This window comes from Halochromatium roseum, from assembly GCF_016653315.1.
In the GTDB taxonomy this organism is placed as follows: Bacteria; Pseudomonadota; Gammaproteobacteria; order Chromatiales; family Chromatiaceae; genus Lamprobacter; species Lamprobacter roseus.
The window spans coordinates 224,831-340,173 of sequence record NZ_NHSH01000061.1 but is presented as its reverse complement, the minus strand read 5'-3'; the positions used below and the strand labels follow the sequence as shown (position 1 = coordinate 340,173).

Below are 115,343 nucleotides of genomic sequence, written 5' to 3'. Positions count from 1 at the left end.
GCCGGTGATCTTCATCTCCAAGGCCTTCGGTGCCTTCGCGCGCTTGAGGATGCCGAGCACGGCGACCGGGTCGGTGGGCGAGATCAGGGCGCCGAAGAGCAGGCAGTAGATGAACGGGACCGGTAACCCGATCGCCTGGAACAGCAGATAGCTGCCGCCGCTGATTAGCAAGGCGGCGCCGACGGTGCCCGCCGTGGCGAGCGTGGCGATGACCCATTTCTGCCGCGCAAGCTCCTTGAGGTCGACGTGCAGGGCGCCGGCGAAGAGCAGGAAGCCGAGCATGCCGTGCAGGAAGGCCTCGGTCAGATCGATGCTGTCGAGCATCAGCGCGACCTGTTGCTGCAGGTCGGGCAGGAACGGCAGCGGCAACTGCAGGGCCAGTGAAAACAGGATTGCGAACAGCATCAGTCCGATCGCGCTTGGCAATTTCAAGTAGCGATCGTTCAACCAACTGAAGACGGCGGAGAGGCCGATCAGCAGGGCGAGGATGTCGAACAGGCGCATGGTCAGGGTCCTCTTGATGATTGGTTTACGGTATCACGCTCGCGTTGCCTCCAAGGCCGCGAGCGGTCTTTTGACGCGATCAGCGTAGTTTTGCGCTGAGATTGCTGATTTCAGCGGATCTCGGAAGGCGGATGTTGTCGCGCGAGGCTGCGCAGGCCGGCGAGATCGATCTGGACCGCGTAGCGCTCGATCGCCCGCCAGAGCGGGGCGGATTCAGGATCGGACTGACACCGCTCGCGGGCCCAGTCGGCGATCGCGATGACCGCGCCGAGCGAGATCAGCGTGCGCAGCTCGGCGAGCTGGGCGTCGTCGAGTGCCGCGGCCAGGGCGCGAGCGGTTGATTCGTCGTCCTGCTCCGCGGCGGGCATGCGCTCGGGGTCTTCGGTGCTGCGCTCCTCGTCGCGGTCATAGTCCCAATCGAGCTCGAGCTGCTGCTCGAGGAGCTCGGCCAGGGCCCGCGCCGAGAGCGGCTTGAGCGCGACGGCATCAAAGGCGATCTCACTCGATAGACCCTCGGGTCGTTCCAGCGGTGCCGCCGAGATCAGAATCACCGGCAGCCTTGCATGCATGGCGGATTCGCGCACCTGACGCAGAAAGCCCCAGCCATCGAGCTGCGGCATGAACTGGTCGATCAGGGCCGCATCGGGGATTGGATCAGCGGCTTGCAGCTGCTCGAGCGCGTCCGCCCCATTCACCGCCAGTCGGACATCAAAGCCCCAGGCGCGAACGCTTTCAGCCAGGAACTGACGGCTACTCGGCATGTCATCGGCGATCAGCAGGGTGCGTCGTGGTCCCCGATAGCCGCGAATGACGCCCGTTTTGATGCGCGCAGGGCTGGCGTCCAGAATGCGTGCCTTGGGGATTTTTAGCTCGATGCTGAACAGACTCCCCGGTTGCTGATCCGGTTGGCTATGCACCTGGATGCGCCCGCCCATGGCCAGCGCCAATTGCTGGCTGATCGCGAGCCCGAGACCGAGGCCGGGCGCGCGATCGTAGCGGTCGAGGCGTTTGAAGGGCTCGAAGATCGCCGCCTGCTGCTCGCTGGGGATACCGATGCCGGTGTCACTAACCTCAAACCGGAGCCGAACCAGGCCGCTCTCGGGCTGCTCGTCCACTGGTTTGGCTGCTAGATCAGCGGTCGCATTGGCGAAAGCGTCAGCTTCCGCATGGGCTGGAGGATCATCATCGTTGGCGCTGACGTCAGGCTCGGTGGTGGCATGACCTGCTGGCTCGAACTGACTGATGCGCAGCTCAATGCGGCCCTGCTGGGTGAACTTGCAGGCATTGCCGAGCAGGTTTCTCAGGATCTGCGTCAAGCGGCGCTCATCGGCGATCACCCAATCGCCGTCGCCGACCGCGACCTGGATCTCGAGTTGATTGCCACCGCGCTCGGCCAGCGGCCGGTAGAGCTGCTTGAGATGCCTGGCCAAGGCCGACAGGGATAGCGGTGCCGGTTCCAGCAGGATCGGCTTGGCATCACCACGGCTGAATTCCAGGATGTCGTCGATCAGATGCAGCAGTTGCTGGCCGCTCTTCTGGATCACCGCGAGCTGTGCCTGCTGCTCAGGCGTGATCGAGCGCGAGAGCAGCTCGGCATAGCCGAGCAGGTCGTGCAGCGGGGCGCGCAGCTCATGACTGGCCGTCGAGAGGAAATTGGACTTGGCCTCGCTGTCGGCGATGGCGCGTGCATTGGCTTCGCGCAAGGCCCGGGTTTGCTGCTCGACCGCCGCGGCGAGCCTGGCGTTTTCCTGTTGCTGTGTCTCAAGGCTGCGCTGGCGCTCGGACTCCTCGCGCGCATGCAACTGCCGCTCAAGGTGAGCCGCCAGGTCACGTCGACCGCGGCTGTCGATGCCGAACACCCCGAGCGCAAACGACACCAGCCCGAACAGGTAGAGCAAGATGAGCGGATCATTGGTGAGATCCAGACTCGGCAGTCCGTTGGCGAGCAGCACGCGGATCAGCGCGACGATCCAGTAAAGACAGAACAGGAGCAACAGACCACGGCCGTAGGGTCGATGCCGAATGGCGCGCGCGGACCAGGCTGCAACTGGCCAGAGGACGAGCACCACCAGCGAGGTCAGGGCGCTGGTGCGACGGACCAGATGGTGCTGATCGGTCCAGGGGATGATCAGCGCAACACCGATGAAGATGGCGATGCAAGTCCCATAGATGACCAGCCAGAGGCGCTGGCGATAGAGCCGCAGAAAGGACAGCGTCATCAACGCGAACGCGGCCATCGCCAGGGCTCCGCTCGCGGTCAGGATGGGCACGATATAGGGCCTGATCGCCGGTATCAGGCTGGGCAGCAGGGGCACCAGGTAGATGAGCTCGAACAGGGTCGCCGCCGTCAGCCAAAAGGCCACCAGCGTATAGCGCCAGTTAGCCTGGACCAGCAGCACCAGCACGATCGCCAGGACGAAGCCGAGCAGCGCGACCTGGGTATCGCGCAGACGCGCGACTTGCCGTGCGCGCATCCCGGGATCGTGCAAGGTCAGGGAGACCGGGCTGAAGGTCTTGTCCTGGACACGCAGCACCAGCAGGAGGTGCTGCCCGGGAGCGAGCCGGAGCGGGAAGCTCGCCTCCTGCGCCGGGATGACGCGTGCTTCGAGCGGAATGCGCTGGCCGCCCGCGGCCTGAGCCAGGATCGCTCCGGTCTCGGCATCGATGACGAACAGCCGCACGTCGCGCAGTCGCCAAGGCTCCACCACGAGCCAGCGCTCGATGGGTGCCTCGGAGCTGTTCCGTACCGCGGCGAGCATCCACATGGTGACCGGAATGAAGTCCGAGCTGCGCGCCTCTGGGCTTGCGCCGGACGTCCAGGCCTCAAGCGGCAACGACAGCACTCGCTGCAGGTCGTTGTCGACGAGCGACTGATCAGGCGGATGAGCCTGCCGCTGATCTGAGTGCTGGGCCCGTTGCTGATCCTGCTGCCGGTCCTGCTGCTGATCCTGTTGCTGGTCCTGTTGCTGGTCCTGTTGCTGGTCCTGTTGCTGGTCCTGTTGCTGCTCTGGCGCTTGAGCCGGCGTTTCCTTGTGGATCAGCAGTTGCTCTGAGAGCGACCTGGGGGCTGTCGTGTCGGTGAGATCGAGAGTCTCAAGCGTCGCGACAGCGCTTGAGACGGAGAGGACCATGACGGAATCCGCGCTCAGGGTTGCCGTCGAGGTCGCGGTTGCCGCCGTGCTCGCGGTCATGATCGCCACCGAGCACAGCAGCAGACGCCAGGACAGCGTAAGCCAGGGCAGCGTAAGCCAGGGCAGCGGAAACTTGAACAGCGCTCGTCGATCGGGAGGCGTGCAGATCACCGATGCGGGGGCTTCAGCTTGGGGCACCTTAAGACAACCTGCTCAAACGGCCTGCTCAGACGACCTGCTCAGACGACCTGCTGTTGAATCACCCTCACCGCCGATGCACGTGGCACGATGGGCCGATTGCGGGCGCTCAGCTCGGCGCGGGTTAGCGCCACGCCGAGCAACAGCAGCAGGGCGGAGAAGTAGACCCAGAACAGGATCACCAACAGCGAGGCGGCGGCGCCATAGGTCGAGGTAATCGCGGTCTCGGCGAGATAGAGGGCGATGCCATAACGGCCGAGAGTGAGCAGCAATGCCGTGACCAGGGCGCCGGGGAGGACATCTCGCCAGGTCAAGAGCACATCCGGGAGCATCTTGAATAAGGCGGCGATGAACAGCGCCGTGATCAGGACCGCGGCGAGACTGCGGGCGGCACCTGGGAACCAGTCCAAGAGCAGCGCCTGCAGTGGTCCAGGCAGATCAACGGCGCCGACCAAGGTCTGAATCGCAATCGCGACCACGAAGTAGAGCAACAGCACCAGGGCGACCAACAAGACGACCAATAGCGCCAGCAGTCGGGTGCGCACCAGCTGCCAGAAGGGCGCTAGGCGATCACGACTCGGCCTTGGACGCACCTCCCAGAGCAGGTTCATCGAATAGCGCAGTTGACCGAACACCACGGTCGCGCCGATCAGGATCGCGCCGATGCCGACTAGCGTTGGCAGCGGCCCGGTCTCCTCCGGCCGCGACATCAGGATCGCCTGCTCGATGGCGCCGGCGGCCTCGGCGCCCATCGCATCCTGCAACTGGGCGACGATCTCGCCCTGCGCCGCGCCTTGGCCGAGCACGACGCCGATCACCGTCACCGCGACGATCAAGGTCGGCGCCAGCGAGAAGATGGTGAAGAAGGCCAGCGCACCGGCCAGAATGAAGGCGTTGTGCTCGAGCCAGAGATTGACGCCGCTGACGGTGATGGTGAGCAATTGTCGAAGCGGGCGTCGAATAGGCGCTAGCATCCGTGTTTTAGTCATGACAGCGGTACCGGCTGAAGCTCAGCGCTTGAGGTCGCGGTAGAAATTTTCATGCGGACCCAGGCTCAGCAGCGTGCAGAGGCTGTCGCCCCAGGTATAGGCGAGTAGAAATGTTTGATGGATGCAGTCGAACTTGAATACCCGAACACCGGCCAAGTCACCCTTTTTCTCCTCACCGCATTCGGGGTCGCTGAGGATGGCGCGAATGGCGCTATGTACCGCCTCGCGCTGATTGGGATGGAGCTTCTTGTAGGCTCGCTTGAAGGCAGGACGCTGCGCGAGCGTTGGCGTCATGGTGCTGGCAAGTCGAAGGGTTCCGAGGGTTCTTCGAGCGCTTGCAGCGTATCACGCACCAGCTCGATGGGCAGATCGGGGTTATCGAGCGCTGCCCGGCCTACCTTGGCCCAGTAAGCAATCTGCTGCGGGATCGAGCGCATTTCGGCGCTGGCCTGTGATTTGGCAGCGGCATACAGCCGTTCGTCGATGCGAATGGATACGCTCATGGTGCGGCTCCTGTGGCGAGTTGCGACAAATGCAGTTTATGACCTTGCGGCGGCCCTGCCAAGCTCGCGTCGGGAAGGTTGGTCTGCAGCAACTCGATGCCGACGCACTGACCGCGACCTCAGGCCGTCTTTGTGCCCCAAGCTTCAAATCGCCGCCCATCGAAGTGGAAGGCGACGAAATCCCCGCGCCCCGGCTTCCAGCACACCGATGCGGTTCAGCCGTTCGCGCGAGGATTAGGGGATGTTGTCATAGTATCAAAAAATGATACTATGAAGCGGTGAAACGCAAGCATACCAAAACGCTCGAGCTGCTGTTCAAGCGCCCGGTCTCGGGCAGCGTGAAATTCCAGGACGTGCTTATGCTGCTGGAAGCGCTCGGTGCCACGGTCGAGTACAACCGCGAAGGCTCGCGCATCGGCGTGCTGCTGTTTGACGAAACACGCGTGCTGCACAAGTCGCACCCGGCGCCGGTGATGGACAAGGGCGCGGTCGCGGCAGTGCGCGATTGGCTAGCGGACCATGGAGTGACACCATCATGATGAACACCATGACGTTGGACGGCTATACAGCCGTCATCCGGTACAACCCAGAGACCGATGAGTTCCGAGGCGAGATTCAGGGACTCAATGGCGGTGCGGATTTCTACGGCAAGAATCCCGAGGAGCTGCGCCGTGAGTTCAAGGCGTCTTTGGATTTTTTCATCGAGCTGTGCGAGAAGCACGGCCGTGCCGTGCGCAAACCAGCCAGCGGTAAATTCGTGGTGCGCCTACCGCCCGACCTCCATCAAGCGGCCGCTACCATGGCGCAGGCCGAGGGGATCAGTCTCAATGCGCTGATGGAGCGCGCCGTGCGACATGAGCTGTCAGACGCTGCGGCCTGAGGCGGAAACGTCAGCTGCACATCTTGTTCGTCATCACAATTGTGCCGGATCAGCGGTGAAGGTGATGGTCAGCCAGCGGTCCGGACCGGCGCCGCCGATCGCAGCGCCAATCTCATCGCGCAGTGCGTCGATCTCGGTCAGCGTCAGCGCTCGCTCCGCTGGCACCAAGATCGAGATCTCGATGAAGCGCGCGCGTCCGGCCTTGGCGAGATAGCTGCGATAGTCGAGAAAGCCGTGGCGCTTGATGAAGTCGGTCATCAGCGCGCTGAGATGGGCGTCGAGATCGGCCGGGCTGATCTGCAGGATCTCAGCGAACGACTCGCGCGCCTCACGAAATGGCATCGGCAACAGCAGCAGCGTGATCAGCGCCAGCGCCAGCGGATCGATGAAGCGGATCAGACCCTCGGCAGCGGTGCCCTGAATCGCTAGCGCCACGGCGAAGGCGAGCAGCAGCGCACAGCCCATCAAGGCCGACAGCAGCCAGGCCTTGACATCGAGGCGCACCAGACCGGAATCGATGCGATTGGCCTGGCCGCGCAGCCACCACCAGATCCCGAACGAGATCAGCGTGACCAGCGCCGCATAGCTCAGCGCGATGCCGAACTCCGGCTCGTAGCCGCCCTTGAGCAGGCTATTGACCGCGCTGAGAAAGGCATAGGCCACCAGCACGATCAGGGTCGAGGCCTTGAGCGCGATGACCAAGGGCTCTAGGTGCCAGAAGCCATACTGGAACCGCCGATCATCGCCTTGGCTAGCGACCAGGCGCGCCACCAGCAGCGTCAGCCAGGTGATCGCCGCGTCGATCAGCGCAAACAGGCCATCGAAGAGGATCGCCGGTGAGCGCGCCCAGAGCCCGAGCAGCACCCCAAGCCCGGCGATGACCAGAGTTGCGGCCACCGAGAGCCGGAGTAGCCGGGCCTCCAGCTCGCTGCGTAGGCGCATGACGCGTTCGATCTGCATCGTTTGGTGTTCGCTCCATCTGCTGCGATCATCAATTCATTACAGTGACTTGCGCGCGTTAGCCAGCTGGTCTTGCGCCCAATCAAGCAGTTGATCCGCCAACGCGAGGGCCTCACTGGGCTCGATCATGGGGGTTGGATCGTCGTTGTAGCGAAACTCGACGGCATAAGGCGTCAGGCAGCTGAGCTGGGCCTCTGGAACCGGCGCTGGATGACCTGACGCTGACAGGCGGGATGCCAGCTCTTCAAGATCGTGCACGCGGCGGAAGCCGATGCCATGCAGCGCCATCACCGCCTTGAGGGCCTTCTCCGCGGCCTGCTGGGCATGGAAGCTTGCCACACTGGATGCGAGCTCCTCGACGGGCAGTAGCAGCTTGCAGGCGAGGCGATCTTTGCGAGCAAGCCGCAGCAGGCGTTCTGCCTCCTCAATGAAGGGATTCATGAATCACGCGCCCTTCCTTGCTGGCCCAATAGGCCAAGGTGCCTGGTACCTGCCGGCGGCGCTCAAACTCTCTCGCCGACATCAGCAGTAGATCGATCCCAACGCCAACGCGTCCGATGGCCTGCTTGAGCCTCAAGTATTCGGCCGGCTTATCCGGCAGCCTGCGCTCGATAACGAGCAGGTCGAGGTCGGAGTCGGCATGCGCCTGATCGCGTGCGTAAGAGCCGAAGAGGATCACGCGCGCCGGCTGCGAGAGCTGGACGACCAGCCGCTGGACGGCAGCCTGGATTTGATCTTGGTTGAGCATAGAGCCTGTGTGGGGATCGTTAAGCCGACTCGAAGCCCGCCCGCAAACCGTCGTTTCTTGCGGACTTGGCGCGTCATTATGAACGCTTAGAGTAGTCCAACGGATAGAGTAGTCCAACTGAAGGTCGTTGTGATCGCGTAGGCTCTGAACGCGATCAGTGACGTCTATCTCACGCTGGAAGGCGGTATTTCAGGGCGCTGGCTTGGCCAGCAAAAACAGCCAAGTGACCAGCACGAATGAGGCGGTGAGCGTGGGGATGGCAAAGGGCGTGGCGACGGCGACCATCGCGCCTTGCACGAGGACGGTGACGATGGTCGCGAGCAGCGCATAGAGGCCAGAGCGCAGACCGGGACGCGCGAAGACGGTGCCGACCGCGATCGCGGTGAGGATCGGGTTGAAGCCGAACAGGCCGCCGGTGATGAGCTGGCTTTCCGCGCCCAGCAGATGCGCGACGACCACCGAGATCAAGGCCGCGGCCAGCGCATAGCCAGCGGCGGCGATGGAGCCAATGGCGAGCCCGATCAGGATCAGCAGCGCGGCGATGCCGTCACCCTTCACGAACACCTGCGAAACGCTGATCAGGATGCCCTGGAGGAAGTCGAGGATGCGCAGCGGATCGGCGGCCTCGGCCGGGATCGGCTGAATCAGGCCACTGGTCGGCAAGGCCCCGGCCGGCACGCTGGAGAATCCGTTCGAGGACAGCAGTAGGAGCCAGCTGATGAGGATGAAGGGCGCGGTCAGCGCCGAGATTCCCCAGGTCAGCATGACCCGGGTCGCCGCTCGGGTGGCGATCACCGAGACCGCGCCGCCAAGCACGACATAGACCCAAAGCAGCGGCGAGGGGTCGAGAAAGGTGGCCAAGGCGATGCCGAGCAGATAGGCATTGAAGCCATAGAGACCGGCGTGTAATGGCGCGGTCTCGACCCGCAGCCAAAGTGCCGTCAGCGAGGCGACGAGCAGCGCGAGCAGACCGGCGATCGCGATCTCAAGCGCCCCGGCGATGAACGCGCCCCAGCCGATGGCGGCAAAGAAGAACAACCCCGAGAGCGGGTTGTCCTGAAACATCACCTGCCCGATACTCCGCAGATTGAAGTCGATGAAGCGCAGCGGGGAGGCCGAGCGGCAAGCCCTTTCCCAACCGTTGGCTGGTTGCGCGGTATCAGGCTCATTCATCATGACCTCCCGGTGCGTTAGGCAGACCAGCTGCTAGGATTGTATTCACTCAACGCCAGAAGAAGGGCGGCGAGAGCGCGGTGCCGGTGGCCTCTTCGCGCACGATCGCCCAATACTCGTGTAGCTTTGCCTTGACCTGCTCGGTCTCGCGCGCCAAGACCTTGATGATGAGGCCGGCGTCGTTGGGTAGCCGGCAGGCGCCGAAGGCCAGCCCGCCGACCTGATCGACCGCGGCGCCAATGCGCGCGTCGACGCGGTCGGCCACCGCCGGCGGCGTCAGCAGCATCAGGTTGCCGAAGACGTCGAAGCCGTCCATCACGCCGGTCTGGCGCAGTGCCTGACGCTCGGGCTCGATCACCAGCTTCTCGCTGAACAGCAGGCGGCCGTCGGGACGGGTTGCCGTCGTCGCCAATGACAAGAGCGTGGCGCCAAAGCACTCGTCCGGATGATGGTGCTTGCGGCCGGGCTGCAGGATCTCGGCGTAGAGCAGGGTGGCGCTGTCGGCGAGTTGGATGCGGGTCTCGCTGATGAAGCGCGCCCGTCGATGCGGGATGAGCGGCTCTGGCAACAGCTCGAGATAGGCGTCCTCGGCGAGCGCGATCTGCTGGGTTTGGGCGGCATAGTTGGCGTCCATCGAGTGGACCTTGGTCGCCGACTGGGTGGTGATGTGGGCGCGCGCTTGCGGGCCGAGGCCGATCTCGAGTGCCATCCGATCGCCCTGCAGCAGGCAGCCGGTGGTGGTGATCATGAACAGCCAGGCCAGATCGGGCAGGGCCTGCTCGGGATAGAGGGTGCGCTGCGCCAGCGCCGGGATGCGCCGATCCAACTCGGCGAGGATGGTGCGCGGGCCGCGGCGCTCGAAGCCGAGGCGCAGGAAGCCGTTCTTGCCGATTGCGGCGCTCGCCATCTGGGCCGGCTCGTCCTGAAAGGCGGCCAGTTCGCTGGCCTCGCGTCCGAGCCGGATGGCGGCATTGCGATCGCCGACGAAGCCAAGCGCTGGAAAGGCAAGGGCCGTCGACTGGGTCTGCGCGCGACCGTCCATCAGGCCGACGCGGGCTCGTCGAGCCTCAGGTCGAACAGCAGATCGGAACGGATCCGCGCGACCAGCTCGGGGATGCCTTCGCCCGTCTTGCAGTTGGTGAATAGAAAGGGCTTGTCGCCGCGCATCAGCCGCGAATCGCGCTCCATCACGCCGAGATCGGCACCGACATGCGGGGCGAGATCGGTTTTGTTGATGACCAGGATGTCGGACTGGGTGATGCCGGGGCCGTTCTTGCGCGGGATCTTGTCACCGGCGGCGACATCGATCACATAGATGAAGAAATCGACCAGCGCTGGCGAGAAGGTCAGGGTGAGGTTATCGCCACCGCTTTCGATCAGCACCACATCGGTGTCCGGAAAGCGCGCCTCCATGTCCTCGACCGCGGCCAGATTCATGCTCGGGTCTTCGCGTACCGCGGTATGCGGGCAGGCGCCGGTCTCGACGCCGAGGATGTGTTGCTCGAGCATCACGCCTTTCAGCGTGCGCTGCACCTGCTTGGCATCCTCGGTGGTCACCACATCGTTGGTGATGATCAGCACCTTGATGCCAAGATCAAGCAACTGCGGCGTGATGGCCTCGACGATGGCGGTCTTGCCAGAGCCGACCGGGCCGCCGACGCCGATGCGGGTGATCTTTTTGGGCATGGGTTTACCTTTGGCAGTAGAAGCTGGCAGTAGAAGCTGGCAGTGGAAGCTGTCCGCGCCCGCGGGCTCGGCTGGTGTGCAGCTCGGGATCAGTTCGGGATCAGCTCATAAAGAGCCGCACCCTCGCTTTGACGTGAGCGGCGGCGAGGATCTCGGTCACGGGTGCGAAGCCGGCCATGTCGGACAATGGCATGACCGCGGCGGCTTCATAATCGGCATCGGTCCCGGTACAGAGCGCGAACAGCCTCTGCTGGGTCTCGACATGGTCGATGCGCATCAGTCGCAGCGCCGCGCTCAGGATCATCGCCGCGACGCCGTAGTGATGCACCGCGAAGGCGTCTCGCGCCGAGAGCCCCTGCACCGCGAAATTGATCCCGAGCGCGACCGGATAACAGCCGGGCGTCGCGCCGTTGGCGATCTGCTCACGCCAGCTCTGGAGCAGGGGCGCCTCGAGGATCTCGGCGCTCAGCTCGGTGAACTTCTTGCCCATCCGCACGCTCATGGTGCGGGTCTCGCCGGAGAGCTTGCGCGCATAGACCTGGGCATCAATCTGCCCCAGCTGGGTCAGATCCTCGGCCAGCGCCGCGCGATGCGCCCAGATCAGGCCGACGCTGTCGCCGCGCGTCGCCTGTTCGAGTGCGGTGCGGGTGTAGGCGCTCAGACTCTCGACATCGGTCACCACCCGCTCGGCGATCGCGGTCTCCAGACCCGCCGAGAAGGCAAAGCCGCCGACCGGAAACACCGAGTCGCCGAACTGCAGCGCGCGCAGCAGCCGGGCTGCCTCATTCATACTGGCCGGAGCCGGCGCTATGGCTATGGCTATGACTATGGCTATGGCTATGGCTATGGCTATGGCTATGCACAGCCCCCTCGGCGGCACCAAACAGTCGCCGCGATTCATGCGGCGCCAGATAGGGCACGATCTCGGAGCCGGGCACGAAGCAGTATTCAATGCCCTCGAAGCCATGCGTCTTCATCACCGAGTTCATCACCTTGCGGTCGACGGTCAGCGGCACGTAGACGCAGGTGCCCTTGACCAGCGCTGGCCAATGTTGGTTACCGAGCGCATGCCCAAGCTCGACGCAGGTGCGCAGCGCAAACAGCTCAGCGGCGGCTGGCGTGCTTTGATCCGCGGTGTTCACGCCATGAATCGCAGCATCTGCATCTGTCATCTCCGTCTGTGTATCGGGAATCGCGCCGTTCCCGCGAGCGCCGTTTGCGCCATCCCCGAGTAGTCCGCCCAACTCGATCATCATCACATCGCGCAGCCGGATGCGCGCCAACAACGCCGTCTGTTGCTCGGCATCCCAGCGCAGTACGTCACCGTCGCGGATGAAACTGCCTCGGTCAAGCGAGATCGCCAGCTCCGCGCCGCCCGCCGAGCGTTTCCGAAAACGGCTCTTCTGCGCCTCCCAATGGTCGAGCTCGAGCGTATCGACACTCGCCGATGTCAGCCGGTCGGCCCATTCCGGCGCGGCGGCGTTACCGAGGATGGTCTCAATGAGGATCATGCAGGCTCTATTCCTGTTCGGACTCAACTAAAGAAGTACTTCTGATTCAACGACACGGTACGCAGCGGCTCGACGGTCGCATGCACGCCATCGACCGTCACCGCGAAGGTCTCCGAATCGACCTCAATGGTCGGCGTGCCGCTGTTGCGCACCATGTCGGCCTTGCCGATCTTGCGCGTGTTGCGGATCGGCTCGACCTGGCGCCGCAGACCCAAGCGTTCCTTAATGCCGGCATCATGGGCCGCCGCGGAGACGAAGGTCAGGCCGTTGTCGGTCTGTGACAGGCCCATGGCGCCAAACATCGGCCGGTAGTAGACCGGCTGTGGCGTCGGCAGCGAGGCGTTCGGGTCGCCCATCAGCGACCAGCTGATCATGCCGTTCTTGAGCACAAGCTTCGGCTTGGCGCCGAAGAAGCCGGGCTCCCAGAGCACCAGATCGGCGATCTTGCCGACCTCGACCGAGCCGAGCAGATGCGAGATCCCGTGCGCGATGGCCGGGTTGATGGTGATCTTCGAGACATAGCGCAGCACGCGGAAGTTGTCGTTGCCAGGCGCGTCCTCGGGCAGCTTGCCGCGACCGGTCTTCATCGCGTCGGCGGTCTGGATGCAGCGCAGCCAGCATTCACCGATGCGGCCCATCGCCTGCGAGTCGCTGGAGAAGATCGAGATCACGCCGAGGTCGTGCAGCACGTTCTCGGCGGCGATGGTCTCGGCGCGGATGCGGCTCTCGGTGAAGGCGACGTCCGAGGGGATGTCCGGGTTCAGGTGATGGCAGACCATGATCATGTCGTACAGCTCGGCCTGCGAGTTGATGCCGTACGGCAGGGTCGGATTGGTCGAGCCGGGCAGGACGTTGGGCAGCCCGGAGACCTTGATGATGTCCGGTGCGTGACCGCCGCCCGAGCCCTCGGTGTGGAACGAGTGGATGGTGCGCCCCTCGAAGGCGGCGATCGAGTCCTCGACGAAGCCGGACTCGTTCAAGGTGTCGGTGTGCATGCAGACCTGCACGTCCATCTCGTCGGCGACGGTCAGCGCCGAGCGCAGCACCGCCGGGGTGGTGCCCCAGTCCTCGTGGCATTTGAAGCCGACCGCGCCGGCCTCGACCTGCTCGACCAGCGCCGCCTTGCCATGGCCGTGGCCCTTGGCGAGGATGCCGATGTTCATGGGCCAGCCCTCGAAGGCGCGCAGCATGTTGTGGATGTTGCCGGGGCCGGGGGTCACGGTCGTCGCGTTGGAGCCGTCCGACGGACCGGTGCCGCCGCCGATCAGCGTCGTGGTGCCGTTGGAGAGCGCCGCCCAGGCCTGCTGCGGCGAGATGAAGTGGATGTGCGAATCGACGCCGGCGGCGGTCAGGATCAGGTGCGCGCCGGAGATCGCATCGGTGGCCAGGCCGCACTCGAGCCCCGGTGTGATGCCATCCATCACCCGCGGATTGCCGGCCTTGCCGATACCGCAGATGCGCCCGTCCTTGATGCCGACGTCGGCCTTCACCACGCCGAGCACGCCGTCGATGATGGTGACATTGGTGATCACCAGGTCCGGGGCGCCGCCGGCGCGCGTGAGCTGGTTGTCCATGCCCATGCCTTCGCGCAGGCTCTTGCCGCCGCCGAAGACGATCTCGTCGCCGGAGGGGCCGCGCAGATCGCGCTCGATCTCGACGAAGAGATTGGTATCGCCGAGGCGGATACGGTCGCCGGTGGTGGGGCCGAAGAGGCCGGCGTGTTCGTTGCGTGAGAGCGTTGCCATGGATGAGGTGTCCTCTGGTCTCTGGAGGTCAGCGGTCAGCGGTCAGCGGTCAGCGGTCAGTTGGCAGAAGCAATTGGGCCGAAGTCGGCGCGACGATTTAGGCGATTGCCAGAACAGTGCGTATCGCATTGCGCAGGGTATTCGCTTGCCTTCGAGGATCGTCGCCGGGAGCATGGCCAGGCGCTGTGACCAGCGGTGCGACCAGCGGTGCGACGAAGAAAGCGAGCGAACAGAGCAGCAAGTCGGTATACGCCTGGACAGCAATCGCCTTGGCTCGATTAGCTCGAGCGGAAGCCGCGCTGTGCGATGGCGGCGAGCGCCTTGGTCTTCTGTGGCTCGGCGAATTCGCCCGAGGTCGCGCCGTCGACCAGATTGTTGAAGCCGTAGACCTCGCGCCGACCGGCGTAGGGCACCAGCTCGACCTCGCGCTCGTCGCCGGGCTCGAAGCGCAGCGCGGTGGAGGCGGGGATGTTCAGGTGCTGACCGAAGGCCGCCGCGCGCTCGAAGTCCATCGCCCGGTTGACCTCGAAGAAATGGAAATGCGAGCCGATCTGGATCGGTCGGTCGCCGGTATTGCGGACCTTCAGCTTGGTGACCGGTCGGCCCTCGTTGAACGTTACCGGCTCACTGGCGCAGACATAGCCGCCCAGTTCAACCTCGGCGGTCATCGGATCAACGTCGGCCGCGATCTGAGGTCCTGCTTTCACTCCTGCCATCATCGCCTCCTAAGAAGGTCTCTACGAAAGTAAGATCGCTACTGAATCGGTGAGTGCACGGTGACCAAGCGGCTGCCGTCGGTGAAGACGGCCTCGATCTGCACCGACGGGATCAGATCGGCGACACCCTCCATGACGTCGTCCTTGCCGAGCACGGCGCCGGCCTCTTGGGTGACCTCTTCGATGGTCTTGCCAGCCCGCGCGCCGTCGAGCGCAATCGACGAGATCAGTGCGACGGCCTCGGGGTGATTGAGCTTGAGGCCCTTGTCGCGGCGCTTTTGCGCGACATCGGCCATCATATAAACAAGCAATTTGTCGAATTCTCTCGGCGTGAGATGCATCAGGTTTCCTCATTCAATGAGCACGGCACTGACTGAAAGTAGATTAGACATCAATCGCTGTGGCGACAAGCTTTTCGAGCCGTGCAAAATGAGCATTGAAGAACAAGAACTCAGCTTTCACTCAGCTTTCATAAAACTGAGCTAATCGAAAGCGGTTCTTAGCCGGAAGGCGGCTAAGGAGAACCCTGATTGATTTCCCTGACAGCCAGGACAAGGCCAAACAAGGCCACAGCAAGATTTTTAAGTGGTTGTTATACAAGCTGCTGTGGCTCAGGGCATCGGCATGAGGCATCGACATGATGAGCGCTCGCCTAGGACCCAGCGTCCCCAATAGTCTTTGATCTGCGCTTTGCAAAGGCACGCCGATGCCCTACTATCACCCTACTATCACAACGGCGACGGGCACAGGGCCATTCGCGACATGCTTGCCATGTTCGCAAAGCGCACAAGTTCCAGTGCTCAGCGTCCAAGTTTTCCAATCCATGCTTCGCTTTTAATCATTGCCAAAGCTGCCAACGATCCGGTTTGCCAGCGCAGTTTGACGCCGAGTCTGCTGTGTCCGTCATCATCATCACTCTTTTCATCATCATCAATCTTTCTTTAGAGCGTTTTCGTCACGAGCCATTCGATGGGAACCGACCACGCCTTACCTTCGGCAACCGATGCGCCGGTCGCGTCCGCGGATCGGGTCGTCTTGCTCGTCGTGGCCGGCTACGCCTTGGCCTTCGTGCTGTTCGGGCTGCTGATCGATGCCCCGAGCGACGTCCTGAGCGGGCTAGGGGCGATCCTCATCTCACGCGATACGCTGCTGACCGATTACATGGGCGTTGGCGGCATCGGCGCGGCCTTGGTCAGCACCGGTCTGTTGACGCTGGTGGCTTGCCTGATCTACGCACTGAATCGCGTATCGATGACGGGTACGGCCATCGCCGCGCTGTTCCTGGTGCTCGGCTTCGGGCTGTTCGGCAAGAACCTGCTCAACGTCTGGTTCATCATCGCCGGTGTTGCGCTGCATGCGCGCTGGCGCGGCCAGCCGTTTTCGACCCATATCAATACCGCCTTCTTCGGCATTGCGTTATCACCGATCGTCAGCGAGATCCTGTTCAGCACCACGCTGCCGTTCAGCGTCAGCCTGCCGTTGGCCATCGTCACTGGGCTGTCGATCGGCTTCATCCTGCCGGCGGCCGCGGCGCAGCTGTTTCGTGCCCACGATGGCTTCGCGCTCTATAACATGGGCTTCACCGCGGGCCTGGTCGGTACCCTGGTGGTGGCGATCTATGCCTCCTATGGCTTCGTCGCCGATCCGGTGTTCATCTGGACCACCGGCAATAACCTGCTGTTGGGCTCCTTTGTCGGCGGGCTGCTGCTGTCGATGGTGCTGCTCGGTCTGATCATCGATCGGCATGGGGTCGCGCGCTTCTGGCGGTTGATGCGTGCGTCCGGGCAGGCGCCGAGCGACTTTCTGGCCAGCGCCGGACTGGGCGCGACCCTGATCAACATGGGGCTGAGCGGCGGCATTGGGCTAGTCTATATCCTCGCCATCGGTGGCGACCTGAACGGGCCGACGATCGGCGCGCTGTTCTCGATCGTCGGCTTTGCCGCCTTCGGCAAGCATCCGCGCAATATCCTGCCGATCATCGCCGGCGTGTTCCTCGGATCATTGGTCAAGCCCTGGGGAGTGGCGGACCCATCGGTGCAGCTCGCGGCGCTGTTCGGCACCAATCTGGCGCCGATTGCCGGTTACTTCGGTTGGCACTGGGGGATCGTTGCCGGCTTCGTGCATTCCTCGGCGGCGCTCAGCGTGGGCGTGGTGCACGGCGGGCTGAATCTCTACAACAATGGCTTTGCCGCGGGCATCGTCGCCTCGATTCTGGTGCCGGTGATCCTCGCGATCCGTGCTCGTGGGGAGTTGGCTGGGCGAAAGCCCGTGCTAGCCGCCGGTGGCGAGATGGCGCGGACCTCGGCTGACGCGAGTGACGGGGAGCCGCCAACCGGCCTCGGAGGCCGAGAGCAAGTCTCGTCGGTCGAGGGCGGTCTTGATGATTTTCTTGTTTCTGTCTCTGGAGGTGGCGGTGGCCGAACGACGCAGGCCGACAGGCTGGGACGCGGACGCTGGCTGGGTGCCGTACTGCTGCGGGCGCTCTTCTTCCTGGTCATCTGGTTGCTGCTGTCGGCGCCGGATCTGGGGGCGCTGCGGAGGCTCCTGGAGAGCAGCGTCGGCGCACTGACCACCGGCTCCGGCGCTGCGATCGGGATAGGGGGCAGCGCCCAAATCGCCGCTGACCTGGCCATCGCCCTCATCGCCACCGCCATGGCGACCTGGATCAGTCTGTGGGTGCTGCCGCCGAGCTCGCGTCCATGGCATCTCCGCGCGCTGATGTCGCTGATTGGGCGATTTTTGGTGCAGTCGGTGGTCGGTGGGATCGATGTCGCCCGGCGCGCCTTCGATCCGCGTCTGCCGCTGCGACCTGGCTATATCGTCTTTACGACCCGCCTCCGTCGAGCGCATCAGCGGGCGATCCTGCAAACCTTTGCCAGCGCATCGCCGGGCGCCATTGCGGCCGGCACCGATGCCGAAGGCCGACTGGTCTTCCACTGTCTCGATACCCGCACGCCGGTCGCGGCGGGGTTGGCGCGGGATGAGCGTCTGCTGTTGCGCCTGTATCGCGAGGAGGGGGCGTCATGAGCCTGTCCGCGTTTCTGCTGGGCGCGGCGCTGTTCATCCTGGTGATCATCATCGTGGCGCTGGCGCGGTTGCTGTTGAGCCATCGGGCGGTGGACTGGGTGATGGCCGAGCAGCTGCTGGGCACGGCTGGCATCGCCGCCTTACTCTTGTTCGGTGTTGCTACCGGAAGACCGGGCGTGATTGACCTGGCCCTCATGCTCACGCTGCTCGCGACCTTTGTCACCGTCGCCTTTGCCGAGCCGCTGCGCCGGCGATTCGCGGCGCGTCGGCAAGCAAGGCAGCCGGAGCAACGCCGATGATCGAGGAGCACCGCCGATGAGCGATCTGGCGAGTCTGTTTACCCTGGTCGTCGTCTCGCTCGGACTGCTGTTCTTTCTCGCCGGCGTGGTCGGGCTGTTGCGGTTCCCTGATCCGCTCTCGCGCCTGCATGCGCTGACTAAGGCCGACGCACTCGGCCTAGGACTGGTCGTCATTGGGCTGCTGCCACAGGTGTCCTGGCCGTTCACCGCGCTCAAGCTCCTCGCGCTCTGGCTGCTGATGCTGATTGGCGGTAGTATCGCCGGACAGTTGATCGTGGCCACCCAGTTTGCCGCTGAAGCCGAGAGTGACGGCGACATGGCTGAGTTCGGCGACGGTGGCGATCTCCTTCCAGCGCCGGATGATTTGGCGACCGATGGCGCCGCCGCGGGCGATCTTGCCATCGTCAACGCATCCAATGCGGCGAATGCTGATGACACGGCTACGAGGGCTTCGGCCAAAGCTGCCGCCGAGGTCGAACTCGGCGAGCATCAGCCCGAGGATGCCTGCCGATGAGCGCCATCCTCGATCTCGCCTCGCTGGCGGACGTCGTGCTCGCGGTCACGGCGCTGCTGCTCGGCCTCTGGGTCATCCTCACCGCCGATGCGCTGCGCGCGGCGATCGGCTTTCTCGTCTACGGCCTGCTGATGGCGATCGTTTGGATTCGCCTGGATGCACCCGACATCGCGCTCACCGAGGCGGCGATCGGCGGTGGCCTGATCGGCTTACTGGTGCTCGGCGCCAGCACCCGGGTGCCGCCAGCGCCCGTCGCTCGGAGCGCGCGCCGCTGGCCGCTGCATCTGCTCGCGGCGCTGCTGTCAGCGGCGGTGGCGCTTGGGCTGGCCACGGTGGTGCTGAGCCTGCCAGACCCGGCGCCCTCGCTGGCCGCGACGGTGGCGGCGGAGCTGCCAGCGACGGCGGTCGAGAACCCGGTCACGGCGGTGCTGATGGCCTTCCGCGCGGTCGATACCCTCTTCGAGACCGTGGTGCTGGTGCTGGCCCTGATCGCGTTCTGGTCGCTGATCCCCGACGCGAGCTGGCGGCAACCCTTGGCGTGGCTGCCGCTGCCGCATCCGTCGCCGCCACTGGTGCTGCTCGCGCGGCTCCTGTTGCCGCTGGTCATCCTGGTGGCGCTGCATCTGTTCTGGATCGGCGCCAGTCTCCCGGGCGGCAAGTTCCAGGCCGGCGCCTTGCTCGCCGGGGTCTGGGCCTTGGCGATGGTCGCGGGCGTCATGCAACCGCCAGCGGCGACACAACGGTTGCCCCGGCTGCTGGCGGTGATCGGGCCGCTGGTGTTCTTCGCCATTGGCCTGGCCGGGATCTGGCTAGCCGGGGACTTCCTGGCCTATCCGCTCGGTGTCGAGAAGCCGCTGATCTTGCTGATCGAGGCGGTGTTGCTGGTCTCGGTGGCGGTGGTGCTGGGCTTGATCCTGGCCGGGCTGCCGGACGCGCGGGAGGATCGACCATGAGTTCAGTGACCTTCTACGGACTCTTGGGCTCGCTGCTGGTCGGCCTCGGCCTCTATGGCGTCATCGTCGGCCTTGGCGCGCTGCGCAAGATCCTGGCCTTCAATCTGCTCGGCAGTGGCGTCTTTCTGCTCTTCGGTGTCATCGCCCAGCGTGGTGCCGGGGCGGGTTTTGGTGGTGATCCGGTCCCTCAGGCCTTGGTCATCACTGGCTTGGTCGTCGCCTTTGCGGCGACCGCGCTGGCGGTTGGGTTGCTGGTGCGCTTGGGGGAGAGCGCAGCGCTTGATGATGTCGAGGATGCGCCAGAGGGGGAGTCCTGATGAACGCCGCGCTGATCCACAATGGCGGACGCTTGGCCAGCCTCGGCGCCTGGTCCGACGAGCTGCTGGTGATGCTGCTGGTGTTGCCGGTGCTGGCCATGCTGTTCGGCTTCGTGCTGGGTGGCCGCGCCGCGGAGCGCATCGCGCTCTTGACCTTGCCACTCGGGCTGGCATTGGCGGTCGCCGTGGCCGCGCTGGTGTTCGATCAAGGCGCGCCGCTGAGCTACGACATCGGCGGTTGGGCACCACCGCTCGGGGTTGCGCTGCGCGTCGATGGACTCTCGGCGATCTTGCTGCTAACCACGGCGCTGGTCATCACTGGGGTCGGGCTCTATGCCCGCGCCGATTTCGCCACCCCGGCTGCTGCCGGGGAGGCACGCGCGCCGCTGTCCTTTTGGACCCTGCTGCTCGGGCTCTGGGCGGCGCTGAACGCGGTCTTCATCGGCCAGGATCTTTTCAACCTTTATGTGGCCATCGAGCTGCTGACCTTCACCGCGGTGCCCTTGGTCTGCCTCAAGGGCAGCGCCGAGACGCTCCAGGCCGCGCTGCGCTATCTATTGTTTGCACTGCTCGGCTCGGTGCTCTATCTGCTCGGCGCGGCGCTGCTCTATGGCGCCTATGGCACGCTCGATATTGGCCAGCTGGCGGCGGCGATGCGGGGTTCAGGCGTGGCCGCGGCAGAACCCGCCGTGGAGCCCGCCGTGGAGCCGGCGGCGATTGCCGCAGTGGTGCTGATGACCGCCGGGCTGTTGGCGAAGACCGCGCTGGTGCCGCTGCATCTCTGGTTGCCGCCCGCGCATGCCGGCGCGCCAGCCGCCGCCAGCGCCATCCTCTCGGCCTTGGTGGTCAAGGGCTCCTTCTATCTGATCTTCCGGCTCTGGATCGACCTGATGCCGGTGGTCTACACGCAGCAGGTCGCGCAGGGGCTGGCGACGCTCGGCGCCGTCGCCATCCTGCTCGGTGGCATCATGGCGATCCGCCAGGCGCGGCTGAAGATGTTGATCGCCTATTCGACCCTGGCCCAGCTCGGCTATCTGTTCCTGATCTTCCCGCTCTTGGTCAGCCCGGTGCTGGTGCCGACGCTGGCCGATGGCGGCACCCCGGCGGCCTGGACCGGTGGCGTGCTGCAGTTGGTCTCGCATGCCTTCGCCAAGGCCTCGATGTTCATGGGCGCGGGGCTGATCGCGATCGCGCTCGGCCATGATCGCATCGCTGACCTGGGCGGTCTCGGCCGGCTGCTGCCGATCACGCTGGTCGCCTTTGCGCTGTCTGGGTTGTCCTTGATGGGGCTGCCACCGAGCGGGGGGTTCGCCGCCAAATGGCTGCTGTTGCGCGCCGCGATCGAGACCGGGCAATGGTGGTGGACGCTGGTGATCCTGTTCGGCGGCGTGCTCACCGGGACCTATCTGTATCGGGTGCTGGTGGCGGCGAGCTTTGCTGGTTCGGGTTCAGGTCTAGGTTCAGGGTCAGGGGCAGGGTCAGGCTCTGGCTCTGGCTCTGGCTCTGGCTCTGGCTATGATATTGGTACTGGTGCCGGGCATGCATCTCGACGGCAACCTCGGAGGCTGTCTGAGCCATTGCCGGAATTGGAGACAGGGGCCTCGGCGGCATTGTCGTCTGCATCATCATCGCGAACGCCGCATCAGAGGTTGGGCCAACCCGGTCCGATGCAGGCATCAGCTTGCCTGCAACGGCCGGTCGCGCGCTCGCGCGAGCTGATCGTGTTGGCCCTCGCCTTGGTCTCGATTGCGCTCGGGCTGGTGCCGCTGACCTCGTTTGAGATCCTGCAGATCGGTCGCGGTGGTGAGGCGATGGCGATGTTAGAGCCCTTGGCCGAGCCCGCTGGGCTCAGCGCGGTTGAGCTGCCGGCAAGCGGCGTGACGCCGGTCCCAAGTGCTACGGGGTTTCTGGCAAGTGTGATGGAGCCGCTGCCAGGTGTTGAGGGGGCACAGCCAAGCGCGCCGGAGTCACTGCCAACCGTCGCGGGGCCTTCAACCAGCTCTGTAACGCCACTGTCTAGCGTTGTCGGGGCTCAATCAAGCGCTATGGGGTCACTGCCATGATCGCCTCGCTGCCGATGGCCGAGCTGTTGGTTGGCGTCGGGCTGGCGACGCCGGCCCTGGCTGTGCTGGGCTGTTTTGCGCAGCCGATTCGCGAGCGCCTTTGGGTTCTGCTTGCGCTGATTCCGCTGCCGGCGTTGGCGGCTGCGATCGTCGCGATGCTGGTTCTTGGCCAGGGCGATATCGCCAACGGTGAGGTTGCCGCGATTGCGCTGCTGTTCGATCCCAACGGCCTTGCGATCGGCCTGGTCGTCGACCGCCCTGGCGCCGTGCTGCTCGGGGTTGCCGCGCTGCTCTGGGCCGCGGGCGGACTCTACGCCGCGCCAATGCTGCAGGCCTCACCGCATCGAGGTCGCTTCACGCTGTTCTGGCTGCTGACCCTGACCGGTAGCCTCGGCGTGTTCATCGCCGCCGATCTGGTCAGCTTCTACCTGTTCTATGGGCTGGTCAGCCTGGCCGCCTTCGGTCTGATCGCGCACGAGGGCACCGCCTTCGCGCGCCGCGCGACCGGCCTCTACCTGCTGCTCGCAATCCTCGGCGAGATTGCTTTGCTGCTGGCCTTTGCACTGCTCTCGGCGGCGAGCCCGGAGCCGAGTCTGGCGATCAGCAGCGTTGTTGCCTCGCTCCCAGCGTCAGCCTGGTCCGAGCTGAGCATGGCACTGCTGCTGTTGGGCTTCGCGCTCAAGATCGCCCTGGTCCCTGGCCATGTCTGGATGCCGCTGGCCTACACCGCGGTGCCTGTTCCGGCGGCGGCGGTGCTCAGCGGTGCCGCGGTCAAGGCCGGTGTGATCGGTCTGATCCGCTTCTTGCCGTTCGAGGCGGGGGCGCCGGCTTGGAGTGGGCTTTTGATCGTGCTGGGGTTGATCAGCGCCTTCTATGGCGTCGCGATCGGCATCACTCAGCGTAACGCCAAGACCGTGCTGGCCTATTCGAGCATCAGTCAGATGGGGCTGATCGCGGCGGCGACTGGGCTTGCCTTGCGCGCTGGAGAAGCGACCGCGGTGCTCTTGCTGACCCTCTACGCGGCGCATCATCTGCTCGCCAAGGGCGCGCTTTTCCTCGGTCTCGGTGTCATCGCTGATGGCGTCACCCGACGGCGCTGGCTGGTGCTGCCGCCGGCGGCGCTGGTCGGGCTCGGCATCGCCGGTCTACCGTTGACCGGGGGCGCGGCGGCCAAGCTGGCGCTGAAGCCGCTCTTTGAGACGCCCTTGCTCGGTCTGCTGGCGGCGCTCTCGGCGGCGGGGTCGACGCTGCTGATGCTGCATTTCCTGCGCCGACTCTGGGTCAGCGGTGATCAAACGGCGCTGAACTCCGGCACCGCGACCACGACCCTGCCCGCGGCAAGCACCGCCGTGACCAGACCCGATGAGATCGGCCCAGGTGAGAGCAGTCCGGGTGAGATCAGTCCGGGTGAGATCGGTCCAGGTGAAGCGGGCCTGAGTCAGATCAGCCGCGAGGCGCTGAATGCGCGTCCCAGGGGTCTGTTCCGCCGCCTGCTGACCTGGTGGCTGATGGCGCTTGCCGCGCTGTTGCTGCCCTGGCTGCTGCTGCCCTGGCTCGGTCTTGGGAACAGCCAGGTCTGGCTGGCGCGCTCGATCAGCCCCGTCGATCTCTGGAAGGCGAGTTGGCCCTTATTGCTTGGGAGCGGCGCGATGCTGGCGCTCTGGCGCTGGGGTGAGCGACTGCCGCGGCTGCCAGCCGGTGACATCCTGGCCTGGGGCGCGCCGTTCAGGCGTCTGATGAGCGCGATTGGCGCCGCTGTCGAGGCGCTGGATCGCGGCTTGCGCCAGTGGCCAGTGGCTGGCCTGTCTTTGCTGGTCATCTCCCTGCTGCTCTGGGGCGCGGTGCTGAATGCGCGCTAAAGGATTTCTTCGAGCAGATTCCCGCGCGATCGAGTACTGTTCAGCGGGGGCAAGATCGCGCTCGATACAAAAAAGCTTCAGGATTCTGACCTCATGAAGCAAATGCCAATTTCAAGAGCTTGCTGGCAGCCTCGCGGTCAGGCGAACCCTGCCGCTGATTCATGCGCTGCTTCATTCTCTTCTTCACCAAACCATCACGGAGTCCTCATGCGGCGAATCCTGGGTCTCTTCTTTCTGTCGAGTGCGATCGGCCTGGTCGCCTGTGAGTTCGGCGATCAAACAGCGGGGCCGGTGGCGCCTCCGCCTCCGCCGGCCGTTGGTGTCGCGCCGGTGGTCGAGCGTGAGATCACGCCGCAGATGGAGTTCGTCGGCCGTGTCGAGGCGATCGACGCCGTCGACCTGGTGGCGCGCGTCAACGGCTTCTTGACCCAGCGCACCTTCGAGGAGGGCGCGACGGTCAAGGCCGGCGATCTGCTGTTCCGCATCGAGCGCGAGCCGTTCGAGGCCAATGTGGTCGCGCGGCGCGCCGATGTCGAGCGCACCACCGCGACGCTGACCAACGCCCGGCTGCAGCGTGAGCGCCTCGAGCCGCTGATCCAGCGCGGTGGCGCCACCCAGGCCCAGCTCGATGCCGCCGTGGCCGCCGAGCAAGAGGCCAGGGCCGCGCGCGACGCGGCGCAAGCCGCGCTGCAGCGCGCCGAGATCGAACTCGGTTACACCGAGATCCGCGCGCCCTTCGATGGCCGCATCGGTCGCGTCGCCTTCGCCAAAGGTGCCGTGGTCGGCCCGACCTCGGGGCCGCTGGCGCGGTTGGTGCGCATCGACCCGGTGTTCGTCAACATCCCGGTCAATGATCGCACCATGCTCGCGGTGCGGCGGATGCGCGAGAACGCCGAGTTCTTGCCCTATATTCGCCTGGCCGATAACTCGATGCTGGAAGCGCCTGGACGCTTCGAATTCTTCGATCCCGAGGTCGATCAGACCACCGACACGGTGCGGGTGCGCGCCAGCTTCGATAATGCCAGCGAGGTGCTGCTGCCGGGTCAGTTCGTGACCGTCGTGGCCAAGGCCGCCCAGCCCGAGATGGCGATGGTGGTGCCGCAGATCGCGGTGCAGCAAGATCAGGCCGGGCGGCTGGTGCTGGTCGTCACCCCCGAGAACCAGGTCGAGCTGGCGCGCGTCGAGCTGGGCGCGCGGGTCGAGACCGACTGGGTGGTCACCTCTGGGCTGCAGCTCGGGCAGCAGGTGATCGTCGAAGGCGTGCAAAAGGCGCGTCCGGGCATGCTGGTGCAGCCAACCCCGGTATCCCCGGCGTCCCCGATCTCCCCAGTGTCGTCGTCGGACAGCGAGGACTGATCGATCATGTTCTCCGCCTTCTTCATCAATCGCGCGCGCTTCGCGATGGTGATCTCGCTGGTGATCATCATCGCGGGCACCATCGCCATTCAGGTGCTGCCGGTCGCGCAATTTCCGGACATCGTGCCGCCACAGGTCTCGGTGCAGGCGCGTTATCCGGGCGCCAATGCCGAGGTGGTCGTCGAGACGGTCGCGGCACCGATCGAGGCCGAGGTCAACGGCGTCGACAACATGCTCTACATGAACTCGACCAGCGACAACAATGGCAGCTATCGGCTCGACATCACCTTCGCCTTGGGCACCGACCCGGACATCGCCGCGGTCAACGTACAAAATCGGGTCGCGCTCGCCACGCCGACGCTGCCGGTCGACGTCACCCAGCAGGGCGTCTCGGTGCGCAAGCAGTCGACCAACATGCTGCTGATGTTGAACCTGATCTCGCCGAACGGGAGCTTCGACCGGCTGTTCCTCTCCAACTACATGGAGATCAACATCCGCGATGCCCTGGCGCGCATCCCCGGCGTCGGCGAGGCGAGCCAGTTCGGCCAGCTCGACTATGCCATGCGCATCTGGCTCAACCCGCAGGTGATGACCGCGCTCGGCGTCAGCGAGGCCGAGGTGGTCGATGCCATCCGCCGGCAAAACCTGCAGGCCGCGGTCGGCCGGCTCGGCGCGCCGCCGGGCAATGAGGGCCGCGCCTTCACCTACAGCCTGCAGGCGCGGGGGCGACTGACCGAGGTCTCGGAGTTTGAGGGCATCCTGGTGCGCTCCAACCCGGACGGCTCCAGCATCCGTCTCGGCGATGTCGCTCGCATCGAGCTGGGCGCCCAGACCTACGACGCCGATACCTGGGCCGATGGCGCCGCCTCCGCGGCACTCGGCATCTATCTGTCACCCGGGGCCAACGCCCTGCAGACCGCCGATCAGGTCTACCGGACGCTCGCGCAGCTCGCCGAGCGCTTCCCCGAGGACCTCGAGTACGCGATCTACTATGACACCACCGACTTCGTGCGCATCAGCATGCGCAACGTCGTCATCACGCTGTTCCAGGCGCTGGCGCTGGTCATCCTGGTGACCTATGTCTTCCTCGGCGACTGGCGCTCGACCCTGGTGCCGGTGCTGGCAATCCCGGTGTCGATCATCGGCGCCTTCGCCATCCTGCTCGCCGCTGGACTCTCGATCAATACGGTGTCGATGTTCGCGATCATCCTCGCCATCGGCATCGTCGTCGACGACGCCATCGTCGTGGTCGAGAACACCCAGCGCCTGATCGATGAAGAAGGACTCAGCGCCAAGGAGGCCGCCAAGCGCGCGATGGCGCAGGTCACCGGACCGATCATCGCCACCACCCTGGTGCTCTATGCGGTGTTCGTGCCGACCGCCTTCCTGCCTGGCATCACCGGTCAGCTCTACCTGCAGTTCGCGGTGACCATCTCGGTGGCGGTGACCCTGTCGTCGCTGGTTGCCTTGACCCTGAGCCCGGCGCTCTGCGGCCTGTTGCTGCGTCCCTCGCGCAAGCCGCGCGGACCGCTGCGCTGGTTCAACCAGGGGCTCGACCGGACTCGCAACGGCTACACCGCACTGGTCCGAAGCCTCGGTAAGCGCTCGATCATCGCGCTCTTGGTGATCATCGCCAGCGGTGTCGGCACCGGCTGGCTGTTCAACAAGGTGCCGAGCGGCTTCATCCCGAGCGAGGACACCGGCTACTTCTTCATCGACGTCTCGCTGCCCGATGCCTCCTCGGTCGCGCGCACTGGCGCGGTGCTGGAGCAGGTGCAGCAGATGCTGGAGTCGGTGGAGGAGATTGACCATGTCCTCACCGTCTCCGGCTTCAGTCTCCTGGCCGGCGCGCGCTCCAGCGGTGGTCTGGCGATCGTGATCCTCAAGCCCTGGGGCGAGCGCCCAGCGCCCGAGAATAGTGCCGACGCGGTGCTGGCACGGGTGCAGCCGCAATTGCTGTCGATCCCGCAGGCAACGGTGTTTGCCTTTGCGGCACCGCCGATCCAGGGGCTCGGCACCGCCGGCGGCATCGAGATGGAACTGCTCGATCTGGCCGGACGCTCACCTGACGAGCTGGCCGGGGCGCTACAGGGCTTCATCATCAACGCCAACGGCAACCCCGAGATCCAGCGCGCCTTCTCCACCTTCAGCGCGCGCACGCCGCAGCTGTTCCTGGACATCGACCGCCAGCGCGCCGAGGCCATGGGGGTGCGGGTCTCGGATCTGTTCCTGACCCTGCAGGCCAATCTCGGCTCGCTCTATGTCAACGACTTCAATCTCTTCGGCCGCACCTTCCGCGTCTTCCTGCAGGCTGACGCGCCGTTTCGGATGAGCCCCGAGAACATCGCCAAGCTGCATGTGCGTAACGCGCGCGGGCAGATGGTGCCCTTGGCCTCGCTGGTGACGGTGGAGCCGGTGTTGGGGCCGGAGAGCACGCGGCGCTTCAATATGTTCCGCGCCGCCAGTGTCAACGTGACGCCGGTCGGCAGTACCGGCGAGGGCATCGCGGCGCTGCGGCAGATCGAGCGCAATGAGCTGCCGGACGGCTTCGCGATCGACTGGAGCGGGACCACCTTCCAGGAGGTCCAGGCCGGCGGCGAGGCGGCGATCGTGCTGGCGCTGGCGCTGTTGTTCGTCTACCTGTTCCTGGTCGCCCAGTACGAGAGCTGGACGGTGCCGACCTCGGTCATCCTCTCGGTGGTCATTGCCGCCGTCGGCGGTTTGGGCGCGACCTGGGCGGTGGGACTCGACAACAACGTCTACACCCAGATCGGCCTGGTGATGCTGATCGGCCTGGCGAGCAAGAACGCGATCCTGATCGTCGAGTTCGCCAAGCAGCTGCGCGAGGAGGGCCTGCCGATCCAGCAGGCCGCGGCCGATGCCGCGCGCATCCGTTTCCGCGCGGTGCTGATGACCGCGTTCAGCTTCATCCTCGGCATGCTGCCACTGGTGCTGGCGACCGGCGCCGGCGCGGCGAGTCAGGTTTCGCTCGGCGTCGTGGTGCTTGGGGGTATGATCGCGGCGACCGTGTTCGGCATCATCGTGATCCCGCCGCTGTATGTGTTGGTGCAGAGCCTGCGCGAGCGGGTGAGGGGCGCTGAAGCTGGTCATGGAGGCGATGCACGGAAGGCTTAAGCTGTGTGTGGGGCGCTTGGTCGCCGTGATCTGATGTCTCGCTGTCTTTCCTAATCACTCCCAATCAGTCGCCACCGGCGAATGAGGTCAATCATGCTGAAGAATCTCGTCAATGGTCTTCATGTCTCCAAGGTTGATGGCCTTGCGAAGACCTTCCAGCGCACCGGGCGTATCGGATTTTGGACCCAGATCGTGATGGGGGCCTTCCCGGTGCTGCTGATGCTCTATGTGTTCACCTTTTCCGGCAGCGTCACCGGGCCGCGCCAAGGGTTGCCGATCGTCAGCTATCTGAGCGCAATGAATCTGTTGCTGCTGGTGTTCGTGATGTTCTGGTTCTCGCGTTATCCGGCCTTGGGACGCAAGATCGCTGACCCGACGCTGCGCCCGAGTGAGGGCAGCGTCACGCGCACGGTCTGGATCGGCCTGATCGCCAGCAGCGTGGGGATTATCTTCTCGATCCTGGTGATGCTGATCGAGGTTGCGCAGATGCTGTTCTACTTCCTCGCCGCGCCCCAGGGCGGCGTGCCAACGATCCAAACCACGCCGACCTCGCTCGGCGGCTCTTGGGTCTCGGCGGTCGATTTCGCCAGCCTGATGGCGCTGGTCATGGCGCTCGCCGCCGAGGTGTTGGCGACCGTCTTTGGCCTCTGGCTGCTGTTCCGCACCACGCATACCTACGAGTCGCTTGAGGACTGAGCCAGGGGACGGATGCGTTCAGGTCCAGTCCGTGAGCGGTGATCCGGGGCGAGCCCGTTCCGCGGGCTTGCTCCGAGCCGCCGCGCTGATCCTTGCGATCGCCGCTGTCTGGACGCTCTGGGCCGAATTCCATCCGAGCGAGGAGCGGGCGTTGCGCACCCTGGTCCATGATCAGCTCGATGATTGGTTTCCGGAGTTGATGAGCCCGACCGGTAACGGGCACGGCCTCTTCTTGCGCCTGCCGGCTGCGCCTGACACTGGTCAGACCCTGGCTGCCTTGGGCGCTCACCTCTCCGAGCGCCCACGCCTGCTGCTGATCCACGGCCTTGATGAGCCCGGCATCATTTGGGATGACCTGGCGCCAGCCGCCGCCGCGGCCGGCTTCGAGGTCTGGGAGCTACGCTATCCGAATGATCAGGGCATCGACCGCAGCGCGGCCTTCTTGGCCGAGCACTGGGACGCGTTGCCCACCGACCGCCCGGTGATCCTGATCGGCCATAGCATGGGCGGGCTGCTGGCGCGCGAATTCGTCAACCTTTGGCGGCATCCGGTTGGCGAACCGGTCAAGGTCAGTGGAGCGCCGATCGCCGGCGTGCTCATGGTCGGCACCCCGAATCAGGGCTCGGATTGGGCGCGGCTGCGCATCTGGCTGGAGCTGCGGGAGCATTTCGAAGACGCCCAACGCCGTCGCTTCTCGCTCTTCGCCGGCCTGCGTGATGGGCTCGGCGAGGCGAAGATCGATCTGCGCCCAGGCAGCGCGTTTCTCGAGGCCTTGAACGCGCGACCCTGGCCGGAATCGGTGCCGCGCGCCATCATCGGCGCACGGCTGGTCGAACCGCCGAAACAGCTCATCGCCAGTCTCAACGCGGCGGCGGCCGAGGTCGGCTCCGAGGCGTTGGGTGAGCAACTGCATGCCTGGTTCGATCAGCTGAGCAACGGGTTCAGTGAAGGGCTTGGCGAGGGCCTCAGCGATGGGCTCGGTGACGGCGCTGTTAGCGTCGAGTCGCTGCGGCTCGAAGGCGTGCCAGCGCCGGTCATCGTCAATGGCGCCCATCGCACCATGCTGCGGCGCCTCTTTGCCGATGATCCAACGCCACCGGCGATCGCGCCGATCCTCGAGCAGCTCGAGGCTTGGAGTCGATAGAGCTTGGCCGGCTGCCTGCTCTGCACCAAGATCCTTTTGATCGCATGCTCGTGTGTCAGGCCATCGCTGGTCAGGCCCTGCGACTGACTCCAGACCCATTGATCGCTCAATATCCAGTCTCGGTTCGGTGGTAGGCGACCGGACCGCGATCAGAACCTCGGTTGCGGTTGCGGTTGCGGTTGCGCTGGCGCTTGCACAGCCTTTGTCGACTTGGGTAGCGCGGTTGCTGCCGGTGCGCTCGAGCCGATAGACTGCCCCTTGGCCTCTGGCATTGCGCCGCTCAGCGGCCGCGTTCCGCGCTGGCCTGCCCACGCAATCTCCTGATTTGAAAACGCTTATGATGTTGAAGTATCGCCTATCGGTCTCTCTGCTAGGACTTGCCCTGCTGCTGCCAATCCCCGTATCGGCGCAGGAGGATGGCACCGCGATCCCGCGCTCCGCAGCATCGGAGCAAGGTGCTGAGGGCGATCAGGTTCCAGCGGAGCAGGGCACTGAAGGCGATCAGGCGCCGGCCGAGCAGGGCACTGAAGGCGATCAGGCGCCGGCGGAGGTGGAACCCGCGCCGGCCGACCGGCAGGCCGATGCGCTGCCGTTCAATCCGGCGACGGTCGGGTTGCCGTCGCTGCCTCAGCCGATGACCTCGGCGGAGGATTTTCAGGTCACGCTCGATCTGATCGATGCGCGGATCGCGGAGCAGGAGGCCGCGCTCGATGCCGCCGAGGCGGCGGCCGAGGAAGCGGCCGCGGCGCTTGAAGCGGGGACTCGGGAGGCGTCGGAGACCGATGCTGAGGCGGCGAGCGGCCTGAGTCAGGCTCGGGAGGCGGGCGATGAGGAGGCGACGGCCAGCGAATCAGACACGGAGCTTGATGCCGCTGCCGAAGCAGAGGCTGGGGCCGATGCAGCGGCTGGGGCCGATGCGGAGGCTGATGCCGCTACCGCCGCCGGCGCTGAGGCCGTTGAAGGCGAGCTTGTACTCAGCGCGCTCGAGGCGAGGGTGGCGAAGATTCGCGACAAGATCGAGGTGCTGCGCGAGCTGCGGATTGCGGTGCAGCGGCGCGCGACGCTGCGCGGGCGCTTGCAGGCGAGTGAGGCTGACCTCGAGGAAGGAAGCCAGCAGCTCGAGACGATCGAACGCGACGGGGTGGCGATGGAGCCGCCATTTCCGATCTCGCTGCTCGATCAGCAACGCGCCGAGCGCTCGATGACGCAGGGGCTCGAGGAGGTCGCGGAGACACGCATTGAGACGGCGACGCGTCGTCTGAATGACGCTGAAAAGGCGCTGACCGCGGCGGTGCGTGCGCGTCGTGCGGTGCGTGATCGACTGACAGCGGCTGATCGGAATGGTGCGAGAAATGGGATCAGCGCAACCGAGCGGGCTGCGCTCGAGCAGGAACTCGAGCTCGCGCGCCTGCGGGAACTGCTGGCTCGGCAGCAATTGGCTGGTCACCAGAGTGCGCTCGAGCTGACGCGCAACGAGGATCGACTTGCTGAGATCCAACAGACGATCCTGGACGCGCGCATCGCCTTTCTCGAGGGGCGCGTCGAACTCGCTCGCGATGCACTCGATCAGCGGCTCAGCGAGCTGTCGGCGACCGAGGCGGAAATGAACGCGCAGATCGAGGCCCTGCAACGCAGCGGGGATCAGGCGGAGTCCGACCTGTATCAGGCGCAGCGCCGATTCGCCGCGGCCGACGATAACGCGGACCAAGCGACCTTGAAGGAGTGGGTGTCGACGCGTCAGGCTGAGCTCACCGCGGCGCGTGTCAGTATTGATTCATTAACCGCGGCCGTCGACACGCTGAGCCGGATGCGTGGGCTCTGGAAGCAGCGTTATCAGCTCATGAATGAACCGGAGTCGCTCGACCTCGCGGCGCTGCTGCGGCAGATCATCATGGAGACCGCGGCGGCCCAGGCCGAAAAGGACGAGGTCGAGGAGCGTCTCAACGCCCTACGCTCGATCCAGCTCGCACAGACGCGGCGCCTGCGTGATCCTGATCTCAGCGAGGGCGCGCGCGAGGCGATGGCGGTTCGCAGCCAAGCTCAAGAGCTCGCTGAAGGCTATGGCCGCGCGCTGCTCGAGGTGCAGGATGAGCTGATCGCGCTGCTCGAGGGCATGCGCCCCCAGGCCGAGGCCTTGGTGCAAGAACAGACGCTGTCGCTGCAGCTCCTGCAAGCGCAGGAGACGATCAGCACCTGGTGGGAGGCTGAGATCCTGGTGATTGACGATCAGAGCATTCGCGCGCGTGAGCTGGCGGTCGCGGCACTGATGTTTCTGGTGGTGATCTTGGTGGTCTCGCTGCTGCGGATGGGCGCGCGGCGGGCCTTGAAACGGCGCAAGGCAAAGAACCCAACGGCGACCCATGGCGACTTTCGGCTGGCACTCTCGGCCATCGCTGGTAACACGAATCAGCTATTCGTGCTGATCGCCGCCTTCTATGTGGCGATGATCTTCTCCGGACTGGCCAGTCCGACGGTCAAGGACTGGCTCTGGACCCTGCTGGTGGTGGCCTTCTACATCCAGCTTGGCATCTGGGCCAATGCGGCGATGGTCGACTACTTCAGCCGGCGGCGGACCCGCCAGGAGATGCGCGACCCCTCAACCGTGACCGCCTATGGGCTGCTGCAGTTCTTTCTGCGGGTCGGTATCTGGATCACCGTCGTGGTCTCGTTGCTGGCCTATTTCCGCTATCCCGTCGCCGGCCTGGTCGGCGCGCTTGGCGTCGGCAGCTTGGCGATCGCCTTTGCCGTCCAGAACATCCTTGGCGATGTCTTCAGCTCGATGGCGATCATCCTCGACAAGCCCTTCCGGGTGGGTGACTTCATCATGTCCGGGCAGACCCTGGGCGTGATCGAGCATATTGGCGTCAAGACCACGCGCATCCGCAGTCTCTCTGGTGAGCTGGTGGTGCTCTCCAATAGCGATCTGCTCAACAGCCGCATCCACAACTTCAAGCATTTCAAGGAGCGGCGCATTGCCTTCAAGCTGCAAGTCACCTACCAGACCCCGCGTCATCTGATCGAACGGATTCCGGTGATGATTCGCGAGGTCATCGAAGGCCTGCCGAACGCGCGCTTCGATCGTGCGCATTTCGCGGCGTTTGGGGACTTTGCGCTGGTCTTCGAGACGGTCTACTACGTGCTCAGCCCAGACTATGCGCTCTATATGGATGTGCAGCAGGCGATCAATCTGGGCATTCACCAACGCTTCGAGGAGGCCGGCGTCGCCTTCGCCTATCCGACCCAGGAGCTGCTGCTGCGCCGCCTGCCTGAGTTCGACTTAGGCGGGGCCTCGACGCTTTCCGCTACCATTGATAACCCAGCTTGAGACGAACGGTCTCATCGCTGGTCTTGGTGGCCTGAGCGGGATCGCTATCGTAGTCGATCTCGTATTCGATGCTGGCGATGAAGCCGCCGATGAGCGGGATGCGAAAGCCGGTCCAAGACACCCACAGGTCTTTGCTTTGTCCATTGATGGCGCTGAAGCCCATGCCATTGAGATAGAACTGCAGCCGATCGGATAACAGGTCTTGCTCATAGTCGATGAAGACGCCCGGTCCCCAGCGCTTGGCGTCTTCATGTTCATAGAAGTCCTCGTGCAGATAGATCGTCCCGATCTCGGCGCTCAGACGGATGTCATCGTCGGTATTGAATTGATAGCCGAGCGATGGTCCGGCCAGGTAGCGCAGGCGCAGATCAGCGAAACGATCGTGTTTGAGTCTAAGCCAGGCCGCGCCATACCAGGGTGACGTTGGAAATCGCCGGGTGTATTTGTTCAGCAGGGTCCAGTTCTCGGTGGTCTTGATGCCGCGCGTGGTGTCGTATTCGAGCTGTCCATAGGTCTCGAGTTCGTGCCAACGGCGGCGGTACCTGAGATCGAAATCCAGATCAAGCTCGGTGCTCTCGGCATTGCCGGTCTCATCCTGAAGGGCGAGGTTGACGCGCCCGTTCAGGCGATAGCCGTTGCCGATCTCCCAGGGCTCGGGCTCGATGATCTCAACCCGTTCGGGCGGCAGCGACATCGGCTCGGTATCACCGGGAGGGTCGAGCTGCACCTGATCCTGCCTGTGCGTGACCTTGGCGACCTCGATCACGCGGTCGTCGTCGAGCAGGACCGCGGCCGGTTCGTCGAGGACCACCTCTCGCACCTGGTCCCAATCGATGCTGATCGTGCCCGCGTACGCGGTCTGCAACTGGAGCTGACCCTTGTCTTGGCGGATCACATCACCAGTCAGCCGATCACCGTTCTGCATGATGATCTCGTCGGCTGCCGCCGTGGCCGTGGCTAACAGGCCGACCACAGCGAGCTGTGATGGTGCCATCAGCCTTGGTTTGTAAAGGTTGTCGATGGAGAAAGTCATGAGTGAATGTCGTCGTTCCAGGTGTGTTGAATTGGTCATCTTATGCTTTACGCAAAAGTCAAGCGCAGAAAGCAAGTGATTCTAAGCCGTGCTACCTACTGTCGATTGCAAGACTCGGTCTTTGGTCGAGAATTGTTGCCGCCATTGATGCGGGCTGTTAAGCTCGATTCACGGCTGGTGATGCGTGGAAGAATGGGTGGCCGTTCAGGCAAGAGATGATCTCTCTATGTGCCAGCATCCAGAGTAACAACAGATGGCATAGCCTCTGACTCTAATCCGTGAGCGTGGCCTTTCAAGCCTCATTTAGCCATTATAGCGGCAGCGTTGAGATTAAAACATGCCGGATTCATGTCGGCTAGCTCGGCGTGATCCTGCTGCCGCGGAATTGATCGCATTGGCGCGAAAGCACTTGACGTGCCGGCTGCTCAATCAATCGTCTTTTATGACATCGGAGTGAACAATGAGTGATTTAATCGTAGTCTCGTTTCCGGATCAGGAGCTTGCATTCGAGCTTCGCGCCGAATTGGCCAAGATGCAGAAGGCCTACCTGATCGATATCGAGGATATCGTCGTCGCTACCCGTGACGAGAAGGGCAAGGTCAAGCTCCATCAAGCGGTGAATCTGACCAGTGCCGGTGCCGTCGGTGGTGGCTTCTGGGGAATGCTGATCGGGATGCTGTTCCTGAATCCGCTCTTGGGTGCGGCGATCGGCGCCGGTGCGGGCGCGCTATCGGGACGCTTCACTGATATCGGTATCAATGATGAGTTCATGAAAGGCCTGGCGGCGAATTTCCAGCCCGGCTGCGCCGCGGTCTTTGTCCTGGTGCGCAAGGTGACGGCGGATAAGGTGCTCGAAGGGTTGTCTGAATTCCGTGGCAAGGGCAAGGTGCTTCAGACCTCGCTCGAGAAGGATCGTGAAGACACGCTGCGTGAGTTTCTGGAAACCCAATCTGGAGAGTCGTCTACCTGATCTCGCTGTATCAGCCGACGCTCGACGCTGATCATCCCATTCGGCCAGCAGTGGAGCCGGCCATCTGCAACGATCGACATCGAGCAACAGTAGCGAGATCCAGCCGCGAGCATGCTGCGTCCGGTCGATCTCGCGTTTGTGCCGCAATCTGTCGCGCCACTCACGCAGGATGAGCCCTGGTCGCGATTGATAATGATCAACCGGAGGCGATTCCTGAGGCCACTCGTTGCTGTCAACCCCCTCGCTTGTGATGTAGATCTCGAACTCTGTTGATGATTTTGCCTAGCATGTTGTCGCGAAAACATTCGCCGTGCCTGCGCCCAGTTCCCTGGATGGGCTTGGCATCGAATGCTCGGCAACGCATTCGTCGCATTTGATTTGTGTTGGACGAGCCTCGCCTATAGGAAAACAAGGGTAGACATGCTGCAGCGCGAGCAAGACAACAGCAAACAGCTGCCTGAGAACCTTCAGCGCAGCCAGATCGCACTCCCGGCGCTACTCGGCGCGCTCGATAGCCTCAGCACTTACCTCTATACCAAAGATCTTGAAGGCCGCCACACCTACGCCAATCAGCTCGCCTGCCAGCTCTGGGGGGCGGCGCTGCATGAGGTGATCGGTAAGACGGACCTCGAGCTGTTCGCCCCCGAACGCTGTACCGAGGTGATCGCCACCGATCAGCGGGTGTTGGCGACCGGAGCGACGATTGCCCTCGAAGAGACGCTTGCCCTGCCCAACCAGCGCCCGCGCACGTTCTGGAGCGTCAAGGCGCCGCTGTGCGACGAGCAGGGCGGCATCATCGGCCTGATCGGCATCTCGACCGAGATCACCGAGCGCAAGCGCGCCGAGCAGCGCGCCAAGATCGAGCAGCAGCGACTGGCACGGCGGGTCGAGGAGCGCACCGAGCAGCTTGCCGCCGAGGTCGAGCGGCATGCGCTGACCAGCGATCAGTTGCGCCTCGCCATCGATGGCGCCGAGCTGGGCGTCTGGGAATACCATTTGCGACCAGAGCGCTTCTTCTGGTCCGAGCGCTGCAAGCGCCATCTGGGCCTGCCAGCGGGTGAGCCGCCGAGCTATGCTGGCTTTATGGCGCGCATCCATCCCGAGGATCGAGCGCGCGTCCAGTTGCTGGTCGAGCGCAGCCTGCAAACGCGGCAAGACTATGCCGCCGAATACCGGCTGCGCTGGGATGACGGTAGCGAGCATTGGATCAGCGCGTTGGGTCGGGTCTATTGCGATGCCGAGGGCGAGCCGACCCATCTTGCTGGCATCACTCAGGACATCAGCGCGCGCAAACAGGCCGAGCAGCGCCTGTTCGAACGCGAGGATGCCGCTCGGCGCCAACTGGCCGAGATTCAAACCTATTACGATACCGCGCCGATTGGACTGGCGGTGTTGGATACCGAGCTGCGCTATCGGCGCATCAATGAGCGCCTGGCCAAGTCCAATGGGCATCCGGTGGCCGCCCATCTCGGGCGCGGCCTGCGGGAGATGGTGCCGGATTTGGCCGCCACCCTCGAGCCAAGGCTAAAGCAGGTCATCGCCAGCGGCGAGCCACTGCGCGATCAGGAGATCCAAATCCCGAGCCGCGATCCAGCCTGCCCCCCGCGGTTTTACCTCGAGCATTATCACCCGCTGTTGGGCGGTGATGGCGAGGTGATTGGCATCAATGTGGTGGTCGAGGACATCAGCGAACGGCGCGCCCTGGAGCAACAGATCCGCGCCTTCAATGCCGATCTCGAACGCCAGGTGGCGGCGCGTACCGCCGAGCTTCAGGCGGCCCATGACGCGCGCTTGGAGAGCGAGGAGAAGTACCGCAAGCTGTTCAACAGCGCGGGCGATGCGATCGCGGTGGTCGACCTCGAAGGCAACTTCGTGGATATCAACGCGACCGCCTGCCAGCAGTATGGCTATGACCGCGAGACCTTCCTGACCCTGAACGTCGCCGATCTCGATGTCCCGGAAGAGGCCGATCAGATCAGGCAACGGTTGATACAAACCCATGAGCGCGGCGAGTACGCCTTCGAGGCGCGTCATCGCACCGCCGATGGTCGCCTCCTCACCGTCGAGGTCAAGGGCGTTGCCATCAGCGTCGGAGGTCGCGCCTACCTGTTTGGCATCTGGCGCGACATCAGTGAGCGCAAACGCAGCGAGTGGGTGCTGCGCGACGCCCACCAGCGCGTCAGTGAACTGCTGGATGCGATGGCGGCGGCGGTCTATGTAACCGATATGGAGACCTACGATCTGGTCTTCATGAACGAGACCGCGAGGGTGGTCTGGGGCGATGGCGCTGGCCGGCAGTGCTATGAGGTGCTGCAAGGGCTTGCGTCGCCCTGCGCCTTTTGCACCAACGACAAACTGCTCGATGCCTCCGGTGAGCCGAGCGGTTTCTACGAATGGGAGCATTTCAACACCCAGAGCCAGCGCTGGTACGCGCTGCGTGATCGCGCCTTGCGCTGGAGCGACGGCCGCCTGGTGCGGGTCGAGATCGCCACCGACATCACCGCCTACAAGCAGGCGCTGGCGCGGATCGAGCATCTCGCCTATCACGACAGCCTGACCGGCCTGCCCAATCGGCTGCAATTCATCGAGCGGCTCGGCGAGCTCACCAAGGCCGACGCGCAAGCGTCGTCCTTGGTCGCCATCTGTTATCTGAACGTCGATGACTTCAAGGCGATCAATGCGCGTGATGGTCGCGCCTTTGGCGACGCGGTCCTGATCGAGCTGGCGGGCCGGCTGCGTCGCGCGGTGCACCAGGCGGAGTCTGTCGCGCGCATGGGGAGCGATGAGTTCGCGCTGCTGCTCACCGAGCTGACGACCAGCGCCGAGGCCATCGACCGGGCGCGAGCGATCCAGCGCCGCGTTGCGCGGGTGCTCAGCGTCGAGGGACAGCACCTGCATCTCAGTGTCAGCCTCGGGTTGACCCTGTTCCCGATCGATCAAGCCGGGCCAGACGCCCTGCTGCAGCATGCCCACGAGGCCCTGTTTCAGGCCAAGCGCCGCGGCTCCGCGGGCTACACGCTCTATGATCCGATCCGCGATCATCGGACCCGGCAGCAGCGGCGACTGTATCAGGAGTTTGCCCAAGCCCTGACGCAGAACCAGCTGGTCCTGCATTACCAGCCGAAGATCCGGCTCGCCGATGGGCAAGTGCATGGGCTTGAGGCCTTGATCCGCTGGCAGCATCCGCACAAAGGCCTGCTGCGGCCGGATCAGTTCCTGCCCATCATCGAGGACAGCCCGCTCGAGTTTGCCCTCGGTGAATGGCTCATCCATGAGGCCTTGACGCAACAAGCGCGTTGGCGCGAGCAAGGCTATCAGTTCCTGATCAGCGTCAATATCAGCCCGCGCCAGCTGCAGGAGCGGAATTTCAGCGTTTTCCTGGAGCGCGCGCTCGGTCTGGATGCCGAGCGGTCGGGCGCGCGAGCGGGCCAATTGGGCACTGAGCCGGGTGGCCAGCAGGCGGGCGGGCAAGATGGCCAGCAGGCGGGCGCTTTAGATGGCGAGCAGATCGGCGAACGAGGCACTGAGCTGATTGCCGTCGGATCGGCGCGCTTGGAGATCGAGTTATTGGAGATCGCGCGCTTGGATGATGCGGTGGCCGCGGCGGCGGTGATGCGTGACTGCAAGCGGCTCGGCGTGCGTTTCTCACTCGATGATTTCGGCACTGGCTATGCATCGCTGACCTACTTTCATCAGTTGCCGATCGATATCGTCAAGATCGACCGCCGCTTCGTGCTCAACATGCTCGACAATGCCGAGGATCGAGCGATTGTCGAAGGCGTGCTGTTGATGGCGCGCACCCTGCCGCGTCCGGTACTCGCCGAGGGGGTGGAGTCATTCGAGATCGGCCTGCTGCTGCAGCAGATGGGTTGTGAGTATGCCCAGGGCTATGGGATCGCCCGCCCGATGCCAGCCGAGCATGTGCTGCCCTGGCTCAGCGCCTGGGCCAAAGAGCGCCGCTGGCATCAGTGAGCAACTGGCCCGAAGCCGCCAAGCCCCGATCCTTCCGCGCCCTGATCGCTTCAGGTTCGGCATGGCCTGGTTGGTGCGACGGAGCGATGGGATCAAGCGAGCGGCTGTCTGGCGTTCGAGCAACAGGCATTCGCGGCTGGAGAATCCGGGTTTCTGCCATTAGATGTCATGCGGTCTGCTCAGGCTGATTCAGCTTGTGGTAGCCTAGCTTGACAATTGTCAATCGGCTCTACTCCTGTTCTTCTCTCGAGGCCAAGAAACCCATGGATATCAAAGCCCTATTCGATGCCGAGCCAGCGTCACCGCTGTATGTCGCGATCAATCGTGTGTTGATCAAGAATGATCCGAATCTGATGCGCATGATGAAGGAGGCCAGTAGCAAGATGTGTCTGGCGACGGCGCTGACCCCTGGCTTTCGCGGCTTTGATCTGATGCGTCAGCGCGGTACCTGCCCGATGGGCATGCGCTGGGCGGCGAGCTCGGACATGGGCTCTGAGCTCTCTCACATCTGGATCGACCAGTTCACCTACTGGGACTCCTGGCAGGCGCATGAAGATTTCCATGAAACCTTTGAGGACGTGGTCGTCGAGGCCTGCGGCAAGTGTGGCGGGATGCTACTGGATGGCCCGGTTGAGCCGGTCTTCCGCATCGTCCAGAGCACGCTGCCCAAGCTCATCTCGAGCAACCAGATGATGAAGAAGGGTTTCGGCAACGCCGATGCGGTCAAGGGCTATGCACTCAATACCGGTGAGTCGGTGATGGTGCTGGCCGAGCACCAGGTGCGTCCCGGCAAAGAGTCGGAGTTCGAGGAGGGCGAGGTGCAGACCATGCAGATGCTCGAGGAGACGCCGGGGGTTCTCGGCTGGCAGATCCTAAAGCGCATCGGTCTCTCGACCCTCGGCAGTGGCCAGGCGACCTCGAAGTCGATGCTTGGTCAGCTGCGCGGCGAGCCGGGTGCGAAACTGGAGCGCTCGGCCGAGGTCTGGGAAGGCTATACGGTGCCTGCTGAATACCTGACCATGGTGGAGTTCGAAAACATCCAGTTTGCACAGAGTGGCATGCCGCATGTGAACGTGAAGCCGGAGATTCTGATGGTGCATGCGACTAGGGTGCTGGACAACTGCATTACCAAGCCGACGGTGCGGATTTCCGAGAGCATGTTCAGCGAGCATACCTATCGTGAGGTCTTGCAAGGGCTGCGCTAAGGGCTGCGCTGTGCCGCGGCCGGAAGCCGTTTATCGTTAGGTCGCTAAGGCTGGCGCGATCTTCCCTGATCCACGCCCTGGCGTCGCCAGGGCGTACTGCTCAAAACCTCAGATTTTGCTCAGATCCTGCTGCGAGTGACGGCTAACGGAGCCGCCTGCGCTTGATCCTTGATCAGTCGCAACTACCAGGATTTGTATGGCAGGAACTTGCCGTTCAAGGTCACCACGACCCGATCACCCTTCGGATCGGGCTGGCGCTGGATGTCCATGCTGTAGTCGATGGCGCTCATGATGCCGTCGCCGAATTCCTCGTGGATCAGCGCCTTAAGGGTCTCGCCGTAGACGCCGACGATCTCATAGAAACGGTAGATGAGGGGGTCGGTTGGAACGGTCTGATCCCAGGTCTTGTGCGGGAATGCCTGCAGCGCCGCGACCACATCGGAGCCGAGTCCAAGGGCTTCGGCACAGGCCTCGGCCTGGGTCTGATTCAGACTGTTCATGCCGAGGCAAGCGGAGCAGGTGAATTCCTTGGAGAGCCCAACGGCTTTGGCGATCGCGTCCCAGGTCAGGCCTTTGGTCTGCTTGGCGTCGAGAATGGTGGTTTTCATCTCGGTCTTGGTCATTGGCGGATGCCCCTTGTGCTTGAGAGTGGTTTTGAAGCAACGGGTTGATGACTCGCTGCACAGACGGTTGGCGCGGGTGGAAGAACCGCTGCGCTGGCTCCGTCACAGCTGTGCGCGCGTTGATTCCATCGTTCAGGCTTTTAGTGCGCAATGGTCGACGGGTTGGCTTGATGGGCCATTCTGCGTTTGTCTGCGGTTTAGAGGTTGACGGCGCGCAGCAGCGGGCCGGATTCGACCGAGCGGTCATCGGTAGCGCCGTTTGCGTTGCTCGTCGAATGGCTTACGGCATTGCTTGGCCCCTTGCCGATGGCATGGCTCGGCCTGTTGCTCACGGCGTTGCCGATGGCGTTGCTTGGGCTGCCTAGGCTGCTTGCGCCGCGCGCCGCCTCTGCCGGATCGACGATGCGCGGCGGGCCTTGATGACCAGAGCCGGGCGCGCCCGAGTTGGCCGAGCCGGAGAGTCCGTGCGAGCGCGAGACCAGGAAGTCGACCAGATGGGTGCGGATCGGGTAGTAGCCGGGATCATGCACGATGCTGCCGCGCTCGCGGGGTCGTTCGATCGAGACGCGGACCGATTCGGCGATCCGCGCTTGCGGGCCGTTGGTCATCAGCAGGATGCGATCGGCAAGCAGGATGGCCTCGTCGACATCATGGGTGATCATGAAGACCGTCTGATGGGTCTCGGCGCAGATCTTCAGCAGTTCGTCCTGGATGGTGCCTCGTGTCAGGGCATCGAGCGCGCCGAACGGCTCATCGAGCAGCAGCAGCTTGGGCTCGATCGCGAAGGCGCGGGCGATGGCGACGCGCTGGCGCATGCCGCCGGAGAGCTGCGCGGGCTTGCGCTGCTCGGCGCCATCCTTGAGTCCGACCATGTGCAGATACTTGAGGCTGTGCTCGCGAACGCGGGTCTTGCTCCAACCGGGCCAGCGCGCGGCGACGCCGAACATGACGTTGCTCAGTGCCGAACGCCAGGGCAGTAGCGAGTAGTTCTGGAACACGATGCCGCGCTCCAGTGCCGGGCCGCGCACCTCTTTGCCGGCCATCAGAACCTCGCCATCACTGGGCGCATCGAGCCCGGCGAGGACGTTGAGGATGGTCGACTTGCCGCAGCCCGAGTGGCCGATGATGCAGACGAATTCGCCCTTCTCGATGCCGAAGCTGACGTCCTCGAACACGGTCAGCTCGCCTTGCTTGGCCGGGAAGCGCTTGGCCAGTGATTTGATCTCAAGGAAATGCGGGTTCATCGCGGTCACTCCTGGTAGGTGACGAGCCGGGTGGCCGAGGCCAGCGCGAGGTCGAGCAGCATGCCGACGACGCCGATCATCAGGATCGAGAAGATCACGCTGGTCAGATCCAGGTTGTTCCATTCGTTCCAGACGTAGTAGCCGATGCCGGTGCCGCCGACCAGCATCTCGGCGGCGACGATGACCAGCCAGGCGATGCCGATGGAGATGCGCATGCCAGTGAGGATGGTCGGCGCGGCGGCGGGCAGGATGACCTGAAAGGCGGTCTGCATCGGCCCAAGCTCATGGGTGCGGGCGACGTTGACCCAATCCTTGCGCACGCCGGCGACGCCAAAGGCGGTGTTGATCAGCATCGGCCAGATCGAGCAGATGAAGATGACGAAGATCGACGAGGTTTCGGAGTCCTTGATGATGAACAGCGCGAGCGGCATCCAAGCCAGCGGTGAGATCGGCTTGAGCACCTGAATGAACGGATTCAGCGCCTTGTACATCATCGGCGACATGCCGATCAGGAAGCCGAGCGGCAGCGCGATCAGCGCCGCGAGCCCGAAGCCGGTGAGCACGCGATAGAGTGACCAGCCGAGCTGGATGCCGATGCCCTTGTCGTTGGGGCCGGCGTCATAGAAGGGATTGGACAGCTCGCTGATCGCCAGACCGATGATCTCGGAAGGCGAGGGGACGCGCGCCTCTTGGTCGGCGCCGCCCATCAGCAGTTCGTATTCGCTCAGCGCCTCCTCGGCCTGCGGTGCCGGGGTGCTGAGCTGCCAGAGCCCAAGGAAGATGACGAGCAGCGACACCGAGACGATGACGGCGCGCCAAGAATCGGATTTGAGCATGGGGTTGTTGGTCCTCAGTCTATGGATCGGTTGATTAGCCGGTCGAGCAGTAGGCGCGTCGGACGGCCTCGCTTGGCCAAGCTCGAAACCGGCTCGCCTGTGCGACTTGGGAGCCGCGCGTCTTGGTGGCCTGCTCGGAGCCGAGTCGTGGGCTGAACTGTCCGGTTCGGCATCAGCCCCAGCGGCCTGCCTGTCGAGCAAAGCCGCTGGGCGGTCAGTCGGTCTATCCTCACCCGCGCTTGATGGCGAAGCTCTCGACATAGGCCTCGGGCTGGGTCCAGTCGAATTCCTTGCCCATGATCATGTAGTTGGCGTTGGTGGTCTCGGGGACGGGATAGCCAAGCTCGGCCATGGTCTTGCCGGCATCAGAGGCGAGATAGACCTCCTGGGCGATGGCCTGATAATCGACATCGCCCTCGATGTAGCCCCAGCGCTTCATCTGGGTCAGAATCCACACCGCCATCGAGTGCCAGGGGAAGGGGTCGAAGTCGATCCGATCGGGGACGTCTTGGACGTTGCCCAGCCCGTCGGCAAAGCGGCCGGTGAGCACCTGCTCGATGACGGGCACCGGCTGGTTCAGGTAGTTGGTCGGCGCGATCGCGGCGGCGATCTCCTTGCGGTTCTCCTGCTTCTGCGAATAGAAGGTGGCGTCGACGATGGCCTTGAGCAGGGCCGAGTAGGTGTTCGGCATCTCTTTGGTGAACTGCTCGGAGCAAGCGAAGGCGCAGCAGGGGTGGCCTTCCCAGATGTCTTTGGTCAGGATGTGGATGAAGCCGACCTTCTCCCAGACCGCGCGCTGATTGAACGGGTCGGGTGAGAGGAAGCCGTCGAGATTGCCGGCGCGGAGATTGGCGACCATCTCCGGTGGCGGCACGACGCGGATTTGGATGTCCTGATCCGGGTCGAGGCCGTGCTCGGCGACGTAGTAGCGCAGCAGGAAGTTGTGCATGCTGTAGTCGAAGGGGACGCCAAACTTGAAGCCCTTCCAGTCCTTCGGGTCGCGCTTGTCCTTGTGATCGTTGTGCAGCACGATGGCCTGGCCGTTGATGTTCTCGACCGCCGGCATCCGATAAGGCACGGCGGTGGAACCAGCGCCGAGGCTGATCGCCAGCGGCATCGGCGTCAGCATGTGCGAGGCGTCGTACTCGCCGGAGAGGGATTTGTCGCGCGCAACCGCCCAGCCAGCGGTCTTGATCACGTCGACGTCGAGGCCGTATTTCTCGTAGAACCCGAGCGGATGGGCCATGATGATCGGGGTGGCGCAGGTAATCGGCACGAAGCCGACCTTGAGCTTGGTCTTCTCCAGCGGGCCGCCGCTCTCTTGCACCGCGGCCTTGATCGCGTCCATCGGCAGCAGGCTGCCGAGGATGCTGGCCAAGGTGCCGCCGCCAACCAGGCCGAGGAAGCTGCGTCGGCTCAGCTCGTTGTGGCCGAAGACGCCGCGCACGATGGCGCTCTCGACGACGCGGTCGAGCATGGCTTCTTGGGAGAGGGGTGCTTGGGGCGCTTGGGGGGCGTGGAGTTCTTGGGGCGCGAGTCGCTGCGCGGCTGTCGTCGCTGAGGCGTGGTGCTCGATCGGGTCTTGCGCTTGAGCCTGTTGATGGTGCCTGTGCGATGAGGAACTGGATGAGCAACTGCTGCACGCGCAGCCGGGCGCGTGGCTGAGGTCGAGATCGGGGTCGTAGGGATTGCCCAGGCTCTGATATGGCATTGTATTCTCCGCGGGGTTTTGGGTCAGAGGATGGCGGCCTGATTGGCGGTTTAGCGGCAAGTGCAGAGCAAGTGCTGAGCTTGCGTCCCGCCAACCAGCGGGGTTGATCTGAGTCAAGGCTAAGCAGGGAATGTGCCAATCGCCTGAAATCCTGTAGAGGCCTGATTCGGTTGAGGCTTCCGGCGGCTGTCCTGGTTGCCGAAAATGAACGAGATCTCGTCATTCACGAGATTTCGTTGTTTTTTGACGAGATGTCGTTATTTTTGGCGCGATGTCGATCACCATGCCGTCGATCAGGGCGCTGGTGCTGGCAGTTAGGTCAGTTGTATCAGTGAGCTGGTCCTCGGCAGGGTTAATGTGAGCAGTGTTAATGGAAGCTTCTTTGTGTTCATCCGTGTCCATTGAGGATGCCGCCTTTCGACTGCTTTTTGAGCAACATCCCGATGCGCTGCTGCTGTTCGACCCCTTTGCCGACAGCATCCTCGCCGCCAATGCGCGCGCCTGTGAATGGCTGCGCTGGCCCTTGGATCAGCTGATGGCGATGCGCCCGAGCCGCTTGCACGCCGGCGAGCGCGGCGCCTTGGTGGTCTTCACCCAAGAGGTGCTCGAGACCGGCGAGGCCTGGGCGCGCGGGCTCGGTTGTCAGTGCGGGGATGGCGAGCGCATCCAGGTCGAGTATCGGGCGCGTCGGCTGGAACTCGACGGGCGCTGCTGTGTATTGATCTCGGCGCGCGATCTGGTCACCCAGCGTCGGCGCGAGACCCGATCCGATGCCGATGACTATGTGCGCAGCGGACTCTCGGAATGGCGTCGGGTCGAACAGTTGTTCGCCTCGATCGAGACCGAGAATCGGCTCATCCTGCGTGCCGCGGGCGAGGGCATCTACGGCGTCGATGCGGACGGAATCACCACCTTCGTCAATCCGGCGGCCGAGCAGATGTTGGGCTGGAGCGCGGCGGAGCTGGTCGGTCGCGGCATGCATCAGACCGTGCATCACAGCCATGCCAATGGCAGCGGTTATGCCGATGACGACTGCCCGATCTATGCCGCCTTTCGCGAGGGCGCGGTGCAGCGGCGCGACGACGAGGTGTTTTGGCGCAAGGATGGGCGCTGCTTTCCGGTCGAGTACACCAGCACGCCGATCGTCGATCGTGGCAACCTGGTCGGTGCCGTGGTCGTGTTCCGCGATATCAGCGATCGGCGCGAGGCTGAGCAGCGCCTGCAGACGGCACTCGAAGAGGTCTCGGCGCTCAAGCACCGGCTGGAGCTGGAGAACGATTATCTGCAAGAGGAGTTTCGCGAGGCGAGCAACTACCACCAGATCGTCGGCGATAGCCGGGCCGTTCGCGAGGTCTTGTATAAGGTCGAGCTGGTCGCGCCGACCGATGCGCCGGTGTTGATCACCGGTGAATCCGGCACTGGCAAGGAGCTGATCGCACGGGCCATCCATACCGCAAGCCGGCGTGGCGATCGGCCGCTGATCCGGGTCAACTGTGCCGCGGTGCCCAAGGAGCTGTTCGAGAGCGAGTTCTTCGGCCATGTCAAAGGCGCCTTCACCGGCGCGGTGGCCGAGCGGGTTGGACGTTTCGAGCTGGCCGATGGCGGCACGCTGTTCCTGGATGAAATCGGCGAGATCCCGCTCGAGCTACAGAGTAAGCTGCTGCGCGTGCTGCAGGAAGGCGAGTTCGAGCGCGTTGGCGAGGGGCGAACGCGGCGAGTCGATCTGCGCATCGTCGCGGCAACCAACCGGCGGCTCGATCAGGAGGCCGAGGCCGGGCGGTTTCGTGCGGATCTGTTCTATCGGCTGAATGTGTTCCCGATCGAATCGGTGCCGCTGCGCCAGCGGCCTGAGGATATCCCGCTGTTGGCCGCGCACTTTCTCACCAAGGCCGCGCGGCGCTTTGGGCGTCAGGGGCTGCGGCTCAGCCGCGCCGACGTTGCCGCGATGCAGGACTACCCCTGGCCCGGTAATGTACGTGAGCTGGAGAACCTGATCGAGCGCGCGGTGATCGTCTCGACCGGCGAGCGGTTGATCATCGATCTGCCGGGGCGTCGTCCCGAGCGAGCGCTGTTGCCGCTGTCGGAGACGAACCGGGCGAGTTCAGGCCTTGGCGAGACAAACCCAATGGGTTCAGGTCTTGGCCAACCGGCAATCGCCGCACCAGGCAACGAACAGGAGCGCATCGCATTGGAGCGACGGATGATCGAGCAGGCGCTTGCCGCCAGTCAGGGCAAGATCTCTGGCCCTGGCGGCGCGGCACGGCGACTGGGTCTGAAGCCGACCACCCTGGCCTCGCGAATCAAGCGCCATGGCATTCAGAAGCGGTGATCGCAACCGTTAATGATGCTTGTGCGCTGGCATGGCGCTTGGGTCGATGCGCTTGACTGGCAGGCTCAGCGTCTGTGAGGCGCCATCATCGAAGTTGAGGGTGAGCGCGACCTGATCGCCTGGCGAAAGCGCTTCGGTGAGCCCAATCAGCATCACATGCAGGCCGCCAGGAGCCAGGGTCACGACCTTGCCGGCGGGCAGATCGATCTGTTCGATCTGGCGCATCTGCATCATGCCGTCTTCCATCTGGTGGGTGTGCAGTTCCACCACCTCGGCGGCATCGCTCTCGGCGGCGACCAAGGCGCGATCTTGCCCGCTCGCATTGGTCAGGGTCATGAAGGCGGCACTGTTGGGCTGGCCTGGCGGGACGGCGCGCACATAGGCATTGTCGATGCTGATGCCCTCGGCAAAGGCGATCGTCGGCAGGATGAGGCCGAGGGCGAGGCCGAAGCGCATCAAAAGAGGCGCAGTCTGCGGTCTCATCTCAGACCGAGGGGCAGCCTGGGTACCAGCCGCATCTAGGGTTGCTCGCATCGCATCATCTCCAAAGCTAAAGTGTCGAAATGGCGCTGCCGATCGATCGTTCATGGCTTGCGCAGGCTGCTCAGTGTAGGCGAATCACAGGCTGGATGGACCAGAAAAAAGTTGTTTGAATGGCTCTCGTTGGCTCATCCAGCGGACTCAGGCGCAAGCAACTCAATCAGGCGAGCGGCCTTATCGAAGGTCTCGAGATATTCCTGCTCGCAATCCGAGTCGTGCACCAGACCGCCCCCGGACCAGAAGCGGACCTGGCCGGCGCTGTGGACGATGGTGCGAATGGCGATATTGGTGTCCATCGCGCCGTCGAAGCCGAGGTAGCCGATAGCGCCGCAGTAGACGCCGCGTCGATGCGGCTCGAGCCTCTCGATAATCTCCATGGCACGGATCTTGGGCGCGCCGGTGATCGAGCCGCCGGGAAAGCAGGCGCGCAGCAGCGAGGTAGCGTCCTGGTCGGTGCGCAGTTCGCCGGTGATGGTGCTGACCAGGTGATGCACCGAGGCATAGGATTCGATGGCAAACAGCTCAGGGACCTGAATGCTGCCGGGGCGGCAGACGCGGCCCAGATCGTTGCGTAAGAGGTCGACGATCATGAGATTCTCGGCGCGATCCTTGGGGCTTTCGGCGAGCGCGCGTTTCAGTGCGGCGTCTGCTTGGGGATCGGCGCTACGCGGGCGTGTACCCTTGATCGGTCGCGTCTCGACGCGCCCCTCGCGCAGCGCGAGGAAGCGCTCCGGTGATGAGCTGAGGATCTGGCCAAAGGGGGTCTGCAAATAGGCCGAGAAGGGGGCTGGGTTCAATTGCCGCAGGCGACGATAGGCGCTCCAGGGATCGCCCGTGGCGCGGGCGGCGAAGCGCTGGGCGAGATTGATCTGGTAACAATCACCGGCGCGGATATAGCCCTTGATGTGCGCGAAGGCGGCGGCGTAAGCGGAGGGTGAGAGATTCGAGCGCAGCGGCCCGCTTGCATGCAGGGAGTTCTTCGCACGCAGCGGGGGGCATGCTACATGCGTCATCGGGCTGCACCCAAGCTGATCGGTGCTTGCTGGCCTTGACGCCGTTGCCGGGGGCGGCTTTGCGGCTAGGGCGCTGGACTCATCTGTCTGTGGGCTGGAGAGGATCTCGGAGAACTGCCTCAGCAGATGCGGCCAGCGCGCGCGGGTGCGTGCATCCCGGCCGGCGCCGACCAGCCAGCTACGATGCTCGGCATGATCAACGAGCAATGCCCAGTCGAAGATGCCGATCGCCATCTCCGGCAGTCCCTCAGCGTCGATGGCCTGTGCCGGCAGGTGCTCGATGCGGCGCGCGAGATCATAGCCAAACCAGCCCACGGCACCGCCAGCGAAGGGGAGGGCGGCGAAAGAGTGCTCGGCAGAGGTCTTGGTGCTTGGGCCGAGGGCCTCGCGTAGCAGTGCGAAGGGGTCGGCACGGGAGCCGCGGCAACCCTTCGCATCACAGACCTCGGTGATTGCGCCGCGTGTGACCAGGGTTGCGCTCGGGTCTGCAACCAGGATGTCCCAGCGGCCGCTGCCGCCGCAGGCCGCTGCGCTGTCGAGGAACATTGCCCAAGGCTGGTTGCTGAGCGGGGCGAACAGGCTGGCTGAATCGGCGCGGTAGGGAAGCTCGTTGAGATAGCGCATTCCATGATCGCCGACATCGCCCAATTTTGCGGGTTCCCGATGACTAGGTCAGAAAACGACCGCAGAGGATATGACCACCGGCGGCTATGCGCCGGTGGTCGTTTCAGGCCAAGGATGCTTGGCGCTCGTCGTCGCGCTCTAATCGTCGCTAGCGCGCTGGTAGGCGTCAGCGAGCTGCTTCTGGATATTGGCCGGGACCGGCGCGTAGTGGCTCAGCTCGATGCTGTAGGAGCCCTCGCCGCCGGTGATCGACTTCAGCCGCGACTCGTAGCCCTCCAGCTCGGCCAGCGGTGCCTCGCCCTCGATGACGATGCGCCCGAGGCTCTTGGACTCACTGCCGTTGATGCGTCCGCGGCGCCCGGAGAGATCACCGGCGAGATCGCCCATGTTGCTGTCCGGGGCGGTGATGCGGATCTTGACGATCGGCTCCAGGATCGCCGGCTTGGCCTTGAGCACGGCCTCGATGAAGGCCTTCTTGCCGGCGGTGGCGAAGGCGATGTCCTTGGAGTCGACCGGATGTGATTTGCCGTCGTAGACCGCGACGCGCACATCGTCCATCGGGTAGCCGGCGACGGCGCCTTCCTCGAGTACCTGGCGCACACCCTTCTCGATCGACGGGATGAACTGGTTCGGGATGCAGCCGCCGACGGTCTCATCGGCGAACTCGAAGCCGGCGCCTTGCTCGCGCGGCTCGATGCGCAGATAGACCTCGCCGAACTGACCGGCGCCGCCGGTCTGCTTCTTGTGCCGGTGATGGCCCTCGGCCTTGGCGGTGATGGTCTCGCGGTAGGGGATGCTCGGTGGCTTGGTCTCGACCTCAACGTGGAACTGCTCCGAGAGCCGACGCAGCAGCACCTTGAGGTGCACCTCGCCGAGCCCGCGCATCACGGTCTCGTTGGCGGCGGCGTTGTGCTCGATGTGGAAGCAGGGGTCTTCGGACTCGAGCTTGTGCAGCGCGTCGTTGAGCTTCTGCTCGTCGCCGCGCTTGGCGACATTGATGGCGAGCCCGAACAGCGGCACGGGGCATTCGATACTGCGCAGATGGAAATGATCCTCGTCGTGCGAGTCGTGTAGCACGGCATCGAAATGGATGTCGTCAACGCGCGAGACCGCCAGGATGTCGCCCGGCACGCCTTCGTCGGCCTCGATCAGCTCGCTGCCGTGTATCCGATACAGATGGGTGACCTTGAATGGCTTGCGCGCATCGCCGATGAACAGCTGGCTATTCGGCACGATACGGCCTTGATGGACGCGAAAGATGCCAATCTTGCCGCGGAAGGGGTCGTTGATGACCTTGAAGACGTGGGCGATGGCGTGCTTGCTGGGGTCCGGGTCCACCGAGACCGGCTTCATCTCTGCGCCTTCGCCCTTCATGAAGGGGGGTGGATTGCCTTCGGCCGGATTTGGCATCAGCCTGACCAGGATCTCCATCAGCTCCGGGATACCGGCGCCGGTCTCGGCGGAGCAGAAGCAGATTGGGACCAGATGGCCTTCGCGCAGCGCCTCTTCGAAGGGGTCGTGCAACTGCTCGGGCTTCAGCTCCGAGCCTTGCTCCAAATAGACCTCCATTAGCGCCTCGTCAACCTCGACCACCTGGTCGATGATCTGGCCGTGGGCCTCCTCGACGGAGGAAAAGTCCGTGCTGTCGCCGGCGGGATTGAAGAAGCAATCGATGACGCGCTTGCCACCCTCGGCCGGCAGGTTGATCGGCAGGCATTCGGCGCCAAAGGTGTCCCGCAGCTGCGCCGTCAGCTCAGCGAGGTCAACGCCGTCACCATCGATGCGGTTGACGATGATGATACGGCACAGGTTGCGGTTGTCGGCGGCCTTCCAGGCGCGCTGCGTCAGCGGTTCGATGCCGTTCTCGGCATTGACGACGATGGCGGCGGTCTCGACGGCGTTGAGCACCGAGAGGGTACGGCCAAGGAAGTCTGGATAGCCGGGGGTGTCGAGCAGGTTGATGTGCTTGCCGTGAGCAGCAAAACCGGTGATGCCGACGTCGAGTGAATGCTGTAGCTCCTTTTCCATGGCATCGGAATCGCACACCGTGGTGCCCTTGACCACGCTGCCGGGCTCGGCGATGGCGCCGGCGCTCGCAAGCAGCGCTTCAACGAGGGTGGTCTTGCCGGAACCGGCGTGGCCGACGAGGGCGATGTTGCGGACGTCCTCGGCATTGTAGTCAGACATGCAGGAACCCTTTAGCGCTTCAGTGGTTGGCTGGAGGCCATCGCGGCGGCGACGGCCGAATGTAACAGCGGGAGTATAGCGTAACCCAAGGGTCATTTAAGACCAGCGTGACGCGCGAGCGGCACGGCGCGTGCTTGAGGCGTGCGATAGATCAATCCAGCCCTTACCATACAAGCCGTTTCACCGGTGGGTAAGCGGATGGGTAGCGCTTGCCGCCCTAGAGGAGAAGGCTTCGAATGTTCGATATCGTCTGGATCGCGTTGGCCTTTGCGCTGGGACTCGGGGCGCGTCAAATCGGTTTGCCGCCGCTGGTCGGTTATCTGGTGGGTGGGTTCCTGCTGCACGCCTTTGGTGCGCGTGAGGATGCCCTGGTCGAAGAACTGGCCCACATTGGCATCACCCTGCTGCTGTTTACCATTGGCCTGAAGCTCAAGCTCAAGAGTCTGGCGCAGCCGCATGTGTGGGGCACTGCAGCGTTGCACATGGTGGCCATGCTGGCCATCGTGGTCCCCTTGCTGCTCGCGATCGGTGATCTCGGGCTGCCGCTGTTGGTCGGCGCCGATTTGGGCACCGCGCTGTTGTTGACCTTCGCGCTGAGCTTCTCGAGCACGGTGTTCGCGGTCAAGGTGCTGGAGGAAAAGGGCGAGATGGGCGCGCTCTACGGCACCATCGCCATCGGCATCCTGATCATTCAGGACCTGGCAGCAGTGCTGTTTCTGGCCTTTTCTGCTGGCAAGATCCCGACCTTATGGGCGGTGTTTCTGCTGCTGTTGATCCCGGCGCGGCGGCTGTTGCTCTGGCTGTTGAGTCGGGTGGGGCATGGCGAGCTGCTGTTGCTGTTCGGGCTGATCCTGGCGCTCGGGACCTCGCAGCTGTTTGATCTGGTGGGGATGAAAGGTGATCTCGGGGCGCTCCTGATCGGCGTGATGATTGCCCAGCATCCGAAGGCGAGCGAGCTGTCGAAATCCTTGCTTGATCTCAAAGATCTTTTTCTCGTTGGCTTTTTCCTGAGCATTGGCCTGCAGGGGCTGCCGAGTCCGATCATGATCCTGTTCGCGCTCGGTTTGCTGCTGGTGCTGCCATTCAAGTGGGTGCTCTATCAGCAGTTGATGCTCTGGTTTGGTCTGCGTGGGCGAACGGCCTTTCTCGGCGGTTTGACCCTGACCAATTACAGCGAATTCGGTCTCATCGTGGTCGCCGTGGGGGTCGAGAATGGCTGGCTCGACCCGCAATGGCTGGCGGTGATGGCGCTGGCGCTGGCGTTCTCGTTCATCGCCGCGTCGCCGGCGGCGAGTCGCTCACATGTTTGGTACGAGGTGTTGAGCCGCTGGCTGCGCCTGCTCGAGCGTCGACGGCGATTGCCGGAGGAGGCCGAGATCGATCCCGGTGATGCCAATGCCATGGTGGTCGGCATGGGGCGGATTGGCTGCGGTGCCTACGATGAGCTGGTGCATGCGCGTGGACTGCGGCCGGTCGGGGTCGATGCCGATCCCGATACCATCACGCGTCACCAGCAGCAGGGGCGTTATGTGGTGCAGGGGAGTGCGACCGATGCCGATTTCTGGCATCGGCTGCATCTCGACGATGGCCACATGCGCCTGGTGCTGTTGGCGATGCCGCGGGTCTCCGAGAATCTATTCGCGGCCGAGCATCTGCTCAAGGAGGGCTTCACCGGCACCATTGGCGCGATCGCCAAGTACCCGGACGATGAGCAAGCGCTGCGGGCGGCGGGTGTGCAGTTGGTCTTCAACCTCTACGCCGAGGCGGGTGCGGGTTTCGCGCAGCATGTCTGCGCCGGGCAACAATAGAATCAGTGGGTAGGATGTTCAGTATTCAGTGCTGATTGCAGTGCGACTGGTTCTCAGCGTGTTCAGCTTGACAAGTGCGTGTTTGCCGAGATGCTTGCTCGGTGGGGCCATGCTTGCGCTGCTGAGTTGGTCCGGAGCCTGAACACGAACGAACTCGCGTCCCATCATGAGCGGCATCAGCAGGAAGCTGGCTGCGCTCACAAAACCGGCAATGGTCAGTGCATCGATGATCATCTTTGTTTCCAGCCTCGAAACGAGGCAGTTGCGCTAGATGATCTAATATTACTAAATGCTTAATTACCGAACAAGCGACTCTGTCACAGTTCGGCACATCGCGGCACGCGCATGTGCATCGAAGACGATCGCCGCGCGCTTGATCGGTCCAGCAGCGACGCGCGTGCATGCACGCTTGCACCGAAGATGGGGCTTGTCGCCATCGCCCTGTCGGTTATAGTGGCAGCCGTCTATCATGACAGGTCAAGGCCACTGATCGGGCTTATGCAGTGCCCGGCTTCTAGAGCGAGCGCACCGCATGCATCAATCGACCAACCTTAGCGCGACTGAACCGCCAAACGCCGATCCGCGGGGGCAGGACAGTGCCTCGGAGGCGACGGCTTCGATCGGCCTCTCCGGCCGCATTGCACGCACCTTCATCAATACCCCCGTGACACCGATGCTCCTGATCGGGGCGCTCTGTATCGGCCTGCTTGGGCTGCTGTTCACACCGCGGCAGGAAGATCCCAAGATCTCAGTGCCGATGATCGATATCTTCGTCCAGTACCCGGGCGCGTCGGCGGTGCAGGTCGAGAGCATGGTGACCCAGCCGCTCGAGCAGCTGATGATGGAGCTGACCGGCGTGCGTCATGTCTATTCCGCCACCCAGCGCGGTGGTGCCGTCGTCACCGTGCGCTTCAAGGTCGGCGAGGACATGGGCCAGTCGGTGGTCAAGGTCCACGACAAGCTGCAGGCGAACATGGACCGGATGCCGCCGGATGTGCAGCCACCACTGGTCAAGCCAGTCAGTATCGATGATGTGCCCATCGTCACCCTGACGCTCTGGTCCGATGAGGTCGGGGACAGCCAACTGCGCACCCTGGGGCTGGATGTCCTGCAGGCGCTCGGCTCGGTGCCGAATACCGGCAAGGGCTTCGTCGTCGGCGGGCGTGAGGAGCAGATCCGGGTCGAGGTGATGATGGAGCGTCTGGCCGGCTATGGCATCACGCTCGATCGCATCGCGCAGACCATTCGCAGCGCCAATGCCGAGACCCAGACCGGCGCCACCGAAGGCGGCGGCACCTCCTACAAGGTCTATTCCGGGGCCTTTCTGCAGGATGCTGATGATCTTGAACGGCTGGTGGTCGGCTCCCAGGGCGGCCAGCCGATCTATATCCGTGATATCGCGCGCGTGCGGCCGTTGCCGCAGGAGACCGAGCAGGTCGTGACCCATCTGACCGGGCCGGCCTATCAGGGCAAGCATCCGGCGAACGGTGCGCAGGCGGTGACGCTCGCCATCGCCAAGAAAGAGGGCGCGAACGGCGTGACCGTTGCCGAGGCGGTGCTTGAGAAGCTCGCCGGTCTCGAGCAGCGGATGATCCCGACCAACGTGCAGGTCGAGGTCACGCGCAACTACGGTCAGAGCGCGAATGACAAGGTCAATGAACTGCTGAAGGCGATGTTCGAGGCGGCGCTGATCGTCTCCATCCTGTGCCTGATCGGCTTGGGGCTGCGCGCCGCGATCGTCGTCATCTCGGTGATTCCGGTGGTCATCCTGCTGACCATCTGGTGGGCCTGGATGGTTGATTACAGCATCGATCGCGTGAGCCTGTTCGCGCTGATCTTTGCCATCGGTATCCTGGTCGATGACGCGACCGTGGTGGTCGAGAACATCTTCCGGCACTGGCTGGAGCAGGGTAAGACCAGCATCGCCGAGGCCGTCGCCGCGGTCGACGAGGTCGGCAACCCGACCATCCTCGCCACCTTCACCATCATCGCCGCGTTGCTGCCGATGGGCTGGGTCAGCGGCCTGATGGGGCCTTACATGCGCCCGATTCCGGTGTTGGGCTCCTCGGCGATGTTCTTCTCGCTGATCGCCGCCTTCGTCTTCACGCCCTGGTTCGCGCTGCGCGTGCGCCCGCGGCTGAAGGCCTTGGCGAGTGCCGAGCGTCGCGAGCAGCGCACGCGCGAGATCGTCAGCCGCTTCTATCGGCCGCTGGTGATGCCGCTGATCGAGAACCGGATGCTGGGGAAGGCCTTCCTGATCGGCACCATCCTGACCACGGCGCTGGTCTGCACGCTGTTCTACTTCAAGGTCGTGCCGGTGAAGATGCTGCCGTTCGACAACAAGCCGGAGTTCAGCGTCGTCGTCAACATGCCGGAGGGCACGGCGCTGCCGGAGACCGCTAATGTGGTGCGTCGGCTGGCCGAAAAGCTCAAGGAGCTGCCAGAGGTGGTGGCTATCCAGACCTATGCCGGCACCGCGCAGCCGTTCAACTTCAACGGCATGGTCCGACACTACTATCTGCGCGAGCAGGCCTGGGAAGGCGATCTGCTGGTGCTGCTCGAGGACAAGCATGAGCGCAAGCGGGGTAGCCATGAGATCGCGGTCGCCGCACGCGCGCTGCTGACGCCATTGGCAGAGCGGCTCGGTGCGCGCATCGCCGTTGTGGAAATGCCACCAGGGCCGCCGGTGCTGCAGACCGTGGTGGCCGAGATCTATGGCCCAACCAGCGCGGTCCGGCGGCAGGTCGCGCAGGATATGACGGCGATGTTCGAACAGGCGGAGGGCGTGGTCGATGTCGATAACTATCTGATCAGGCCCTATGACGCTTGGCGCTTTGAGGTCGATACCGAGAAGGCGGTGCGGCGCGGGATCTCGGTCGACACCATCAATCGCAACCTGGCGATGGCGCTGGGTACGACCAAGGTCGGCGATGTGAAGCGCGGCACGGTGCAAGAGCCAACCTATATCGTCATCCAGGTGCCGCTTTCGTATCGCTCGGAGATTACCTCGTTGGGGAGCCTGCCGATCGGCGGGCCAGATGGCGGCATGGTGCCGCTGGCCGAGCTGGGTCGCTTCGTGCGCCAACCGGAGGATCAGACGATCTACCACAAGGATCTGCGGCCGATGGAGTACGTGGTCGGCGAGATGGAAGGCCGGCTGGGCGCGCCGATCTACGGCATGTTCGCGGTTGAAGATCTGCTCGAGGGCTATGATCCGCCGGGGCCGGGTGAGTCGATGAGCGGGATGCCGGATGGGCTGATCGGACCGCCGACGACCGATGCGGTGGCCGACTTCGAGTGGAGTGGCGAGTGGACGGTGACCTATGAGACCTTCCGCGATATGGGCATCGCCTTCATGGCCGCGCTGCTGCTGATCTATGGGCTGATCGTCTGGGAGTTCCGCGACTTTGCCATCGCCGGGCTGATCATGTCGCCGATCCCCTTGACCCTGATCGGCATCATCCCCGGCCATCTGCTCATGGGCGCCGAGTTCACCGCGACCTCGATGATCGGCATGATCGCGCTCGGCGGCATCATCGTGCGCCAGTCGATCCTGATCGTCGAGTTCGTCAAGATCGAGGTGGCGCGCGGCAAGCCGGTGCACGAGGCGGCGGTTGATGGCGCCGAGATCCGGATGCGGCCGATCCTGATCACCTCGCTGACGCTGATGGCCGGCGCTTGGGCGATCATCGATGACCCGATCTTCCAGGGCATGGCGGTGAGTCTGCTGTTCGGCGCTGGGGTGGCGACCCTAATGGCGGTGATCGTGATCCCGCTCGGCTGTATCTCGCTGACGCGCCGGTTCTATTTGGTCGAGACCGAGAGCGGCGAGCGGATGCTCTCGGCTGGCTATGCGGAGCTTGAGGGCGGGAACGGTGGCGCTGGTCATGGCGTTGGCTCCGGCAGTGGCGGCGAGGGCGGCATTGAGGCGCAAGACCTTGGCGAGGCTGGCAGCGTTGCCGAGATGGTGTCGACCACGGCCAAAGAGGCGCGGCAAGCGCAGACCTCTGGCGGCGATCTGCCGTTGTGGATGATTGTCTGGTCGGTGCTGGTGGCGGTGATCTCGGCGCTGATCAATGGGGTCTTTGTGCTGATCAGGCTGCTACAGTGCGCTGTTGATTGGCTGCAGCGAATGTTAGCCAGGGCTGCGGCTCGGGCTGGAGCCGACCCCGAGATCAAGTCTTGGGATGGGTATAAGCCTGAACCTGAGATGAGTGCTCGCGCTGAGCGTATGCGAGATCGAGCATCGCCGCAAAGACCGAATGGCGATCGCCAGGATCAGCCGGAGGTCGAGCCAAACAAGCGTTCGGTTTCTCCAGAGCGAGCACCTTCTGAGAAACACGAGCAGCCAGAGCAGCTGGAGCAGTCGGCGCAACTGGCGCAGCCGCAGGCGACGCAGATAGCGGACACTGCTCGGGCTGGTACCGCGAAGACGCAGGCCAAGAAACAGGTCGCGAAGAAGACGGCCGCGAAAAAGACGGTCGCGAAAAAGACGGCCGCTAAACAGCCAGCAGTTCGCAAGACAACTGCCAAGCCGACCAATCAGGCGACTGCTCATCAGGCAACCGCCAAGGAGGCGGTGACCAAGAAGGCGGCGACCAAAAAGGCAGGGACCAAGAAACCGGTCGCCAAGAAAGCAGTAGCCAAAAAACCGGTCGCCAAGAAAGCGGTAGCTAAGAAACCCGTTGCCAAGAAGGGCGCCGCGCGCAAGACCACGCCCAAACCAGCGTCGTCAGAAGCGCCTTCGCGTTCAACGAAGGGCGCTGATCAAAATCAGCCAGCAAAGGATAAGAATGACGGATCGGGCTGATGGTCTGCTATTTCCCCGATAAGCTGCGGCTCAAAGAGCAGGCCGATGAGGACCTGTACTTCGCGCGTCGTGACCGGGAGCTGATCGCCGAGCGACGTAAACACCTTCATCAAGGAGTCTCCATGACGACATTGTTCGACCCCATCCAGGTTGGCGCGCTCGCGCTGCCCAACCGCATCATCATGGCGCCGCTGACCCGCAATCGCGCGGTCGCCGGCCTCAAGCCCGGCAGCTTGCAGGTTGAGTACTATCAACAGCGCGCGAGCGCGGGCCTGATCATCACCGAGGCGACCCAGATCAGTCCCATGGGGCAAGGCTATCTCGACACCCCAGGGATCTATAACGGCGATCAGATTGCGGCCTGGAAACAGGTCACCGATGCCGTGCATGCAGCCGGTGGGCGCATCTTCATACAGCTCTGGCACGTAGGCCGGATCTCGCACAGCTCGCTGTTGCCCGACGGCGCTGCGCCGGTCTCTTCAACCGATCGCCGCCCCAATGCGCAGACCTTTGCAGCAGAAGGCTTCGTTGATGTTTCGCCGCCGCGGGCGCTGCGCGATGAGGAGATCCCTGGGCTGATCGACGATTACCGCCATGCAACGCGTTGCGCGCTCGAGGCCGGTTTCGATGGGGTCGAAGTGCACGCGGCGAATAACTATCTGCTCGAGCAATTCCTGCGCGATTCTGTCAACGATCGGGCTGGCCCTTATGGTGGCAATATCGCCAATCGCTCACGCTTAGTGATCGAGATCATGCAAGCCGTCGCCGCCGAGATGGGCGCGAGCCGTGTCGGCATCCGCATCAGCCCGATGACGACCTTCAACGACACACCGCGCGATTCCGATCCGCAAGCCTTGTTCGAGCATCTGGTCAGCCAGCTCGATCCGTTCGGACTGGCCTATGTGCATGTCATCCAAGGCGAGACCGGCGGCCCGCGCTACCCGGACGATGCTGAGCGTCCGTTCGACTATGCTGCGCTCAAGGCCTGCTTTAACGGTTGTTGGATGCTCAACAACGGTTATGGCCTAGAAGACGCGTCCCAGGCGATCCCCGCTGATGAGGCCGATCTGATCGCCTTTGGCCGGCCGTTCATCAGCAACCCGGACCTGGTGCGGCGGCTGCGCGAGGGCGCACCGCTCACACCACCAAATCCAGAGACCTTCTATGGCGGTGGCGCCGAGGGCTACACTGACTATCCGACCTTGGATGCGAGCTAAGGCGAGACGGCTTTCTTAAACGCCTTCGCCGCCATGAAAAAGCCTGGTACTGGGCGTGAGATCTCAGCTCGCTAGGCGTCTGGCTCACCCCGCCGAGGCGCAAGCGCTATCAGGCAGCGATCGCCTGAGGCTCGTGCGTCAGACAGGCCTTGGGGCAGACGCGCGAGCAAGCCTCGCAGCCGATGCAGTCGAGGGTGTTCTTGAGGTTCATGACCATCCCGGGCGCCTCGTCGAAATCGTCATCAAAATCGTCGTCATCGCCAAGGTCAAGCTCATCGCGATCGACCAGTTCGAAGACGTCGCGTGGGCAGACCTTGAAGCAACGGCCACAGCCGATGCAGTTGTTCTGATTCAGGTCGATGATGAAGGCCGGGGTCCACTGGACGCCGCCGCGGGTGAGTCCGGTGATGGTGCTCATTGGCTTGCTCCTTAAGGTGGTTGATGGAATGGCAGTGTCGCCAGTGCTCAGGCATCAGCGGTTTGCGCCTGTTCGAGCCGAGCCTTCGCCTCAGCCCAGGCCTGACAGGCATCGTAGGTGGCTTGTGCCACGGCCGGGATCTCGTCGAAGGCTGCTGGCAGACGGTCTTCGACCAGGTCGTGCAGCTCGCTCGCGCGTTCGCTGGCAATGCGTTTGGCCTTCTTCATGGTCTTTTCGAGGGCCTTGATCTCGTCGTCGCTCATCCGTTTCTCCGCGCGACACCCCGTCGTGCCGAGGTGTCTAAGGTGAGGTTGATTGGCTTGCCCAGTTGCTTGGCGGTTGGCTTGGCTGATGGCTTGGCTAGAAGGGCTGTCTCAAAGGCCGGCGACCCGGCTGTGCTCGCCGATCAACTCGAGCGCGACCGAGAGCAGCTTGTCGCCTTCGTCCTTCATCTTTGAGAGGGAGGGAAAACCGAAGCGATGCACGTCGCGCAATGAGCGATCCAGCACCACGAGCTTGCCGACGGTGATCAGCACTCGTCCAAAGCCTTCGTGGGTCAGATGCAATAAGGGCACTGCGCGCAGTCGGCACTCCTTCTCGATCAGGACTGCAATGGCGTTGTAAAAGGCCTGAATGCGGGCGACGACAATCTCATCTGGGTCACCAATGATCGGGATTTCGCGCTTTTTTTCCTTCGTCAGCACATAGGGCTCGAGCACCTCGGAGGCTGAGAGATCATCGTAGGTGCCGTAGGGGTCGATGGCGCGCACTTGACGCACCATCTCGCTAGCAAATTCGGTGCCCATCACTGGGTCATTCGGATCGATGGCCGCTGCTGAGGTTGGGGCCTCGGGCGTCTCAATGGTCATGGGTTTCTCCTATGTCGTTGTGTTTTAATGATATGTAGTTGACTTTCGAAATCGGTCAGCTACTTGGTCAGTCACTTGCTCTTCGGTCTTTTAGGCGCTCGCGAATCATTCTTCCCAGGCCTCGGTCGCCATGGCATCAAAGCGGCTCTCACTGCGCGGGGTCTGTTGCGCGATGGCGCGCTTGAGCCAAGCACTCGGGCCATCGCGCAGCTCGCGCTTGAGCGCGTGCAGTTGACTGCTGACCAGGCTCTCGGGAGCGACCTTGATCGGTTGAATGCCCTGCGCACGCAGCTTGCTGATGGCGGAGGCGCCAACCGCTTGGCAATAGACCGCAATGCAGCCGGCAAGGGCCTCGATCTTGGCGCCGAGCTTGTCTTCATTGCCGTCCATATCGAGGCGGCCGAATTGGGCGACCTCCAGCAGTTCGTAGCCGTTCGCGGAGACGCGATAGATGGCAAAACCCTCTGCGGCGCCGAAGTGCTGATTGACGTGGCGGCGGTCGGTGGTGGCGAAGGCGACCTTGATCGCGGTCGTTGCGCGATCATCGAGATCCCTGTTGCCGACAAGCTTGAGCTGGCGTTTCATGGTCATGCTGTTGGCTCGGGTTCGGGGCTTATCGGGAGCGATCATGCGAGTCAGCCGAGCTGCTGCGGAGTCTGCGAAGCGCTGACAGCGATAGCCTGTATGGGCATGGGCATGGGCATGGGCATGGGCATGGGCATGAGCACCGGCATGGCCATGGGTTAGGCATTCGTCAGGCCAGTGCCGCACCGATGCCGGCATCGAGCAAGCCTTGAGCCGGCCCAGCATCGCGCTCGTTTTCTGGCCATTGCTTCAGACGAGAGCGATAGGGTGCGATCTCGCCCTTGTGCAGACCCAGCATAATGTTGGCCAGATCAAACAGGGTTTGACGAGTGCCCTGATAGCCGATCCACTGCCGTTGCCAGCCGCCGACATGGTCGAATTGTGGGAAGCCAGCGCGCAGCAGCGGGATGCCAAGGCGCTCGGCGGTATGGGTGCCATGGCTATTGGTGATCAGCACCTCGGCACCGTTGGCGCGGGCGAGCTGCTCGAGGTCTTCCAGATCGCCGATCTTGACCTGTGCGGCGGCGACCTCGGCCAGGCTCGACGCGTTGGTCGGCGCAACCGCGGCGACGGTCTCGGCGCCCATGCTGGCGAGCAGCTGCGAGAAGGCGACGAGCAGATCGGCCTCGGCGGCGATCGCGAAGCGGCCCTGGCCGATCGAGAAGTGGGCATCGAGCATCGCGTCTTGCAGCTGCGAGCGCTGGCGCTCGATGCGCTCGGGCACCGGCTCAGCGCTGATCTCGGCGAGGGTGCCGATGAAGCGATCCATGGCCTCCAGCCCCATCAGATGCGGGAAGCGATGGTCTGGAACCCCGGTGCGCTCGGCGAGCAGATCGGCGGCGCCGGTCATCGAGCGGCCGATCACGAGCGTCGCGGCCGCATCGCCAAGGGTCGACAGCTCATCAAGCGGCGTACCGCCGATGGTCAGGGCGTTGTAGTCGTTATCGACGAGATGGCCGTCGAGCGAGTCGGCCAGATCGGGCAGCATCAGTGGGCGGAGCCGGAAACGCTCAAGCAGATCCTTCAGATGCTCGAGATCGCCGGTTGTCAGCGCCGAGCCGGCGAGCACATTGACCTGCCGCGGCCGACGCCCGGGACGGGTGCCAGCGGCAGTGGCCTTGGGAACCAGGGCATTGATGATGGCCTTGACGGTACTATTGAAACCGGTCTCGAGACAACCGCTGTAGTCCGGCGAGGCGACCGGGACCACCGCCACCTCAGCGTACTCCGGATGCCGATCGCGGAACATCTGGATGGCGCGCGGCACATCGGCGCCCTGGGTCTCGACCAGACCGGTGGTGGGGATGCCGATCAGTGCTGGCTGATGCTTGGCGCAGATCGTCGCTAGCCCTTCGACGATGCTCTCATCGCCACCCATGATGGTGCTGACCTGATCCATGGCCGTGGTCTGCATCGGCATCGGCTCGCGGAAGTGCTGGATGAAGAAGATCTTGCCGAACGCGGTGCAGCCCTGGGAGCCATGCAGCATCGGGATCGACCGATGCATGCCGAGGAAGGCGAGGGTGGCGCCGAGCGTCGAGCTGGCCTTGAGCGGACCGACCGAGAGGGCCTTGTTGCGCTTGATGATGGTGGGCTCAGCCATGGGCCGCCTCCGTTTCTGCCTGCGCGGCGACGATGCTCTCTTTGAGGGTTCCTGATGCCACAGCATCATTGGCGCTCGAGTTGGCTTCGGTTTTAGCTCCGGCTCTAGTGTCGGCTCCAGGTTCACCTTCGGCGCTCGCTCCAGTCTCGGTCTCTGCCGATGGTGCAAGCGACGCATCGGCCGCGACTCCACCGCTGGCACTTCGCCAGGGCGGAGCGCTGCGCACCGCCGCCCAGATTGGGCTCTCGATGGTCAGACACATCTGCCGCGCCAGCTCGAGCATGCCGTCGTAGCCGGCATAGCCGAATTCGCGCTCCTGGTTGATATCCAGGAAGGGGATGCGTGCCTTCAGTGCGGTGTATTGGTTGCGACCACCGGCGACCAGCAGATCGGCACCTTGTTGCCGATAGAGATCGAGCAGGTTGCGGGGATTGCCGTCCTCGATCATCACCGCCTCGTCGCCCATCAGCGCGCGGATGCGCGCCTTGTCGTCCTCGGTCGACTTGCGGGTGCCGGTGGCGACCACGCTCATGCCGAGATCCTGCAGCGCCGAGACCACCGACCAGGATTTGACGCCGCCGGTGTAGAGCAGCACCCGCTTGCCGCGCAGGCGCTCGCGCCAGGGCTCGAGTTCGACATCGATGCGCGCCTCCTCGCGGGCGATCAGCGCCTCGGTGCGGGCGCTGAGGTCCGGATCACCAATCAGGTGCGCAAAGTCACGCAGTGCCCGCGAGACGTCTGCGACCCCATAGAAGCTGCCCTCGAACCAGGGCGTACCAAAGGCCTGCTCGAGCTTGCGGACGACGTTGATCATCGCCTTGGAGCAGACCATCATGTTGACCTCGGCGCGGTGCATGGTCTGCACCTCGTGGAAGCGCGCATCGCCGGAGAGGGTGCAGAGCACGCGGATGCCGAGTTCGTCGAACAGCGGCATCACGCGCCACAGCTCACCGGCGATGTTGTACTCGCCGACCAGCGCGACATCATGCACCTTGAAGCCGGGCCGCTCGATGCCGGTCGGGATCGGGTCGGGCTCGCGGCCACCACAGACCTGCTTGACCATGGTCTCGCCGGCGATGCGGTTGCCGAGGTTCTTGGTGCCGTAGAAGCCGGCCGCATCGACCGAGACCACCGGCTTGCCGAAGCGCTCGGCGGCGGCCTTGCAGACCGCATCGACATCATCGCCGATCAACGCCGGCACGCAGGTGTTGTAGACGAAGACCGCCGCCGGATCGTAGCTCTCGATCGCCTGCTTGATCGAATGGAACAGCCGCTTCTCGCCGCGACCCATGATCACATCCTGTTCGGTCAGGTCGGTGGTCATGCCGAGCTTGTACAGGGTCGGGCCGGTCGAGCGGCTGCCGCGATTGTCCCAAGCGCTGCCGGCGCAGGCGATAGAGCCGTGCACGATGTGCGCGACATCGCCGATCGGCAGCAGCGCGATCTGGGCGCCATCGAAGGCGCAGCCGCCAGCGGTCGCGCCGGGCTTGGGTTTGGCGCAGCCGGACTTGGCCTTGGTGTTGTGCTCACAGGCGGGCTCGTCCAAGAGCGCGGCGATCTCTTTTTGCTTCATGCCTTAAGGGTCTCGGTGGCTGAGCGTTTGCGAGGGCGTGCTGACGGATGCATGCTGATGGGCATGCCGACGGATGCCCTAAACAGGCTGATGGATGACCTTAAAGCAGAGACCGTGCCACCGAGCGTCAAGACAGGCGTCTGAACCGCTGTTTGTTGATGGATCAGCGACTTAGGGAACTGGTTACAGAGCATCGTCGCGCTGCCCCGATTGTCGTAAAGCGAACAAGACGATCGCGTTGCAGCCTTTGCAACAGCTTCTGAAACGGCTGTTTGGAGCCAGAAGCGGTGTTTCGGGTGCCAGGCCCTAAAGGTGGCGCTTCCGCTCGGTGTCGAGCCTCGCATCCTGGTTCATTGGCATTCGCTTTGCTTGCTCGGTAAGGATTGCTCCCTATCTCCCAAGGAAACTCATGTCCATCGAACTCTCCGACCTTGCCAGTGCCATGCGCCGCGGCGATCTCATCCCTTATCTCGGTCCTGGTGTGTTAGCGCCGGTGGTCGAGCGCGAGACAGGGGCGCCGATGCCGGCCGACAGCGACAGCCTGATCCTGGCGATGAATAAAGGCCGGCCGATGTCGAAACGGCTGATGTGGGAATTCCCGCGCGCGGCTATGGATGTCGAGCTGAAGCGCGGGCGAAGCGCGGTCAACCGGTTCCTGGATCACACCTATGGCCAGCGCCAGTGGACGCGCGCCCCGCTGCACGACTGGCTGGCCGAGCTGGCACCGCACTACGTGATCGATATCAACCGCGATACCCAGCTACAGGAGTCCTATGCGGATCAGCCGCATACGTTGATCCGCGGGATCTCACGGATTGCTGGCACCGACTACCGGTTTCGCCTCCATGCCTACGATGGCAGCCGCTATCAGGAGATCGAGCAGGACCAAGTCGACCTGGCGCTGCCGATTCTGTTCAAGCCGCTCGGCAGTCCGCGCCCGGATGCGACCTACATCGCCTCGGATGCCGATTTCGTCGACTACCTGACCGAGCTGATGGGTGGCTTCGGGCTACCGCGCTTCCTCAAGGAATACCGGATCGGGCGCCAGTACCTGTTCCTGGGACTGCGGCTGACGCGCGACACCGAGCGCATGGTGCTCTCGGACGTCATCTACGCTGCCGGCGAGCCCGCCGGCTGGGCGCTGATCCCGGAGCCGACCGACAAGGAGCGCCGTTACTGTGAGAAGAAGGACATCCAGCTCGTCGAGTCCGACATCGATGATCTACTCGAGGCCGCTGGCTTCAGCGCAAGCGGAAGTGCAGCTGGTGACGTGACTGGTAGTGCGGCTGGTAGTGCGGCTGGTAGTGCGGCTGGTAGTGCGGCTGGCAGTGCGGCTGTCAGTGTGATTGCGGGTTCGACAGCAAGCGCGGCCGAGGTGGGCTGCTGAGATGCTCGAGCGTCCTGACCGTTACATCAGCTTCCGCGATATCGATTGCGACGGAAACGCCGAGCGCTTCGTCACCGCCTTACGCAACGCGATGCGCGCCGGCGAGCGCGATGATCCCTTCTGGAGCTACTTCGAGGCTAAGCTTGAGGGCCGCAATGGCCCCAAGCACGATGCGCTCTATCACATCCACTGCCATATCAACCACCTGCGCGAGCTGCTCGAGCGTTGGGATGAGACTGAGCTGGAAGCGATGCTTGAGGCGTTGGAGGTCGAGTGCTGCTAGCGCGAACTTAGCCGCACCCCCGTTCCATATAGCAACGACGCCATGAGATGACGCCATGAGATGACGCCATGAGATGTTGCTGCGTGCCCTCAAGCTCATTCAGTAAGCGCGCAACCTCTCCAGGCTCCAGCACTACCGAAAGCCGCCGTGATCGCTTCGCCCGTACGAGATCGTCCAGTTTCCCCTCTCGGCGATCAGTCGCTGCATAAGTGACTGGTGTTGACGGAAGAGGGTGCGGTGTTTGTGCTGAGGGCAGTTGCCAGGCACGCTCTGGGCCAACAAGCTGCTACGCCCGACCGCGCGGGACTTCTGCAGCGCTGCGGCCTTGGTGTGTTAAAAATGCCGCGTCACTGCTGCCCCGCGCGGCGGGTGAGCGTTGTCGTTAGTAGAATCAGGAGAAACTCATGAGATATTTCACACGTCTGTTTTGTGCTTCTTCGCTACTTATGCCGAAATTTTCTATTGCCCTAGCTGAGCAAGGAACGATTCAATAACAAGCGGTGCATCTTTGTGATTGACGATACGAATCAGTCTGCGCCAAATGCTGGAAAAGCCACCGCGATGATACCGAGGACGACCAGTGCATCTTGTTGCTTGCTCATCGTTTCCGCTCCGCTAGGATTCTCTCTAGGATTTCAATTTGCTGCGTAAAGTTGGCGATCTCTCTCGGCCAGTACGAGTTGACCAGGCCATTGAGGTGTTGCGGCCTGATCCAGCCTGAAGTCAAAGACCGCCCGCACTGAGGGCAGTGCGAGCGGCATCGGCTTTGTGTCTCCACCCATGCTCTGGCGTTGATCCGATCAACCCCGATCAACCCCGATCAACCCCGATCAACCAGTGCCGCGATGTGCGGGCTAGCCAGCCTCGGGCAAGCCAAGCTCGCGCCAGAGCTTCAGCGTCGGTGCCGACTGGTTCATGGTGTAGAAGTGCAGCCCGGGCGCGCCGCCATCGAGCAGCCGCTGGCAGAGTTCGAGCACCACATCATGGCCGAAGCGACGGATCGAGTCCTTGTCATCGCCAAAGCCTTCGAGTCGTTTTCTGATCCAGCGCGGGATCTCGGCGCCGCAGGCATCTGAGAAGCGCGCCAGCTGCGAATAGTTGCTGATCGGCATGATGCCAGCAACGATGGGCACCTCGATCTGCATCCGCTGACATTCCTCGACAAACCAGAAATAGGCCTCCGCACTATAGAAATATTGTGTGATCGCTGCGTCAGCGCCGGCCTCGACCTTGCGTTTGAAGTTCTCGAGATCCGCCTGTGCATTGCGCGCCTGCGGATGGAACTCGGGGTAGGCGGCAACCTCGATGGTGAAGCGATCGCCGTATTCCTCGCGTAGAAAGCTCACCAGTTCGTTGGCATAGCGGAAGGTGCCGAGGCCGGTGCGGCCCATGCCGGAGGGCATGTCACCGCGCAGCGCGACCAGGCGGTTGATGCCCTTGTCGATGTAATGGCCGACGATGTCGCGGATCTCGTTCTTCTCCGAGCCGATGCAGGCCAGATGCGGGGCGGTGTCGATGTCTTGCTCGCGCAGCCAGTCGACGGTGGCGAAGGTGCGCTCGCGGGTCGAGCCGCCGGCGCCATAGGTGCAGGAGAAATACCGTGGATTGACGGCGTTGAGCCGTTGGACGGTGGTCTTGAGCTTGTCCATGCCCTCGTCGGTCTTGGGCGGGAACAGCTCGAAGCTGAAGGTGCGGTCGTTGAGATCGGTCATGGGGATCTCCGCTCGTCTTTACCGTGAAACTGAGGTTTTTATCGTCCGGGGTGGCGACGTGCGCTGTCCGATACCCAGAAGCAGGGGCTTTGGTTCCGGGGCGACGCACCATGAGCGCTAGGCGCCGATAACCGCTCTCTGTGGGCGCCTAGTGCAAGGTCGTGCGCCGGCGCGCGTCGCCGACAGGGTCCGGGGATCGGTACGAAAACGGCCCTGGGCAGGCGATGCTCAGGGCCGTGCGTCGCAAGGATCAGCAAGCATCAGCCCAAGCGCCGCTCGCAGCGAGGCTCGGGCACGATGCCGCTGAGTACCGCTTAGTACTGCTTAGTACCGGTAGTGGTCCGACTTGAACGGCCCCTCAACGGTGACGCCGATATAGGCGGCCTGCTCGGGCGAGAGCTGAGTCAGCTTGGCGCCAACCTTCTCCAAGTGCAGCCGCGCGACCTCTTCGTCGAGATGCTTGGGCAGGATGTGCACGCCGAGTGGGTATGCATCCGGCTTGTTGAAGATCTCGATCTGGGCCAGGACCTGGTTGGTGAACGAGTTCGACATCACGAAGCTCGGGTGGCCGGTGGCGCAGCCAAGATTGACCAGGCGACCACGGGCCAGCAGGGTGATGCGATGACCATCGGGGAAGATGATCTGATCGACCTGTGGCTTGATCTCGATCCACTCCAGATCCTTGAGCTTGTTGACCTGGATCTCGTTGTCGAAGTGACCGATGTTGCAGACGATGGCCTGGTCCTTCATCCCGGCCATGTGGTCGTAGGTGATGATGTCGCGGTTGCCGGTGGCGGTGACGAAGATGTCGACCTGATCGATGACGTCCTCGAGACGCACCACGCGGTAGCCTTCCATCGCCGCTTGCAGGGCGCAGATCGGGTCGATCTCGGTGACCCAGACGTTGGCGCCGAGGCCACGCAGCGAGGCGGCCGAGCCCTTGCCGACATCGCCGTAGCCGCAGACCACCGCGACCTTGCCGGCGATCATCACATCGGTGGCGCGCTTGATCGCGTCAACCAATGACTCGCGACAGCCGTAGAGGTTGTCGAACTTGGACTTGGTGACCGAGTCGTTGACGTTCATCGCCGGGAACAGCAGGGTGCCCTTCTTGAACATCTCGTAGAGGCGATGCACGCCGGTGGTGGTCTCTTCGGTGACGCCGCGGATGTCCTTGGCCAGCTTGTGCCAATGCTCGCGGTCGCGCTCGAAGGTGCGTCCGAGAACGCCGAGCACAGCGGTCATCTCTTCGTCGTCATCGGCAGTCGGCGCGGGCACGGCGCCGGCCTTCTCGAACTCGACGCCCTTGTGCACCAGCAGGGTTGCGTCGCCGCCGTCGTCGAGGATCATGTTCGGGCCCTTGCCATCGGGCCAGTTCACCACCTGCTCGGTGCACCACCAGTACTCCTCCAGGGTCTCGCCCTTCCAGGCATAGACCGGGATGCCGCGCGCGGCCATGGCGGCGGCGGCATGGTCCTGGGTCGAGAAGATGTTGCACGAGCACCAGCGCACCTCGGCGCCGAGTTCGACCAGGGTCTCGATCAGCACCGCGGTCTGGATGGTCATGTGCAGACTGCCGGTGATGCGCGCGCCCTTGAGCGGCTGGCTCGGGCCGTACTTCTTGCGCAGCGCCATCAGACCGGGCATCTCGGTCTCGGCGATGTCCAGCTCTTTGCGGCCGAAGTCGGCGAGGGTGATGTCGGCAACCTTGTAGTCGTTGAACTCACTCATGGTATTCAGCTCCTGAGTATCTTGAGTGAGCGCCGTTGATCTGAATGGTCCCTTCGCGAGCCTGGCAGGACGAGATGGCGTCCTGTTGCAGCGCTCCTCGCGTGGGATAGGGGGACAGTGTGAGGTTCCGTTGACAGGGAAACTCCCTGTTTCGGGATGGCGATGCAGCCTCGAAGGCGGACCCTGAATCGCTCGCGATGCATCGTCCGGGCTGGCATCACGCCCTGAGTCGTCTTAGAGTCCAGCCGCCTCCTTCAGTGCCGCGGCCTTGTCGGTGCGTTCCCAGCTGAACTCGGGCAGCTCGCGTCCGAAATGGCCATAGGCGGCGGTCTTGCGATAGATCGGCTTGACCAGATCGAGCATCTTGATCAGCGCGTAGGGGCGCAGGTCGAAGTGCTCGCGCACCAGCAGGGCAATGCGGTCTTCGTCGATCTTGGCGGTGCCGAAGGTCTCGACCGAGATCGAGGTCGGCTCAGCGACGCCGATGGCATAGGAGACCTGGATCTCGCAGCGCTCGGCGAGGCCGGCGGCAACGATGTTCTTGGCCACGTAACGACCCGCGTAGGCGGCGGAGCGGTCGACCTTGGACGGGTCCTTGCCGGAGAAGGCGCCACCACCGTGACGGGCCATGCCGCCATAGGTGTCGACGATGATCTTACGCCCGGTCAGGCCGCAGTCGCCGACGGGTCCGCCGATGACGAAGCTGCCGGTCGGGTTGATGTGGATCTTGGTGTCCTTGTGCATCCACTCGGTCGGGATCACCGGCTTGATGATGTTCTCCATCACCGCTTCCTGCAGGTGCTTGTAGTCGATGTCTGGGTCGTGCTGGGTGGAGAGCACGATGGCATCGACCGCGGCGACTTTGCCGCCTTCGTAGCGCATGGTGACCTGGCTCTTGGCGTCCGGACGCAACCATTCGAGCACGTTCTCCTTGCGCATCTCGGATTGGCGCTCGACCAACCGATGGGCATAGGTGATCGGTGCCGGCATCAGCACATCGGTCTCGTTGGTGGCGTAGCCGAACATCAGGCCCTGGTCGCCAGCGCCTTGCTCCTCGGGGCTGGTGCGGTCGACACCCTGGGCGATATCGGTCGACTGCTTGCCGACCAGCGACATCACCGCGCAGGTGCTGCCGTCGAAGCCGACATCGGAGTTGTTGTAGCCGATATCGTTGACGACGCCACGCACCAGTTCGTCGAAGTCGACCCAGTGGTCGGTGGTGATCTCGCCGGCGACGATCACCGCGCCGGTCTTGATCATGGTCTCGCAGGCCACCCGAGCGTGCTCGGGGTTGCTGTCGTTGGCGAGGATGTTGTCAAGGACGGCATCCGAGATCTGGTCGGCGACCTTGTCCGGATGGCCCTCGGAGACCGACTCCGAAGTGAAGATGAAATTCTCTGACATAAATAGTAGGTCTCTCGTTAGGGTTCGCCTAGGCTGCCGGCAGAAGGCCGGTTGTGCCAGGTTGCGAACGGTTAATCATTCGACGAGAGCAAACCAGTGTAAACGATCAGCGAGCGCGTTCACAGGGGAGCCGGCTACTGAGCCGGCTAATCAAGGGCCTCGCGCGAGATCCTTCTCGGCACGCGTTATCTTAGCAAAAACAACTCGCTGAAGAGGGTCTGCGGGGGCTAATCGGTTGCTTGAAGATCGCACTCGATGGCTCGTTTTTATCGTACTCAGCGCCTTAGGTTTGGGGTGCTGTTGGGTTACCATAGGCCGTCCGTAAAGTTGAGTGCTTAGGAGGGTTATGAGCGATGGTTTCACTCGAAACGCCGGTCTGCGACTTTGGTCAGAAGGCGCCTGACTTTGCGCTGCTAGGGGTCGATGGTCGGACCTGGCGGCGTGATGACTGTGTGGGTCCTAACGGCCTGTTGGTGATGTTCATCTGCAACCACTGTCCGTATGTGAAGGCGGTTCGCGAGCGACTGGTGCGCGACGCGCGCGAGCTGATGACGCTTGGGGTTGGCAGCGTCGCCATCATGGCGAATGACCCTGCAGACTATCCTGAAGATTCGTTCGAGAACATGAAGGCGGTCGCGCTCGAGTTCGATTTTCCGTTTCCCTATCTTCTTGATGAGAGTCAGCAGGTTGCCAAGACGTTCGGAGCGATCTGTACGCCGGATTTCTTTGGCTACAATGCTGCGCTTGAGCTGCAGTATCGAGGCCGGCTCGACGAAAGTCGCAAGGAGACCGCTCCGGAAGGCGTCCGCCGGGATCTGTTCGAGGCGATGAAGCAGGTCGCCGAGACCGGCCGCGGCCCCGAGCATCAGATCCCGAGTGTCGGTTGCTCGATCAAGTGGCGGGATGATTGATCGGCGGGATGATTGATCATCGAGTCAGCCGAGGGTCGACTTGCGTGCCGAGGGATCGGTCCGCCCCGGATAATCTGAATGAGGTCTCTTCTGAGGTATCTCCCCTAAGTGTTTCGCCTGGCTCGAGATCCGAGTCTGCATGAGGGGGTCGTGAGGATCTGATGCAGCCGAGAGTACTTGCGCAAAACGCTTCAGTAATCCTTAATATTGGGATCTGGTAACGCAGCTCGAGCCTGAATCGAGGCAATTATCTTGGCTAATCGGTCGGGTTTCGGCGAGAATAATCCGCTCATGCCCGCTGTCAGCAGCGGCCTTGCCCGGGCGTTCGGCTGCTCGACCGCATTTGCCATCCAGACGAATTTCCAGGGCATTGACCTCCAAGTCGGCTATCCCCGCTTGGGCTCGGGTCCTTACAGCAACGACGCGCGATCCGCTGCCGTGCAGACGAACTAGCCGCCGCGGCCACCTGGGTCGAGGCGCGCTCGTACGTTGACGAATAACTTAGTCACCCGAAAGAAACTTGATCAGGAGGGGCAGATGTCCTCACGCAGAGAACTAGCCAATGCCATCCGTGCGCTTAGCATGGATGCGGTCCAGAAAGCCAACTCTGGACACCCGGGCGCGCCAATGGGCATGGCAGATATTGCCGAAGTGCTGTGGAACGACTACATGCAGCACAATCCGGAGAATCCGAGCTGGCCTGACCGCGATCGCTTCGTGCTCTCGAATGGCCATGGCTCGATGCTGCTCTACTCGTTGCTACATCTCACTGGCTACGATTTGAGTATCGAGGACATCAAACAGTTCCGCCAACTGCACTCCAAGACCCCAGGCCATCCCGAGTATGGTTATGCGCCAGGCATCGAGACCACCACCGGTCCACTTGGTCAGGGCGTCAGCAACGGCGTTGGTATGGCGCTGGCCGAGAAGGTGCTGGCTGCGCAGTTCAACAAGCCCGGCCATGAGATCGTTGATCACTTCACCTATGTCTTTCTCGGTGATGGCTGCTTGATGGAAGGCATCTCGCACGAGACCTGCTCGCTGGCTGGAGCCCTCGGCCTGGGCAAGCTGATCGCCTTCTACGATGACAACAATATCTCGATCGACGGTGAGGTGCGTGGGCATGGCGATACCCCAGCCTGGTTCCTGGACGACACGCCTAAGCGCTTTGAATCTTACAACTGGCATGTGATCCCGAAGGTGGATGGCCATGACGCCGAGGCCGTCAAGGCGGCGATCGAGGAGGCGCGGGCGGTCACGGACAAGCCAACATTGATCTGCTGCCAGACCATCATTGGTTTCGGCTCGCCGAACAAGCAAGGCAAAGAGGAATGTCACGGCGCCGCGCTCGGCGACGACGAGATCGCACTGACCCGCGAGGCACTGGGCTGGACGCACCCGCCGTTTGAGATCCCAGAGGCGGTCTACTCGGGTTGGGATGCGAAGACCCGTGGTGCGGCCGCCGAGGCTGCTTGGAACCAAAAGTTCGCTGCCTATAAAGCCGACTTCCCGGCCGAGGCTGCTGAGTTCGAGCGCCGCATGGCTGGCGCGCTGCCTGAAGACTTCGACGCTAAGGCCTGGGAGTTCATCAAGGCCGTCGACGCCAAGGCCGAGAAGATCGCGACGCGCAAGGCCTCGCAGAATGCGATCAACGGCTTTGCTCCGCTGTTGCCCGAGCTGCTTGGCGGCTCAGCCGACCTGGCCGGCTCCAACCTAACGCTCTGGTCTGGCGCCAAGGGCGTGAGCCCGAACGACGCTAGCGGCAATTATGTCTACTACGGCGTGCGTGAGTTCGGCATGTCGGCCATCATGAATGGTGTGACCCTGCATGGTGGCCTCAAGCCCTATGGCGCTACCTTCCTGATGTTCATGGAATACGCCCGCAATGCGGTGCGCATGGCGGCGCTGATGAAGATTAATCCGATCTTCGTCTACACCCACGATTCGATCGGTCTTGGCGAAGACGGCCCAACCCATCAGCCGGTCGAGCAGGTCTCGATCCTGCGTCTGACCCCGCGCATGTCGACCTGGCGTCCCTGTGATGCAGTCGAGAGCGCGGTGGCCTGGAAGCTTGCGATCGAGCGTAGCGAAGCACCGACCGCGCTGATCTTCTCCCGCCAGGGCGCGCCGCACATGCAGCGCACTGAGGAGCAGATGCGCGCGATCGAGAAGGGCGCCTATGTACTGCGCGACTGCGACGGCACTCCAGACGCGATCATCATCGGCACCGGCACCGAGGTCGAGCTGGCGACGGCGGCGGCTGAGCAACTGAGCGCCAAGGGCCGCAAGATTCGGGTCGTCTCTATGCCCTCAATGGATACCTTCGACGCCCAGGACGCGGCCTATAAGGAGTCGGTGCTGCCGGATGCTGTCAAGGCGCGCGTCGCGGTTGAGGCTGGCGTTACCAGCCTGTGGCCGAAGTATGTCGGCATGCATGGCAAGACCATCGGTGTCGACCGCTTCGGCGAGTCCGCTCCAGCACCGGCGATCTACAAGGAGTTTGGCGTCACCGCCGAGGCCGTCGCCGAGGCCGTCGACAGCCTGCTCTAAGGCCTATATCGATCGCCCTGTTCAGCGCGCGGTGGCTTGCGCTGACAGGGTGAATCTCGCTCTCACCCGTTCTTTAGTATTCGTCTACGAGGAGTTATCCCATGACACTTAAAGTTGGCATCAACGGCTTCGGTCGTATCGGTCGTATGGCCTTCCGCGCAATCGCGAAAGATTTTCCGGACATGCAGGTCGTCGGCATCAACGACCTGCTTGATCCCGATTACCTGGCCTACATGCTCAAGTACGATTCGGTACATGGCAACTTCGATGGCGATATCTCGGTCGATGGCAACACCATGACCGTCAACGGCAACGCGATTCGCCTCACCGCCGAGCGCGATCCGTCGAAGCTAGCTTGGGGCGACGTCGGTGCTGATCTGGTGCTCGAGTGCACCGGCTTCTTCCTCACCACCGAGAGCTGCCAGGCACACATCGATGCGGGTGCCAAGAAGGTGGTGCAGAGCGCGCCCTCGAAAGACGCCACGCCGATGTTCGTCTATGGCGTCAACCACAACACCTATGATGGCCAGGCGATCATCTCCGCTGCCTCATGTACCACCAACTGTCTGGCGCCGGTCTCCAAGGTGCTGAACGACAACTGGGGGATCAAGCGTGGTCTGATGACCACCGTGCATGCCGCCACCGCGACCCAGAAGACCGTTGATGGTCCGTCGCAGAAGGACTGGCGCGGCGGTCGTGGCATCCTTGAGAACATCATCCCGTCCTCGACCGGCGCCGCTAAGGCGGTCGGCAAGGTACTGCCGGAGCTCAACGGTAAGCTGACCGGCATGGCCTTCCGCGTGCCGACCTCGGACGTCTCGGTGGTCGACCTGACCTGCGAGCTGAACAAGGATGCGAGCTACGAGGACATCTGCGCGGCAATGAAGGCGGCCTCAGAGTCTGGTGATCTCGCTGGCGTGCTGGCCTACACCGAAGACAAGGTCGTCTCGACCGACTTCCGCGGCAAGGGCACGCCGTCGATCTTCGATGCCGGCGCTGGCATCATGCTCGATAGCACCTTCGTCAAGGTCGTCGCCTGGTACGACAACGAGTACGGCTACACCTGCAACTTCCTGCGTCTGGCGCAGCATGTTGCTGGCTGAATGAGCTGAGATCGCTGTTCGGTGGGTAGGGCGGGTTGCAACCGTCCAGCCCACCGATCGCAAGCCATGATTCGGCGCAGATCGACGCGCAACCTGAGTCTGCGGACTCGGGCAAACGACAAGCCGGTAGGCAGACTGCAGCCAATAGAAATGGCTGTTCGAGCTAAACGCGCCTGTCTGAACAGCGCGGCAGGAACGATGCGGAAAGCCTGGCCGGTTTTCCCAATCGCTCACCGCTTTTTAACACCATCTCGATGAGGCCCTCTGCTATGTCCTTTACCAAACTGACCGATCTTGATCTGGCCGGCAAGCGGGTTCTGATCCGCTCTGATCTCAACGTCCCGGTCAAGAACGGCAAGGTCACCTCTGATGCGCGCATCAGCGCCTCGCTGCCGACCTTCGAGCACTGCATTAAGGCCGGTGCCAAGGTCATGGTGATGTCGCACCTGGGGCGTCCGGAAGAGGGCGTCTACTCGGAGGAGAACTCGCTGGCGCCGGTCGCCGCTGACCTTGGCGCGAAGCTGGGCCGTGAGGTGCGCTTGGTCAAGGACTATCTGGAAACAGCTCCCGAGGTTGCCGATGGCGAGTTGGTGCTGCTTGAGAACGTCCGCTTCAACAAGGGCGAGAAGAAGGATGATGAGGCACTCTCGAAGCAGTACGCGGCACTCTGCGATGTCTACGTGATGGATGCCTTCGGCACCGCCCACCGCGCCCAGGCCTCGACCCATGGCGCTGGCAAGTTCGCCCCAGATGCCTGCGCTGGTCTGCTGCTGGCTGAAGAACTGGACGCGCTGCAGAAGGCACTGGCCGAGCCCAAGCGGCCAATGGTCGCGATCGTCGGTGGCTCCAAGGTCTCGACTAAGCTGACCGTGCTCGAGGCGCTGTCGACCAAGGTCGATCAGCTGGTGGTCGGCGGCGGTATCGCCAACACCTTCATCAAGGCCGCTGGGCATCAGGTTGGCAAGTCGCTCTGTGAGGACGACCTGGTCGATACCGCCAAGGCGCTGATGGAGAAGATGACCGCCAACAACGCCACCATCCCGATTGCGACCGACGTGGTCTGCGGCAAACAGTTCGATGAGAACGAGCCGGCGGTGACCAAGCCGGTGGCCGAGGTCGAAGATGACGACATGATCTTCGACATTGGCCCAGACAGCGCCAATGCGCTCGCTGAGATCATCAAGAATGCCGGTACCGTGGTTTGGAACGGCCCGGTTGGCGTGTTCGAGTTCGATCAGTTTGGCGAGGGCACCAAGACCATCTCGATGGCGATCGCTGAGACCGAAGCCTTTACCCTGGCCGGCGGTGGCGACACCATCGCGGCGATCCAAAAGTACGACATCTATGATCGCGTCTCCTACATCTCGACCGCTGGCGGTGCCTTCCTCGAGTACCTCGAAGGCAAGACCTTGCCGGCCGTGGCGATGCTCGAAGCGCGCGCCAAGGGCTAACCCACCTGGATGATCGCTGGATCTTCGTCATCGCTGGATCTTTGCGTCTGCGCAGAGCGCGATCTTTCTGAGTGAAGCAAACACAATATGCCAAGACGTACCAAGATCGTTGCGACCTTCGGCCCTGCTACCGATGCGCCCGGTGTGCTCGAAGCCATGATGGATGCGGGCCTCAATGTGGTGCGGCTGAATATGTCGCACGATTCGCATGATCGCCATCGGGAGCGCGCTCGCCGCGTTCGTGAGGCTGCCCTCGCCAAAGGCCATCCGCTCGGGCTGTTGGTTGATTTGCAGGGGCCAAAAATCCGCATCGGCCGCTTTGCCGAAGGTGCAGTCGAGCTGGCCGAGGGCGCGGATTTTGCCATCGATGCCGCTTGTCCACTCGATGGTGGCGACGGCACATGCGTCGGCACAACCTTACCGAGTATGGTCGATGATGTGGCTCCAGGCGACCTGTTGCTACTCGATGACGGAGCGATTGAGCTGCTGGTCAAGGCGGTCTCTGGCACACGCATCGACTGTACTGTCGTGCTCGGCGGCAAGCTATCGAATAACAAAGGCATCAACAAGAAGGGCGGTGGACTCTCAGCGCCAGCCTTAACCGAGAAGGACAAGGCTGACATCGTCTTTGCCGCCGAGGTCAAGGCCGACTATGTCGCGGTCTCGTTTGTCTGCAACGGCAATGACGTTCGGCTTGCACGGCAGTTGCTCGAGGAGGCCGGTGGCAAGGGCGGCATCGTCGCCAAGATCGAGCGCGCGGAGGCCTTGACCGCACTTGAAGATATCATTGATGCGTCTGATGCGGTGATGGTGGCGCGCGGTGATCTCGGGGTTGAAATCGGTGACGCTGAGTTGCCAGCGGTGCAGAAACGACTGATCAGCATGGCGCGCGATCGCAACAGTGTGGTGATTACCGCGACGCAGATGATGCAGTCGATGATCGAGAACCCGATCCCAACCCGAGCCGAGGTCTTCGACGTCGCCAATGCGGTACTCGATGGCACCGATGCGGTGATGCTCTCGGCCGAGACGTCGGTGGGTAAGAATCCCGCCAAGGTGGTCGAGGCGATGTCGCGTATCTGCGCCGAGGCCGAGAAGGAACGCTTGGTGCGCCGCTCTGGCCATCGCATCGATGCCGTCTTTGGTCGTGTCGATGAGGCCATCGCCATGGCCACCATGTACACCGCCAACCATCTCGGTGTGAAGGCGATTGCGGCCCTGACCGAGTCTGGCTCAACGGTCAAGTGGATGTCGCGCATCAGCTCTGGCATCCCCATCTATGCGATGACCCGTCAGGTTCCAACCCGTCGAAAAGTAACCCTTTTCCGCGGCGTCTATCCGGTAAGATTCGATGTCTCGAGTACTAACATTCACGAGGTGAACATGGAGGTCATCGAAGAACTGCTGCGCCATGGCACCGTCCAAGAGGGCGATCTGGTGCTGATCACCAAGGGCGATCGATCCGGTGTCGAGGGGCAGACCAACATCATGAAGATCATGCGTGTCGGCGAGCATCGGCTGCTAGCCGGCGATTGATATATCCGATTGTTACATCCGAATGTTACATCCGAATGTTACATCGGCATCCGACTTTTTGAGCCAACCTTTCATTTTCAACGACAGAGGAGAACCGCAATGGCCCTTATTTCGCTTCGCCAGTTGCTAGACCACGCTGCTGAGCATCAGTATGGCGTTCCGGCATTCAACGTGAACAACCTTGAGCAGATGCGGGCCATGATGGAGGCCGCTGACGAGACCGATTCGCCGGTCATCTGTCAGGCATCGGCCGGTGCCCGCAAGTACGCTGGTGCGCCCTTCCTGCGCCATCTGATCTTGGCCGCGATCGAGGAATTCCCGCACATCCCCGTGGTTATGCATCAGGACCACGGTTCTTCGCCAGCCGTTTGCCAGCGCTCGATCCAGCTCGGCTTCAGCTCGGTGATGATGGATGGCTCCCTCGGCGAAGACATGAAGACGCCGATGGACTATGAGTACAACGCGCGCACCACCCGCCAAGTGGTCGATATGGCGCATGCCTGCGGTGTGTCGGTCGAGGGTGAGCTGGGCTGCCTCGGCTCGCTCGAGTCTGGCATGGCCGGTGAAGAAGATGGCTCCGGTGCCGAAGGCGTGCTGGATCACAGCCAGTTGCTGACCGACCCGGAAGAGGCGGCAAGGTTTGTCGCCGATACCAAGGTTGACGCCTTGGCGATTGCCATCGGCACCAGCCATGGCGCCTACAAGTTCACCCGTCCGCCGACCGGTGACATCCTGGCGATCGAGCGGATCAAGGAGATCCACGCCCGCATCCCTGACACCCATCTGGTCATGCACGGCTCCTCATCGGTGCCGCAGGAGTGGCTGAAGATCATCGATCAGTTTGGTGGCGCCATGGGCGAGACCTACGGCGTACCGGTCGAAGAGATCGCCGAGGGCATCAAGAACGGCGTGCGTAAGGTCAATATCGACACCGACCTGCGTATGGCCTCGACTGGAGCTATCCGCAAGCATCTGGCCGAGAATCCGAAGAACTTCGACCCGCGCAAGTATCTCGCGGCTTCGACCAAGGCCATGAAGGAGATCTGCAAAGCGCGCTACGAGGCCTTCGGTACTGCCGGTAACGCCAGCAAGATCCGCGCACTCTCGCTCGAGGCGATGACCCAGCGTTATGCCAAGGGTGAGCTTGACCCCAAGGTGAACTAATCACCGGCCGCATTTGCGGAGTTCGTAAAGGGCGCCTCGGCGCCCTTTTTGTTACGACGCCTATGCGCTCGCATTTCGCTATCGACAGCGGCCTCTGATCTTAGCTATCACCGGCGCTGAGTGCTGCTCCGGCTGGCTGCTCGTCTGCTGTCGCCGCTAAGCTCGGTGCCTTGAGTGTTCCTGCCTGCGCCAGCGCTGTGCGCAACTTGTTGCCGGTACCGGCGGGAACCAAGACCAGATGGGGGCCGCTTGGTAACGTTTTACCGCGCTTCAGTCCAGGGTTGAGCCGTTTCAGCTGCGCGACGGTGACGCCACAGGCACGAGCGGCCTGAGCAAGATCGATCTGTTGTCGGGATTCGACCACCTCGATACGAGGGCGATTTGCGATCTGTGGCATCTCAAGCCCTAAGGCATCATGCTCTCGCACCAGCTTGGCGATCGCGAGCAGCTTGGGCACGTAGTTTTCCGTTTCGGTTGGCAGATCGAGGGACCAGAAGTCGACCGGCTTGCCCGCTGCTTTATTGGCCCGCTGCGCCGCACGCACGCGGCCTGGACCCGCATTGTAGCCGGCCAGCGCCAATGCCCAGTCGCCGTCGAGCTCGCGATGCAACTGTCGTAGATAGGCGATGGCACCGCGCGTCGACGCCAAGATATCGTTGCGTCCGTCGTACCAGCTGTTCTGCTTGAGGCCCATCTCGACGCCTGTGTACGGCATGAACTGCCACATGCCTGTCGCGCTCTTGGGCGACACTGCGTGCGGGTTATAGCGGCTCTCGACCTCAGGGAGTAGCGCGAGTTCGGCCGGCAGACCATTGCGCTCGAGCTCTTCGATGATCAGGTGCAGATACGGCTGCGCTCGCTGACTCAGATCCGTGAGATAATCCCGGTCTCGCTTGAGTGCGCGCATCGCTTGCGCGACGCGCTGATGATCGGTAATCCCAAGCGTTTCGCCATAACGGACGCGATCCCAGAGGTCGCTGCTGGCTCCAGCATCGGCAATGCGATGCCGACGCTTGGTGTTGCCATCCTCGCGGCCAATGACTCGGACATCGAGGGCGGGTCGAACGTAGCCGTACTCTCGCGCTGAGACTGAAAAGGTCTGGCTACTGGCAATGTCATCGCCGATTGGCCGTTGGCTGGCGCAGCCACTGAGCTGGAAGGGAAGGCCGATCGCGACCGAGAGCAGGAGGATGCGGGCAGCACTTTGCATAAGAGAACGGGCAGTGGCTGGATGGAGAAAAGATGCGCTTTGTGAGTGTTTTAATGCGCCTCGTGCCCCCGAATATACGGGAAAACCCGAGGTCTTTCCAGCTGTAGGCGCTACCCATGCCAAGACGTTCGATGAAGTCCCGCTGCGAGGATGATAGCGCTGCAATCGAGGGCCTAGCCGCGTGGCTCAACACGGCAGTTGGTCGCGAGGTTGCGCGTGTCGAGCGCGAAGCTGTCGAGCGGATGATCGAGAATTCCTTTGGCCACTTCTTAGTCCAGATCGGTTGTATTCGAGACTTTCACGACGCCTTCGAACATAGCCGTATCCGGTCGCACGTGGTTCTCAGCGAACGATCTTGTGTGACTTGGAGTGGCTTGCCTTTGCGTGCGAAGCCAGCTGAACTGCCCCTGGCCCCGGCCAGTATCGATGTCTTGCTCTTGCCGCACACGCTCGACTTCGCGCTGCAGCCGCAACGCGTGCTGCGCGAGGCTGAGCGGGTTTTGATCCCGGAGGGGCGCATCCTGATTATTGGCTTCAACCCATTGAGCACCTGGGGTCTGATGCGCAGGGCGCCACATCATCGACAAGCCCCTTGGCGTGGTAATCAGCTGACCTCGTCGCGCCTCATCGACTGGCTTGATCTGCTGGGCTTTCAGCTCGAGATGCGCGAGCGGCTGTTGTTTCGCCCCCCTCTGCGCTCCGCCTTCAGTAGCCGTCTCGATTGGATCGAGGACACTGGCGCACGTTGGTGGCCCCTCTTCGGCGGCATCTACGTTATCCGCGCAGTAAAACGCGTGACCCTGTCCACCCCGCTTCGGCCGCGCTGGAGACAACGCTCGGCGTTTCTGCCTGGTAGCGCCGTCAAGCCAACTGCTCGTCAAGGTAATCATGCTCGTCAGTAACGCGTCTCCCGCAAACGCACCAGTTGACCGCGCAACGGCTGCAGTCGAGGTGTTTACCGATGGGGCCTGTAAAGGTAATCCCGGGCCAGGAGGTTGGGGCGCCTTGATGCGCTACGGCGTCCACGAGAAGGAGCTTTACGGTGGCGAGCGACAGACCACGAATAACCGCATGGAACTGATGGCGGTGATTCAGGCGCTGGAGGCGCTGAAGCGGCAGAGCAACGTGATCCTGACCGTCGATTCGCGTTATGTGCAGGATGGGGTCGAGCGCTGGATGGCACGCTGGAAGCGCAACGGTTGGATGACCAAACAGGGCAGTCCAGTGAAGAACCAGGACCTCTGGCTAAGGCTCGATCAGGCTCTCGCTGGCCACCAGGTAAGCTGGCGCTGGGTGCGTGGACACAGCGGCCACTCCGAAAATGAGCGTGCGGATCAACTTGCTAATCGAGGCATCCCAAAGCGGGCTTGATGGGTAACAGGATATGGGTGACAGGATGCGACAACTGATTGTCGATACAGAAACCACTGGGCTAGAGCCGAGCGAAGGCCATCGGATCATCGAGATCGGCTGCGTCGAGGTGGTCGAGCGCCAGTTGACCAAGGCCAACTTTCACCGCTATCTGCAGCCGGATCGTGAGATCGATGCTGGTGCGGTCGCGGTGCATGGTATTTCGAATGCCTTTTTAGCCGACAAACCGCGCTTCGCGGAGATTGCTGAGGAGTTGATCGAGTATCTCCGCGGTGCCGAGCTGGTCATCCATAACGCCGCCTTCGACGTCGGCTTTTTGAATCACGAATTGAGCCAATGGCGTGCAGATGCCCCTCGTATCGAGGACATTTGTACCGTGGTCGACAGCTTGGCGCTGGCGCGTAAGCGCCATCCTGGTCAACGCAACAGTCTCGACGCACTCTGTCGGCGCTATGAGATCGACAACACTCGGCGCGATTTGCACGGCGCCTTACTCGACGCGGAGATTCTAGCCGACGTCTACCTAGCAATGACGGGCGGCCAAGTTTCGTTGGCGCTCGGTAGCGAATCGAATAGCGATCGTCGGGATGGAAGGACTGAGGCCGGGAGCTCTCCAAGGCGGGTGCGAAAGGATAGGCCAGCATTGCGCATCGTGCGCGCGACTGAACGCGAACAGTCGGCGCATCGGGCTCGTCTAGAGGCGATCGACGCGCATAGCCAAGGTAGCTGTGTCTGGCTCTCGTTATCGAATGCAACAGCACAGGAAAGAGCGCAAGACTGAGATTGATCAGCAAGTCCCGCCCCAAGCAAAATGGAGCGGATCTTGGCTAGCCGGAGTTTTTGCTTTGCCCGAGTTGTCTCAGAGCACGCGCAAAAAAACGTGAACGCTTGCGAATCTTGAGGCACTTGTCTTGAGGCACTTGCTTTCGCGAACAACCAGCGCGAAGGGCGAATGCGAAGTATGAGCCGCCCAGCCGTTCAACTGATTGCTGCTCGGTTCCTTAGTTCGAGCGTTGCTTATGTGCGCTGGACGGAGGCGCCCCAGCCATCATTTCGAGGGCGCTCAGGTTGAGCACCTCGACATGCTTCCGATCGACGCGGAGCAGGCCATCCTCTTGGAAGCGTGTGAAGAGCCGACTGACGGTTTCTACCGCGAGCCCGAGGTAGCTGCCGATCTCATGCCTCGACATGCTCAGATAGAAGTCGGTTGGGGAGAGGCCGCGCTTGCTCAGTCGACTTGACATGCTCGTCAAGAAGGCCGCTAGGCGTTCTTCGGCGTTTTTCTTGCCGAGTAGAAGCAACATGTCGGCGTCCTGCCCAATCTCTTTGCTCAGCAGTCGATACATTTGGTGCTGAAGGGAAGGGATCGCTGCGGCCAATTCCTCGAAGCGCTGGAAGGGAACTTCACAGATTGCCGAGGTCTCGAGCACCTTGGCCGAGCAGGCGTGGCACGATTTATCGATGGCGTCGAGACCGATGATCTCGCCGGGAAGGTGGAAGCCGAGTACCTGCTCACCGCCCTCCTCGCTGGGCGCATAGGTCTTGACTGACCCGGTCTTGACGACATAGAGAGACCGGAAGCGCTCGCCACCACGGAACAGGTGGTCACCGCGGTGCAGTGGACGGGATCGCTTAATGATCGAGTCGAGACGTTCGACATCTTCCGGCGCGAGGCCCATTGGCAGACAGAGCTGCGACAGTGAGCAGTTCTTGCAGGCGACTCGGATCGTGTCGAACGAGATTACTTTTCGCTGAGTCAAAGCAAGATTCCAGTGAGTTGTTTGACCTTATTCTGCAACTCAAGTTGACATGCATCAAGCGTCAATCTGACTTACATACACGCGCGCTGCGCAGTGGAATAGCCGGTCGAGGTTTCGCAGGGGGTCGCGAGGCCTACCATGAAGGGGGCAAGTGCGACGATCGGGCGTTACAGTACAGCGGTGAGCTTTACAAGCGGGGACATCGATCTGGTCACCGACGCGCTCGCGGACAGCGATGATGACTGAGCCGACGGAACGGTGGCAAAGGGGGGTCGCTGAGTGTCACTGGAGATTCGGAAATCTCGTGATGTAATCGCCTCGAGCCAATACCAATAGAAAAAGCCGCGCCGAGGCGCGACTTAATGCATAACGGCGATAAACCGCTACTGTGGCTTACTTGGCCTCAGGAGCAGCCGGAGCGGCCGGGGCCATGGGTGCGCCGTAAGGCACGCCATAAGGGGCGCCGTAGCCGTAGGGAGCACCGTAACCATAAGGAGCGCCGTAGCCATAGCCCGGGTAGCCATAGCCGTAGCCATCGCCATAACCACGGCCATAGCCGTAGCCGCGACCGCGACCATAGCCACGACCGCCGCCGCTCATGCTCATGTTGAAGTCGCCATAGCCGTCACCGACCATGTCGCTGAACATGTCGCCCATGCCGTCGCCCCAGCCGCTGCCGTAGCCAGGTCCGCCGTAACCCGGACCGCCGTAGCCAGGACCGCCCCACCAAGCCTGAGCAGCGCCCATCGAGAAGGCGGCGCTGGTGGCAATGGCAGCGATTCCGAGTACCTTTGCAAACTTGGTCATTGTGATGCTCCGTAAGGGTGGTGAATCGATCCGTCGCAGCCCCTGCGATATTCGGGGTCGACTCCGCGTCGAGCTGCGATGGAAGTCCGCAGAGAACGAACGCGGCGAAGTATACGTGCACCAGTCGTTGCTTGTGAAGTCTATGATCGATGCCATGGCATTGGACGTTTGTCGGTTCGAATTGTGAGGTCGAGGCCAATTTGCTACCGTGAGAGGGGTATCCTATCTAGACCCAAGTCGTCTGCCCCACAGGTCATGCCCAAGCTTATTTTCGTAACCGGCGGCGTCGTCTCGTCGCTCGGCAAAGGTATTGCGTCCGCGTCACTGGCTGCGCTGCTCGAAGCGCGCGGCCTCAAGGTGACAATGATCAAGCTCGATCCGTACATCAACGTCGATCCTGGCACCATGAGCCCGTTTCAGCATGGTGAGGTCTACGTCACCGATGATGGCGCCGAGACTGATCTCGATCTCGGCCACTACGAGCGGTTCCTCCGCACCCGGATGGGGCGCAACAATAACTTCACCACTGGCCAGATCTACGAGAGCGTGATCCGCAAGGAGCGGCGGGGCGATTATCTCGGCCGCACGGTGCAGGTCATCCCGCACATCACTGACGAGATCAAGGATTCGATCCGTCTAGGCGCTGACGACACCGATGTCGCCATCGTCGAGATCGGCGGTACTGTCGGTGATATCGAGTCGCTGCCGTTTCTCGAGGCGATCCGGCAAATGCGCGTCGAGGTCGGCGTCGAAAATGCATTGTTCATGCATCTTACGCTGGTGCCGTACATCCCGGCCGCCGGCGAGATCAAGACCAAGCCGACCCAGCACTCGGTTAAGGAGCTGCGCTCGATCGGTATCCAACCCGACATTCTGCTGTGCCGCGCCCAGCGTGACTTGCCGGATGAGGAGCGACGCAAGATTGCGCTCTTTACCAATGTTCCGGAGCGGGCAGTCATCTCGGCCGTCGATGCCGATCACATCTATCGCATTCCCATGCTCTTGCACGCGCAAGAACTTGATGCATTGGTGGTCAACCAGTTCCGCCTCGAGGTGCCGGAGGCCGATCTGTCCGAGTGGCAGCGGGTGCTCGATGGACTGGAACATCCGCGCAATCAGGTCACCATCGGCATGGTGGGCAAGTACATGGGGCTGACCGAGGCCTACAAGTCGCTGTCCGAGGCCCTGATCCATGCCGGCGTGCAGACCAGCACCCGGGTCAATATCCGCTACCTCGACGCGGAGGAGATCGAGACCCATGGCCCCGGCTGCCTCGATGGACTCGATGCGGTTCTGGTGCCCGGCGGTTTTGGCGAGCGCGGCATCGAGGGCAAGATCGGCGCGGTAAGCTATGCGCGTCAGCATCGCATCCCCTACCTGGGCATCTGTCTCGGTATGCAGGTGGCGGTCATCGAATATGCGCGTAACGTGGCCAAGCTCGAGGGCGCCCATAGCACCGAGTTCCAGCAAGACACGCCGCATCCGGTGATCGCGCTCATCACCGAGTGGCAAACCGAACATGGTAAGCGCGAGACGCGCAGCGCCGAGTCCGACAAGGGTGGCACCATGCGTCTCGGCGGGCAGCATTGTCGACTGGAGCCGGGCAGCCTCGCGCGCGCCACCTACAGCAGGCCCCAGGTTCGTGAACGGCACCGACACCGCTACGAGTTCAATAACCGCTACTGTGACGCGATGAAAGACGCGGGCATGCGGTTCTCGGGCTGGTCGCTGGACTCCAGGCTGGTGGAGATCGTCGAGATCCCGGATCATCCCTGGTTCGTCGGCTGCCAGTTCCATCCTGAATTCACCTCGACCCCGCGCGATGGTCACCCTTTGTTCCGCGGCTTCATCGAGGCCGCGCTGGCCTACCAGAAGCGCAAGCACGGCGAGCAGCCCGCTGCAGCGGCCAGCGCACCGCTTCCGACTGCGGGGAAAGAGGAGCTGGCCTGATGCAACTCTGCGGCGTCGATGTCGGCCTCGAACAGCCACTGTTCCTGATTGCTGGCCCCTGCGTGATCGAGAGTGAGACGCTGGCGCAGGATACCGCTGGGCGGTTGCAAGAGATGACCGAGGCCTTGGGTATTGCGTTCATCTTTAAGTCCTCGTTCGATAAGGCCAACCGGTCATCGATCGATGGCTTCCGCGGTCTCGGTGTCGACGCTGGACTGAAGATCCTCGAGGGGGTGCGCGAGCGCGTCGGTGTACCGGTGTTGACGGATGTGCATGAAGATACCCCACTGGATGAGGTTGCAGCGGTGGTCGATGTGCTGCAGACACCGGCCTTTCTCTGTCGCCAGACCAACTTCATCCTCGCGGTCGCCTCGCAAGGGCGGCCAGTGAACATCAAGAAGGGTCAGTTTCTGGCACCCTGGGACATGGCGCGCGTGGTCGAAAAGGCGCGCTCAACCGGCAATCAGGCCTTGATGGTCTGTGAGCGCGGGGTCAGCTTCGGCTATAACAACCTGGTCTCGGACATGCGCTCGCTCGCGGTGATGCGCGAGACCGGCTGTCCGGTGGTGTTCGATGCGACGCACTCGGTGCAACTGCCCGGCGGCCAGGGCCACAGCTCAGGTGGCCAGCGCGAGTTCGTTCCGGTGCTGGCGCGTGCCGCTGTCGCCGCTGGCGTTGCCGGCCTGTTTATGGAGACCCATCCGAATCCGAGCCAGGCGAAGAGTGACGGCCCGAACGCCTGGCCATTAGAACTGATGGCCGAGTTACTGGGAACGCTTGTGGAGCTTGACCGCTTGGTCAAGGCACGAGGATTTCCGGAGCAACGGCTCTAGCACGACACCACTGAGGACGTCGCGACACCGATGCAGGCCGCCAGGGTAGCGGCCACTGAGGCGATCCGTTCGCGGCGCGGTCGGTTAGCGAGAGGATTCGCAAGTGATGCGATCTGACACTGATCCGGCTCGTGATTGTCGCGATCAGATCAGCGGCCAGGCATCACGCAGATCCCATAGCCAGATTATTTTTTTCCATTTGAATGAGGTTTAAGCCATGTCTGAAATCGTCGATGTTCGTGCCCGCGAGATCTTGGATTCTCGCGGCAATCCGACTGTCGAGGTCGATGTCATTACCGCTGAGGGTGCGCTTGGTCGCGCTGCGGTGCCGTCCGGCGCCTCGACCGGTTCGCGCGAGGCCCTCGAGCTGCGGGATGGCGATAAGTCGCGTTATCTCGGCAAGGGCGTGCTGAGCGCCTGCGCCAACGTCAATGGCGAGCTGCGCGATGCGGTGGTGGGTCTTGAGGTCACCGATCAGGAGGCGCTGGATCGTTGCATGATCGAGCTGGATGGCACCGACAACAAAGGACGGCTCGGCGCCAATGCGGTTCTTGGCGTGTCGATGGCCGCAGCCCATGCCGCCGCGCAAGAGAAGGCGGTACCGCTGTATCAATCCCTCGGTACCGGCGACTACCGCCTACCGGTGCCGATGATGAACATCATCAACGGCGGCGAGCACGCCGACAACAGCGTCGACTTCCAGGAGTTCATGATCCTGCCGGTCGGCGCACCGAGCCTGCGCGAGGCGGTGCGCTGGGGTGCCGAGGTCTTCCATGCGCTAAAGGCGGTGTTGCACGGACGCGGATTGGCCACAGCCGTGGGCGACGAAGGGGGCTTTGCGCCCGATCTGCCGAGCAACGAGGCCGCCATCGAGGTGATCCTCGAGGCCATCGAGAAGGCCGGCTATCAGGCCGGTAAGGACATCTATCTCGGCATGGATGTCGCGGCCTCGGAGTTCTACGAGGACGGTATCTACAATCTCAAGGGCGAAGGTCGTAAGCTCGACGCCGCCGGCATGACCGATCTGCTACTGGATTGGGTCGGTAAGTATCCCATCATCAGTATCGAGGACGGCCTCGCCGAGGGCGATTGGGAGGGTTGGAAGGACCATACCGAGCGGCTCGGCGGCAGGGTCCAGCTGGTTGGCGACGATCTCTTCGTCACCAATACCAAGATCCTACAAGAAGGTATCGACAAAGGCATCGCCAACTCAATCCTGATCAAGGTCAACCAGATCGGTTCGCTGACTGAGACCCTCGAGGCGATCCAGATGGCGCAAAAGGCCGGTTACACCGCGGTTGTTTCGCATCGTTCAGGTGAGACCGAGGACACGACCATCGCGGACCTCGTCGTTGCCTCAGCCACCGGCCAGATCAAGACCGGTTCACTCTCGCGCACCGATCGGGTGGCAAAATACAACCAGCTGATGCGGATCGAGGATCAGCTCGGCGATGCGGCGGTCTATGCTGGCCGTGATGCCTTTAAGCAACCGCTCTGATCGCTATGGCGCGGCCGCATGGTGGTCGCGCCCAGTGAGCCGACCGAAGCGGAGGATGTGACTCGATGCGCCAGCTCGTTTTCGTCTTGGTGGTACTCCTCGGTTTCCTTCAATTTCGCCTCTGGATTGGCGATGGTAGCGTCGCCGAGCTGCATGATCTGCGTGGGCGTATTGTTGAAACTGAGCAGGAGCTGGTCCGACTCCAGGCCCGTAACAGTGCACTCGCCGCTGAGGTCGAGGATCTGAAGACCGGGCTTGATGCGATCGAAGAGCGGGCCCGAAGTGAACTCGGCATGATCCAATCCGGCGAGGTCTTCTTGCAGGTGGTCGAACAGCCAAACGAGACTAAAACGCAATGACAGCAGGCCCTCAGCACTGGGTCGTGTTGCCGGCGGCGGGCGCTGGCCGCCGCTTCGGTGGCCCGATACCGAAGCAGTATCTGCCGCTACGCGGGCGCCGTGTAATCGAGCACAGTTTGGCTGTCTTCGTGCAGCATCCCCTGATCGCCGGCTGCGTCATCGCACTGAGCCCTGAGGATGAGTGGTGGCAAGACACGGCCTACGCCGATCATCCAGCGGTCAAGCGCGTCGCGGGTGGCGCTGAGCGTTCAGATTCGGTCGCGCATGCACTCGCCGCCTTGGCCGGCAAAGCTGCTGACGATGATTGGGTCTTGGTGCATGATGCGGCCAGACCCTGTTTGACCACTGGGGATCTTGACCGATTGCTCGCGGCCTTAGTGGACGAGCCGGTCGGTGCGCTGCTCGCGGTCCCGATGCACGATACGGTCAAGGCCGCCGAAGATGCCTTCGGTGCGCGCGTTGAGCGCACGCTGCCGCGCCAGCAATTGTGGCGTGCCTATACGCCGCAAGCCTTTCGGCTCGGACAGCTGCGCGAGGCCCTGGCCTATTGCCGGACGCAGGGTATCGCCATCACCGACGACGCCAGCGCGATCGAGCAGCTCGGGCTTCGCCCACTCCTGGTCGAAGGCCGTGTCGACAACATCAAGATTACCCGGCCTGAGGATCTGTCCTTGGCCGAGTTCTTCCTCGACCACTAGCACACCACCCGCGCCACCCATCAGGAGCGACGATGAAGCAACGACAGGCTAAACAGGGGCGACAGGGGCGGTCGTTCGACACCGCAGCGCAGATTCTGGGGGGCAGCCCATGTTAATCGGGCAGGGCATCGATGCCCATCGATTTGCCCCGGATCGCCGGCTGATGCTCGGTGGGGTCGAGGTTCCGCATCACCTCGGACTCGAGGCGCATTCGGATGGTGATGTGGTGCTCCACGCGCTCTGCGATGCGCTGCTCGGCGCGGCTGGTCTCGGGGATATCGGCCATCACTTCCCGGATTCGGACGCCGCCTTCAAGGACATCGACAGCCGCGTGCTGCTGCAGCGCGTGATGCAGTCACTCGCGGAACGCGACCTGCGGGTGCATAACGCGGATCTGACCCTGGTCGCACAGTCGCCCAAGCTCGCTCCTTATATCGCCTCGATGCGCGACTGTATCGCAGCTGACCTGGGCCTGGCGGTGGCGCGTGTCAACGTCAAGGCCACGACCAGTGAGCGCATGGGCTTCACGGGTCGGGGCGAAGGCATCGCCGCCTTCGCCGTCGTCCTGCTCGACGACGCTGGGACGACCGGGACTGCGACGGCTCGGTGAGTACCGCGCAGCCTCCACTCATCGATTCGGTCAAGCCATGGCGCTCGTTTTCCGAGCTACCCTATGCGTTTGGTGGTCCTTGCCTGAGTGCGCAACTGCGCACCCAACCAGCCGACTTCATCGTCGACGAGATCCTGGCCTTCGGCCCCGATGGCGACGGCGAGCACGCGCTCCTGCGCATTCGCAAGACCTCGGCGAATACTGAGTGGGTGGCTCGGCGCATCGCCTCGTTGGCCGGTGTTTCGGTCAAGATGGTTGGCTACGCCGGACTCAAAGACCGACATGCGGTGACCACGCAATGGTTCTCCGTCCACCTCGGCAACGCGGCAGAGCCACGTTGGCGGTTGCTCGCCGAAGACGGCATTGAGGTCCTAGAGCAGCATCGGCACCGGCGCAAGCTCAAGCGCGGGTCCTTGGCTGGAAACCAGTTCCGCATCCGGCTGCGCGAGACCAGCGGCGATCTCGATGCCGCAGCAGAGCAGCTCAACAGGATGGCGGCAAACGGGGTGCCCAACTATTTCGGGCCGCAACGGTTCGGGCGTGCTGAGGGCAATCTGCTCCGGGCGCAGGCCTTGTTTGCTGGCGTGGCGCCACGTGCTAGTCGGCATCAACGTGGGCTGTGGCTGTCGGCGGCGCGCTCGCAACTGTTCAACGAACTCCTGGCGCGCCGGGTCGAACGCGGCGATTGGGGCAAGGCTCTGGACGGCGACCGCTTACAGCTACGCGGTAGTCACTCGCATTTTTTGGTCGATCGCGTCGACGAGCGCATTGTGGAACGTCTCGATTCGGGTGATCTGATCCCAACCGGGCCGCTCTTCGGCGAAGGCGAGCCGCTGACCGATGGGCTGGTGCGTGTGCTGGAGGATCAGGTAGCCGCGGATTATCCCGACTGGGTCGCGGGCTTGGCGGCGGCTGGCCTCAAGCAAGAGCGGCGCGCGCTGCGGTTGGATATTGAGGCGCTTGTGCTCGATCGCATCTCGCCAGCCGAGATCGACTTAGCCTTCACCCTGCCTGCCGGCAGCTACGCGACGAGCCTGTTGCGCGAATTCAGCACCTGGACCGAGCCGAGGTCGCACGAACGCTGATCGCGGCACATCGTTCCACTCTCAGCGACGAATCTCAGCGACGAAGATGGGGCAGACCGCAAAGGTCGGTATCCCCAACGAGCCAGGAGCCCTGGCTCCTGGCTTGCGGGTCACTCGTTGCAATGGGGTTGCTGCGAGGCTAGCCGTTGATGGGGATCGAGAAGGTCCAGAAATTGACGACAAAGTGGACGATGATGCTGGCAAAGTAGCCTAGAGCGATGAATTTCGTCCACCGCAGATGCTCAAAGAAGGTGTAGACACCTTTGGCTTGTCCCATCAGCGCCACGCCAGCGGCTGAGCCGATCGACAACAGACTGCCACCGACACCGGCGGTCAAGGTGACCAATAGCCAGTGCCCCTGAGACATGTCCGGATTCATCGTCAATACGGCAAACATGACCGGAATGTTATCGACCAGCGCCGACAAGATGCCGACCATGGTATTGGCGAAGACTGGGCCGACATCGATGTAGGCAAACGCCGACAGCAGCTCGAGGTAGCCGATGAAGCCGAGGCCGCCGACGCAGAGGATGACGCCATAGAAGAACAGCAAGGTGTCCCACTCGGCGCGGGCGATCTTGTTGAAGATATCGAACGGCATGGTGTCTTCGAGCGTGCCCGCCTTCACCGTCGACAGCTCACCGCTCATGTAGAGGTAGTAGCTGAAGATCTTCAGATAGGCTAGACCGGTCATCATGCCCAGTACTGGCGGCAGATGAAAGAAGTTGTGCACGCTCACCGCGGTGGCGATGGTGAGCAGGAATAAAAACACGATGCGCTTGGCGCCGCGCTTGGTCTTCACCACCTCATCACTGGCCGGCGGGGTCTCGTCCGGGATCGCCTTGTGCATGAAGTAGGCGGGCACCAGATAATTGACCAGTGCTGGAATGAAGAGCAGGAAGAAGGTCTGGAACGGCAAGATACCCTTCTGCCAGACCATCAGGGTGGTGATGTCACCAAAGGGGCTGAAGGCACCGCCGGCATTGGCAGCGATGACGATGTTGATGCAGCCTAAGGCGACAAATCGGGGTTTATCGGCACCAACGGCCATGACGACAGCACACATCAACAGCGCTGTGGTCAGGTTATCCGCGACCGGCGAGATGAAGAAGGCGAGAAAGCCGGTCATCCAGAACAGCTTACGGTAGCTGTAGCCGCTGCGGATCAGCCAGGCCCGTAGCGACTCGAAGACCAGCCGCTCCTCCATGGCGTTGATATAGGTCATGGCCGCGAGCAGGAACAGGAACAGCTCGGCAAACTCCATGATGTTGTGGTGCACTGCGTCGGCGACGGCGTGCGGGTCACCGCCATGACCGGTGTAGAAGTAGGCGATGAACACCCAGATCAAACCGGCCGCCAACACCACCGGTTTCGACTTACGCAGATGGGTGAATTCCTCGGCCATCACCAGCGCGTAGGCGATGACGAAGATCAGGATGGCGGTGTAGCCGACCCAGTTGCCGGTCAAATCGATGTGCTGTCCGCCATCAGACGCCAATGCGAATGATGACAGTGAGAGTAGAAGCAGGCCAAACGCGACCTTGAGTACGGGATGGTGCATGGAGAGACTCCTTAGACGGCTGAGTCGCGTCAGTCGTTACCCTGATAGTACTTCGCCAGCTCGGTCTCCGAGAGGCGGGTGAGGCTGTCGCGCGGGAAGGCGCTCATCAATTCCCAGGCCAGATTCAGTGTGGCCTCGATACTACGGTCTTCGGCCTCGCCCTGGCCGACAAAGCGACGATCGAAGTCGTCGGCGAACTTGAGATAGCGGCGGTCGCGCTCGGACAGCTCATCGGCGCCGATGATGCTGGCCAGGTTGCGGGTCTCGAGGGCGCGAGCGTAGAGCGCATAGAGCTGCGCCGCGACCTTGGGATGATCCTCGCGGGTGTCATCCTTGCCGATCCCGTCCTTCATCAGCCTTGAGAGGCTCGGGGAGATATGCACCGGTGGGTAGATGCCCTGGTTGTGCAGCTCGCGCGAGAGCACGATCTGACCCTCGGTGATATAGCCAGTGAGGTCCGGGATGGGATGCGTGATGTCGTCAGAGGGCATCGAGACCACCGGCATCATGGTGATCGAGCCATGGCGCTCATGGATGCGCCCGCAGCGTTCGTAGATCTCGGCGAGGTCGGAGTAGAGATAGCCGGGATAGCCCTTGCGCGCTGGCACGTCGCCCTTGGCGGTGGCGACCTCGCGTAGCGCCTCGGCGTAGTAGGTCATGTCGGTCATCACCACCAAGACATGGCGGTCGAGATCGTAGGCCAGGTACTCGGCGACCGTCAGCGCGGTGCGCGGCAGGGTCAGGCGCTCGACCGGCGGGTCATCGGCCAGGTTGACGAACATCACCACGTTGCGCAGCACACCGGAGCTGGCGAACTCGTCGCGGAAGAACTTGGCATCGGCATAGCTGACGCCCATGGCCGCGAACACGATCGAGAAGCTCGAGTCCTCATCCTTGAGCTTGGCCTGGCGCACGATCTGCGCTGCGAGCCGATTATGCGGCAGACCGGAGCCGGAGAAGATCGGCAGCTTCTGACCGCGCACCAACGAGTTCAGCCCATCGATGGTCGAGATGCCGGTCTGGATGAACTCGCGCGGATAGCTGCGCGCGGCCGGATTGATGGCCGAGCCGCCAACCGCGCGGCGGATGTTGGAGAGGATCGGCGGACGACCATCGCGCGGCTCGCCAAGGCCGTTGAATTCGCGGCCTAAGATCTCCGGGGAGAGGGCGATCTCGACGGGCTCGTCGAGAAAGCGCACCCAGACCGCCTCCAGATCGAGGTCATCGGTGCCCTCGAACACCAGGATCATCACCTCCTCGTTGGAGGCGCGAATCACCTGGCCATCGCGGGTGCCGCCGCGGCCGTCGGAGATGCGCACGCGATCGCCAAAGGCGACCCCGGGCGTCTCGCGGACCAGGATCAGCCCGCCGCGAACCTCGCTGGCAGTTCGGTATTCTTTGATGCTCATGACAGGCGATTCATGCTGCTAGGGCTGGAGTCCAAGGGGAGGGCGTGCTTAGTCATCGCTGTGCTGTTTCGCATACTGCAGCCGGATGCTCTCGAAGGCATCCTCGATCTCGCGGCCAAGGTCGGTGATGCTCGCGACCTGATCGCTGTTATAGATGGATTTGCAGCGCCGCACCTTGGCCAGCTGCGGCAAGTCCTGCAGATGGCTGACCGGCACGCCGAGTTCGATCAGGGTCATGCCCTTGTCATAAATCGAGAGGGCCAGATCAAGCAGGGCGAATTGCTTCTGCGGCGAGCAGAAGGTGTCGACCTCATCAAGCGCACTCTGCTGCAGCACACCCTCCTTGATCAGCGAGGCGCCTTCCAGCTGCCAGCGCTGCGCGTCGGAGAGGGCCTCGGGGCCGACCAGGTTGACGATGCGTGAGAGTTCGGCATCGCGCGCGAGCAGAGCCAGCGCCTGGGTGCGGCGGGCCTCCCAGCGGCGATCGACCTCTTTGTGCCACCATTCGGCCGCGGCATGGACATGGGCCGAGAAGCTGGTCACCCAGTCGATGCTCGGATAATGACGGGCGTCGGCGAGCTCCTTGGACAGCGCCCAGAAGGTCTCGATGATGTCCTTGGTGTGGCTGGTCACCGGCTCCGAGAAGTCACCACCGGGCGGCGAGACGGCGCCGATCAGGGTCACCGAGCCAGGGCCGGCATCGTAGGTCTCGACGCGACCGGCACGTTCGTAGACCGCGGCCAGCCGCGACGACAGATAGGCCGGATAGCCTTCCTCGACCGGCATCTGCCCGAGCCGTCCGGAGACCTCGCGCAAGGCCTCGGCCCAGCGGCTGGTCGAGTCGGCGAGCATGACCACGTCGTAGCCCATGTCGCGATAGTACTCGGCCATGGTCAGGCCGACGTAGATCGAGGCCTCGCGGGCGACCACCGGCATATTGGAGGTGTTGGCGACTAGCAGCGTCTTCTCCATCAGCTTGCGGCCGGTATAGGGGTCTTCGAGCTGCGGGAAGGTCTCGAGCACATCGACCAGCTCGTTGCCGCGCTCGCCGCAGCCGACGTAGATGACGATCTCGGCATTTGACCAACGCGCGATCTGCTGCTGCACCACGGTCTTGCCGGCGCCAAAGGGGCCAGGCACGGCGCCCTTGCCGCCCTTGAGCTGCGGGAAAAAGCTGTCGATCACGCGCTGGCCGGTGATCAGCGGCGAGATGCCGTCATCGCGCTTGAGATACGGACGCGGCTTGCGCACCGGCCAGCGGTGATACAGCTTCAGCCGATGACTATGGCCCTGCTTGTCGCGCAGATGGCCGATGGTCGCCTCAATGGCATAGTCGCCATTCGGCGCCAGCTCGGTCAGTTCACCCTCGAGCCCCGGTGGCACCAGGATCTTGTGCAGCACGGTCTCGGTCTCCTGCACCGTGCCGAGCACCGTGCCGGGACCGATCTGATGACCGGGCGCCAGCTCCGGATTGGGCTCGAACTCCCATTCCCGCTCGCGATCCAGACCGGGCAGGCTCAAGCCGCGGCGGATGTAATCACCCGACTGCAGCGCGATCTTCTCCAGCGGTCGCTGAATACCGTCAAAGATGCCGCCCAGCAGTCCCGGCCCCAGCTCGACCGAGAGTGGCCAGCCGAGGCCCTCGGCGGGCTCGCCGGGTCGCACGCCATCGGTGCTCTCATAGGTCTGCACCGTCGCCTCGCGGCCATTCAGCGAGATCACCTCGCCGACCAGCCCGAGTTCACCAATCTTGACCTGCTCGCCACTGCGGATACCAGGCAGATCGATGGTGACGATCGGGCCGTTGATCTCGCGGATGAAGCCGAGATTGTTACGCTCACTCATCATCAACCCCCGAAGATGCTGCCGGTCTCGAAGCCGCTCGGCACCAGCCGCTCCAGGATGACTTGCTGTAGCCGTGCTTGCAGCCGCGCGACCCGCCCTTCAAAGGTATTGTCAACGCGAATCCGGCCATCGCTGCTCTCGATCATCACCCCGCCCAGGGTCTCGATCGGCTCCTCACTCAGCCTGACCTGGGTGCCGCTCGGCAGTCTGCTGACGAGGTCGGCCCAGTGGGTCTTCAGCAGTTTGCGGTCGGCGTTGTTGGCGCGCACCTCGACCTCCTCGTGCTCGATCTCAGCGAGGGCCGCCTCGATGAAGCCGGTGAGGGTCTGCAGATAGGCCGTGCTGTCCTTGGCATAGGCCAGCATCTGCTCGGCTAGGCGGCCCTCGACCTCGCGCACCAGGTTCCAGCGCACCAGATCCAAATGGCTCTGCAGCTTCAGCTCCTCGGCCTGGACCTGCTGGCGGTAGGCGCGATCGCCGAGGGTCTTGGCGATCGCCTCCTCGCGTTGCTCGCGCAGGCGCAGCTTCTCCGCCGCCTCGCGCAGGATGCTGTCGCGCGAGCGTTGCGCGCGCTCACGATATTCTTTGGCCAGGCGCTCGGCGCGGGCCAGGATGGCGTTCTCGAGCTGATCTGCTTGGGTCGTCACGTCGAGTCCTAGATGGCGGTCGGTTGCAGGGCGTTGGGTGACATGAGTGAGTCGAGAGGTCCAGAGGCCTAGAGGCCGGCTCCGAACATGCTGGCGAGCCGATCCGCGACCTCGCTGCCAAGCTTCGGCGGCGCGGCGAGCGGCGGAACGGCGACGACGACGATACGACCACCCTCGCGGCGGACCCGCTTCAGGTGCTCGACGTCCATGTTCATCACTTCGTCATCGACGATCACGAAGGCCTGATCGCGTCCTGCGAGCAGCTCACGAAAGACCCGATCGACATCGGCCGGAGCCGGATTCGGATGCGTCTCGAAGCCGATTACGCTGAAGCCCTCGGCGAGGCTGTCCTCGCCGAGGAACAGCATCCGCGTCGGTGGGGCTTTCGCGCTGGAGGCCGGGCTAGAAGCGGGACTGGAAGCCGCGCTAGAGACCGCCGGGCTGTCGCTGGGTGTGTGCTCGCTCATCAGGGCTCAGGGCTGTGTAGCGGTTCGGTGCGGCGGCTCAGATGCGATTCAGCAACAGGATCGAGATGACCAGGCCGTAGATCGCGATACCCTCGGCCAGACCAAGATAGATTAGCGTACGGCCAAGGTTCTCTGGCTTCTCGGTAATCGCGGCGAGTGAAGCAGCGCCAATGGGGCCAACCGCGATACCGGCGCCGATGGTCGAGAGTGCCGTGGGAATGCCGGCGCCGATGATCGCCAGCCCCATGCCAGTGCTGATCTCAAGGACATCGACCTCGACATCGCTGACAACATCCTCGGCGAAGGCCTCGTTGATCCCAAGCAGCAGCAGGCCGAGTTGGGCGCCGACAAAAACGACGAGCTGCGTGCCCATCGCTGGCGCCGTCCAGCGGGGTAAGCGCAGTGGCCGATCGGCCGGCCGGAGCTCAAGCGCGAGGCCGGTCAGTATCAGACCGAGGATGGCGAAGGAGATCAGTGCGACGAGCCAGTACATAGAGCGGTTCCTCGGGGTTCAAGAGTCGGAATCAGAAAGGAAGTGGCGGTGAAGATCAATCAGACCGGGCCGCGACGCAGTTTCAACGGCGAGAATTCGTGTCCATCGCCAGCGAAATAGCGGGAGAAGCCTTCGTAATATTGCAGGCGCATCACCTGGATCATGACGATGCCGCCCTCGAGCACCAACACGAAGACGTTACCGAGGATCACCGTGATCAGATGGCCCGCGGGTCCCATCATGCCAGCCAGGGTCAGGACGGCGAGTGAGAGTGCGGCATGATTCAGGCTGAAGGCGGCGACACGCAAGAACGACAGGGTATTCGAGATGTAGCCGATGATCGTCTCCAGGGTCTCGATGAACACCACCAGGATCTTCTCGCCGAGCGGTGCCTGCATGTGCGACCAGGCGTAGCCGGCGAGCGCGATCAGCGTGCCGATCACCAGCAACAAGGGTAAGGTGCCGAAGCGGCTGTTGGTGGCGATGCCGACAGCGCCCCAGACCAAAGCCAGATAGAAGATCAGATTGGCCAGACCATGGTGGCCGAACACCGCGGCCGCGAGATCCTTGACCGCAATCCGGTTGTAGATGGCAAGTCCGCAGGCGATGGCGATGAACAAGACGCCATAGCCGAGTGCGATCTGCAGCATCAGGATCGGATGGTGGATCGGACTCATCCAGAGCGCGGGCAAGACCTCTTCGTAACCGAAGATGCTGCCGAAGAGCACACCAAAGAACATCGATGAGAGGCCAGCCATGATGCCGAAGCGATAGAAGCGCCCGAGCTTGGCGCGGAACGCCCAGGCAACGCCGGCAATGACTGCACCTTGGCCGATATCGCCGAACATCGAGCCGAACATCAGCAGGAAGGTCACCGCGAACAGTGGCGTTGGATCGACCTCGCCGTATTGCGGGATGCCATACTGCTTGACCAGCATCGAGAAGGGCGCGAGATAGCGATTGTTGGTCGCGACTGTTGGTACCAACGGGCGCTCTGCGGGGGTTGGATGGCGGCTTTCGAGCTCGAATGGTAGCGACAGGCTGGCGCGCAGGCGCGCCTCCAGCGTGCTGAGTTCGCGTGCTGGCACCCATCCACTGACCACGGCGAGATGACCGGCACTGCGGATCGACGGGTCGAGGGTAACAAAGGGGGCCGCCATCTGCAGGGCCTGCCGCGCTGAGCGGAGCGCTTCGCGATGCTGCTGCTCCCAAGCGTTCACCTCGGCACTCAGGGTGTTGCGCTCGGCTTGCAGCTGCTGACGCTTGGCGTTGAGTTCATCCTGCTTTTGCTCAGGACTGGCATCTTCGAGCCCAGCGGGGATCGGCAAGGGTTGAAAGCTCGCCGAGCTGAGCACCGAGGCGAGCTGGCTCTCTTGCTCACCGCGCGGTCCGACGATGACCACGTGGGTGCTCTGCTCACGCTCGAGATAGGTAAACAACAGGTGGTTGGCCAGGGTTACCGCCCCCTGCAATCGGCTCAGGTTCTCACGTGGTACCACGCCGACGTAGAAATCCAAGAAGCGGGTCTTATTGCGCAGCGCACCGAGGTCGATCTCCAGGTTGCTGAAGTTTTCTAATGAGGCCTGCTGCTCGCGCAGGAAGCGATCCTGCTCGTCGATGCGCCGAAATCCCTCTTCAAAGCGCGAGGCCTCGGCCCAGCGCTCGGTCAGCTGCTCGTTGATGGCGCGCAGCTCGTCAGGCTCGATCACCCGCACCTCATCAAACTCCGGCGCTGCGTCAACGGCAACCACCTTGGCGATCTTCTCAAGCCGGCCATGGGCCTGCTGATAGATCTCGCGGTAGTCGCGCCCGGGGATGCCGCTCAGCAGCTGTTCTTCGGGTGGCCGGGTGTCCGGGTGGAAGCTCTCGGTCTCGGCCAGGGTCAGCGAGGCCTGTGGTAGGTCGTCGGTGATCACCAACAGACGGACATGCTTCATCAGCAATGGGCGCAGCCTGATCTCACGCCAGCTGTCCGGTGACCGCAGCGCCTTCCAGAGCTGGTCGAGCAGGGGGCCGACTTGGCGCAAGGCGGGACCAGCCTTGGCGGTGATGGCCCGGGTTTGAGGCTGGACTTTGTCGACGATGGCTCGAATCTGCGGCTCGACCTTGGCGCCGATGGCCCGGATCTGCGGTTCTGCCTTGGCAGCAATGGCGCGAAACTGCGGCTTGGCCTCGGCCAACAGCTTCGCCCAGAAACCACGCAGCAGGGCCCATAGCGACAGCAGTTGTTGCTGGATGGCTGACAGGAGCTGTTGTTTATTGACTGGCATGGGCTCGATGGTCATCGGCGGTGCGAGGCGGAGCCTGTGTGGTCAGGCAGCGGACGGCAAAGGCAGCGCACAATCTGGTGGATGCGCCTCGACGGCGATCTCGACCAGGTCGCGTGGTAGGCCGAGCAGTTGCCCTTGCACCAAGGCAAACAGCATGAGCACACCATGCTCGCGCAGGATCAAATAGGCGAGGCTGCGAGCGACGCCGGAGTGGCCACGGGCGAGCAGGAGACGTGCCTCCTGGGTGACATAACCGCCGAGGCGTTGCTGCACCTCGATCAGGCTTTGGCTACCGGCAAGCGCGCTGTTGAGTGGGTCCGGTAATGCAGCGATGATCTCCTCGAGGCTGTCGAGATTGACCAGCGTCAGCAGTCGGTCGCGATGCAGCAGGCGCACCGAGGGCACCAACTGATAGAAGGTCTCACTCGGCGAGAGCGCATACGAGAAGCGAAACCGTAACAACCACATCAGCGCGACGCGATCGAGCACCGCGCCGAGCAGTTGTTTCAGCTCAGGCTGGTTGCTGTCATGCACCTGCTGCAGCCGACGCGCCATCTCGCTGTAGTAGCGTTGATCGATGGCGGCTTCGAGGGCGAAGGGATCGCGTTTCTGCTCGAAGACCTCACGGCCCTGTTTCGCGATCAGGCTATAGGGACCTTGCTCCAGCTTACGCAACAGCTCGAGCACACCTTCGGCCTGGAAGAGATCTTGTTGGGGCAGGCGCACATGCGCCGGCAGTTCGAAGAGGTTGGCGCGGATCTCGGCTTGGTTTAATTCGTACAGCTTGCCGCGCAGTAGGGTCTTGAGGTTGAAGAGGGCGTATTTACGGCCCCAGGCGAGGATTAACCCGGCCTCTGCTGCTGCCATCGGACGGATCAGGATGCGCAGTTCGTCGAGCAACGTGTTGATCAGTGCCTGTTTGACGCTGCGGCTCTTCGCACGGCGATCGAGCGACTCCTCCAACAAGCCCTCGAGGCCGAACCGCTGAGCGAGTTCTTGCAGCGAAAGACCGCACAGGGTCATCACCTCATCAGGATCGACCAGATGCTCGGCCATGGCCGAGACACGGGTATTGAGATAAGGCTCGTGCATACCGCTGATGGCGATCCGAAAGGCTTAGCGCTGTGTGTCGAGCAGCAGGGCGAAGGCGGCGTCGAGGGCCTCCTGTTCGCGCGCTTCAGCGGATTCACGAAGACGGACATGGCGCTCTTCGTAGCGACGTTTGAGCTCGGCGACGGTCTGCTCCGCGCGCTCCTCAGCCTTGCTGATGAAGCCCCGGTGCAAATCCGGGATGCGCGCGGTGAAACGCTCATCTTCCGCGCGCGCATCACGCAAGGCCGCTTGGATGATGCGCTCTTGCTCTTGCTCGGCCTGTTGAGCAAGGCTTTCGGCCTTCATCTCGGCATCAAGGAGGCGTTTCAGCGTATCGTCCATCGGTGCCTGTCGATCTCGTCTGGGGTTAGCGCGGGGTTCAACCGCTTTGGCGGGGTGCAGGGTAACCTATTCTGCGGCGTTAGTGTCCATGCTTCGCAAGGTTGGTTGTTCCGCGAGTCGTTTCGTTGGCTGTCTTGCTGTAGGTTGATAAGGGTCGTCAGGCCGCTATAGCCTTTGGCTCCCCGTTATCCTGTCATCTGCGCTGACTGCCAGATCTGGCCATCGCGCGAACGCGAGCTGTTCTGGCCTGTTTGGTCTGGCGCTCAGGGAATGGCCATAATAGTCACATGCTCGGCGGCAAGCTGCCAAGCGCTGACCGATTCGATCGCCCCTCAAGGCCAACGAGAGCCAAATAATCGCTTCGATGCCAAACGTCTCCTCTGTCACCAAGCCACCGACGCAACCCGTGTCGCAACCGCCGTCGCGACCCGGCCTCGGCGCCCGTCTTCTGGGGGCCTTTCTGCTCTTCTGGAGCTTGGGCCTGGTCTCCTGCCAGTCGCTGTTTTTTCTTTAGCCACCATGCGCCAATCGCCCCAAGACCTGCAAACGCTGCTCGATCGGCTTGGCGTGACCGGCCCTGCGGCGCAGTGGCTGCTGGCGAGGCGTCAGGCCTTGGCGCCAACGACCGCAACGCCTGCTGCGTCTTCACCGGCTGTTGGCGCGGCGATGCGACCACGCCCGGTGCGCGCTTGGCTGCTCTGGCTGTTCTCGGCGCCGCTGATCCTGGCCGCCTTGAGTGCGCTCGTCGCGGGGCGGCTCGATGGCTTCATCAGCGATGCCTCAGCCTGGGGCTTGGTCGCCTTGGCCGCGGTGCTGACGCGGCGGGCATCGTTGCTGCCCGCTGCGCAGCCAGAGCAACGGCGTTTCAGCCAGCCTGGGCGGCGCTGGCAATTTCCGTTGCCTAATCTCGCTGCGGTCTCGCTAGCGGCTGGTACCTGCGTTGCCGCCGTCTATGGCGTTGGCCATCTGCTCGGGGTCGGCCTCGGTTTCGCGGCCGTCGCCGTATTGGCTTATCACCTGCTCTACGGCTTGGAGCCACTGCGAGTCGGGACGCCACTGACGGCGCAGGACAAGGAATCGCGGGCGGTGATCGAGGCGCTTGCCGAGGCCGAAGATCGGCTCATCACCATCGAGCGCGCCGCTGACGCGATTGGCAATCGCGAGCTGAGCCAGCGGCTGGCGCGTATCGCCGAGCTGGGGCGTGGCATCCTGGCGCAGATTGCCGAGCGTCCCTCCGACCTGCGCCGCGCTCGGCGCTTTTTGACCGTCTTCCTGGAAGGCGCCGAGCAGGTCTCCGACGGCTATGCGCGCACGCATCGGCATGCCGATTCAGCCGAGCTCGAGCAGAGCTTCCGCACCGTGCTGATCACCATCGAAGAGCAGTTCCAACGCCAGCGCGAGCGCTTACGCGAGGCCGATGTGCTCGACCTCGATGTGCAGATTGAGGTGCTGAAGAAACAGTTGGATCAAGAGGGGATTCGCTAGCGGCTTCGTATGCTGTGGAAGATCTGGCGGCAGGTCCGGTGGCAGCGATGGATCACCGCAAACAGGCCTCGTTAGAGGCCCGCTTGGTAGTATCCGCTCGGCTAATGAGAGCGTGTTTACATGTGTTGCCGAATGGGGAGGGGCGTTAACCCTCATCGACCAGGCCGAGGATGCAGCGCATAGCGGCCTGGTTGTTGCCCGTCGGATAGAAGCTGTTGAGGTCGTTGACGTAGGTCTGGCCATCGATCATCCCGGCGCCGAGCTTGGCGGTCTCGTCGAGGAAGGTCGTATCATTGCTATCGACGTCTAACAAGTAGCTGATCGGCTGCCCGCCGACGCTGAGCTTGCCGCATCGCTCATCGACCTTGTCGAGGAAGGCGTTCGAGGCTGGACCTTCGGGGGCGACAAGCGTACCGCCGCACCCACCGAGGATGGCGCCCAAGACCAGCAGACCGACGGGACGGATGATCGGGGTGAGGGCGCGCGGCATAGCAGACTCCTAGCGTCAGGTCAGGATGATGAAGGGTAGGGTGGAGGCGAGCGTGGCCGTCGTTCACCGGGTAACTGGATACCGAACCGGATGATCAAACCTCTGCGCGTCTCAGGGGCGGCTGTGCAAGCGTCAAGTCATCCGGCTGGCTGTTGCAAGTCTCAGGTTTGCCCGAGCGAGCGTCAAGTGATGCGGCTTTTGCGTTGTCGCCCGTGTTTGCTATTGCTTTCGTTGTCCGGGTTTACTATCCCCTCCAAGTGAGGTTTTCGGCGAAAATCCAGACTTCATCTCTATCAAGGCCATTCAACCGAGCGACGATCACCCACCATGAGCGAGAACGAGCAGCCGCGACAGGCCCAGGGTCTGTTTGAAGCCAGCGCCCAGTTGGCACCTGAACTGAGTGCCCCATCCCGCACGCATCAGGGCGCCGAGACCGGCCAAGGGATTGTTGCCCTGGCCGATGCGCCACCCGCCGAGCGCGCCGAGATCAAGGCCCTGCTAGCCGAACTGGATCTGACCGACAGCAGCGCGATCATGCACTTCGGCGCCAAGGCGCAGCAGCAACTCACCGCGGTCTCCGATCAGATGCTGGAAGGGGTGCGCAATAAGGACACGGGCGCCGCTGGCCAGACCCTGAGCGAGATGGTCGGCACGCTGCGCGGGTTCGATGTCGAAGGCTTGGACCCGAACGCCAAGCCCGGTTTCTTCAAGCGGCTGTTTGGTGCCGGCAAGCCGATCCTGCGCTTCCTGCAGGAGTACGAGGCGGTGCGCGATCATATCGACCGCATCAGCATCGATCTGGAGCGGCACAAGACCCGGCTACTCACCGATGTGACCGCGCTCGACCGACTCTACGAGGCCAATCTCGATTATTTTCGCGAGCTGGAACACTACATTGCCGCCGGCGAGGCCAAGCTCGCCGAGCTGGACCAGCAGACCATCCCGGCGCTCGCGGCCAAGGTCGAACAGGCCGAGGATATGGTCGAGGCACAGAACCTGCGCGATCTGCGCGGCGCCCGCGATGATCTGGAGCGCCGCGTGCACGATCTACGCCTGACCCGGCAGGTGGCGATGCAGGCGCTACCGAGCATCCGCCTGGTGCAGGAGAACGACAAGGGGCTGATCGGCAAGATCAACTCGACCCTGGTCAACACCGTGCCGCTGTGGCGCCAGCAACTGGCGCAGGCGGTGACCATCTACCGCTCCGGGCGCGCCGCCGAGACGGTCAAGGCGGCCACCGATCTGACCAATGACCTGCTCAAGGCCAACGCGGCGAACCTGAAGACCGCCAATGCCGAGGCGCGGCGTCAGATCGAGCGCGGCGTGTTCGACATCGAGACGGTCAAGGAGGCCAACCGCAGCCTGATCGAGACCATCGAAGAGAGCCTTCAGATCGCCGACGAAGGCAAGCGCGCCCGTGCCGCGGCGAGCCTCGAGTTGGAGCAGATGGAGGCGGATTTACGCAAGACCTTGGCCGCGGCCAGCGCGCCGCCGGCGAGGGCCAGCTGAGCTGAAATCCTCGATCCGGCGCCGCATGGGAGGCCGCATCGGCCGAACGCGCATGAGGTCGCGCCAACTCCGGCAAGATGCACACGCGAGATTCCGGTTAACCGCACCAGGTTAACCTCACCGCGTCGCCCATCAGGGCTCAAGCCGCTCGATCTCGATGGAGTCGCCGAAGCAGTCGATGCCAAGACGCTCGGCGACCTTGAGGGCCTTGGGCTCGATCATCGGTGAGATCACGATCAGTCGACTGGCCTGGCGGTCGTGCTCTCGCTCGTAGAAGCGCGCCTTGCGCTCGAATAGGTACATGCCGCCCTTGTCGATGGAGGATTTGAGTTCGCAAAGGATCAGCAGTCCGTTCTTAATGATGACGTCGAGTTCGATCTGCTCAGGCTTTCCGAAGACTTCTCCGCTGTCATCATAGCCGTTGTAGTTGATCACCTCGACGCCGAAGTTCTCTTCGAGGATCGATGCCAGCGCATCACGGAAGGACTTCTCGGAGCTGAGGCCCCAGCGTGCGCCCAATGCGCCAATGCTGCGGTCATGTTTCTTAGCCATCGCGAGGAGTGCATCATTCATCCGCCGCAGCTCGGCCTGGTTTTCATCCCACTTGCGGTTCTGCTCCTCCCACTTGCGCTTCTGGTCCTCGCGGTCGCGTAGGTATTCTTCCCAGCGTCGGTCGGAACGGGCGCGCTCTTCGCGCATCTCCGTGATTGCCTGCTGGAACCAGTCCGTGGTCTGGGCGCGATCCGCGTAGAGGTCGCGGGTCAGATCCACTACGAAGGTGCGGAAGTTCGGGTCCTCGCGCAGATAGGTCGGCAGCTCCCGCTTGATGGTCTCTTTCAGCTCGGCGTCGATCATCTTGGCGTTCTCCAATGGTGTTCCAAGCGCGACCGCTATTCTATGCTTATCCAGCGGCTCTATCCTTATCCAGCGGCGTCCACCGCGTGGAACCCGGATAACGGCTGCCATCGCGCGCTGGGACTGGCTGGCCGCCGCTTCGCTCTTCGTCGTGGGTCAGGCGGCAAGCCCTCGCCCCCGCAACTGCTTGATCTGATCACGAAGCGCCGCCGCCCGTTCAAACTCCAGTTCCTTGGCGGCCTGATACATCGCCTTCTCTAGACTCTTGACCTTCTTCGCCATCTGCGCCGGTGTCAGATGGGCGTACTCGGCCATCTCGTCGGCCACCTTGGCGAAGTCGCGTGGCTTCATCGGCGCGCCGGGCACGTGCGCCTCCATGATGTCCGCGACCGCCTTCTGGATCGTCCTCGGGGTGATCCCGTGCCGCGCATTGTGGTCGATCTGCTTGGCGCGGCGGCGCTCGGTCTCGTCGATCGCACGGCGCATCGAGCCGGTGATCTCATCGGCATAGAGGATCGCCTTGCCATTGGCGTTGCGCGCGGCGCGGCCGATGGTCTGGATCAGCGAGCCTTCCGAGCGCAGGAAGCCTTCCTTGTCGGCGTCGAGGATCGCGACCAGCGAGACCTCGGGCATGTCTAGGCCTTCGCGCAGCAGGTTGATGCCGACCAGCACATCGAATTCGCCGAGCCGCAAATCCCGAATGATCTCGACCCGCTCGACGGTATCGATATCGGAGTGCAGATAGCGCACTCGGACCCCATGCTCGCCGAGATAGTCGGTCAGATCCTCGGCCATGCGTTTGGTCAGCGTGGTCGCCAGCACACGCTCATGATGGGCGACGCGCAGCCGAATCTCGGAGAGTAGATCATCGACCTGGGTGCGCGCCGGGCGCACCTCGACCTCGGGGTCGACCAGGCCGGTGGGGCGCACCACCTGCTCGATCACCGCGCCGGAGTGGTCGAGTTCGTACTGGCGCGGGGTTGCCGAGACAAAGATGGCCTGGGGACGCCGTGCCTCGAATTCCTCGAAGCGCAGCGGCCGGTTATCCAGTGCCGAGGGCAGCCGGAAGCCGTAATCGACCAGGTTCTCCTTGCGCGAGCGGTCGCCGCGGAACATACCGCCGAGCTGTGGCACCGTGACATGGCTCTCGTCGATGACGATCAGTGCATCCTTGGGCAGATAATCGAACAGGGTCGGCGGCGGCTCGCCGGGACCGCGACCGGAGAGGTAACGGCTGTAGTTCTCGATGCCCGAGCAATAGCCGACCTCGACCATCATCTCCAGGTCAAAGATGGTGCGCTGCTCCAGGCGCTGTGCCTCGACCAGCTTGTCGTTGTCGCGCAGCCAATTGAGCCGGTCTTTCAGCTCGACCTTGATCTGCTCGACGGCGTTGAGGATGACCTCGCGCGGGGTCGCATAATGGGTCTTCGGGAACACCGTGTAGCGCGGCACCTTGCGCTTGGACTCGCCGGTGAGCGGATCGAACAACGAGAGCGCCTCGATCTCGTCGTCGAACAGCTCGATGCGCACCGCCTCGTCGTCCGACTCGGCCGGGTAGATGTCGATCACATCGCCGCGCACCCGATAGGAGCCGCGCGAGAGTTCGATCTCGTTGCGCCGGTACTGCAGCGCCGAGAGCCGGCGCAGGATCGCGCGCTGGTCGATCAGATCGCCGCGCGACAGGTGCAGCACCATCTTCAGATAGGCCTCGGGGTCGCCAAGACCATAGATGCTGGAGACGGTTGCGACCAGGATGACATCCGGGCGCTCCAACAGGGCCTTGGTGGCCGACAGGCGCATCTGCTCGATGTGCTCGTTGATCGAGGCATCCTTCTCGATGTAGGTGTCGGAGGCCGGCACATAGGCCTCGGGCTGGTAGTAGTCATAGTAGGAGACGAAGTACTCGACCGCGTTGTGCGGGAAGAACTCGCGCATCTCGCCGTAGAGCTGGGCGGCCAGGGTCTTGTTCGGAGCCAGGATCAGGGTCGGGCGCTGCACCCGATCGATGACGTTGGCGATGCTGAAGGTCTTACCGGAGCCGGTGACCCCGAGCAGGGTCATCCCGGCCTCGCCGTCGTTCAGCCCCTCGACCAGCCGGCGGATGGCCTCCGGCTGATCGCCGGCGGGCTGAAACTGCGAGACAAGCTCAAAGGATCGAGACAAGGGTCGAGACATAGAGGCGTGTTTCCGGACGTCGCACTTACTGGGGCCGTTCAACTTGATCGCCGGACGAAACAGACTATAAAGCCTGGCGTCCACGCGCTTGTCATCGTCGGCCGTCGGGGCGAATGGCGATCAGTGTCAGTTAACCTGAATCCCGCGCGATTCATCGTCTGAGGGTGGCCGAGCCATGACCGTTCGGCGTTGCCGTATGTGAGAGCCAGGGATGCGCCAACGGCCGACCTGCGCGTGACACAGTGTGCGTTGTGACCGGAGGCTTGCTGCATGCATCGCGCGGCCGTTTCTGATTCGCTATGATCGGGTGCCTGTGGCTGAATGCCAATCCGCGTCGCTGAAAACGCGACCCTTGCAACATCCGGCTCGCTTGCCAGCCGGACGTCGCCTAATCCCAATCGCGCTATCCGGAACCCACCACCGATGACCATCAAGCTCTCCAATCGTGTCCAATCCGTCAAGCCGTCGGCCACCCTCGCGATCACCGCGCGCGCCAAGGAGCTGCGCGCGGCCGGTAAGGACGTCATCGGTCTCGGTGCCGGCGAGCCGGATTTCGACACCCCGGATCACATCAAGCAAGCGGCGATCGAGGCGATCAATGCCGGCTTCACCAAATATACCGCCGTCGACGGCACCCCTGAACTCAAGCGCGCCATCATCGCCAAGTTCCAGCGCGACAACGGCATCGACTATGCCCCGGAGCAGATCCTGGTCTCCTGCGGTGGCAAGCAGAGCTTCTTCAACCTGGCGCAAGCCGTGCTCGACCCAGGCGATGAGGTCGTCATCCCAGCACCTTATTGGGTGTCGTACCCGGACATGGTGCTGCTCGCGAGTGCCGCGCCCGTCTTGGTCCACGCGGGCGCCGAGCAGCAATTCAAGATGACGCCCAATCAGCTGCGCGGCGCCATGACCGACAAGACCCGCTTGGTCGTCATCAACAGCCCATCCAACCCGACCGGCATGGCCTACACCCAAGCTGAGCTGGCCGCACTGGGCGAGGTCCTGCGCGAGTTCCCGCGCACGCTGATCGCCACCGACGACATGTACGAGCATATCGTCTGGCCAGAGCGACAGCCCTTCGTCAACATTGTCAACGTCTGCCCAGACCTGCTTCCGCGCACCCTGGTGCTGAATGGCGTCTCCAAGGCCTACTCGATGACCGGCTGGCGCATCGGTTACGCCGGTGGACCGGAGTCGGTGATCAAGGCGATGAAGAAGATTCAATCGCAGAGCACCTCGAATCCGACCTCGATCTCCCAGGTCGCCGCCCAGGCTGCACTCGAGGGACCACAGGACTGCATCGGCGAGATGCTGACCGCGTTCAAGACGCGCCACGACCTCGTCGTCGAGCGTCTCAACGCCATCCCCGGCATCGACTGTCTGCCCACTGATGGCACCTTCTACGTCTTTCCCAAGGTTCAAGGCCTCATCGACGCGATCGACGGCGTGCGCGACGACCTCGAACTCGCTGAGTACCTGATCGAGCATGCCGGCGTTGCCTTGGTCCCTGGCTCCGCGTTTGGCTCGTCCGGATACGTTCGCATCTCGATCGCGACCAGCCAGCAGAATCTCGAGAATGCGCTGGAGCGGATCGCCGCGGTGGCTGGCTGACCTGTCGTCCGAACCGACCCGCGCTTGACGCGCATTGCCTCCTCGTTGCCATCGATTGCGACCGGCATGACCTGTTGGGTGTGGTGGCGGTGTCGACCTCACTCGGCTGGCTGTTGCGAACTTCTATCGAGGATTGTTGCCTGTTAGCGAAGCCAGACACGATTAGAACCGGCGAAGGCAGGTCGGTTCGTGATGAGTTTTGCGCTGAGCATCCCCATGTCCACCTGAACCGGAAACCATGAGTTGATGACGATGTCGAGGGCAACACTAGGATTGTTGGGTCTGCTTCTGGTCACTGGCGGTAGCTGGGCTCAGCCGCCATCGCCAGGGGTGATCCTGAGCGAGGCGCGGGTCGCGGAGGTCGCCGATCGGGTCGAGGCCCTAGGTACGCTGCGCGCGAATGAGTCCGTCACCATCACCGCGACGGTGACCGAGACCATCTCCAACATTCACTTCGAGGATGGTCAGCAGGTCGCGGCCGGTGACGTGCTGGTCGAGATGACCAGCCGCGAGCAGCATGCGCGTCTGGAAGAGGCCCAGGCGCGGCTCGCGGAGGCCGAGCAACAATATCAGCGCGTGAAATCACTCGAGGCCACCGGCTCCGCCTCGGCCTCGCTGTTGGATGAGCGGCGGCGTGATCTGCGCGCGGCGCGCGCGACCTTGGCGGCGATCGAGTCACAGCTGGCTGATCGATTGATCAAGGCGCCCTTCGCGGGCGTGGTCGGGCTGCGCAACATCAGCCTCGGCGCCCTGGTTGAGCCTGGCGATCTGATCACGACACTCGATGACGATCGCTCGATGAAACTGGATTTCCCGGTGCCGAGCCTATTCTTGCCGTCACTGAAGCCCGGGCTGGCGATCGAAGCGCGCTCGCCCGCGCTCGGCAATCGCAGCTTTAAGGGCGAGGTGTCGAGTGTTGCCAGCCGGATCGACCCCGTCACCCGCACGGTTCAGGTCCGCGCCCGAATCGACAATCCTGAGCGGGCATTGCGGCCTGGGCTGTTGATGCAGGTCGAGCTGCTGCGCGATCCGCGTGAGGCGGTGATGGTGCCGGAGGCGGCGATCCTGCAGCGCGGTTCCGAGCATGCCGTCTTGGTGGTCGAGGAGGGTGCCGATGGCGCGATGACGGCTGAGCGCCGACCGGTTGAGGTCGGTCTGCGGCGCCCGGGGGAGGTCGAGATCGTTGCCGGCCTGAAGGTGGGCGAGCGTGTGATCACTCATGGGGCCGACAAGGCGCGTCCGGGTCAGCCGGTGCAGGTCTTGGCGATCGATGACGGCAGCCGGCCGCTTGCGGAATTGCTGGCGCAGCCGGCTAGTAACAGCGTCGACACCATGGAGCGCATCCCTTGATCCTCTCCGATCTTGCCGTCACTCGGCCGGTCTTCGCCAGTGTCCTGTCGCTGCTGCTGGTGGCCTTCGGGCTGGTCGCTTTCGATCGCCTGCCGCTGCGCGAATATCCGGATATCGATCCTCCCGTGGTCTCGGTCGAGACCGTCTATCCGGGCGCCGCGGCGTCGGTAGTCGAAACCCGCATCACGCAGCTGATCGAGGATCGAATCGCCGGCGTTGAGGGCATCGACCGCATCGAGTCGACCTCCGAGGACGGCGAGTCGAAGATCACCATCGAGTTCAAGATCGGCCGTGATATCGACGGCGCCGCCAACGATGTGCGCGACCGCGTCTCGGGCGTGCTCGATCAGCTGCCGATCGAGGCCGAGCCACCGGATATCCAGAAGGTCGATAGCAGCGACGATGTGATCATGTGGCTGAATCTGGCCAGTGAGAACATGACCGTGCCTGAGCTGACCGATTATGCGCGGCGCTATCTGGTCGATCGCTTCTCGGTGCTGGATGGCGTGGCGCGGGTGCGGGTTGGCGGTAGCCAGACCTACGCGATGCGGGTCTGGATCGATCGTAATGCCTTGGCCGCCCGTGGCTTGACGGTGGCCGATGTCGAACAGGCCTTGCGCGCCGAGAACATCGAACTGCCGGCCGGCGGGGTCGAATCCATCGATCGTCAGTTCAGTGTGCGCACCGAGCGCAGCTTCCGCACCGCGGCCGACTTTGCGCAGCTGGTGATCGCGCGTGGCGATGACGGTTATCTGGTGCGCTTGGGCGATGTCGCGCGCGTCGAGCGTGGAACCGAGGAGGATCGCACCCTGTTCCGCGGCAATGGCACGCCGATGGTCGGGCTTGGCATCATCAAGCAGTCGACCGCGAACACCATCGCAGTGGCCGACGCGGCCAAGGCCGAGATGGCGCGGATCAATCCGACGCTGCCTCAGGGCATGCAGATCTTCCAGAGCTATGACACCTCGGTGTTCGTCAAGGATGCGATCGGTGAGGTCTACAAGACGCTGGCGATCGCCATTGTGCTGGTGGTGCTGGTGATCTTCCTGTTCCTCGGCTCGGTGCGGGCAATGTTGGTGCCGGCGGTGACCGTGCCGGTGTCGCTGATCGCCACCTTCAGCGTGCTGCTCGCGCTCGGCTTCACGGTCAATATCCTGACGTTGCTGGCGCTGGTCTTGGCGATCGGCCTGGTGGTCGACGATGCCATCGTGGTACTCGAGAACATCCATCGGCGCATGGAGCAGTATGGCGAGACGCGCCTGGTTGCGGCCTATCGCGGCACGCGCCAGGTCGGCTTCGCGGTCGTCGCGACCACCATCGTCTTGATCGCCGTGTTCCTGCCGATCGCCTTCCTGCAGGGCGATATCGGACGGCTGTTCTCGGAGTTCGCGCTGACCATGGCGGCGGCGGTGAGCTTCTCGACCTTCGTCGCGCTGACCCTGTCGCCGATGCTGGCGTCGAAGGTGCTGCCGGAATCCCATCAGCGTCTCAGCCTGACCGCCGGTGTCGACTGGGCCTTTGAACGCCTGCGCGCTGGCTACACCCGGGTATTGGCCTTCTTCTTGCGCCAGCGTTGGCTGATCGTACTGCTGCTGATCGTCACCCTCGGGCTGGCCTGGTGGCTGTTTCAGCAGCTACCAAAAGAGTACGCGCCCAGCGAGGACCGCGGCGCCTTCTTCGTGCTGGTCAACGGTCCGGAAGGTGCCTCCTTCAGCTACATGGAAGAGTACATGGACGAGATCGAGCGCCGCCTGCTGCCCTATGCCGAGTCCGGCGAGGCGATCCGGGTCTTGGTGCGCGCGCCACGCGCCTTCGGCAATACCGAGGTCTTCAACAGCGGCATCGTGATCATGGTGATGGCGCCGTTCGGCGAGCGACGACCGAGCCAGGTGGTGATGAACGAGATCCGCGCCAAGCTTGGGGATCTGCCTGGGGTGCGGGCCTTCCCGGTGATGCGCCAAGGCTTCGGCGCGCGCATCCAAAAGCCGGTGCAGTTCGTCATCGGTGGCGGCACCTACGAGGAGCTGGCGGCCTGGCGCGATACCCTGGTCGCCGAGATCGAGAAGGACAATCCCGGTCTACAGGGCCTGGATTGGGACTACAAGGAGACCAAGCCGCAGTTGCGCGTCGAGATCGACTACGACCGCGCCGCCGATCTTGGTGTCACCGTCGAGACGATCGGTCGCACGCTGGAGACCATGCTCGGCTCGCGCCGGGTGACGACCTATCTAGATTCTGGCGAGGAATACGATGTCATCGTCGAGGGCGAGCGCGACGCGCAGCGCACACCGGCCAGTCTGAGCAATCTCTACGTGCGCTCGCAGCAGACCGGCGAGCTGATCCCGCTGTCGAATCTGGTGCGGGTGAATGAGACCGCGGAGTCGAAGAGCCTGAACCGGTTCAATCGGGTGCGCGCGATCACGCTGGAGGCCAATCTCGCCGATGAGCTGCCGCTGGGCGAGGCCTTGGCCTATCTGAATGCCCTCGCGGCCGAGCATCTGCCGGAGCAGGCGATCATCGACTACAAGGGCCAGTCGGCGGATTTCCAGGATTCGAGCCAGGGCATCCTGTTCGTCTTCCTGCTCGGTATCGCGGTGGTCTATCTGGTGCTGGCGGCGCAGTTCGAGAGCTGGGTGCATCCGCTGGTGATCATGCTGACGGTGCCGTTGGCGATGGCCGGTGCCTTGCTGGGACTCTGGCTGACCGGACAGTCGCTGAACATCTATAGCCAGATCGGGCTGATCATGCTGGTCGGGCTGGCGGCGAAGAACGGCATCCTGATCGTCGAGTTCGCCAATCAGTTGCGCGATGAGGGCAAGGCGTTCGATGCGGCCTTGTTGGAGGCGGCCGATGTGCGGCTGCGGCCGATCATCATGACCGGGATCACCACCGCCGCCGGCTCGATCCCGCTCTTGCTCAGCAGTGGCGCGGGTGCCGAGACGCGCACCGTGATCGGTACCGTGATCCTCTCCGGGGTGCTCGCGGCGACCCTGTTCACGCTGTTTGTGGTGCCGGTGGCCTATTCGGTGCTGGCGCGGAGCACGAAATCACCCAGCGCCGTTGGCAAACAGCTGGCGGCCGAGGAAGAACGCGCGCAGTCCGGCGCAGTCGCGGTGCCGAGCGCCGATTAAGGCAAGCCGATGCGTGGGTTTACCGGTTGGCGCTGGCGGCGCCCGCGTTGGCTCATCCTGATGATGGTGCTGGCGTTGCCGCTGATCGGGCTACTGCGACAGTGGCTGTGCCAGACCGCTGTTGAGGGCAAGGTGACAGCGGTGCCCAGTGCACAGCTGTTGCAGATCGGGGAAGAGCGGGTGCGGCTTGACGAGGTGGTGCTGGCCAGCGAGCCTGAAACTGCACGCGAGGCGCGTCGCTTTCTGCAAGCTCGGCTGCAGGGCCAGTCGGTGCGCTGTAGCGGCTGCCGTCGCGCTGAGAGCGCTGTCGTCAGCGGTTACTGTGAGTTGCCCGATGGAACCCGGGTTGGGCGCTTACTCGTCGAGGCCGGCTTTGCTCGCGACTGCCCAGCAGCCTCTGGCGGCCAGCATGCCGCCTTTGAGACCGAGCGGGCGAAGGCGATTCCGTTGCCCGATCGCTGCCGGCCTTGGATGCGACGCGGTCCAAGGCCGCCGATTCGCTAGCCACGAAGGGTGTCTGCTGAATATCATCGTCTTCCCGATTTGAGCGTCAGGTTAGCGCTCATCGGGAAGGAGCGGAAAGTCAACCGCTACTT

General features: G+C 63.2%; 94 protein-coding genes, 3 pseudogenes and 1 riboswitch (2 of these 98 running past the window's edge). Of the genes and pseudogenes, 45 read left to right on the top strand and 52 right to left on the bottom strand.

The annotated features are described in order from the left end of the window. The 5 genes from CCR96_RS15080 to CCR96_RS15060 form a co-directional block, all read right to left on the bottom strand. Window positions 1-504, bottom strand: the 5' portion of a protein-coding gene (locus CCR96_RS15080) for a cation:proton antiporter (protein WP_201220926.1). It extends 762 nt beyond the left edge of the window; the window shows 504 of its 1,266 coding nt (coding positions 1-504); it begins with the start codon at window positions 502-504; the stop codon falls past the left edge of the window. 110 nt (window positions 505-614) lie between these two features. After that, window positions 615-3,833 carry an ATP-binding protein gene (locus tag CCR96_RS15075; RefSeq protein ID WP_201220925.1) on the bottom strand — a complete coding sequence of 1,073 codons (3,219 nt, stop codon included), beginning with the start codon at window positions 3,831-3,833 and terminating at the stop codon, window positions 615-617. Between the two features lie 41 nt (window positions 3,834-3,874). Next, window positions 3,875-4,822 carry a YihY/virulence factor BrkB family protein gene (locus CCR96_RS15070; RefSeq protein ID WP_201220924.1) on the bottom strand — a complete coding sequence of 316 codons (948 nt, stop codon included), beginning with the start codon at window positions 4,820-4,822 and terminating at the stop codon, window positions 3,875-3,877. Window positions 4,823-4,843: 21 nt separating this feature from the next. After that, on the bottom strand, window positions 4,844-5,116 hold the full coding sequence (locus tag CCR96_RS15065) for a type II toxin-antitoxin system RelE/ParE family toxin (RefSeq protein ID WP_201220923.1): 273 nt from the start codon (window positions 5,114-5,116) through the stop codon (window positions 4,844-4,846). Beyond that, window positions 5,113-5,325 carry a TA system antitoxin ParD family protein gene (locus CCR96_RS15060; RefSeq protein ID WP_201220922.1) on the bottom strand — a complete coding sequence of 71 codons (213 nt, stop codon included), beginning with the start codon at window positions 5,323-5,325 and terminating at the stop codon, window positions 5,113-5,115. The genes CCR96_RS15065 and CCR96_RS15060 overlap by 4 nt, the downstream gene beginning before the upstream one ends. Before the next feature lie 278 nt (window positions 5,326-5,603). Between CCR96_RS15060 and CCR96_RS15055 the strand changes: the two genes are divergently transcribed. Together CCR96_RS15055 and CCR96_RS15050 are read left to right on the top strand one after the other, a co-directional pair. Further along, complete coding sequence (locus CCR96_RS15055) at window positions 5,604-5,864, top strand: type II toxin-antitoxin system HicA family toxin (protein ID WP_242519103.1); 261 nt, start codon at window positions 5,604-5,606, stop codon at window positions 5,862-5,864. Then, complete coding sequence (locus tag CCR96_RS15050) at window positions 5,861-6,205, top strand: type II toxin-antitoxin system HicB family antitoxin (RefSeq protein ID WP_201220921.1); 345 nt, start codon at window positions 5,861-5,863, stop codon at window positions 6,203-6,205. The genes CCR96_RS15055 and CCR96_RS15050 overlap by 4 nt, the downstream gene beginning before the upstream one ends. Window positions 6,206-6,238: 33 nt before the next feature. Here the strand turns inward: CCR96_RS15050 and CCR96_RS15045 are convergent, their stop codons facing one another. The 11 genes from CCR96_RS15045 to CCR96_RS14995 form a co-directional block, all read right to left on the bottom strand. Further along, a complete protein-coding gene (locus CCR96_RS15045) occupies window positions 6,239-7,165 on the bottom strand; it encodes a cation diffusion facilitator family transporter (RefSeq protein WP_201220920.1) in 927 nt (308 codons plus the stop codon). Window positions 7,166-7,204: 39 nt separating this feature from the next. Next, window positions 7,205-7,606 carry a HEPN domain-containing protein gene (locus CCR96_RS15040; RefSeq protein WP_201220919.1) on the bottom strand — a complete coding sequence of 134 codons (402 nt, stop codon included), beginning with the start codon at window positions 7,604-7,606 and terminating at the stop codon, window positions 7,205-7,207. After that, entirely contained in the window at window positions 7,590-7,913 is a 324-nt protein-coding gene (locus tag CCR96_RS15035) for a nucleotidyltransferase domain-containing protein (protein ID WP_201220918.1), read from the bottom strand. Before CCR96_RS15035 ends, CCR96_RS15040 begins: the two co-directional genes overlap by 17 nt. A 189-nt stretch (window positions 7,914-8,102) precedes the next feature. Beyond that, the gene (locus CCR96_RS15030; protein WP_201220917.1) at window positions 8,103-9,086 is read right to left on the bottom strand and encodes an urea transporter; all 984 of its coding nucleotides are present in this window, start codon (window positions 9,084-9,086) and stop codon (window positions 8,103-8,105) included. Window positions 9,087-9,135: 49 nt separating this feature from the next. Further along, window positions 9,136-10,128, bottom strand: a complete 993-nt coding sequence (locus tag CCR96_RS15025) for an urease accessory protein UreD (protein ID WP_201220916.1) — start codon at window positions 10,126-10,128, stop codon at window positions 9,136-9,138. Beyond that, window positions 10,128-10,772, bottom strand: a complete 645-nt coding sequence (ureG, locus tag CCR96_RS15020) for an urease accessory protein UreG (protein WP_201220915.1) — start codon at window positions 10,770-10,772, stop codon at window positions 10,128-10,130. Before ureG ends, CCR96_RS15025 begins: the two co-directional genes overlap by 1 nt. Before the next feature lie 100 nt (window positions 10,773-10,872). Further along, window positions 10,873-11,562, bottom strand: coding sequence for an urease accessory protein UreF (locus CCR96_RS15015; RefSeq protein ID WP_201220914.1), 690 nt, complete (start codon window positions 11,560-11,562; stop codon window positions 10,873-10,875). Then, on the bottom strand, window positions 11,555-12,283 hold the full coding sequence (locus tag CCR96_RS15010; RefSeq protein ID WP_201220913.1) for an urease accessory protein UreE: 729 nt from the start codon (window positions 12,281-12,283) through the stop codon (window positions 11,555-11,557). The genes CCR96_RS15015 and CCR96_RS15010 overlap by 8 nt, the downstream gene beginning before the upstream one ends. A gap of 23 nt (window positions 12,284-12,306) precedes the next feature. Further along, a complete protein-coding gene (locus CCR96_RS15005) occupies window positions 12,307-14,028 on the bottom strand; it encodes an urease subunit alpha (protein ID WP_201220912.1) in 1,722 nt (573 codons plus the stop codon). A 278-nt stretch (window positions 14,029-14,306) separates the two neighbouring features. Next, entirely contained in the window at window positions 14,307-14,696 is a 390-nt protein-coding gene (locus CCR96_RS15000) for an urease subunit beta (protein WP_201220992.1), read from the bottom strand. A gap of 86 nt (window positions 14,697-14,782) precedes the next feature. Beyond that, on the bottom strand, window positions 14,783-15,085 hold the full coding sequence (locus CCR96_RS14995; RefSeq protein WP_201220911.1) for an urease subunit gamma: 303 nt from the start codon (window positions 15,083-15,085) through the stop codon (window positions 14,783-14,785). 628 nt (window positions 15,086-15,713) lie between these two features. Between CCR96_RS14995 and CCR96_RS14990 the strand changes: the two genes are divergently transcribed. From CCR96_RS14990 to CCR96_RS25605, 7 genes and pseudogenes are all read left to right on the top strand, one after another. Further along, window positions 15,714-17,771 (top strand): DUF1576 domain-containing protein, encoded by a 2,058-nt coding sequence (locus tag CCR96_RS14990; RefSeq protein ID WP_201220910.1) that lies wholly within the window; start codon window positions 15,714-15,716, stop codon window positions 17,769-17,771. Beyond that, complete coding sequence (locus tag CCR96_RS14985; protein ID WP_201220909.1) at window positions 17,768-18,070, top strand: monovalent cation/H+ antiporter complex subunit F; 303 nt, start codon at window positions 17,768-17,770, stop codon at window positions 18,068-18,070. Before CCR96_RS14990 ends, CCR96_RS14985 begins: the two co-directional genes overlap by 4 nt. A 16-nt stretch (window positions 18,071-18,086) precedes the next feature. Beyond that, window positions 18,087-18,380: pseudogene (locus CCR96_RS24660) on the top strand (cation:proton antiporter); the annotation flags it as partial. Window positions 18,381-18,580: 200 nt separating this feature from the next. Further along, window positions 18,581-19,537, top strand: a complete 957-nt coding sequence (locus tag CCR96_RS14975) for a hydrogenase subunit MbhD domain-containing protein (protein WP_201220907.1) — start codon at window positions 18,581-18,583, stop codon at window positions 19,535-19,537. Beyond that, a complete protein-coding gene (locus CCR96_RS14970) occupies window positions 19,534-19,854 on the top strand; it encodes an NADH-quinone oxidoreductase subunit K (RefSeq protein WP_201220906.1) in 321 nt (106 codons plus the stop codon). The genes CCR96_RS14975 and CCR96_RS14970 overlap by 4 nt, the downstream gene beginning before the upstream one ends. Further along, window positions 19,854-21,917 (top strand): complex I subunit 5 family protein, encoded by a 2,064-nt coding sequence (locus CCR96_RS14965; protein WP_201220905.1) that lies wholly within the window; start codon window positions 19,854-19,856, stop codon window positions 21,915-21,917. The genes CCR96_RS14970 and CCR96_RS14965 overlap by 1 nt, the downstream gene beginning before the upstream one ends. Continuing rightward, window positions 21,914-22,978, top strand: a pseudogene (locus CCR96_RS25605) (proton-conducting transporter transmembrane domain-containing protein); the annotation flags it as partial. The gene CCR96_RS14965 and the pseudogene CCR96_RS25605, both read left to right, overlap by 4 nt. Before the next feature lie 84 nt (window positions 22,979-23,062). Here the strand turns inward: CCR96_RS25605 and CCR96_RS25600 are convergent. After that, the gene (locus CCR96_RS25600; protein ID WP_420827274.1) at window positions 23,063-23,359 is read right to left on the bottom strand and encodes a pentapeptide repeat-containing protein; all 297 of its coding nucleotides are present in this window, start codon (window positions 23,357-23,359) and stop codon (window positions 23,063-23,065) included. Window positions 23,360-23,983: 624 nt separating this feature from the next. Here CCR96_RS25600 and CCR96_RS14955 point away from each other — a divergent pair. The 5 genes from CCR96_RS14955 (at window position 23,984) to CCR96_RS14935 (ending at window position 33,432) form a co-directional block, all read left to right on the top strand. Then, complete coding sequence (locus CCR96_RS14955) at window positions 23,984-25,132, top strand: efflux RND transporter periplasmic adaptor subunit (RefSeq protein ID WP_201220903.1); 1,149 nt, start codon at window positions 23,984-23,986, stop codon at window positions 25,130-25,132. Between the two features lie 6 nt (window positions 25,133-25,138). After that, on the top strand, window positions 25,139-28,267 hold the full coding sequence (locus tag CCR96_RS14950; protein WP_201220902.1) for an efflux RND transporter permease subunit: 3,129 nt from the start codon (window positions 25,139-25,141) through the stop codon (window positions 28,265-28,267). A 93-nt stretch (window positions 28,268-28,360) separates the two neighbouring features. Beyond that, window positions 28,361-28,963 carry a DUF3611 family protein gene (locus CCR96_RS14945; RefSeq protein ID WP_201220901.1) on the top strand — a complete coding sequence of 201 codons (603 nt, stop codon included), beginning with the start codon at window positions 28,361-28,363 and terminating at the stop codon, window positions 28,961-28,963. A gap of 31 nt (window positions 28,964-28,994) precedes the next feature. After that, window positions 28,995-30,107 (top strand): alpha/beta fold hydrolase, encoded by a 1,113-nt coding sequence (locus CCR96_RS14940; protein ID WP_201220900.1) that lies wholly within the window; start codon window positions 28,995-28,997, stop codon window positions 30,105-30,107. A gap of 340 nt (window positions 30,108-30,447) precedes the next feature. Further along, complete coding sequence (locus CCR96_RS14935; protein WP_207191973.1) at window positions 30,448-33,432, top strand: mechanosensitive ion channel domain-containing protein; 2,985 nt, start codon at window positions 30,448-30,450, stop codon at window positions 33,430-33,432. On the opposite strand, the gene CCR96_RS14930 is transcribed toward CCR96_RS14935, so the two are convergent. Next, entirely contained in the window at window positions 33,410-34,465 is a 1,056-nt protein-coding gene (locus CCR96_RS14930) for a DUF481 domain-containing protein (RefSeq protein ID WP_201220898.1), read from the bottom strand. The two genes, CCR96_RS14935 and CCR96_RS14930, sit on opposite strands and share 23 nt — an antisense overlap. A gap of 460 nt (window positions 34,466-34,925) precedes the next feature. Between CCR96_RS14930 and CCR96_RS14925 the strand changes: the two genes are divergently transcribed. The 3 genes from CCR96_RS14925 (at window position 34,926) to CCR96_RS14915 (ending at window position 40,612) form a co-directional block, all read left to right on the top strand. After that, on the top strand, window positions 34,926-35,435 hold the full coding sequence (locus CCR96_RS14925) for a DUF1269 domain-containing protein (RefSeq protein ID WP_201220897.1): 510 nt from the start codon (window positions 34,926-34,928) through the stop codon (window positions 35,433-35,435). A 420-nt stretch (window positions 35,436-35,855) separates the two neighbouring features. Further along, window positions 35,856-39,407, top strand: a complete 3,552-nt coding sequence (locus tag CCR96_RS14920; RefSeq protein ID WP_201220896.1) for an EAL domain-containing protein — start codon at window positions 35,856-35,858, stop codon at window positions 39,405-39,407. Window positions 39,408-39,670: 263 nt separating this feature from the next. Further along, window positions 39,671-40,612: a sulfur oxygenase reductase family protein gene (locus tag CCR96_RS14915; protein ID WP_201220895.1), complete on the top strand. Its 942-nt coding sequence runs from the start codon at window positions 39,671-39,673 to the stop codon at window positions 40,610-40,612. Window positions 40,613-40,794: 182 nt separating this feature from the next. Here CCR96_RS14915 and cynS read toward each other — a convergent pair whose 3' ends face one another. From cynS to CCR96_RS14890, 5 genes and pseudogenes are all read right to left on the bottom strand, one after another. Further along, window positions 40,795-41,235 carry a cyanase gene (gene cynS, locus CCR96_RS14910; RefSeq protein ID WP_201220894.1) on the bottom strand — a complete coding sequence of 147 codons (441 nt, stop codon included), beginning with the start codon at window positions 41,233-41,235 and terminating at the stop codon, window positions 40,795-40,797. Between the two features lie 389 nt (window positions 41,236-41,624). After that, a pseudogene (locus tag CCR96_RS14905) lies at window positions 41,625-42,479 on the bottom strand (ABC transporter ATP-binding protein); the annotation flags it as partial. A gap of 5 nt (window positions 42,480-42,484) precedes the next feature. After that, window positions 42,485-43,315, bottom strand: coding sequence for a nitrate ABC transporter permease (gene ntrB / locus CCR96_RS14900; protein WP_201220892.1), 831 nt, complete (start codon window positions 43,313-43,315; stop codon window positions 42,485-42,487). A 229-nt stretch (window positions 43,316-43,544) separates the two neighbouring features. Next, a complete protein-coding gene (locus CCR96_RS14895) occupies window positions 43,545-45,026 on the bottom strand; it encodes a CmpA/NrtA family ABC transporter substrate-binding protein (RefSeq protein ID WP_201220891.1) in 1,482 nt (493 codons plus the stop codon). Between the two features lie 219 nt (window positions 45,027-45,245). Next, window positions 45,246-45,428 (bottom strand): hypothetical protein, encoded by a 183-nt coding sequence (locus tag CCR96_RS14890; protein WP_201220890.1) that lies wholly within the window; start codon window positions 45,426-45,428, stop codon window positions 45,246-45,248. Between CCR96_RS14890 and CCR96_RS14885 the strand changes: the two genes are divergently transcribed. Beyond that, entirely contained in the window at window positions 45,421-47,355 is a 1,935-nt protein-coding gene (locus CCR96_RS14885; RefSeq protein ID WP_201220889.1) for a sigma 54-interacting transcriptional regulator, read from the top strand. The two genes, CCR96_RS14890 and CCR96_RS14885, sit on opposite strands and share 8 nt — an antisense overlap. A gap of 9 nt (window positions 47,356-47,364) precedes the next feature. On the opposite strand, the gene CCR96_RS14880 is transcribed toward CCR96_RS14885, so the two are convergent. The 3 genes from CCR96_RS14880 to fusA all read right to left on the bottom strand — a co-directional run bounded on the left by CCR96_RS14880 (window position 47,365) and on the right by fusA (window position 51,719). Further along, on the bottom strand, window positions 47,365-47,811 hold the full coding sequence (locus tag CCR96_RS14880) for a copper chaperone PCu(A)C (RefSeq protein WP_201220888.1): 447 nt from the start codon (window positions 47,809-47,811) through the stop codon (window positions 47,365-47,367). Window positions 47,812-48,023: 212 nt separating this feature from the next. Then, entirely contained in the window at window positions 48,024-49,532 is a 1,509-nt protein-coding gene (gene pabB, locus CCR96_RS14875; RefSeq protein ID WP_201220887.1) for an aminodeoxychorismate synthase component I, read from the bottom strand. 138 nt (window positions 49,533-49,670) lie between these two features. Then, window positions 49,671-51,719, bottom strand: a complete 2,049-nt coding sequence (fusA, locus tag CCR96_RS14870) for an elongation factor G (protein ID WP_201220886.1) — start codon at window positions 51,717-51,719, stop codon at window positions 49,671-49,673. A gap of 236 nt (window positions 51,720-51,955) precedes the next feature. On the opposite strand from fusA, the gene CCR96_RS14865 reads away from it, so the two are divergent. Further along, on the top strand, window positions 51,956-53,527 hold the full coding sequence (locus tag CCR96_RS14865) for a cation:proton antiporter family protein (RefSeq protein ID WP_201220885.1): 1,572 nt from the start codon (window positions 51,956-51,958) through the stop codon (window positions 53,525-53,527). 18 nt (window positions 53,528-53,545) lie between these two features. Here CCR96_RS14865 and CCR96_RS14860 read toward each other — a convergent pair whose 3' ends face one another. Next, window positions 53,546-53,761: a hypothetical protein gene (locus CCR96_RS14860; protein ID WP_201220884.1), complete on the bottom strand. Its 216-nt coding sequence runs from the start codon at window positions 53,759-53,761 to the stop codon at window positions 53,546-53,548. A gap of 298 nt (window positions 53,762-54,059) precedes the next feature. Between CCR96_RS14860 and CCR96_RS14855 the strand changes: the two genes are divergently transcribed. Next, complete coding sequence (locus CCR96_RS14855; RefSeq protein WP_201220883.1) at window positions 54,060-58,337, top strand: efflux RND transporter permease subunit; 4,278 nt, start codon at window positions 54,060-54,062, stop codon at window positions 58,335-58,337. A gap of 122 nt (window positions 58,338-58,459) precedes the next feature. Then, entirely contained in the window at window positions 58,460-59,554 is a 1,095-nt protein-coding gene (locus CCR96_RS14850) for an alkene reductase (RefSeq protein WP_201220991.1), read from the top strand. A gap of 109 nt (window positions 59,555-59,663) precedes the next feature. Here the strand turns inward: CCR96_RS14850 and fdxB are convergent, their stop codons facing one another. The 6 genes from fdxB to nifE form a co-directional block, all read right to left on the bottom strand. Next, complete coding sequence (gene fdxB / locus CCR96_RS14845) at window positions 59,664-59,972, bottom strand: ferredoxin III, nif-specific (protein ID WP_201220882.1); 309 nt, start codon at window positions 59,970-59,972, stop codon at window positions 59,664-59,666. Window positions 59,973-60,019: 47 nt separating this feature from the next. After that, window positions 60,020-60,235 (bottom strand): CCE_0567 family metalloprotein, encoded by a 216-nt coding sequence (locus CCR96_RS14840; RefSeq protein ID WP_201220881.1) that lies wholly within the window; start codon window positions 60,233-60,235, stop codon window positions 60,020-60,022. A 111-nt stretch (window positions 60,236-60,346) separates the two neighbouring features. Continuing rightward, window positions 60,347-60,778, bottom strand: coding sequence for a NifX-associated nitrogen fixation protein (locus CCR96_RS14835; RefSeq protein ID WP_242519115.1), 432 nt, complete (start codon window positions 60,776-60,778; stop codon window positions 60,347-60,349). Between the two features lie 168 nt (window positions 60,779-60,946). Beyond that, the gene (locus CCR96_RS14830; protein ID WP_201220879.1) at window positions 60,947-61,432 is read right to left on the bottom strand and encodes a NifB/NifX family molybdenum-iron cluster-binding protein; all 486 of its coding nucleotides are present in this window, start codon (window positions 61,430-61,432) and stop codon (window positions 60,947-60,949) included. Window positions 61,433-61,595: 163 nt separating this feature from the next. Next, window positions 61,596-63,029, bottom strand: a complete 1,434-nt coding sequence (nifN, locus tag CCR96_RS14825; protein WP_201220878.1) for a nitrogenase iron-molybdenum cofactor biosynthesis protein NifN — start codon at window positions 63,027-63,029, stop codon at window positions 61,596-61,598. Further along, window positions 63,022-64,602 (bottom strand): nitrogenase iron-molybdenum cofactor biosynthesis protein NifE, encoded by a 1,581-nt coding sequence (gene nifE / locus CCR96_RS14820; RefSeq protein ID WP_201220877.1) that lies wholly within the window; start codon window positions 64,600-64,602, stop codon window positions 63,022-63,024. Before nifE ends, nifN begins: the two co-directional genes overlap by 8 nt. A gap of 409 nt (window positions 64,603-65,011) precedes the next feature. Here nifE and CCR96_RS14815 point away from each other — a divergent pair, with 409 nt between their 5' ends. Next, entirely contained in the window at window positions 65,012-65,989 is a 978-nt protein-coding gene (locus tag CCR96_RS14815) for an SIR2 family protein (protein ID WP_201220876.1), read from the top strand. 1 nt (window position 65,990) lies between these two features. Continuing rightward, complete coding sequence (gene cowN / locus CCR96_RS14810; RefSeq protein ID WP_201220875.1) at window positions 65,991-66,272, top strand: N(2)-fixation sustaining protein CowN; 282 nt, start codon at window positions 65,991-65,993, stop codon at window positions 66,270-66,272. 854 nt (window positions 66,273-67,126) lie between these two features. Here cowN and metF read toward each other — a convergent pair. The 3 genes from metF to metK form a co-directional block, all read right to left on the bottom strand. Further along, a complete protein-coding gene (metF, locus tag CCR96_RS14805) occupies window positions 67,127-67,984 on the bottom strand; it encodes a methylenetetrahydrofolate reductase [NAD(P)H] (protein ID WP_201220874.1) in 858 nt (285 codons plus the stop codon). Window positions 67,985-68,308: 324 nt separating this feature from the next. Continuing rightward, a complete protein-coding gene (gene ahcY / locus CCR96_RS14800) occupies window positions 68,309-69,715 on the bottom strand; it encodes an adenosylhomocysteinase (RefSeq protein ID WP_201220873.1) in 1,407 nt (468 codons plus the stop codon). 20 nt (window positions 69,716-69,735) lie between these two features. Beyond that, window positions 69,736-69,820, bottom strand: a riboswitch (S-adenosyl-L-homocysteine riboswitch). Between the two features lie 129 nt (window positions 69,821-69,949). Continuing rightward, window positions 69,950-71,119: a methionine adenosyltransferase gene (metK, locus tag CCR96_RS14795; protein ID WP_201220872.1), complete on the bottom strand. Its 1,170-nt coding sequence runs from the start codon at window positions 71,117-71,119 to the stop codon at window positions 69,950-69,952. 353 nt (window positions 71,120-71,472) lie between these two features. Between metK and CCR96_RS14790 the strand changes: the two genes are divergently transcribed. From CCR96_RS14790 to fba, 6 genes are all read left to right on the top strand, one after another. Further along, window positions 71,473-72,030, top strand: coding sequence for a thioredoxin family protein (locus CCR96_RS14790; protein WP_201220871.1), 558 nt, complete (start codon window positions 71,473-71,475; stop codon window positions 72,028-72,030). A gap of 537 nt (window positions 72,031-72,567) precedes the next feature. Continuing rightward, a complete protein-coding gene (tkt, locus tag CCR96_RS14785) occupies window positions 72,568-74,580 on the top strand; it encodes a transketolase (RefSeq protein ID WP_201220870.1) in 2,013 nt (670 codons plus the stop codon). Window positions 74,581-74,681: 101 nt separating this feature from the next. Further along, complete coding sequence (gene gap, locus CCR96_RS14780) at window positions 74,682-75,683, top strand: type I glyceraldehyde-3-phosphate dehydrogenase (RefSeq protein ID WP_201220869.1); 1,002 nt, start codon at window positions 74,682-74,684, stop codon at window positions 75,681-75,683. Between the two features lie 269 nt (window positions 75,684-75,952). Beyond that, a complete protein-coding gene (locus CCR96_RS14775) occupies window positions 75,953-77,134 on the top strand; it encodes a phosphoglycerate kinase (protein WP_201220868.1) in 1,182 nt (393 codons plus the stop codon). An 87-nt stretch (window positions 77,135-77,221) separates the two neighbouring features. Further along, complete coding sequence (pyk, locus tag CCR96_RS14770; protein WP_201220867.1) at window positions 77,222-78,670, top strand: pyruvate kinase; 1,449 nt, start codon at window positions 77,222-77,224, stop codon at window positions 78,668-78,670. Between the two features lie 99 nt (window positions 78,671-78,769). Then, complete coding sequence (fba, locus tag CCR96_RS14765) at window positions 78,770-79,834, top strand: class II fructose-bisphosphate aldolase (protein WP_201220866.1); 1,065 nt, start codon at window positions 78,770-78,772, stop codon at window positions 79,832-79,834. Window positions 79,835-79,934: 100 nt separating this feature from the next. Here the strand turns inward: fba and CCR96_RS14760 are convergent, their stop codons facing one another. Next, window positions 79,935-81,044 (bottom strand): transglycosylase SLT domain-containing protein, encoded by a 1,110-nt coding sequence (locus CCR96_RS14760; RefSeq protein WP_201220865.1) that lies wholly within the window; start codon window positions 81,042-81,044, stop codon window positions 79,935-79,937. A gap of 380 nt (window positions 81,045-81,424) precedes the next feature. Between CCR96_RS14760 and CCR96_RS14755 the strand changes: the two genes are divergently transcribed. From CCR96_RS14755 to dnaQ, 3 genes are read left to right on the top strand one after another with little or no spacing between them, the layout of a single operon-like run. After that, window positions 81,425-81,946, top strand: a complete 522-nt coding sequence (locus CCR96_RS14755) for a methyltransferase domain-containing protein (protein WP_242519101.1) — start codon at window positions 81,425-81,427, stop codon at window positions 81,944-81,946. Then, the gene (gene rnhA, locus CCR96_RS14750; RefSeq protein ID WP_201220864.1) at window positions 81,933-82,415 is read left to right on the top strand and encodes a ribonuclease HI; all 483 of its coding nucleotides are present in this window, start codon (window positions 81,933-81,935) and stop codon (window positions 82,413-82,415) included. The genes CCR96_RS14755 and rnhA overlap by 14 nt, the downstream gene beginning before the upstream one ends. A 25-nt stretch (window positions 82,416-82,440) precedes the next feature. Continuing rightward, window positions 82,441-83,196 carry a DNA polymerase III subunit epsilon gene (gene dnaQ / locus CCR96_RS14745; RefSeq protein ID WP_201220863.1) on the top strand — a complete coding sequence of 252 codons (756 nt, stop codon included), beginning with the start codon at window positions 82,441-82,443 and terminating at the stop codon, window positions 83,194-83,196. A gap of 220 nt (window positions 83,197-83,416) precedes the next feature. Here the strand turns inward: dnaQ and fnr are convergent, their stop codons facing one another. Both fnr and CCR96_RS14735 read right to left on the bottom strand, forming a co-directional pair. Further along, window positions 83,417-84,175 (bottom strand): fumarate/nitrate reduction transcriptional regulator Fnr, encoded by a 759-nt coding sequence (gene fnr / locus CCR96_RS14740; protein WP_201220862.1) that lies wholly within the window; start codon window positions 84,173-84,175, stop codon window positions 83,417-83,419. Window positions 84,176-84,568: 393 nt separating this feature from the next. After that, on the bottom strand, window positions 84,569-84,982 hold the full coding sequence (locus tag CCR96_RS14735) for a sulfur globule family protein (protein WP_201220861.1): 414 nt from the start codon (window positions 84,980-84,982) through the stop codon (window positions 84,569-84,571). Between the two features lie 255 nt (window positions 84,983-85,237). Between CCR96_RS14735 and CCR96_RS14730 the strand changes: the two genes are divergently transcribed. The 7 genes from CCR96_RS14730 to truD all read left to right on the top strand — a co-directional run bounded on the left by CCR96_RS14730 (window position 85,238) and on the right by truD (window position 92,015). Next, complete coding sequence (locus CCR96_RS14730) at window positions 85,238-86,932, top strand: CTP synthase (protein ID WP_201220860.1); 1,695 nt, start codon at window positions 85,238-85,240, stop codon at window positions 86,930-86,932. Then, entirely contained in the window at window positions 86,932-87,765 is an 834-nt protein-coding gene (kdsA, locus tag CCR96_RS14725) for a 3-deoxy-8-phosphooctulonate synthase (protein WP_201220859.1), read from the top strand. The genes CCR96_RS14730 and kdsA overlap by 1 nt, the downstream gene beginning before the upstream one ends. A gap of 217 nt (window positions 87,766-87,982) precedes the next feature. Next, entirely contained in the window at window positions 87,983-89,263 is a 1,281-nt protein-coding gene (eno, locus tag CCR96_RS14720; RefSeq protein ID WP_201220858.1) for a phosphopyruvate hydratase, read from the top strand. A 65-nt stretch (window positions 89,264-89,328) separates the two neighbouring features. Next, the gene (ftsB, locus tag CCR96_RS14715; RefSeq protein WP_201220857.1) at window positions 89,329-89,622 is read left to right on the top strand and encodes a cell division protein FtsB; all 294 of its coding nucleotides are present in this window, start codon (window positions 89,329-89,331) and stop codon (window positions 89,620-89,622) included. Beyond that, window positions 89,619-90,320, top strand: a complete 702-nt coding sequence (gene ispD, locus CCR96_RS14710) for a 2-C-methyl-D-erythritol 4-phosphate cytidylyltransferase (RefSeq protein ID WP_201220856.1) — start codon at window positions 89,619-89,621, stop codon at window positions 90,318-90,320. The genes ftsB and ispD overlap by 4 nt, the downstream gene beginning before the upstream one ends. A gap of 109 nt (window positions 90,321-90,429) precedes the next feature. After that, window positions 90,430-90,930 (top strand): 2-C-methyl-D-erythritol 2,4-cyclodiphosphate synthase, encoded by a 501-nt coding sequence (gene ispF, locus CCR96_RS14705; RefSeq protein WP_201220855.1) that lies wholly within the window; start codon window positions 90,430-90,432, stop codon window positions 90,928-90,930. Next, window positions 90,927-92,015, top strand: a complete 1,089-nt coding sequence (gene truD / locus CCR96_RS14700) for a tRNA pseudouridine(13) synthase TruD (RefSeq protein ID WP_338035888.1) — start codon at window positions 90,927-90,929, stop codon at window positions 92,013-92,015. The genes ispF and truD overlap by 4 nt, the downstream gene beginning before the upstream one ends. A gap of 139 nt (window positions 92,016-92,154) precedes the next feature. Here truD and nhaD read toward each other — a convergent pair whose 3' ends face one another. From nhaD to CCR96_RS14655, 9 genes are all read right to left on the bottom strand, one after another. Next, window positions 92,155-93,576, bottom strand: a complete 1,422-nt coding sequence (gene nhaD, locus CCR96_RS14695) for a sodium:proton antiporter NhaD (RefSeq protein WP_201220854.1) — start codon at window positions 93,574-93,576, stop codon at window positions 92,155-92,157. Between the two features lie 29 nt (window positions 93,577-93,605). Continuing rightward, a complete protein-coding gene (locus CCR96_RS14690) occupies window positions 93,606-94,985 on the bottom strand; it encodes a V-type ATP synthase subunit B (protein WP_201220853.1) in 1,380 nt (459 codons plus the stop codon). 48 nt (window positions 94,986-95,033) lie between these two features. Next, window positions 95,034-96,830: a V-type ATP synthase subunit A gene (locus CCR96_RS14685; RefSeq protein WP_201220852.1), complete on the bottom strand. Its 1,797-nt coding sequence runs from the start codon at window positions 96,828-96,830 to the stop codon at window positions 95,034-95,036. 2 nt (window positions 96,831-96,832) lie between these two features. Next, complete coding sequence (locus CCR96_RS14680; protein ID WP_201220851.1) at window positions 96,833-97,477, bottom strand: V-type ATP synthase subunit E family protein; 645 nt, start codon at window positions 97,475-97,477, stop codon at window positions 96,833-96,835. Window positions 97,478-97,545: 68 nt separating this feature from the next. Next, window positions 97,546-97,845 (bottom strand): V-type ATP synthase subunit F, encoded by a 300-nt coding sequence (locus CCR96_RS14675; RefSeq protein ID WP_201220988.1) that lies wholly within the window; start codon window positions 97,843-97,845, stop codon window positions 97,546-97,548. A gap of 136 nt (window positions 97,846-97,981) precedes the next feature. Then, entirely contained in the window at window positions 97,982-98,437 is a 456-nt protein-coding gene (locus CCR96_RS14670) for an ATP synthase subunit C (RefSeq protein ID WP_201220850.1), read from the bottom strand. Between the two features lie 59 nt (window positions 98,438-98,496). Then, window positions 98,497-100,374 (bottom strand): V-type ATP synthase subunit I, encoded by a 1,878-nt coding sequence (locus CCR96_RS14665; RefSeq protein WP_201220987.1) that lies wholly within the window; start codon window positions 100,372-100,374, stop codon window positions 98,497-98,499. 375 nt (window positions 100,375-100,749) lie between these two features. Next, the gene (locus CCR96_RS14660; RefSeq protein ID WP_201220849.1) at window positions 100,750-101,799 is read right to left on the bottom strand and encodes a V0D/AC39 family V-type ATPase subunit; all 1,050 of its coding nucleotides are present in this window, start codon (window positions 101,797-101,799) and stop codon (window positions 100,750-100,752) included. 24 nt (window positions 101,800-101,823) lie between these two features. Beyond that, a complete protein-coding gene (locus tag CCR96_RS14655; protein ID WP_201220848.1) occupies window positions 101,824-102,141 on the bottom strand; it encodes an ATPase in 318 nt (105 codons plus the stop codon). A 519-nt stretch (window positions 102,142-102,660) separates the two neighbouring features. Between CCR96_RS14655 and CCR96_RS14650 the strand changes: the two genes are divergently transcribed. Further along, a complete protein-coding gene (locus CCR96_RS14650; RefSeq protein WP_242519100.1) occupies window positions 102,661-103,626 on the top strand; it encodes a 5-bromo-4-chloroindolyl phosphate hydrolysis family protein in 966 nt (321 codons plus the stop codon). A gap of 145 nt (window positions 103,627-103,771) precedes the next feature. On the opposite strand, the gene CCR96_RS14645 is transcribed toward CCR96_RS14650, so the two are convergent. Then, window positions 103,772-104,116, bottom strand: a complete 345-nt coding sequence (locus tag CCR96_RS14645) for a hypothetical protein (protein WP_201220847.1) — start codon at window positions 104,114-104,116, stop codon at window positions 103,772-103,774. 327 nt (window positions 104,117-104,443) lie between these two features. On the opposite strand from CCR96_RS14645, the gene CCR96_RS14640 reads away from it, so the two are divergent. Next, window positions 104,444-105,625, top strand: coding sequence for a toxic anion resistance protein (locus CCR96_RS14640; RefSeq protein WP_201220846.1), 1,182 nt, complete (start codon window positions 104,444-104,446; stop codon window positions 105,623-105,625). A gap of 132 nt (window positions 105,626-105,757) precedes the next feature. Here the strand turns inward: CCR96_RS14640 and CCR96_RS14635 are convergent, their stop codons facing one another. After that, window positions 105,758-106,480 (bottom strand): PD-(D/E)XK nuclease family protein, encoded by a 723-nt coding sequence (locus CCR96_RS14635; RefSeq protein ID WP_201220845.1) that lies wholly within the window; start codon window positions 106,478-106,480, stop codon window positions 105,758-105,760. Between the two features lie 156 nt (window positions 106,481-106,636). Continuing rightward, window positions 106,637-108,655: an excinuclease ABC subunit UvrB gene (uvrB, locus tag CCR96_RS14630; protein WP_274601122.1), complete on the bottom strand. Its 2,019-nt coding sequence runs from the start codon at window positions 108,653-108,655 to the stop codon at window positions 106,637-106,639. A gap of 423 nt (window positions 108,656-109,078) precedes the next feature. Here uvrB and CCR96_RS14625 point away from each other — a divergent pair, with 423 nt between their 5' ends. From CCR96_RS14625 to CCR96_RS14610, 4 genes are all read left to right on the top strand, one after another. Then, entirely contained in the window at window positions 109,079-110,266 is a 1,188-nt protein-coding gene (locus CCR96_RS14625; protein WP_201220844.1) for a pyridoxal phosphate-dependent aminotransferase, read from the top strand. A gap of 252 nt (window positions 110,267-110,518) precedes the next feature. Next, window positions 110,519-111,616 (top strand): efflux RND transporter periplasmic adaptor subunit, encoded by a 1,098-nt coding sequence (locus CCR96_RS14620; RefSeq protein ID WP_242519099.1) that lies wholly within the window; start codon window positions 110,519-110,521, stop codon window positions 111,614-111,616. Further along, window positions 111,613-114,747, top strand: coding sequence for an efflux RND transporter permease subunit (locus CCR96_RS14615; protein ID WP_201220842.1), 3,135 nt, complete (start codon window positions 111,613-111,615; stop codon window positions 114,745-114,747). Before CCR96_RS14620 ends, CCR96_RS14615 begins: the two co-directional genes overlap by 4 nt. Window positions 114,748-114,756: 9 nt before the next feature. Then, entirely contained in the window at window positions 114,757-115,251 is a 495-nt protein-coding gene (locus CCR96_RS14610) for a hypothetical protein (protein ID WP_201220841.1), read from the top strand. Window positions 115,252-115,337: 86 nt separating this feature from the next. Here the strand turns inward: CCR96_RS14610 and rpmG are convergent, their stop codons facing one another. Continuing rightward, a protein-coding gene (gene rpmG / locus CCR96_RS14605; protein ID WP_093034499.1) for a 50S ribosomal protein L33 crosses the window boundary here: on the bottom strand, window positions 115,338-115,343 show its end. It continues 162 nt past the right edge of the window; 6 of the gene's 168 nt are visible here — the last part of the coding sequence; the start codon falls outside the window, past its right edge; it ends in the stop codon at window positions 115,338-115,340.

Bases quoted from the DNA above. Each gene is read 5' to 3' on its own strand.
- CCR96_RS15070 (WP_201220924.1), bottom strand. From the start codon at position 4,822: ATGACTAAAACACGGATGCTAGCGCCTATTCGACGCCCGCTTCGACAA.
- CCR96_RS14830 (WP_201220879.1), bottom strand. From the start codon at position 61,432: ATGACCATGAAACGCCAGCTCAAGCTTGTCGGCAACAGGGATCTCGAT.
- CCR96_RS14915 (WP_201220895.1), top strand. From the start codon at position 39,671: ATGGATATCAAAGCCCTATTCGATGCCGAGCCAGCGTCACCGCTGTAT.
- CCR96_RS14995 (WP_201220911.1), bottom strand. From the start codon at position 15,085: ATGCATCTCACGCCGAGAGAATTCGACAAATTGCTTGTTTATATGATG.
- CCR96_RS14610 (WP_201220841.1), top strand. From the start codon at position 114,757: ATGCGTGGGTTTACCGGTTGGCGCTGGCGGCGCCCGCGTTGGCTCATC.
- fba (WP_201220866.1), top strand. From the start codon at position 78,770: ATGGCCCTTATTTCGCTTCGCCAGTTGCTAGACCACGCTGCTGAGCAT.
- CCR96_RS14685 (WP_201220852.1), bottom strand. From the start codon at position 96,830: ATGAGTGAGCGTAACAATCTCGGCTTCATCCGCGAGATCAACGGCCCG.
- CCR96_RS15010 (WP_201220913.1), bottom strand. From the start codon at position 12,283: ATGATCCTCATTGAGACCATCCTCGGTAACGCCGCCGCGCCGGAATGG.
- CCR96_RS14670 (WP_201220850.1), bottom strand. From the start codon at position 98,437: ATGTACTGGCTCGTCGCACTGATCTCCTTCGCCATCCTCGGTCTGATA.
- CCR96_RS15015 (WP_201220914.1), bottom strand. From the start codon at position 11,562: ATGAATGAGGCAGCCCGGCTGCTGCGCGCGCTGCAGTTCGGCGACTCG.
- CCR96_RS14925 (WP_201220897.1), top strand. From the start codon at position 34,926: ATGAGTGATTTAATCGTAGTCTCGTTTCCGGATCAGGAGCTTGCATTC.
- CCR96_RS14760 (WP_201220865.1), bottom strand. From the start codon at position 81,044: ATGCAAAGTGCTGCCCGCATCCTCCTGCTCTCGGTCGCGATCGGCCTT.
- ahcY (WP_201220873.1), bottom strand. From the start codon at position 69,715: ATGAGTGAGTTCAACGACTACAAGGTTGCCGACATCACCCTCGCCGAC.
- CCR96_RS14950 (WP_201220902.1), top strand. From the start codon at position 25,139: ATGTTCTCCGCCTTCTTCATCAATCGCGCGCGCTTCGCGATGGTGATC.
- kdsA (WP_201220859.1), top strand. From the start codon at position 86,932: ATGCAACTCTGCGGCGTCGATGTCGGCCTCGAACAGCCACTGTTCCTG.
- rnhA (WP_201220864.1), top strand. From the start codon at position 81,933: ATGCTCGTCAGTAACGCGTCTCCCGCAAACGCACCAGTTGACCGCGCA.
- uvrB (WP_274601122.1), bottom strand. From the start codon at position 108,655: ATGTCTCGACCCTTGTCTCGATCCTTTGAGCTTGTCTCGCAGTTTCAG.
- pyk (WP_201220867.1), top strand. From the start codon at position 77,222: ATGCCAAGACGTACCAAGATCGTTGCGACCTTCGGCCCTGCTACCGAT.
- CCR96_RS14620 (WP_242519099.1), top strand. From the start codon at position 110,519: ATGTCGAGGGCAACACTAGGATTGTTGGGTCTGCTTCTGGTCACTGGC.
- fdxB (WP_201220882.1), bottom strand. From the start codon at position 59,972: ATGAGCACCATCACCGGACTCACCCGCGGCGGCGTCCAGTGGACCCCG.
- cowN (WP_201220875.1), top strand. From the start codon at position 65,991: ATGCTCGAGCGTCCTGACCGTTACATCAGCTTCCGCGATATCGATTGC.
- CCR96_RS15000 (WP_201220992.1), bottom strand. From the start codon at position 14,696: ATGACCGCCGAGGTTGAACTGGGCGGCTATGTCTGCGCCAGTGAGCCG.
- CCR96_RS14625 (WP_201220844.1), top strand. From the start codon at position 109,079: ATGACCATCAAGCTCTCCAATCGTGTCCAATCCGTCAAGCCGTCGGCC.
- CCR96_RS14955 (WP_201220903.1), top strand. From the start codon at position 23,984: ATGCGGCGAATCCTGGGTCTCTTCTTTCTGTCGAGTGCGATCGGCCTG.
- CCR96_RS14660 (WP_201220849.1), bottom strand. From the start codon at position 101,799: ATGCACGAGCCTTATCTCAATACCCGTGTCTCGGCCATGGCCGAGCAT.
- CCR96_RS14945 (WP_201220901.1), top strand. From the start codon at position 28,361: ATGCTGAAGAATCTCGTCAATGGTCTTCATGTCTCCAAGGTTGATGGC.
- CCR96_RS14860 (WP_201220884.1), bottom strand. From the start codon at position 53,761: ATGATCATCGATGCACTGACCATTGCCGGTTTTGTGAGCGCAGCCAGC.
- tkt (WP_201220870.1), top strand. From the start codon at position 72,568: ATGTCCTCACGCAGAGAACTAGCCAATGCCATCCGTGCGCTTAGCATG.
- CCR96_RS14930 (WP_201220898.1), bottom strand. From the start codon at position 34,465: ATGACTTTCTCCATCGACAACCTTTACAAACCAAGGCTGATGGCACCA.
- CCR96_RS14655 (WP_201220848.1), bottom strand. From the start codon at position 102,141: ATGGACGATACGCTGAAACGCCTCCTTGATGCCGAGATGAAGGCCGAA.
- CCR96_RS14815 (WP_201220876.1), top strand. From the start codon at position 65,012: ATGTCCATCGAACTCTCCGACCTTGCCAGTGCCATGCGCCGCGGCGAT.
- ntrB (WP_201220892.1), bottom strand. From the start codon at position 43,315: ATGCTCAAATCCGATTCTTGGCGCGCCGTCATCGTCTCGGTGTCGCTG.
- CCR96_RS14640 (WP_201220846.1), top strand. From the start codon at position 104,444: ATGAGCGAGAACGAGCAGCCGCGACAGGCCCAGGGTCTGTTTGAAGCC.
- metK (WP_201220872.1), bottom strand. From the start codon at position 71,119: ATGTCAGAGAATTTCATCTTCACTTCGGAGTCGGTCTCCGAGGGCCAT.
- CCR96_RS15040 (WP_201220919.1), bottom strand. From the start codon at position 7,606: ATGAATCCCTTCATTGAGGAGGCAGAACGCCTGCTGCGGCTTGCTCGC.
- CCR96_RS14730 (WP_201220860.1), top strand. From the start codon at position 85,238: ATGCCCAAGCTTATTTTCGTAACCGGCGGCGTCGTCTCGTCGCTCGGC.
- eno (WP_201220858.1), top strand. From the start codon at position 87,983: ATGTCTGAAATCGTCGATGTTCGTGCCCGCGAGATCTTGGATTCTCGC.
- CCR96_RS14690 (WP_201220853.1), bottom strand. From the start codon at position 94,985: ATGAGCATCAAAGAATACCGAACTGCCAGCGAGGTTCGCGGCGGGCTG.
- ureG (WP_201220915.1), bottom strand. From the start codon at position 10,772: ATGCCCAAAAAGATCACCCGCATCGGCGTCGGCGGCCCGGTCGGCTCT.
- CCR96_RS15060 (WP_201220922.1), bottom strand. From the start codon at position 5,325: ATGAGCGTATCCATTCGCATCGACGAACGGCTGTATGCCGCTGCCAAA.
- nifN (WP_201220878.1), bottom strand. From the start codon at position 63,029: ATGGCTGAGCCCACCATCATCAAGCGCAACAAGGCCCTCTCGGTCGGT.
- CCR96_RS14985 (WP_201220909.1), top strand. From the start codon at position 17,768: ATGAGCCTGTCCGCGTTTCTGCTGGGCGCGGCGCTGTTCATCCTGGTG.
- cynS (WP_201220894.1), bottom strand. From the start codon at position 41,235: ATGACCAAGACCGAGATGAAAACCACCATTCTCGACGCCAAGCAGACC.
- ispD (WP_201220856.1), top strand. From the start codon at position 89,619: ATGACAGCAGGCCCTCAGCACTGGGTCGTGTTGCCGGCGGCGGGCGCT.
- CCR96_RS15025 (WP_201220916.1), bottom strand. From the start codon at position 10,128: ATGGACGGTCGCGCGCAGACCCAGTCGACGGCCCTTGCCTTTCCAGCG.
- CCR96_RS14880 (WP_201220888.1), bottom strand. From the start codon at position 47,811: ATGCGCTTCGGCCTCGCCCTCGGCCTCATCCTGCCGACGATCGCCTTT.
- CCR96_RS14920 (WP_201220896.1), top strand. From the start codon at position 35,856: ATGCTGCAGCGCGAGCAAGACAACAGCAAACAGCTGCCTGAGAACCTT.
- CCR96_RS14650 (WP_242519100.1), top strand. From the start codon at position 102,661: ATGCGCCAATCGCCCCAAGACCTGCAAACGCTGCTCGATCGGCTTGGC.
- metF (WP_201220874.1), bottom strand. From the start codon at position 67,984: ATGACCGATCTCAACGACCGCACCTTCAGCTTCGAGCTGTTCCCGCCC.
- nifE (WP_201220877.1), bottom strand. From the start codon at position 64,602: ATGAAGCAAAAAGAGATCGCCGCGCTCTTGGACGAGCCCGCCTGTGAG.
- CCR96_RS14775 (WP_201220868.1), top strand. From the start codon at position 75,953: ATGTCCTTTACCAAACTGACCGATCTTGATCTGGCCGGCAAGCGGGTT.
- CCR96_RS15045 (WP_201220920.1), bottom strand. From the start codon at position 7,165: ATGCAGATCGAACGCGTCATGCGCCTACGCAGCGAGCTGGAGGCCCGG.
- CCR96_RS15005 (WP_201220912.1), bottom strand. From the start codon at position 14,028: ATGGCAACGCTCTCACGCAACGAACACGCCGGCCTCTTCGGCCCCACC.
- nhaD (WP_201220854.1), bottom strand. From the start codon at position 93,576: ATGCACCATCCCGTACTCAAGGTCGCGTTTGGCCTGCTTCTACTCTCA.
- CCR96_RS14835 (WP_242519115.1), bottom strand. From the start codon at position 60,778: ATGGGCACCGAATTTGCTAGCGAGATGGTGCGTCAAGTGCGCGCCATC.
- fusA (WP_201220886.1), bottom strand. From the start codon at position 51,719: ATGTCTGACTACAATGCCGAGGACGTCCGCAACATCGCCCTCGTCGGC.
- CCR96_RS14855 (WP_201220883.1), top strand. From the start codon at position 54,060: ATGCATCAATCGACCAACCTTAGCGCGACTGAACCGCCAAACGCCGAT.
- CCR96_RS14850 (WP_201220991.1), top strand. From the start codon at position 58,460: ATGACGACATTGTTCGACCCCATCCAGGTTGGCGCGCTCGCGCTGCCC.
- CCR96_RS14965 (WP_201220905.1), top strand. From the start codon at position 19,854: ATGAACGCCGCGCTGATCCACAATGGCGGACGCTTGGCCAGCCTCGGC.
- CCR96_RS14735 (WP_201220861.1), bottom strand. From the start codon at position 84,982: ATGACCAAGTTTGCAAAGGTACTCGGAATCGCTGCCATTGCCACCAGC.
- dnaQ (WP_201220863.1), top strand. From the start codon at position 82,441: ATGCGACAACTGATTGTCGATACAGAAACCACTGGGCTAGAGCCGAGC.
- CCR96_RS14865 (WP_201220885.1), top strand. From the start codon at position 51,956: ATGTTCGATATCGTCTGGATCGCGTTGGCCTTTGCGCTGGGACTCGGG.
- CCR96_RS14840 (WP_201220881.1), bottom strand. From the start codon at position 60,235: ATGAGCGACGACGAGATCAAGGCCCTCGAAAAGACCATGAAGAAGGCC.
- CCR96_RS15050 (WP_201220921.1), top strand. From the start codon at position 5,861: ATGATGAACACCATGACGTTGGACGGCTATACAGCCGTCATCCGGTAC.
- CCR96_RS15065 (WP_201220923.1), bottom strand. From the start codon at position 5,116: ATGACGCCAACGCTCGCGCAGCGTCCTGCCTTCAAGCGAGCCTACAAG.
- CCR96_RS14935 (WP_207191973.1), top strand. From the start codon at position 30,448: ATGTTGAAGTATCGCCTATCGGTCTCTCTGCTAGGACTTGCCCTGCTG.
- ispF (WP_201220855.1), top strand. From the start codon at position 90,430: ATGTTAATCGGGCAGGGCATCGATGCCCATCGATTTGCCCCGGATCGC.
- CCR96_RS14990 (WP_201220910.1), top strand. From the start codon at position 15,714: ATGGGAACCGACCACGCCTTACCTTCGGCAACCGATGCGCCGGTCGCG.
- CCR96_RS14890 (WP_201220890.1), bottom strand. From the start codon at position 45,428: ATGGACACGGATGAACACAAAGAAGCTTCCATTAACACTGCTCACATT.
- CCR96_RS14975 (WP_201220907.1), top strand. From the start codon at position 18,581: ATGAGCGCCATCCTCGATCTCGCCTCGCTGGCGGACGTCGTGCTCGCG.
- CCR96_RS14645 (WP_201220847.1), bottom strand. From the start codon at position 104,116: ATGCCGCGCGCCCTCACCCCGATCATCCGTCCCGTCGGTCTGCTGGTC.
- CCR96_RS14970 (WP_201220906.1), top strand. From the start codon at position 19,534: ATGAGTTCAGTGACCTTCTACGGACTCTTGGGCTCGCTGCTGGTCGGC.
- CCR96_RS14665 (WP_201220987.1), bottom strand. From the start codon at position 100,374: ATGAAGCATGTCCGTCTGTTGGTGATCACCGACGACCTACCACAGGCC.
- CCR96_RS14675 (WP_201220988.1), bottom strand. From the start codon at position 97,845: ATGCTGTTCCTCGGCGAGGACAGCCTCGCCGAGGGCTTCAGCGTAATC.
- CCR96_RS15035 (WP_201220918.1), bottom strand. From the start codon at position 7,913: ATGCTCAACCAAGATCAAATCCAGGCTGCCGTCCAGCGGCTGGTCGTC.
- pabB (WP_201220887.1), bottom strand. From the start codon at position 49,532: ATGCGCTATCTCAACGAGCTTCCCTACCGCGCCGATTCAGCCAGCCTG.
- CCR96_RS14895 (WP_201220891.1), bottom strand. From the start codon at position 45,026: ATGCCATATCAGAGCCTGGGCAATCCCTACGACCCCGATCTCGACCTC.
- CCR96_RS15030 (WP_201220917.1), bottom strand. From the start codon at position 9,086: ATGAATGAGCCTGATACCGCGCAACCAGCCAACGGTTGGGAAAGGGCT.
- CCR96_RS14635 (WP_201220845.1), bottom strand. From the start codon at position 106,480: ATGATCGACGCCGAGCTGAAAGAGACCATCAAGCGGGAGCTGCCGACC.
- CCR96_RS14790 (WP_201220871.1), top strand. From the start codon at position 71,473: ATGGTTTCACTCGAAACGCCGGTCTGCGACTTTGGTCAGAAGGCGCCT.
- gap (WP_201220869.1), top strand. From the start codon at position 74,682: ATGACACTTAAAGTTGGCATCAACGGCTTCGGTCGTATCGGTCGTATG.
- ftsB (WP_201220857.1), top strand. From the start codon at position 89,329: ATGCGCCAGCTCGTTTTCGTCTTGGTGGTACTCCTCGGTTTCCTTCAA.